This is a genomic window from Roseixanthobacter liquoris, from assembly GCF_043195135.2.
GTDB lineage: Bacteria > Pseudomonadota > Alphaproteobacteria > Rhizobiales > Xanthobacteraceae > NCEH01.
Genome location: NZ_CM195537.1, coordinates 3,657,391 through 3,772,733 on the forward strand (window position 1 = coordinate 3,657,391; position 115,343 = coordinate 3,772,733).

85 protein-coding genes and 1 pseudogene (2 of these 86 only partly in view) are annotated in these 115,343 nt (G+C 67.7%); 48 read left to right on the forward strand and 38 right to left on the reverse strand.

What is annotated here, in order from left to right; translation table 11 throughout:
- Positions 1-371 carry the 5' portion of a response regulator gene (locus tag V5F84_RS16610; protein ID WP_394046525.1) on the reverse strand. Its footprint begins 64 nt before the window's first position, so the window shows 371 of its 435 coding nt (coding positions 1-371); its start codon is at positions 369-371; the stop codon falls past the left edge of the window.
- 421 nt (positions 372-792) lie between these two features.
- On the opposite strand from V5F84_RS16610, the gene nifH reads away from it, so the two are divergent.
- From nifH to V5F84_RS16675, 13 genes are all read left to right on the forward strand, one after another.
- Positions 793-1,683: a nitrogenase iron protein gene (gene nifH / locus V5F84_RS16615; protein ID WP_394065975.1), complete on the forward strand. Its 891-nt coding sequence runs from the start codon at positions 793-795 to the stop codon at positions 1,681-1,683.
- Between the two features lie 199 nt (positions 1,684-1,882).
- Positions 1,883-2,575, forward strand: a complete 693-nt coding sequence (locus V5F84_RS16620) for a nitrogen fixation protein NifQ (RefSeq protein ID WP_394041735.1) — start codon at positions 1,883-1,885, stop codon at positions 2,573-2,575.
- A 15-nt stretch (positions 2,576-2,590) separates the two neighbouring features.
- Positions 2,591-3,100, forward strand: coding sequence for a Fur family transcriptional regulator Irr (irr, locus tag V5F84_RS16625; RefSeq protein ID WP_394041229.1), 510 nt, complete (start codon positions 2,591-2,593; stop codon positions 3,098-3,100).
- Between the two features lie 200 nt (positions 3,101-3,300).
- Positions 3,301-3,651 (forward strand): nitrogenase stabilizing/protective protein NifW, encoded by a 351-nt coding sequence (nifW, locus tag V5F84_RS16630; RefSeq protein ID WP_394041230.1) that lies wholly within the window; start codon positions 3,301-3,303, stop codon positions 3,649-3,651.
- 335 nt (positions 3,652-3,986) lie between these two features.
- On the forward strand, positions 3,987-4,832 hold the full coding sequence (locus tag V5F84_RS16635; RefSeq protein ID WP_394041231.1) for an electron transfer flavoprotein subunit beta/FixA family protein: 846 nt from the start codon (positions 3,987-3,989) through the stop codon (positions 4,830-4,832).
- A 24-nt stretch (positions 4,833-4,856) separates the two neighbouring features.
- Positions 4,857-5,963: an electron transfer flavoprotein subunit alpha/FixB family protein gene (locus tag V5F84_RS16640; protein ID WP_394041232.1), complete on the forward strand. Its 1,107-nt coding sequence runs from the start codon at positions 4,857-4,859 to the stop codon at positions 5,961-5,963.
- A gap of 14 nt (positions 5,964-5,977) precedes the next feature.
- Positions 5,978-7,285, forward strand: coding sequence for an FAD-dependent oxidoreductase (locus V5F84_RS16645; protein WP_394041233.1), 1,308 nt, complete (start codon positions 5,978-5,980; stop codon positions 7,283-7,285).
- A gap of 77 nt (positions 7,286-7,362) precedes the next feature.
- Positions 7,363-7,656, forward strand: coding sequence for a ferredoxin family protein (locus V5F84_RS16650; protein WP_394041234.1), 294 nt, complete (start codon positions 7,363-7,365; stop codon positions 7,654-7,656).
- A gap of 689 nt (positions 7,657-8,345) precedes the next feature.
- On the forward strand, positions 8,346-8,819 hold the full coding sequence (locus tag V5F84_RS16655) for a formate dehydrogenase subunit gamma (protein WP_394041235.1): 474 nt from the start codon (positions 8,346-8,348) through the stop codon (positions 8,817-8,819).
- Complete coding sequence (locus V5F84_RS16660; RefSeq protein WP_394041236.1) at positions 8,816-10,378, forward strand: formate dehydrogenase beta subunit; 1,563 nt, start codon at positions 8,816-8,818, stop codon at positions 10,376-10,378. The genes V5F84_RS16655 and V5F84_RS16660 overlap by 4 nt, the downstream gene beginning before the upstream one ends.
- Before the next feature lie 10 nt (positions 10,379-10,388).
- Entirely contained in the window at positions 10,389-13,226 is a 2,838-nt protein-coding gene (gene fdhF, locus V5F84_RS16665; protein WP_394041237.1) for a formate dehydrogenase subunit alpha, read from the forward strand.
- A 245-nt stretch (positions 13,227-13,471) separates the two neighbouring features.
- Entirely contained in the window at positions 13,472-14,326 is an 855-nt protein-coding gene (gene fdhD / locus V5F84_RS16670; protein ID WP_394041238.1) for a formate dehydrogenase accessory sulfurtransferase FdhD, read from the forward strand.
- A complete protein-coding gene (locus V5F84_RS16675; protein WP_394041239.1) occupies positions 14,316-14,555 on the forward strand; it encodes a formate dehydrogenase subunit delta in 240 nt (79 codons plus the stop codon). The genes fdhD and V5F84_RS16675 overlap by 11 nt, the downstream gene beginning before the upstream one ends.
- 3 nt (positions 14,556-14,558) lie before the next feature.
- On the opposite strand, the gene V5F84_RS16680 is transcribed toward V5F84_RS16675, so the two are convergent.
- The 7 genes from V5F84_RS16680 to V5F84_RS16710 form a co-directional block, all read right to left on the reverse strand.
- Positions 14,559-15,992, reverse strand: a complete 1,434-nt coding sequence (locus tag V5F84_RS16680; protein ID WP_394041240.1) for an FAD-binding oxidoreductase — start codon at positions 15,990-15,992, stop codon at positions 14,559-14,561.
- A gap of 52 nt (positions 15,993-16,044) precedes the next feature.
- On the reverse strand, positions 16,045-17,256 hold the full coding sequence (locus V5F84_RS16685; RefSeq protein ID WP_394041241.1) for a cation diffusion facilitator family transporter: 1,212 nt from the start codon (positions 17,254-17,256) through the stop codon (positions 16,045-16,047).
- 97 nt (positions 17,257-17,353) lie between these two features.
- The gene (pcaD, locus tag V5F84_RS16690) at positions 17,354-18,133 is read right to left on the reverse strand and encodes a 3-oxoadipate enol-lactonase (protein WP_394041242.1); all 780 of its coding nucleotides are present in this window, start codon (positions 18,131-18,133) and stop codon (positions 17,354-17,356) included.
- Between the two features lie 170 nt (positions 18,134-18,303).
- Positions 18,304-18,513, reverse strand: coding sequence for a DUF3126 family protein (locus V5F84_RS16695; protein ID WP_394013071.1), 210 nt, complete (start codon positions 18,511-18,513; stop codon positions 18,304-18,306).
- Positions 18,514-18,591: 78 nt separating this feature from the next.
- Positions 18,592-19,461 (reverse strand): serine O-acetyltransferase, encoded by an 870-nt coding sequence (cysE, locus tag V5F84_RS16700; RefSeq protein ID WP_394041243.1) that lies wholly within the window; start codon positions 19,459-19,461, stop codon positions 18,592-18,594.
- A 76-nt stretch (positions 19,462-19,537) separates the two neighbouring features.
- Positions 19,538-20,290, reverse strand: coding sequence for an alpha/beta fold hydrolase (locus tag V5F84_RS16705; RefSeq protein ID WP_394041244.1), 753 nt, complete (start codon positions 20,288-20,290; stop codon positions 19,538-19,540).
- A gap of 148 nt (positions 20,291-20,438) precedes the next feature.
- Positions 20,439-21,659 (reverse strand): hypothetical protein, encoded by a 1,221-nt coding sequence (locus V5F84_RS16710; protein WP_394041245.1) that lies wholly within the window; start codon positions 21,657-21,659, stop codon positions 20,439-20,441.
- Positions 21,660-21,889: 230 nt separating this feature from the next.
- Here V5F84_RS16710 and V5F84_RS16715 point away from each other — a divergent pair, with 230 nt between their 5' ends.
- On the forward strand, positions 21,890-22,504 hold the full coding sequence (locus V5F84_RS16715) for a DUF2239 family protein (protein WP_394041246.1): 615 nt from the start codon (positions 21,890-21,892) through the stop codon (positions 22,502-22,504).
- Between the two features lie 60 nt (positions 22,505-22,564).
- Here the strand turns inward: V5F84_RS16715 and V5F84_RS16720 are convergent, their stop codons facing one another.
- The 3 genes from V5F84_RS16720 to V5F84_RS16730 all read right to left on the reverse strand — a co-directional run bounded on the left by V5F84_RS16720 (position 22,565) and on the right by V5F84_RS16730 (position 26,787).
- Positions 22,565-23,335 (reverse strand): TerC family protein, encoded by a 771-nt coding sequence (locus tag V5F84_RS16720; protein WP_394041247.1) that lies wholly within the window; start codon positions 23,333-23,335, stop codon positions 22,565-22,567.
- Positions 23,336-23,794: 459 nt separating this feature from the next.
- Entirely contained in the window at positions 23,795-24,820 is a 1,026-nt protein-coding gene (locus V5F84_RS16725) for a Tim44 domain-containing protein (protein WP_394041248.1), read from the reverse strand.
- Positions 24,821-24,969: 149 nt separating this feature from the next.
- A complete protein-coding gene (locus V5F84_RS16730) occupies positions 24,970-26,787 on the reverse strand; it encodes an ABC transporter ATP-binding protein (RefSeq protein ID WP_394041249.1) in 1,818 nt (605 codons plus the stop codon).
- A gap of 443 nt (positions 26,788-27,230) precedes the next feature.
- Between V5F84_RS16730 and V5F84_RS16735 the strand changes: the two genes are divergently transcribed.
- Positions 27,231-27,482 (forward strand): zinc-finger domain-containing protein, encoded by a 252-nt coding sequence (locus tag V5F84_RS16735; RefSeq protein ID WP_394041250.1) that lies wholly within the window; start codon positions 27,231-27,233, stop codon positions 27,480-27,482.
- Between the two features lie 6 nt (positions 27,483-27,488).
- Complete coding sequence (locus V5F84_RS16740; RefSeq protein ID WP_394041251.1) at positions 27,489-28,652, forward strand: FAD-dependent monooxygenase; 1,164 nt, start codon at positions 27,489-27,491, stop codon at positions 28,650-28,652.
- Positions 28,653-28,917: 265 nt separating this feature from the next.
- On the opposite strand, the gene treZ is transcribed toward V5F84_RS16740, so the two are convergent.
- A complete protein-coding gene (treZ, locus tag V5F84_RS16745; RefSeq protein ID WP_394041252.1) occupies positions 28,918-30,747 on the reverse strand; it encodes a malto-oligosyltrehalose trehalohydrolase in 1,830 nt (609 codons plus the stop codon).
- 221 nt (positions 30,748-30,968) lie between these two features.
- Here treZ and V5F84_RS16750 point away from each other — a divergent pair, with 221 nt between their 5' ends.
- Positions 30,969-32,840: an ABC-F family ATP-binding cassette domain-containing protein gene (locus tag V5F84_RS16750; RefSeq protein WP_394041253.1), complete on the forward strand. Its 1,872-nt coding sequence runs from the start codon at positions 30,969-30,971 to the stop codon at positions 32,838-32,840.
- Between the two features lie 39 nt (positions 32,841-32,879).
- Here the strand turns inward: V5F84_RS16750 and V5F84_RS16755 are convergent, their stop codons facing one another.
- Positions 32,880-34,520 carry an alpha-amylase family glycosyl hydrolase gene (locus tag V5F84_RS16755; protein WP_394041254.1) on the reverse strand — a complete coding sequence of 547 codons (1,641 nt, stop codon included), beginning with the start codon at positions 34,518-34,520 and terminating at the stop codon, positions 32,880-32,882.
- Positions 34,521-34,743: 223 nt separating this feature from the next.
- Between V5F84_RS16755 and V5F84_RS16760 the strand changes: the two genes are divergently transcribed.
- The 7 genes from V5F84_RS16760 (at position 34,744) to V5F84_RS16790 (ending at position 51,135) form a co-directional block, all read left to right on the forward strand.
- A complete protein-coding gene (locus tag V5F84_RS16760) occupies positions 34,744-38,097 on the forward strand; it encodes a maltotransferase domain-containing protein (protein WP_394041255.1) in 3,354 nt (1,117 codons plus the stop codon).
- The gene (gene treS / locus V5F84_RS16765) at positions 38,098-41,409 is read left to right on the forward strand and encodes a maltose alpha-D-glucosyltransferase (protein WP_394041256.1); all 3,312 of its coding nucleotides are present in this window, start codon (positions 38,098-38,100) and stop codon (positions 41,407-41,409) included.
- A 32-nt stretch (positions 41,410-41,441) separates the two neighbouring features.
- Positions 41,442-43,685 (forward strand): 1,4-alpha-glucan branching protein GlgB, encoded by a 2,244-nt coding sequence (glgB, locus tag V5F84_RS16770; RefSeq protein WP_394041257.1) that lies wholly within the window; start codon positions 41,442-41,444, stop codon positions 43,683-43,685.
- On the forward strand, positions 43,682-45,811 hold the full coding sequence (glgX, locus tag V5F84_RS16775; protein WP_394041258.1) for a glycogen debranching protein GlgX: 2,130 nt from the start codon (positions 43,682-43,684) through the stop codon (positions 45,809-45,811). Before glgB ends, glgX begins: the two co-directional genes overlap by 4 nt.
- Before the next feature lie 46 nt (positions 45,812-45,857).
- Positions 45,858-47,924, forward strand: coding sequence for a 4-alpha-glucanotransferase (gene malQ, locus V5F84_RS16780; protein WP_394041259.1), 2,067 nt, complete (start codon positions 45,858-45,860; stop codon positions 47,922-47,924).
- Positions 47,921-50,704, forward strand: coding sequence for a malto-oligosyltrehalose synthase (gene treY, locus V5F84_RS16785; RefSeq protein ID WP_394041260.1), 2,784 nt, complete (start codon positions 47,921-47,923; stop codon positions 50,702-50,704). The genes malQ and treY overlap by 4 nt, the downstream gene beginning before the upstream one ends.
- A gap of 125 nt (positions 50,705-50,829) precedes the next feature.
- Positions 50,830-51,135: a hypothetical protein gene (locus V5F84_RS16790; RefSeq protein WP_394041261.1), complete on the forward strand. Its 306-nt coding sequence runs from the start codon at positions 50,830-50,832 to the stop codon at positions 51,133-51,135.
- Positions 51,136-51,335: 200 nt separating this feature from the next.
- Here V5F84_RS16790 and V5F84_RS16795 read toward each other — a convergent pair whose 3' ends face one another.
- A complete protein-coding gene (locus V5F84_RS16795) occupies positions 51,336-51,716 on the reverse strand; it encodes a DUF6481 family protein (RefSeq protein WP_394041262.1) in 381 nt (126 codons plus the stop codon).
- A gap of 196 nt (positions 51,717-51,912) precedes the next feature.
- On the opposite strand from V5F84_RS16795, the gene V5F84_RS16800 reads away from it, so the two are divergent.
- The 4 genes from V5F84_RS16800 to V5F84_RS16815 are packed head-to-tail and all read left to right on the forward strand — an operon-like array spanning position 51,913 to position 57,981.
- Positions 51,913-55,533, forward strand: coding sequence for a response regulator (locus V5F84_RS16800; protein WP_394041263.1), 3,621 nt, complete (start codon positions 51,913-51,915; stop codon positions 55,531-55,533).
- On the forward strand, positions 55,530-56,378 hold the full coding sequence (locus V5F84_RS16805; RefSeq protein ID WP_394041264.1) for a CheR family methyltransferase: 849 nt from the start codon (positions 55,530-55,532) through the stop codon (positions 56,376-56,378). Before V5F84_RS16800 ends, V5F84_RS16805 begins: the two co-directional genes overlap by 4 nt.
- The gene (locus V5F84_RS16810) at positions 56,378-56,938 is read left to right on the forward strand and encodes a chemotaxis protein CheB (protein WP_394041265.1); all 561 of its coding nucleotides are present in this window, start codon (positions 56,378-56,380) and stop codon (positions 56,936-56,938) included. Before V5F84_RS16805 ends, V5F84_RS16810 begins: the two co-directional genes overlap by 1 nt.
- Positions 56,935-57,981, forward strand: coding sequence for a two-component system response regulator (locus tag V5F84_RS16815; protein WP_394041266.1), 1,047 nt, complete (start codon positions 56,935-56,937; stop codon positions 57,979-57,981). Before V5F84_RS16810 ends, V5F84_RS16815 begins: the two co-directional genes overlap by 4 nt.
- Positions 57,982-57,994: 13 nt before the next feature.
- Here V5F84_RS16815 and V5F84_RS16820 read toward each other — a convergent pair whose 3' ends face one another.
- The 3 genes from V5F84_RS16820 to V5F84_RS16830 form a co-directional block, all read right to left on the reverse strand.
- Positions 57,995-58,240 (reverse strand): hypothetical protein, encoded by a 246-nt coding sequence (locus V5F84_RS16820; RefSeq protein ID WP_394041267.1) that lies wholly within the window; start codon positions 58,238-58,240, stop codon positions 57,995-57,997.
- 21 nt (positions 58,241-58,261) lie between these two features.
- Entirely contained in the window at positions 58,262-58,978 is a 717-nt protein-coding gene (locus V5F84_RS16825) for an adenosylcobinamide amidohydrolase (RefSeq protein WP_394041268.1), read from the reverse strand.
- 438 nt (positions 58,979-59,416) lie between these two features.
- The gene (locus tag V5F84_RS16830) at positions 59,417-60,511 is read right to left on the reverse strand and encodes a DUF4434 domain-containing protein (protein WP_509277119.1); all 1,095 of its coding nucleotides are present in this window, start codon (positions 60,509-60,511) and stop codon (positions 59,417-59,419) included.
- 44 nt (positions 60,512-60,555) lie between these two features.
- Here V5F84_RS16830 and wecB point away from each other — a divergent pair, with 44 nt between their 5' ends.
- The 3 genes from wecB (at position 60,556) to V5F84_RS16845 (ending at position 66,860) form a co-directional block, all read left to right on the forward strand.
- Entirely contained in the window at positions 60,556-61,689 is a 1,134-nt protein-coding gene (wecB, locus tag V5F84_RS16835; protein ID WP_394041270.1) for a non-hydrolyzing UDP-N-acetylglucosamine 2-epimerase, read from the forward strand.
- Positions 61,690-61,846: 157 nt separating this feature from the next.
- The gene (locus V5F84_RS16840) at positions 61,847-64,120 is read left to right on the forward strand and encodes a hypothetical protein (protein WP_394041271.1); all 2,274 of its coding nucleotides are present in this window, start codon (positions 61,847-61,849) and stop codon (positions 64,118-64,120) included.
- 418 nt (positions 64,121-64,538) lie between these two features.
- Positions 64,539-66,860 carry a Tex family protein gene (locus V5F84_RS16845; RefSeq protein ID WP_394041272.1) on the forward strand — a complete coding sequence of 774 codons (2,322 nt, stop codon included), beginning with the start codon at positions 64,539-64,541 and terminating at the stop codon, positions 66,858-66,860.
- Positions 66,861-67,477: 617 nt separating this feature from the next.
- Here the strand turns inward: V5F84_RS16845 and V5F84_RS16850 are convergent.
- Entirely contained in the window at positions 67,478-68,419 is a 942-nt protein-coding gene (locus tag V5F84_RS16850; protein ID WP_394041273.1) for a LysR substrate-binding domain-containing protein, read from the reverse strand.
- Between the two features lie 116 nt (positions 68,420-68,535).
- Between V5F84_RS16850 and V5F84_RS16855 the strand changes: the two genes are divergently transcribed.
- Together V5F84_RS16855 and V5F84_RS16860 are read left to right on the forward strand one after the other, a co-directional pair.
- The gene (locus tag V5F84_RS16855) at positions 68,536-69,552 is read left to right on the forward strand and encodes an aldo/keto reductase (RefSeq protein WP_394041274.1); all 1,017 of its coding nucleotides are present in this window, start codon (positions 68,536-68,538) and stop codon (positions 69,550-69,552) included.
- Positions 69,553-69,823: 271 nt separating this feature from the next.
- Entirely contained in the window at positions 69,824-70,711 is an 888-nt protein-coding gene (locus V5F84_RS16860) for an NAD(P)-dependent oxidoreductase (protein ID WP_394041275.1), read from the forward strand.
- A gap of 580 nt (positions 70,712-71,291) precedes the next feature.
- Here V5F84_RS16860 and V5F84_RS16865 read toward each other — a convergent pair.
- Complete coding sequence (locus V5F84_RS16865) at positions 71,292-72,674, reverse strand: hypothetical protein (protein ID WP_394041276.1); 1,383 nt, start codon at positions 72,672-72,674, stop codon at positions 71,292-71,294.
- 234 nt (positions 72,675-72,908) lie between these two features.
- Here V5F84_RS16865 and V5F84_RS16870 point away from each other — a divergent pair.
- Positions 72,909-73,097: pseudogene (locus V5F84_RS16870) on the forward strand (transposase); the annotation flags it as partial.
- Between the two features lie 184 nt (positions 73,098-73,281).
- Here the strand turns inward: V5F84_RS16870 and V5F84_RS16875 are convergent.
- The gene (locus V5F84_RS16875; RefSeq protein WP_394041277.1) at positions 73,282-79,506 is read right to left on the reverse strand and encodes a Calx-beta domain-containing protein; all 6,225 of its coding nucleotides are present in this window, start codon (positions 79,504-79,506) and stop codon (positions 73,282-73,284) included.
- A gap of 256 nt (positions 79,507-79,762) precedes the next feature.
- On the opposite strand from V5F84_RS16875, the gene V5F84_RS16880 reads away from it, so the two are divergent.
- Complete coding sequence (locus V5F84_RS16880) at positions 79,763-80,851, forward strand: sensor histidine kinase (RefSeq protein ID WP_394041278.1); 1,089 nt, start codon at positions 79,763-79,765, stop codon at positions 80,849-80,851.
- The gene (locus V5F84_RS16885; protein WP_394041279.1) at positions 80,845-81,588 is read left to right on the forward strand and encodes a LytR/AlgR family response regulator transcription factor; all 744 of its coding nucleotides are present in this window, start codon (positions 80,845-80,847) and stop codon (positions 81,586-81,588) included. The genes V5F84_RS16880 and V5F84_RS16885 overlap by 7 nt, the downstream gene beginning before the upstream one ends.
- Positions 81,589-81,597: 9 nt before the next feature.
- Here the strand turns inward: V5F84_RS16885 and ugpE are convergent, their stop codons facing one another.
- The 3 genes from ugpE to V5F84_RS16900 form a co-directional block, all read right to left on the reverse strand.
- Entirely contained in the window at positions 81,598-82,449 is an 852-nt protein-coding gene (gene ugpE / locus V5F84_RS16890; protein ID WP_394041280.1) for a sn-glycerol-3-phosphate ABC transporter permease UgpE, read from the reverse strand.
- Positions 82,449-83,333: a sn-glycerol-3-phosphate ABC transporter permease UgpA gene (gene ugpA, locus V5F84_RS16895; protein WP_394041281.1), complete on the reverse strand. Its 885-nt coding sequence runs from the start codon at positions 83,331-83,333 to the stop codon at positions 82,449-82,451. The genes ugpE and ugpA overlap by 1 nt, the downstream gene beginning before the upstream one ends.
- Positions 83,334-83,595: 262 nt before the next feature.
- Positions 83,596-84,846, reverse strand: coding sequence for an Hsp70 family protein (locus V5F84_RS16900; protein WP_394041282.1), 1,251 nt, complete (start codon positions 84,844-84,846; stop codon positions 83,596-83,598).
- A gap of 253 nt (positions 84,847-85,099) precedes the next feature.
- Here V5F84_RS16900 and V5F84_RS16905 point away from each other — a divergent pair, with 253 nt between their 5' ends.
- Positions 85,100-86,839 carry a hypothetical protein gene (locus tag V5F84_RS16905; protein WP_394041283.1) on the forward strand — a complete coding sequence of 580 codons (1,740 nt, stop codon included), beginning with the start codon at positions 85,100-85,102 and terminating at the stop codon, positions 86,837-86,839.
- A 39-nt stretch (positions 86,840-86,878) separates the two neighbouring features.
- Here the strand turns inward: V5F84_RS16905 and V5F84_RS16910 are convergent, their stop codons facing one another.
- The gene (locus tag V5F84_RS16910; protein WP_394041284.1) at positions 86,879-87,481 is read right to left on the reverse strand and encodes a YcgN family cysteine cluster protein; all 603 of its coding nucleotides are present in this window, start codon (positions 87,479-87,481) and stop codon (positions 86,879-86,881) included.
- A 265-nt stretch (positions 87,482-87,746) separates the two neighbouring features.
- Between V5F84_RS16910 and V5F84_RS16915 the strand changes: the two genes are divergently transcribed.
- The 4 genes from V5F84_RS16915 to V5F84_RS16930 all read left to right on the forward strand — a co-directional run bounded on the left by V5F84_RS16915 (position 87,747) and on the right by V5F84_RS16930 (position 92,628).
- Complete coding sequence (locus V5F84_RS16915; protein WP_394041285.1) at positions 87,747-89,927, forward strand: transglycosylase domain-containing protein; 2,181 nt, start codon at positions 87,747-87,749, stop codon at positions 89,925-89,927.
- 55 nt (positions 89,928-89,982) lie between these two features.
- Complete coding sequence (locus tag V5F84_RS16920; RefSeq protein WP_394041286.1) at positions 89,983-90,558, forward strand: DUF1214 domain-containing protein; 576 nt, start codon at positions 89,983-89,985, stop codon at positions 90,556-90,558.
- Entirely contained in the window at positions 90,555-91,202 is a 648-nt protein-coding gene (locus V5F84_RS16925) for a DUF1254 domain-containing protein (protein WP_394041287.1), read from the forward strand. The genes V5F84_RS16920 and V5F84_RS16925 overlap by 4 nt, the downstream gene beginning before the upstream one ends.
- Before the next feature lie 745 nt (positions 91,203-91,947).
- Complete coding sequence (locus V5F84_RS16930; RefSeq protein WP_509277120.1) at positions 91,948-92,628, forward strand: sulfotransferase; 681 nt, start codon at positions 91,948-91,950, stop codon at positions 92,626-92,628.
- A gap of 21 nt (positions 92,629-92,649) precedes the next feature.
- On the opposite strand, the gene V5F84_RS16935 is transcribed toward V5F84_RS16930, so the two are convergent.
- Genes V5F84_RS16935 through V5F84_RS16945 form a run of 3 tightly spaced genes read right to left on the reverse strand, consistent with a single transcriptional unit; the run spans position 92,650 to position 95,250 of the window.
- Positions 92,650-92,994 (reverse strand): DUF1491 family protein, encoded by a 345-nt coding sequence (locus tag V5F84_RS16935; protein WP_394041289.1) that lies wholly within the window; start codon positions 92,992-92,994, stop codon positions 92,650-92,652.
- A 1-nt stretch (position 92,995) separates the two neighbouring features.
- Positions 92,996-93,823, reverse strand: a complete 828-nt coding sequence (locus V5F84_RS16940) for a peptidoglycan-binding domain-containing protein (RefSeq protein WP_394041290.1) — start codon at positions 93,821-93,823, stop codon at positions 92,996-92,998.
- Positions 93,820-95,250 carry a sensor histidine kinase gene (locus tag V5F84_RS16945; protein ID WP_394041291.1) on the reverse strand — a complete coding sequence of 477 codons (1,431 nt, stop codon included), beginning with the start codon at positions 95,248-95,250 and terminating at the stop codon, positions 93,820-93,822. The genes V5F84_RS16940 and V5F84_RS16945 overlap by 4 nt, the downstream gene beginning before the upstream one ends.
- Positions 95,251-95,548: 298 nt before the next feature.
- Here V5F84_RS16945 and V5F84_RS16950 point away from each other — a divergent pair, with 298 nt between their 5' ends.
- Positions 95,549-95,944, forward strand: a complete 396-nt coding sequence (locus tag V5F84_RS16950) for a DUF5330 domain-containing protein (RefSeq protein ID WP_394041292.1) — start codon at positions 95,549-95,551, stop codon at positions 95,942-95,944.
- 188 nt (positions 95,945-96,132) lie between these two features.
- Positions 96,133-96,567: a SufE family protein gene (locus V5F84_RS16955; RefSeq protein ID WP_394041293.1), complete on the forward strand. Its 435-nt coding sequence runs from the start codon at positions 96,133-96,135 to the stop codon at positions 96,565-96,567.
- A 17-nt stretch (positions 96,568-96,584) separates the two neighbouring features.
- Here the strand turns inward: V5F84_RS16955 and V5F84_RS16960 are convergent, their stop codons facing one another.
- From V5F84_RS16960 to V5F84_RS16975, 4 genes are all read right to left on the reverse strand, one after another.
- Complete coding sequence (locus V5F84_RS16960) at positions 96,585-97,022, reverse strand: DUF805 domain-containing protein (protein WP_394041294.1); 438 nt, start codon at positions 97,020-97,022, stop codon at positions 96,585-96,587.
- 145 nt (positions 97,023-97,167) lie between these two features.
- On the reverse strand, positions 97,168-97,761 hold the full coding sequence (locus V5F84_RS16965; protein ID WP_394041295.1) for a DUF6456 domain-containing protein: 594 nt from the start codon (positions 97,759-97,761) through the stop codon (positions 97,168-97,170).
- Positions 97,758-98,258, reverse strand: coding sequence for a hypothetical protein (locus V5F84_RS16970; protein ID WP_394041296.1), 501 nt, complete (start codon positions 98,256-98,258; stop codon positions 97,758-97,760). Before V5F84_RS16970 ends, V5F84_RS16965 begins: the two co-directional genes overlap by 4 nt.
- Before the next feature lie 753 nt (positions 98,259-99,011).
- Entirely contained in the window at positions 99,012-99,428 is a 417-nt protein-coding gene (locus V5F84_RS16975; RefSeq protein ID WP_394041297.1) for a Ros/MucR family transcriptional regulator, read from the reverse strand.
- Positions 99,429-99,805: 377 nt separating this feature from the next.
- Between V5F84_RS16975 and msrB the strand changes: the two genes are divergently transcribed.
- A complete protein-coding gene (gene msrB, locus V5F84_RS16980) occupies positions 99,806-100,276 on the forward strand; it encodes a peptide-methionine (R)-S-oxide reductase MsrB (protein WP_394041298.1) in 471 nt (156 codons plus the stop codon).
- Positions 100,266-102,371: a S9 family peptidase gene (locus tag V5F84_RS16985; RefSeq protein WP_394041299.1), complete on the forward strand. Its 2,106-nt coding sequence runs from the start codon at positions 100,266-100,268 to the stop codon at positions 102,369-102,371. The genes msrB and V5F84_RS16985 overlap by 11 nt, the downstream gene beginning before the upstream one ends.
- 269 nt (positions 102,372-102,640) lie before the next feature.
- Here V5F84_RS16985 and V5F84_RS16990 read toward each other — a convergent pair whose 3' ends face one another.
- On the reverse strand, positions 102,641-103,384 hold the full coding sequence (locus V5F84_RS16990) for a carbonic anhydrase (RefSeq protein WP_394041300.1): 744 nt from the start codon (positions 103,382-103,384) through the stop codon (positions 102,641-102,643).
- Between the two features lie 196 nt (positions 103,385-103,580).
- On the opposite strand from V5F84_RS16990, the gene V5F84_RS16995 reads away from it, so the two are divergent.
- Entirely contained in the window at positions 103,581-104,537 is a 957-nt protein-coding gene (locus V5F84_RS16995; RefSeq protein WP_394041301.1) for an amidohydrolase family protein, read from the forward strand.
- 86 nt (positions 104,538-104,623) lie between these two features.
- On the opposite strand, the gene V5F84_RS17000 is transcribed toward V5F84_RS16995, so the two are convergent.
- Together V5F84_RS17000 and V5F84_RS17005 are read right to left on the reverse strand one after the other, a co-directional pair.
- Entirely contained in the window at positions 104,624-106,432 is a 1,809-nt protein-coding gene (locus tag V5F84_RS17000) for a sulfatase family protein (RefSeq protein ID WP_394041302.1), read from the reverse strand.
- A gap of 284 nt (positions 106,433-106,716) precedes the next feature.
- The gene (locus V5F84_RS17005) at positions 106,717-108,036 is read right to left on the reverse strand and encodes a hypothetical protein (protein ID WP_394041303.1); all 1,320 of its coding nucleotides are present in this window, start codon (positions 108,034-108,036) and stop codon (positions 106,717-106,719) included.
- A 194-nt stretch (positions 108,037-108,230) separates the two neighbouring features.
- On the opposite strand from V5F84_RS17005, the gene V5F84_RS17010 reads away from it, so the two are divergent.
- Complete coding sequence (locus V5F84_RS17010; RefSeq protein ID WP_394041304.1) at positions 108,231-108,827, forward strand: superoxide dismutase; 597 nt, start codon at positions 108,231-108,233, stop codon at positions 108,825-108,827.
- 390 nt (positions 108,828-109,217) lie between these two features.
- Positions 109,218-110,801, forward strand: coding sequence for an ArnT family glycosyltransferase (locus V5F84_RS17015; RefSeq protein WP_394041305.1), 1,584 nt, complete (start codon positions 109,218-109,220; stop codon positions 110,799-110,801).
- 323 nt (positions 110,802-111,124) lie between these two features.
- Here the strand turns inward: V5F84_RS17015 and V5F84_RS17020 are convergent, their stop codons facing one another.
- From V5F84_RS17020 to V5F84_RS17035, 4 genes are all read right to left on the reverse strand, one after another.
- Entirely contained in the window at positions 111,125-112,108 is a 984-nt protein-coding gene (locus V5F84_RS17020; protein ID WP_394041306.1) for a zinc transporter ZntB, read from the reverse strand.
- A gap of 70 nt (positions 112,109-112,178) precedes the next feature.
- On the reverse strand, positions 112,179-113,561 hold the full coding sequence (locus tag V5F84_RS17025) for a M20/M25/M40 family metallo-hydrolase (protein ID WP_394041307.1): 1,383 nt from the start codon (positions 113,559-113,561) through the stop codon (positions 112,179-112,181).
- A 245-nt stretch (positions 113,562-113,806) separates the two neighbouring features.
- The gene (locus V5F84_RS17030) at positions 113,807-114,244 is read right to left on the reverse strand and encodes a DNA-binding transcriptional response regulator (protein WP_394041308.1); all 438 of its coding nucleotides are present in this window, start codon (positions 114,242-114,244) and stop codon (positions 113,807-113,809) included.
- Positions 114,245-114,391: 147 nt separating this feature from the next.
- Positions 114,392-115,343, reverse strand: partial view of a helicase HerA-like domain-containing protein gene (locus V5F84_RS17035; RefSeq protein ID WP_394041309.1) — the 3' portion only. It continues 620 nt past the right edge of the window; 952 of the gene's 1,572 nt are visible here — the last part of the coding sequence; the start codon falls outside the window, past its right edge; the stop codon is at positions 114,392-114,394.

Below are 115,343 nucleotides of genomic sequence, written 5' to 3' on the forward strand. Positions count from 1 at the left end.
TTCTTGCGCACGGATTCGAGCGTCAGCGGCTTCACCAGCGCGCCATGGGCGCCGGCCTTGATGCCGTCCACCGCCGTCGCCTCCTGCGCCTTGTCGCAGACGATGAGAATGCGCACGCCGGGGAATTTGGCGTTGAGATCGCTCACGAGGTTGGTTCCCCGCTCGCTGAGGAAGGACACCCCAAGCAGCACCACGTCCGGCTTCAGCCAGCCGACGCCCTTCTCATACGCCTCTTCGGGGGTGGCGAGTTCGTGCGTCTCGATTTCATCGTGCAGCATGAATTGCAGGGCGGCGCGCGTGATCTCATCCTGATCGACAACGAACACGCGCCGCTGATCCACGGCCTTTGATGTTTCGACACCAATCTGCATGTCACCCTCGCTGGCGTGTCGCGGCACCTCTTCGCGTCCGCGTTCCGCACCGGTCGAAGCAAGTTCCGTTCCGCTCGCGCGTCATCAGGATTCGCGCGGGGTCGCAAGGCCTTCCATACCGCCCCGCACCCGCCCGCTTGTTTCCTTTGTGACAGCGCCGCGCCCGCTGTCCGATTCAGGACACAGCCCCCGACAAGCAAAACGCCGGATTTTTCATTTATAAATCAGCAAATTACTGAATATCGCGATCTGGCATGCGGTTTGCTGAAGAAATCCTGCACGGCGAGTGAGGGCTGAGTGCACGCAGACGCGACGACGAGCGATGCGCTCCTTCCCGTAACCGGCGAGCCTGTTTGTGAGCGAGGAACATTCACGCCCTGCGCGTGGTGGTCATTGGCAATCGGTTCGAAGGAAACCAATCATGTCGTCACTACGACAAATCGCATTTTACGGTAAGGGGGGCATCGGCAAGTCGACCACCTCCCAGAATACGCTGGCGGCGCTCGCCGAGATGGGACACAAGATCCTCATCGTCGGCTGCGATCCCAAGGCGGATTCCACGCGCCTCATCCTGCACGCCAAGGCGCAGGACACCATCCTCAGCCTCGCGGCGGCTGCCGGCAGCGTCGAGGACCTGGAACTTGAGGAAGTGATGAAGGTCGGCTACCGCGACATCCGTTGCGTGGAGTCCGGCGGTCCCGAGCCCGGCGTCGGCTGCGCCGGCCGCGGCGTCATCACCTCCATCAACTTCCTGGAGGAGAACGGCGCCTACGAAGACATCGACTATGTCTCCTACGACGTGCTCGGCGACGTGGTGTGCGGCGGCTTCGCCATGCCCATCCGCGAGAACAAGGCGCAGGAAATCTACATCGTCATGTCCGGCGAGATGATGGCCATGTATGCGGCCAACAACATCTCCAAGGGCATTCTCAAATACGCCAATTCCGGCGGCGTGCGGTTGGGCGGGCTCGTCTGCAACGAGCGCCAGACCGACAAGGAGCTGGAACTGGCGGAAGCCATGGCGAAGAAGCTCGGCACGCATCTGATCTACTTCGTGCCGCGCGACAACATCGTGCAGCACGCCGAGCTGCGCCGCATGACCGTGCTCGAATACGCTCCGGACTCGGTGCAGGCGGGCCATTACCGCTCGCTGGCCACCAAGATCCATGCCAACGGCGGCAAGGGCATCATCCCGACCCCGATCACCATGGACGAGCTGGAAGACATGCTCATGGAGCACGGCATCATGAAGGCCGTGGACGAAACCGTCGTCGGCAAGACCGCCGCCGAACTGGCCGCAATGTCCGCCTGATCGACCCACGTCGTCACGCACACGATGCCGGCCCACGGGCCGGCATCTCCCCCAGATATCATGAGCCGGCGAAAACAATCGCCGCAACCGGGCCGGAGACAACCACAGGCGGGCTGCACGACGGCCTTTGGAGCGCAACGTGACCCAGACCGCGACACGAGAGGATAGGATCGACCCGGACCTCGGCTTCCTGCGCCCCCTGTCGCAGCTGACGCGGGTCCGCGATCAGGCCGAACATCCCGGCATCGCGGCCTATCGCATGCTCACCGGCATCGCCCCCGACGCGGCCATCGCCGACGACGACATCGCCTTCGACCGGCACGTGCTGGCATCGATCCTCGCGGCAGCGGCCATGGAAGGCACGCCGGTCGCGGAACGGGTCGGCCTTGCGCCCTGCGAATTGTCCGAACTCATCGACCAATGGTTTCCGCTGGCGCGCACGCGCACGGTCGCCTGGCTGTCGCAGGCCGCCGCGCCGGTGGACGAAGAGGTTGCGATGGTGCGCGACCTCCTGCTCGCCAAATGCTCGACCAACGGAGACACGGGCCGCTGGCTCGCTGCCATGATCGCCCGCCGGGCCATGGAGCCAAACCATCTTTGGGAAGATCTCGGCCTGCGCGCGCGCGGCGAACTCTCCCGCCTCATCGCCCGCCATTTCGCCCCGCTCGCGGCCCGCAACACCAACAACATGCGCTGGAAGCGCCTGTTCTATCGCATGCTGTGCGAAGACGACGGCTTCGTCATGTGCTCCACGCCGGTCTGCACCCAATGCAATGACTTCGCCCTCTGCTTCGGGGACGAGAGCGGTGAAAGCCGGATGGCGGACCGCCGCCGATCGCTGGCCCGCGCGGCCGTTCCCGCGGGCGATATCGCCTCCTCCCAGCCCTCCTGACCAATGGTGCGCCCGATGGAAGACATGCACGCCCACCCGTCCTGCGAACCGACCGACATCGACCCGGATCTGGACCTGGAGTTGCGGTTGATGTGGCGGCGAAGCAAGCAGGAAGACCGGGGCTGGGTCGATTGCGGCGGCATGCTGCGCCGCGCCGGCCTGCGACCCACCCGCCAGCGGATCGTGCTCGGGCGGCTGCTGTTCTCGAAGGGCCACCGGCACATCACCGCCGGCATCCTCCACGAGGAGACCCAGAAGGCGCGCGTGCCCATGTCGCTCGCCACGGTCTACAACACGCTGAACCATTTCACGGAAGCCGGTCTGCTGCGCCGGATCGGCATCGACGGGGCGACCGCCTTCTACGATACCAATCCGAGCCAGCATCACCATTTCTACATCGAGGACGAGAACACCCTGTGCGACATCCCCGCCGACAGCGTTGTGATCGACCGGCTGCCGCAGATCCCCGATGGGTTTGAAGTGTCGGGGATCGACGTGGTGGTGCGGCTGCGCCGGCGGCTGTGAGCACGGCCCCGTCTGGCTGGACGGCCGCCGTTGTCGCAATCTCGACATCGACCGACGTTTTGAAAAATTCTAAATATCATAGACTTACGCCGTTCCGGCCCATTGGCATGCAGGTTGCTTTTTCAAACCCGGCGCCGGGCGCCCCGGCGGGGCGCGATGCCCGCGCCGCGATGGCGCAACACGTGCGAAGGAGACACGCGATGAGCAGTTCCGCAGGATCGGTGAGCAATGCGCCGCGCGTGCTCGAACACTTGAATAAAGCCTCGTCCGCCGAAGATTTCTTCACCCTCCTCGGGGTCGAATACGATCCGCTGGTGCTCAATGTGGCGCGCCTGCACATTCTGCGCCGCATGGGGCAATATCTCGCCAGCGAGGATTTCGCGGGCCAGAGCGAAGAGGCCGTCACCGAGCGCTGCAAGGCGGTGCTGGAACAGGCCTATGCGGACTTCGTCGCCTCCTCCCCCATCGATCAGCGGGTGTTCAAGGTGCTGAAGGATGCCGTCGCGCCGGCCAAGCCGAAGGCCATGGTTCAGCTGAACGTCCTCAAGTAATCGAACCGTCCCGCGGCGTTTTCACCAGTATCGCCCGGCCGCCTCTCCCGCACGCGGGATGAGGCGGCCGTCTGCGTTTCTGATGCCGCCGGAATCGGTGCGCGTTCCTGGCGCCGCACCGGCGATCCCACACACCGCGTCCGATCTCGCCGCCGGCTGTCGTATTCCCGACGCGTTCGGCCCGCTTTTGTCAGCGCCCGCTGGCCCGCAGCGCGACACACTCCCCTCCATGCCTGCAACCAACTGAATTCGATCGATAATTTATTTCTTGTCCCACTTGGTACGACACTTGCGTTTGTCTTCTTCGAACTGTCAGACATGCGCGGAGCAACCGAATGCATATCGTCGTCTGCATCAAGCAGGTTCCAGACTCGGCGCAAATCCGCGTCCACCCCGTGACGAACACGATCATGCGTCAGGGCGTGCCGACCATCATCAATCCCTATGATCTGTTCGCGCTCGAAGCGGCGCTCGCCCTGCGCGATCAGTTCGGCGGCGAGGTGACCGTTCTCACCATGGGGCCGCCCTCGGCCGAGGACAGCCTGCGCAAGGCGCTCACCTTCGGCGCCGACCGGGCGGTGCTGCTGACCGACCGCTTCTTCGCCGGCGCCGATACGCTCGCCACCACCTATGCCCTGGCCACTGCCGTGCGCAAGATCGGCGAGACCTTCGGTGCCCCCGACCTGATCTTCACCGGCAAGCAGACCATCGACGGCGACACCGCCCAGGTCGGGCCCGGCATCGCCAAGCGCCTCGGCCTGCTGCAGCTCACCTATGTGGCGAAGATCAATACGCTGGACCTGGAAGCGCGCACCATCGAGGCCGAGCGCCGCTCGGAAGGCGGCGTGCAGGTGCTGAAGACCCGGCTGCCGTGCCTCATCACCATGCTGGAAGCGACCAACGAGATCCGGCGCGGCGGCATGGAAGACGCCCTGCGGGCGGCGCGCGCCACCATCGTGAAATGGAGCGCGCAGGACGCCGGCGTGGAGGACATCACCAAATGCGGCCTGCGCGGCTCGCCGACCATCGTGAAGCGCGTGTTCGCTCCGCCGCCGCGCGCGGAAAAGGTGGCGCTGGTGGATTTCTCCGCCCGGCCGCCGGCCGAGGCGCTGATCGACGACATCTTCAAGCGCCAGCCCAAGCTCGAAGCCGAGCTGGGGACCCTGGCGCGCGGCTATTGAGCGAAGGACGAGGGAACCACGGCGATGAGCGAACCAACCAAAGCGCCCGCCCCGGCCGCAGGCCGCGCGGCAACCAAGAAGGAGCTCCCCGAGCACTTCAAGGCCTATAAGCATGTGTGGGTGTTCATCGAACAGGAGCGCGGCGTCGTTCATCCGGTCTCCTGGGAATTGCTCGGCGCCGGCCGCATCCTCGCCGACAAGCTCAAGGTGGAGCTGGCGGCGGTGGTGATCGGTCCCGAGGGCGAAGCCACGCGCAGCGCCGCCGCGGAATCCTTCTGCTATGGCGCCGACCTCGCCTATGTGGTGGCCGACAACCTCCTCGCCGATTATCGCAACGAGGCCTATACCAAGGCGCTCACCGACGTGGTGAACACCTATAAGCCGGAAATCCTGTTGCTCGGCGCGACCACGCTCGGCCGCGACCTTGCCGGCTCGGTGGCGACCACGCTGCTGACCGGCCTCACCGCCGACTGCACCGACCTGGACGTGGACGCCGACGGCTCGCTCGCCGCGACCCGGCCGACGTTCGGCGGTTCGCTTCTGTGCACCATCTATACCCTCAACTATCGTCCGCAGATGGCGACCATCCGCCCGCGCGTCATGTCCATGCCGGAGCGCGTGGAGAAGATGGCGGGCCGCATCATCACCCACCCGCTGGGGATGATCGAGGACGACATCGTCACCAAGGTCCTCGCCTTCATGCCGGATCGCGATTCCGCGAAATCCAACCTCGCCTATGCGGACGTGGTGGTGGCGGGCGGCCTCGGCCTGGGCTCGCCGGAGAATTTCCAGCTGGTGCGCCAGCTCGCCGGCGTGCTCGGCGCGGAATACGGCTGCTCGCGCCCGCTGGTGCAGAAGGGCTGGGTCACGTCCGACCGGCAGATCGGCCAGACCGGCAAGACCATCCGGCCGAAGCTCTATATCGCCGCCGGCATTTCCGGGGCGATCCAGCATCGCGTCGGCGTGGAGGGGGCGGACATGATCGTCGCCATCAACACCGATCCCAACGCGCCGATCTTCCAATTCGCCCACGTGGGCATCGTCACCGATGCGATCCGGCTCCTGCCGGCGCTGACCGAGGCCTTTCGGGCGCGCCTGTCGCCCCATTCGCGCGACCGGATCGCAAGCTGAAGGAGGAGCGTGCCATGATCGAGGAAAAATTTGACGCGATCGTCGTTGGCGCGGGCATGGCGGGCAATGCCGCCGCCCTCACCCTCGCCCAGCGCGGATTGAAGGTGCTGCAATTGGAGCGCGGGGAATATTCCGGCTCCAAGAACGTTCAGGGCGCCATTCTCTATGCCGACATGCTGGAGAAGCTGATCCCGGAATTCCGCGAGGAAGCGCCGCTGGAACGCCATCTGGTGGAACAGCGCTTCTGGATGATGGACGACCGCTCGCACACCGGCCTTCACTACAAGTCGGACGAGTTCAACGAGGAAAAGCCGAACCGCTACACCATCATCCGCGCCCAGTTCGACAAATGGTTCTCCTCCAAGGTGAAGGAGGCCGGTGCCGTCGTGCTGTGCGAGACCACGGTGACGGAGCTGGTGCAGGACGCCTATGGCAAGGTGATCGGCGTGCGCACCGACCGCAAGGGCGGGCAGATCCACGCCGACGTGGTGGTGCTGGCCGAGGGCGTGAACGGCCTCCTCGGCACCCGTTCCGGCCTGCGCGAGCGCCCCAAGCCCGACAATGTGGCGCTCGCGGTGAAGGAAATGCACTTCCTGCCGCGCGAGACCATCGAGGCGCGCTTCAACCTGAAGGGCGACGAAGGCACGGTGATCGAGGCCGTCGGCACGATTTCCCGCGGCATGACGGGCATGGGCTTCATCTATGCCAACAAGGAATGCGTCTCTCTCGGCATCGGCTGCCTGGTGGCGGATTTCCAGAAATCCGGCGAGACGCCCTATGGCCTGCTGGAGCGCTTCAAGAGCCATCCCTCGGTGGCGCCGCTGATCGAGGGATCGGAAGTGAAGGAATATTCCGCCCACCTCATTCCCGAGGGCGGATACAAGGCGATCCCGAAGCTCTATGGCGACGGCTGGGTGGTGGTGGGCGATGCCGCCCAGCTCAACAACGCCATCCATCGCGAAGGCTCGAACCTCGCCATGACCTCGGGCCGCATCGCGGCGGAAGCGATCTTCCAGATCAAGTCGCGGCGCGAACCCATGACGGCGAAGAACCTGGCGCTCTACAAGACCCTTCTGGACGATTCCTTCGTCATCAAGGATCTGAAGAAATACAAGGACATGCCGGCGCTGATGCATGTCCAGTCGCAGAACTTCTTCCTCACTTATCCCCAGCTCGTCTCCAAGGCGATGCAGAACTTCGTGCGCGTCGACGGCACGCCGAAGATCGAGAAGGAGAAGATGACGTTGCGCTCCTTCGTTGCCGCCCGCTCCTGGGCCGGCCTGTTCGGCGACGCATTTCGCTTCGCCCGCGCCTGGCGCTGAAGATTACGGGGCATGGGCCGCACCCCATGCCCCGGCCTCAAACCGCACCGACACCCTCAAACCCTGGAGTTGGAACGATGAGCGATCCGACCGTCCGCGTCGAAGACAAGCTCTTCTACAATCGCTATCTGGTGGATGCCGGCCGCGCCCATATCAAGGTGCGTCCCCACACGGTGCCGCCGGCGCCGCTGCTGGCCCTGCTGAAGGCCTGCCCGGCCCGCTGCTATGATCTCACCGAGAGCGGCCAGGTGGAAGTGACGGTGGACGGCTGCGTGGAATGCGGCACCTGCCGCGTGATCGCCGAGCCCACCGGCGATATCGAATGGAGCTATCCGCGCGGCGGCTACGGCGTGCTGTTCAAGTTCGGCTGAACGCCCGCAGGAAATCGCTGACGCCGCGGCGCGCCGATCGCGTCCGCATGCCGCGCGCCGCCGCCCCCAGGCGGCCGGCCCTCGCTCACGTACCCCGCGACGTGGCCGGGGATATGTCTGATCGCATGTCGGACGACCGCGCCGGTCGCCGCGCGGATCGCCCGATCCCGATCGCCCGATCCCCTGTGCAAGCCCCCCGCCGCAGCATCCGATGCGGCCGGCGCCTGCGGCTTCGCTTTTCCGCACCTCGGCGGGCCGCCCCCCGATGCCTGCGCCTCTTCCTTCCACCGAATGGAACAGGGTGCTGCCGCGCGCCTCCCGGCCCCATTAAGGGCTGGCAAGGCGGGCCTGCCTCGCCAGCGTATGAAGCACGCGCCCGCCTCGCCGGAGGCCAATGGACACTCCGGCTCATGCTGCATTGCAGCATATTCCTTCCCCGCCGGCCGCCCTGGACCGTTCGGGGATAGAGAATGGCAATCAATATACCAAAAACAGGCGCCATTTCAGGATGCGCATTCCGGCACAATCCAGCGTTTGCAGCGCGCGGACGGTTTCGATAGACCGATTTCGATAGAGATGTTCTATCGCAACATCCCACAGCCCGCTTGATCCCCCGCGACAACCTGCCATTCTTTCTGGAATCGTAACAAGGAAACCGCCTTCAGCGGACCAGGGAAGGGTGTTTGCCGATGGTCGGCTACGAATCGTGGAGCGCGGAACGCGCCTCCGAGATCATCTCCGCGCACAGGCATATGGACGGCGCGACCATGCCGATCCTGCATGCCATTCAGGAGACGTTCGGCTTCGTGCCCGAGCCCGTCGTTCCGATGATCGCGGAAAGCCTGAACCTGTCGCGTGCCGAAGTGCACGGTGTGGTCACCTTTTATCATGACTTCCGCCGCGAGCCGCCGGGCCGCCATGTGATCAAGCTCTGCGCGGCGGAAGCCTGCCAGTCCATGGGCTCGGACAAGCTGGCCGAATATGCCCAGGAGCGTCTCGGCCTCGCCATGGGCGAGACCTCGCCCGACGGCCGCGTGACGCTGGAGCCGATCTACTGCCTCGGCCTGTGCGCCTGCGCCCCCTCGGCCATGATCGACAACCGCCTCGTGGGCCGCCTTGACCGCGAAACCATTGACGAACTGGTCGCGGAGACCGACCGATGAGCAGCCCCCGCATTTTCGTCCCCAACGACGCCACCGCGGTCGCCTGCGGTGCCGACCGCATCGCCCGCAAGCTGCAGGACGCCTTCGCGGCGCGCGGCCTCTCGGTCGAGATCGTGCGCAACGGCTCGCGCGGCCTGTTCTGGCTGGAGCCCCTGCTGGAGGTCCAGACGCCCGCCGGCCGCGTCGGCTACGGCCCGGTGAAGCCCTCCGACGTGGACGCGCTTCTGGATTCCGGCCTGCTGGAGGGCGCCGCCCACCCGCTCAATGTCGGGCTGGTGGAAGAGATCCCCTATCTGAAGAAGCAGACCCGCCTCACCTTCGCCCGCTGCGGCATCATCGACCCGCTCTCGCTGGACGATTACAAGGCCCATGGGGGCTATCGCGGCCTCGCCAAGGCGGCCGAGATCGGTCCGTCCGCGACGGTGGAGGAAGTGTTCCTCTCCGGCCTGCGCGGGCGCGGCGGCGCCGGCTTCCCCACCGGCATCAAGTGGCGCACGGTCGCCGCCGCCCCGGCCGACCAGCGCTACATCGTCTGCAATGCGGACGAAGGCGACAGCGGCACCTTCGCCGACCGCCTGATCATGGAAGCCGACCCCTTCTGCCTGATCGAGGGCATGACCATCGCCGGCCTCGCCGTCGGCGCGACGAAGGGCTTCGTCTATTGCCGCTCAGAATATCCGCTCTCGCTGGCGGTGATGGAAAAAGCCATCGCCATCGCCCGCGCGAACGGCCTGCTCGGCAAGAATGTGGCCGGGTCGGGTTATGATTTCGACATGGAAATGCGCATGGGCGCCGGCGCCTATGTGTGCGGTGAGGAAACCGCTTTGCTCGACAGCCTGGAAGGCAAGCGCGGCGTGGTGCGCGCCAAGCCGCCGCTGCCGGCGCACAAGGGCCTGTTCGGCAAGCCCACCGTCATCAACAATCTGATCTCGCTCGCCACTGTGCCGGTGATCCTGGACAAGGGCGGCCAGTTCTATCGCGACTTCGGCATGGGCCGCTCGCGCGGCACGATGCCGATCCAGCTCGCCGGCAACATCAAGTTCGGCGGCCTGTTCGAAACCGCCTTCGGCATCTCGCTCGGCGAATTGGTGAACGACATCGGCGGCGGCACGGCCTCCGGCCGCCCGGTGCGCGCGGTGCAGGCGGGCGGCCCGCTCGGCGCCTACATGCCGGTGTCGCAGTTCGACACGCCGTTCGACTATGAAGCCTTCGCGGCCAAGGATGCCCTGATCGGCCATGGCGGCATCGTGGTGTTCGACGACACGGTGGACATGGCGCACATGGCGAAGTTCGCCATGGAATTCTGCTCGCACGAAAGCTGCGGCAAGTGCACGCCCTGCCGCATCGGCTCCACGCGCGGGGTGGAAACCCTGGACAAGATCATCAAGGGCGACCGCCGCGACGCCAATCTCGCCATTCTGACCGACCTTTGTCACACGATGAAGCTCGGCTCGCTCTGCGCCCTCGGCGGGTTCACGCCCTATCCGGTGATCAGCGCGCTCACCCATTTCCCGGAAGATTTCGGCGTGTCGCCGAAATTGCCCGCGGCTGCGGAATAGGAGGAACTCAATGTCCCTCGTGCATGAAATCGACTACGGCACGCCCCGGTCCAAGTCCGAGAAGCTGGTTTCGCTGGTCATCGACGGCATGAAGGTGCAGGTGCCGGAAGGCACCTCCATCATGCGCGCCGCCATGGAGGTCGGCAACCAGATCCCCAAGCTCTGCGCCACCGACATGCTGGACGCCTTCGGCTCCTGCCGGCTCTGCCTGGTGGAGATCGAAGGCCGCAACGGCACCCCCGCTTCCTGCACCACACCGGTGGCGGAAGGCATCGTGGTGAAGACCCAGACCGAGCGGCTGAAGCAGATCCGCAAGGGCGTGATGGAGCTCTATATCTCCGACCACCCGCTGGACTGCCTGACCTGCTCCGCCAACGGCGATTGCGAGCTGCAGGACATGGCCGGCGTGGTCGGCCTGCGCGACGTGCGCTACGGCTATGAGGGCGAGAACCACACCAAGCTGGGCAAGGACGAGTCCAACCCTTATTTCACCTACGAACAGTCGAAGTGCATTGTCTGCAACCGTTGCGTGCGCGCCTGCGAGGAAGTGCAGGGCACGTTCGCGCTGACGATTTCCGGCCGCGGCTTTGGTTCGCGCGTGTCGCCGGGCATGAACGAGACCTTCCTTTCGTCCGAGTGCGTGTCGTGCGGCGCCTGCGTGCAGGCCTGCCCCACCGCGACCTTGAACGAAAAGGCCATGTACGACATCGGCACGCCCGAGCATTCGCTGGTGACGACCTGCGCCTATTGCGGCGTCGGCTGCACCTTCAAGGCGGAGATGCGCGGCGACGAGCTGGTGCGCATGGTGCCCTATAAGGACGGCAAGGCGAACCGCGGCCATTCGTGCGTGAAGGGCCGCTTCGCCTACGGCTATGCGACCCACAAGGAACGCATCCTCAAGCCCATGATCCGCTCCTCCATCCACGAGCCGTGGAAGGAAGTGAGCTATGAGGAGGCGATCCAATACGCCGCCTCCGAGTTCAAGCGCATCCAGGAGAAGTACGGCCGCCGCTCGGTGGGTGGCATCACCTCCTCGCGCTGCACCAATGAAGAGACCTATCTGGTCCAGAAGCTGATCCGCGGCGCCTTCGGCAACAACAATGTCGATACCTGCGCCCGCGTCTGCCACTCGCCCACGGGCTATGGCCTTTCCCAGACCTACGGCACCTCCGCCGGCACGCAGGACTTCGATTCCATCGAAGAGACCGACGTGATCCTGGTGATCGGCGCCAACCCGACCGACGGCCATCCGGTGTTCGGCTCGCGCATGAAGAAGCGGCTGCGCGAAGGCGCCAAGCTGATCGTCGCCGACCCGCGCAAGATCGACCTCGTGCGCACGCCCCATGTGCAGGCGGACTTCCATCTGCCACTGCGCCCGGGCACCAACGTGGCTCTGGTCACGGCGCTCGCCCATGTGGTCGTCACCGAAGGGCTGATGAACGAGCAGTTCATCCGCGAGCGCTGCGACTGGGACGAGTTCCAGGAATGGGCGGCCTTCGTCGCCGATGAGCGCCACAGCCCGGAAGCGGTCGCCAAATATACCGGCGTCGACCCCCAGGACGTGCGCAAGGCGGCGCGCCTCTATGCCACCGGCGGCAATGCGGCGATCTATTACGGCCTCGGCGTGACAGAGCATTCCCAGGGCTCCACCACCGTGATGGCGATCGCCAACCTCGCCATGGCGACCGGCAATGTCGGCCGCAACGGCGTGGGCGTGAACCCGCTGCGCGGCCAGAACAATGTGCAGGGCGCCTGCGACATGGGCTCCTTCCCCCATGAGCTGTCCGGCTATCGCCACGTCTCCGACGACGCCACCCGCGCGCTGTTCGAGAGCCTGTGGGGCGTGAAGCTGGATGCCGAGCCCGGCCTGCGCATCCCCAACATGTTCGACGCGGCCGTCGATGGCACCTTCAAGGGCATGTATGTGCAGGGCGAGGACATTCTCCAGTCCGACCCCGACACCCGCCATGTCTCGGCCGGCCTCGGCGCGCTGGAATGCCTCGTGGTGCAGGACCTGTTCCTGAACGAGACCGCGAACTATGCCCACGTGTTCCTGCCGGGCTGCTCGTTCCTGGAGAAGGACGGCACCTTCACCAATGCGGAGCGCCGCATCCAGCGCATCCGCAAGGTGATGGCCCCCAAGAACGGCTATGCCGACTGGGAAGTCACCATCATGCTCTCCGAGGCGCTCGGCTATCCCATGGACTACAGCCATCCCGGCGAGATCATGGACGAAATCGCCCGCCTGACCCCCACCTTCACCGGCGTCAGCTACAAGAAGCTGGACGAGCTGGGCTCGGTGCAATGGCCGTGCAATGACAAGGCGCCGGAAGGCACCCCCATCATGCACATCGGCGGCTTCGTGCGCGGCAAGGGCAAGTTCGTGCTCACCGAATATGTGCCCACCGACGAGCGCACCGGCCCGCTGTTCCCGCTGCTGCTCACCACCGGCCGCATCCTGTCGCAATACAATGTCGGCGCGCAGACCCGCCGCACGGAGAATGTCGCCTGGCATCCGGAAGACGTGCTGGAAATCCACCCGCACGACGCCGAGAACCGCGGCATCCGCGACGGCGACTTCGTGAAGCTGGAAAGCCGCGCCGGCGGCACCTCGCTCCGCGCGGTGATCAGCGAGCGCATGCAGCCCGGCGTGGTCTACACCACCTTCCACCATCCGGTGACGCAGGCGAACGTGGTGACCACGGACTTCTCCGACTGGGCCACCAATTGCCCGGAATACAAGGTGACGGCCGTGCAGGTCGCCCCCTCCAACGGGCCGAGCGCCTGGCAGGAAGAGTATGAAGAACTCTCCCGCCAGAGCCGTCGCATCGCGCAAGCGGCGGAGTGAGATGAAGGCCGGCGCTTCGACGCGCCCTCCCGGCCGGCACCGACAGGCCCCCTCTCCCGCGTGCGGGGGAGGGTTGGGGAGGGGGAAATCGAGCGTCCGGCCTTTAACTTTTGCCGGCCTACCCGGCCCATGCTCCCTTCCTGCCCTCTCCCGCAGGCACGAGAGGGGGAGAATGGCAAGGCCGCCCTTGAACGCGGGACCGTTCGGCACAACCTTGGTGGCAGCAACACCCGGTGGCGCGCATCATGGATGAGATGTCCGAAATCCCCGATTTTCCCGAGCCCGTGCGGCGCGTGAGCCGAGACGTGTGGCGCCTGGATGGCGTCACCGTTTCAGAACGCGCAGTGCCCGAGGAAACACCGGTCGCCCTCACCTATAACGGCACCACCCATGCCGTGATGATGGCAAGCCCGCTCGACATCGCCGATTTCGCCCTCGGTTTCTCCCTCACCGAGGGGATCATCGCGAGCCCGGCCGACATCCTCAGCCTCGACGTGATCGCGGTCGAAGACGGCATCGAGGCGCGCATGTGGATCGCGGAGGAGAAGATGGCCGTGCTCGGCGCCCGCCGCCGCGCCATGGCCGGGCCCACCGGCTGCGGCCTGTGCGGGGTGGAGAGCTTGGCCGAGGCGATCAAGCCGGCCGCGCAGGTCACCGCGCGCCCGGTCTTTTCCGCGTCGCTGATCCTGGAGGCCATGGCAGCCCTCGCGCCCGCGCAGATTCTCAACCACGAAACCCGCGCGGTGCATGCCGCCGGTTATTTCGAACCGGGGCGCGGCCTCATTGCCGTGTGCGAGGATGTCGGCCGCCACAATGCCCTCGACAAGCTGGTGGGCAAGGTGGTGAAGCGCGACGCCGATCCCGCGCGCGGGATTGTGCTGCTCACCAGCCGCGTCTCCATCGAGATGGTGCAGAAGGCCGCCGTGCTGGGCACGCCCGTCATCGCCGCCGTCTCGGCCCCCACATCCCTCGCCATCCGTACCGCGCACGCGGCCGGCATCACGCTGGCTGCCATCGTGCGCGGCGACGGATTTGAACTCTTCACCCATCCCGAGCGCATCGACCTCGGGTCATCCCCACGGCACGCACATGTCGCATAGCACCAGCACCAACGACCGCCTCGTCTATATGGCGAACCAGATCGCGACCGCCTTTTCCACCCAGCATCATGATGAAGCGGTGGCGTCCACGCGCGAGCACATCCACAAATTCTGGGACCCGCGCATGCGCTCGAAGATCTTCGAGCATCTCGACCATGGCGGCGAAGGCCTCTCCCCCATCGCGAAGGAAGCCCTGGAAGGCCTGCGCGCCACGTCCGTCGCCGCCTGAGCCTCAGGCCGAAAGCGGCGGCGCGGGATCGACCATGGCGCCGGCATTCATCAGGCCGGCGGGGTCGAAGGCGGCCTTCACCCGGCCCATGAGCGCGATGCGGATGGGATCGCCATAGCGCTCCAGCAAATCTCGCTTGAGCCGGCCGATGCCGTATTCCGCGCTGAAGCTGCCGCCCAGCGCGGCAGCGATGGCGTAGAGCTCGTGGGCGAGGCCCGCCTCGATCTTGCGGGTGAAGGCGAGCCGCTCCTCGCCCTGCGGCACCACGATATTGTAGTGAATATTGCCATCGCCCACATGGCCGTAGACGGACAAGACCAGGGCGGGATCATAGGCCGCCACCGCCGCGCCGCCCTGCTCCAGGAAGGCGTCGAGAGCGGAGATCGGCACCGAGATATCGTGCTTCACCGATCCGCCGGCGTGCTTCTCGCCCTCGGGAATGGTCTCGCGCACCGCCCACATGTCGGACCGCTGGCGCTCGGACTGGGCGAGGAGCGCATCCTCCACCCACCCCTTTTCCATCAGCGCTTCCAGCGTGCCCATGAGAATCTCATCCAGCGGCAAGCGGCGCGATGAGGACGAGACCTCCAGCAGCACCGCTCCGCCGCTGCCGGTGGTCAGATTGACCTCGCCGGGCTTCAGGGCCGCCACCAGCGCCACCGAATTGGCCGTGATGAATTCGAACGAGGAGATGAGGTCCGCCGTCTCGCGCCGCACCTCGGCCAGCATCTGCGGCAGCGGCGCGCCCTTGGCGAGTTGCAGCCAGGCGGTGGCGGTAAGCACGGGTTCGGGGCACAGTTTCAGCACCACGGCGGTGACGATGCCGAGCGTGCCCTCGCCGCCGATGAACATCTGCTTGAGGTCGTAGCCCACATTGTTCTTGCGCAGCGCGCGCATGTCGCCGAGCAGGCTGCCGTCCGGTAATACGGCTTCGAGGCCGAGCACCAGGTCCCGCGTCATGCCGTAGCGCAGGACCGAGAGGCCGCCCGCATTCGTGCCGACATTGCCGCCCAGCCGGCAACTGCCCTCCGAACCGAGGCTCAGCGGCAGCATCAGGCCCGCCGCTTCCGCCGCCGCCTGCGCATCGGCGAGGATCACGCCCGCATCGGCGGACAGGGTGAAGCCGAGCGGGTCCACCGCGCGGATCCGGTTCATGCGCTCCAGGCTCACCACCAATTGGCGGCCGCTTTCGTCCGGTGTCGCCCCGCCCACATAGCTGGTATTGCCACCCTGCGGCACCAGGCCATAGCCGAGCTGGGCGGCAAGGCGCACCACGTCCTGCACCTCCTGCGTGGAGCGCGGTCGCAGCACGGCGGGCGTGGTCCCGTGGATCAGCTGGCGATGATCCACCACATAGGGCGCGATGAAATCCGGCGCGGTCATCACGCCGGCTTCGCCGAGCACCGCGCGGAAAGCGGCGAGCGCATCATGGGTCATGGGTCCGCCTTTCCGGCTGGTCTTGTCGATCCGCCCGCCCCGGGAGGCGAGCTCAGATCACGTGGGCGGGGGCAAGGGCGCAGGGAATGGTGCCATTCTCCACCTGGATCGCCGCATGGCCGATCTTGAAGCGGGCCTTCAGCTCGGCGCAGGTCTCGGCGAGGAACACGTCGTCGAGCGGAGCGCCGGGGCGCACCAGATGAACGGTCAGGGCGGAGTCCGTGGTGCTGAGACCCCAGATGTGCAGGTCATGCACCTCGCTGACGCCGGGGCGGCTGGCGAGGAAGGCTTCCACGGCGCCATGGTCGATGCTGCTCGGCACCACGTCCATGGCGAGGTTCACGCTGTCGCGCAGCAGGGCCCAGGTGCCGGCGACGATGGCGACCGCGATGGCGAGGCTCACCACCGGATCGATCCACAGCCAGCCGGTGACGGCGATCACCGCCGCCGCGACCACCACGCCCAGCGAAACGGCGGCATCCGCGACCAGATGCACGAACGCGCCCCGCACGTTCAAGTCGTTCTTGCGATCGGCCATGAACAGCATGGCGGTGCCGAAATTCACGCCGATGCCCACCAGCGCGACGATCATCACGACGCCGGTCTGGATCGGCGCGGGATCGCCGAAGCGCCCGATCGCCTCGATAATGATGCCGCCGGTGCCCAGCAGCAGGATCATGGCATTGGCCAGCGCGGCGAGAATGGAGGACCGGCCGTAGCCGAACGTGCGGCGCGGGCTCGGCGCACGCCGCGAGAGCCATGCCGCGCCCCAAGCGAGAAGCAGGCCGAGCACGTCGGACAGATTGTGGCCCGCGTCCGCGAGCAAAGCGAGCGAACCCGACAGCAGGCCGAAGATCGCCTCGATGATCACGAAGCCGAAATTGACCGATGCGCCGATGGCGAACGCCCGCAGCGAGCTCGGCACCGCATGGGCGTGATTGTGCCCGCCATGGCCATGGCTGTGTCCGGAATGGTCATGGCCCGCATGGTCATGGCCCGCATGGCCGCCCCCGGCGCCCCCGTGGTCGTGATCGTCGTGGCCGTGATCGTCATGCGGCGCATGATGGTGCGGCGCCTGGTCCTCGCCCTTCGCCGCTGCGGGCGCGGCATGGGCATGGCTGGCGCCGTGATCATGGCCGGCATGATTGTGGCTGGCGTGATTGTGGTTCTCATGCCCCGCGGGGAAGGGAGACTGGGCCGCCCCTTGGGATGCCGTGGCGGGTGCGGGTTTGTCGTCGTGCTGGTCGTGCCCCTGTGCCGTCATGGTGGGCTCCTCGCCGCGATCGCGAAACTGACGGCCGCCTAGATACCATCGCGCACCGTTTCGCGCGCCTCCCTGCATTGATAAAATGCGATCGGCCTCAACTGAAGAAGCCCAGCACCTCGCGCGCGAAATCCGCCGGCAGCTCGATGGCCGACATATGGCCCGCATCGAGCTTCACCAGCTCCGCGCCAGGAATATGGGCGGCGATCAGCTGGCCCCATTCGGGCGGGGTCGAGCGGTCCTGAAGGCCCGCGATCACCAGGCAGGGCGTCTTGATATGCGGCAGGCCGGGGCGGAAATCCATGTCGCGCATGGCGCAGCTGGTGCCCATGTAGCCACCCGGCGCGGTGCGCACGATCATCTCGCGCACCTTCGCCACCTGGTCGGCGTGGGCGGCGCGGAATTTCGGCGTGAACCAGCTGTCGATGACCGCATCGGCGATGGGCGCGGTGCCGGCGCGCCGCACGGCCTTGATGCGCCCTTCCCACATGCGATGGGGGCCGGCATGGGCGGTGGTGTTGGCGAGCACGGCGCGCTTCACCCGCTGCGGGGCGTTGAGGGCTAGCCATTGACCCACCATGCCGCCGAGCGAGAGGCCGCAATAATCCACCGGACCGGAGATGCCGAGACGGTCGAGGATATTGAGAAGGTCGCGGCCGAAATCGCCCATGGAATAGACCGCATCCGGCGCGCTGGATTGGCCGTGGCCACGGGCGTCATAGCGGATGACGCGGAAATGGGGGGTGAGATGGGGCGTCAGCGCGTCCCACATCTCCAGCGTGGTGCCCAGCGAATGGGCGAGGACCAGGGGCGGCGCGCCCTCCTTGCCCTCGACCTGAACCCGGAAACGCTCACCTGCAATATCGAGGATGGACACGGGACCCCCGGTCGGCATTCTGTATACGACGCCGGTTTAAAGCCTTGCCGGCAATTGGCAAGGTCGTTCGGCGGGAAATACTCCGGATCGCGCCGGACCCCCCCTCCGGCGCGGCCGGAGGGGGGCAGAACCGATCCAAAGGGATCAACCGGAAGGCGTCGCGCGGAAAATCAGTCCAGGTCGGCTTCCAGGATGGCCATCTGGAAATTGTAGGAGAGGTCGCCGTCCTCCTCGTCCTTGAACAGGACGCCGATGAATTCGTCGCCAAGATAGACTTCGGCCGAATCGGTCTTCTTCGGGCGCGCCGTCACCTTGATCTGCGGATTGCCGAACAGGGTGCGCATGTAGCGCTGCACGCGCTCGAGTTCCGTTTTATCCAAGTGTTTTCCTCCAGGAGTCGAATGGCCGCCCGCGGACGGCCACGAAAGCGCAAAACGCGCGTGAAGTCGGATCGCGGCTCAGATGTCCGCGCCGGCGAAGATATTGTCGTCGAACATCTGGTCCATGGCGCGCGAGGGCTCGGCGCAGCCGGCCTCGCCCACCACTTTGGCCGGCACGCCGGCCACCGTGGTCTTGGGCGGCACCGGCTTCAGCACCACCGATCCGGCGGCGACGCGGGCGCAATGGCCCACCTCGATATTGCCCAGCACCTTCGCGCCGGCGCCCAGCAGCACGCCGCGCCGGATCTTGGGATGCCGGTCGCCGGATTCCCTGCCCGTGCCGCCGAGCGTGACGCCCTGGAGGATGGAGACGTCGTCCTCGATCACCGCGGTCGCGCCGATCACGATGCCGGTGGCATGGTCGAGGAAGATGCCGCGGCCCATGGGCACCGCCGGGTGAATGTCCACGGCGAACACCGAGGAGGCGCGGCTCTGGAGATAGAGCGCAAAGTCGCGCTGGCTGTGGGTCCACAGCCAATGGGACAGGCGGTGGGTCTGGAGCGCGTGGAAGCCCTTGAAATAGAGCACCGGCTCAAGCGCGCGGGTGGTCGCGGGGTCGCGGTCCACCACCGCCATGATGTCGGCGCGCACCGCCTGGGCGATGGTGCGGTCCTGCGACACGGCTTCGTGATAGGCGGCGCGAATGGCCGAGCCGGGAAGCTCCGCATGGTCGAGGCGGGCGGCGATGCGCTCGCCGATCACGGCTTCCAGGCTGCCCTGCCCCAGCACGGCGCCGATGAGGAAGCCCGCCAGCAGCGGCTCGCGCTCGGCGGCAAGGTCCGCCTCATTGCGGATGCGCGCCCAGACGGGATCGACCACGTCCTGGAAGCGTTCCGTATTTATTCGCGCCAGGGGCTGATGCGGCGCCTTGAACAAAGATTGGGGCATTCCTGCCTCCCGGTGGATCACGTTTCGACGCATTTCTAGCACAAGCCGGGCGTCGTTCCGAGCCGGCTCGCGCACATCACCCATGCCGGGCGAAGAAGTCGAGCGCGCCCTGCTTGAAAACCTTGTCGCCAACCGCGGGATTGTGATCGCGGCCGGGGATGTCCAGCATCTCGCCCCGGGGCAGCAGGTCCGCCAATTCCTGCCCGCTGCCGGCGATCAGGTCGCGCGTGCCCACCGCCACCAGGGCCGGCTGGTCGATATCGGCCACCTGCGCGCGCGTCAGGGTCTGGCGCGAGCCGCGAATGCAGGCCGCGAGCGCCTTCAGATCCGCCTTGTTGGCATCGGCGAAGGCGCGGAACATGCGGCCGAGGGGATCGGTCACGTCCGCGAGGCTCGGCGCTTCCAGGGCTGCCGCCACCTCCTGCGGCAGGCCATCGCCTTCCACCAGATGGATGCCGAGCCCGCCCATGATGAGGCTGTTCAGGCGGTCGCGCTCGGCGAGGGCGAATTGCGCCCCCACCCGCGCGCCCATGGAATAGCCGATGATGTCGATGCGCGGGATGCCGAGATGGTCGAGCAGGCGCCGGGCATCCTGCGCCATCAGGCGGGTGTCGTAGAGATCGGGATCATACAGCTTGCTGGAAGCGCCGTGCCCGCGATGATCGAAGGCGATCACCCGATAGCCCGCGTCCATCAGGGTCTTGAACCAGCCGGTATGGACCCAGTTGATCTCCTTGGTGGAGCCGAAGCCGTGGATCAGCAGGATCGGCGGGCCGGAACCCTCGTCCAGATAGGCGATGTCCAGACCGTCGGCGGAAAGAATGGGCATAAGCGTATCCCGAAGCGATGTTTCGGGCCGGACCCTAATTCGCGCCGGCGCTTTGCGGAAGCGAAAGCTTGCCCCGTCCCGGGCGCCTCAGCTCAAGCCTTTGAACGGAAAGGATCCTCTCCTGTTGACGACGGCCGGGACGCTCCCTTCATCCGGGCGCGAGGGCGGCCGCCTCTCGCGCTGCCTGCTCGAAGCGGGCGATGGCGGGCGAGCCGTCGGGGGCCGCGCGCGGCGCGTCATCTCCGCCGCCGTCGCCTCGCTCGTGGCGCGGCGGCGTGCGTGGCGCGGGAGCGGGTGCAGGACAAGGACCGGCGGCCGGCACCTTGCGTCCGCGCACCCGCTTGCGACGCCACACCGGCCGCACCAGCTCCACGCAGAAGCGATTGAAGGAGGCGACAAGGCCGAACAGCCAGAGCACGGCGACCAGCCCCCACCAGACCAGCTTGAGCAGCGCCGAACCCATCACCAGCGCCCCGCGCCCCAATGTCTTGAGGATCGCGAGCGTCTGACCGCCCTTGGCCTCGGCAAGGCGCGCGAGGCGGGAGAGGTCCTTGCCATTCTCCGCTACGGCAAGACCGGCCACCGCGGCGCGCGATCCGGCCTTCGCCTGCACGGTGCCGAGATCGCCCATGAGGCGGGCGAGCGACTTTAAGCCATCGGCGCGCACCGCGCCCTTCAGCGCCGTGGCATCGAGGCCGGTCCCGGCCCGGCGCAGCGCGGCGAAGTCCACGGTCTCGTCGACCGCGCGGGTCAGCAGGCGCGTCATGCCCACGGAGAGGCGGCCGGTGCGCTTGGCGATCTTCACCGCGCTCACCCCGGCCCGCACCGGCAGGCCGGCACCGAAGGTGGCATAGGTGCCGGCGGTGAGCGCCAGCCCGGCCACCGAAAGGCCAAGGATCAGCGGGTCCACCGCTTCCCCATTGGCATATTTCCAGCCTTCCCGGCTCGCGTCGCGCAGATCGCCCCATGCGGTGAGATCGCCGGCGGCGGCACCGGCGAAACCCGCCAGATCCTCCGGCGTGCCGGTGAGGAAGCCGTAGCCGAAATGCTTCGCGGAACGCCAGGCGGTGGCGGCGCCATCGTTCGCGGCGAGGACGCGGGCGCGCAGGTCCGGGGGAAGCGCGAGGCCGCGCGCATCGGCAAGTTCGAGATAGGAGGCGGCAAGCGCGCCGTCATCCTCCGCAAGCGCCTGCTCGATTGCCTGCCGCGCAGCGGTGGCGGTGAAGGATTGCAGCGCGAGGTCGGAGAGCAGTGCGGGATTGTCCCGCGCTTCGATCAGGCGCACGCCGCTCTTCGCCAAGGGGGCCGCCCAGGGCAAGAGACCGGCGAAGGCCGCCAGAAGGCCGAACAAGGCAAGGATGCGCGCCATTTTCTTCTCCATCCGGAGAGGTAAACGCCGTTTGTGGCGAGCCGGTGCCCGAGGGCCCATCGACATTCATGGCGTTGCGCCGTCAGCGACGGCCCGGCGTGGACGGGCGGAGAGGCCCGGCCATGACGGCCGGGGAAAGAAAGACGCTCGTCCCGCGGTCGATTATTTTTACCCGGATTTAATTGACGCGCCAATTACACCCGGATATAAAAGCGGGGAAAGGACATCCCATGACTGCCGCGACCCCCGCCCCCGCTTCCACGCCTTCCCTGCCCTTTGCCGGACCGTTCATCGCCTTCGCCGGCCCGCGCCGGCTTGCCGAAGGCTCCGCCTCGGAGGTGGCGGCCGCCGTCAAGCGCCTGCAGCTCGAAGACGAGACGCAGGAGGTGCTGACGTTCGATCTGGAGACCGCCCACCCGGTGGACTTCGATCTGCGCGGCACGCCCGAGGAGGTCGCGGCGCGCTATGCCGCCCGCCCCGCGCCGGCGGAAGGTGAGCCGGCGCGGGGGCCGGGGCGTCCCAAGCTCGGGGTCGTGGCGCGCGAGGTCACGTTGCTCCCGCGCCATTGGGAATGGCTCGCCGACCAGCCGGGCGGTGCCTCGGTGGCGCTGCGCAAGCTGGTGGAGGCCGCGCGCCGCGACCAGGGCGCGCCCGCCCGACGTCGCGCGGCGCAGGACGCCGGCTATCGCTTCATGAGCGCGCTCGCCGGCAATCTCTCGCAGTTCGAGGAGGCGCTGCGGGCCTTTTATGCCGGGGATGCGGCGGGCTTCGCCGCGCTCACCGCCGAATGGCCGGAGGATATCCGCGCCCATGCGCACCGCCTCGCGGCGCCGGCTTTCGAATGAAGGGGGCGGCCCGTCTCCTTGGGGAGTCGGGCCGCCGTGCTGTCGCGCCGACGGTGCCGATCAATGCCGGCTCGCGCCGCCCTCGACCCCGCCACCGTTCGACCGCGCCTTCGCGCGCCGCGCCAGCATGTTCAGCGCCTCCACGCCGGTGGAGAAGGCCATGGCGGCGTAGACATAGCCCTTGGGCACATGGGCGCCGAAGCCGTCGGCGATCAGCGTCATGCCGATCATGATGAGGAAGCCCAGGGCGAGCATCACCACCGTGGGGTTGGCCTCGATGAAATGGGCCAGGGGATCGGCCGCGAGCATCATCACGGTCACCGCCACGATCACGGCGATGATCATGATGGGGATATGGTCCGTCATGCCCACCGCCGTGATGATGCTGTCCACGGAGAACACGATGTCCAGCATCAGGATCTGGGCGATGGCGGCGGCAAAGCCGATGCTCGCCTTGCTGGTGCCGAACACATCGTCGTGGGGCGCGGGGTCGACTGTGTGATGGATCTCCTTGGTCGCCTTCCACACCAGGAACAGGCCGCCGGCGATCAGGATCATGTCGCGCCAGGAAAACGCCTGGCCGAACACCGAGAACACCGGCTCGGTGAGCTGCACGATGATCGCCACCGTCCCCAGCAGGGCGAGGCGCAGCACCAGGGCGAGGCTGATGCCAATGCGCCGGGCCTTGGAGCGGTGCACCTCCGGCAGCTTGTTGGTGAGGATGGAGATGAAGACCAGATTGTCGATGCCGAGCACGACCTCCATCGCCACCAGGGTGATGAGGGCCACCCAGGCCGCGGGATCGGCTGCCAGTTGCACGAGATAGTCCATGGATCACTCACCTGCCTTTGACGGATGAAAGGTATGGGGCGGCGCGTCGCGAACGGCAACGGCGCAGGCCCACCGGAAGGGTGCAAACGCCCGCGCCGCGCATGGCAAAGCAGCCCCGCGCCCAACGCGAGATCGGTCGCGGCAGGCGGGAGCGACGGCAGACATGCGCGCGCGAAAATGCGTCGGGGGATCGAAACGGGGCATTGGGCCTCTCGCCGGCAGAATTGTCGGAAGAGATCCGACATCGCGCACGCATTTTCATGCACGCGCCAGAGGGGCCCGGATCGATAGGCTACAGCTAGGAAGCCGAGAGCCGCGCGACCAGACCGGCACGAACGCGGCAGGTTGTCGCAGCGTCACGCGTCGCATCGGAAAACGTCGCGGCGGGGCAACGCGCACAAAAAAACGGCCGGGAGATCCCGGCCGTTCGTGTTGAATGAGATCGTCGATCGAGGGCGCTCAAACGTCCTGGATCGCCGAGAGCTTCCATTGCCCGCCCTTCGGGCGCACGAAGGTCCACACCTCGGTGGTCTCGGTGACGGCATTGGTGCTTCCGGCCGCGAGCGCACCGGTCGCGCGGTCGCGCATCAGGTCGCGGATCGCATAGCGCATGGCCACCGTCGCATATTCGGTGTTGCCCTCGCGCCAGGCTTCGGAGAGGTCGCCCTGCAGCAGCTTCACGTCGCTCACCTCGTTGCGCACGCCGCGGGCCGCATTGTCGCGCAGCTCCTCGGAGAAGACGGCGAGCACCTCCGGCGTCGTGCGTTCGGCGAGCGCCCCATGGTCCTCGCGGGAGAAGGCGGCCTGAATTTCGGACAGGAGGCGCTCGAAGGCGTCGAGATCCTGCGGGCCGATGCCGACCTCATCCTTGATGCGGCCAGCCGCGGCGGGCTGCTGCGGAACCGGGCGCGGGGCACCCCCACCGATTCCGCCAAGGCCGCCGAGCGCGCTGCGCCCGCCGGTCGATGTGGTGGGACGCGATGCCCCGCCGAACATGCTGTCGCGCGACAGGGGACCGGGGAACGGCGCGCCTGCGCCCGCCGGCCGGGGCTGCTGGCGCCGGCTCGCGAAGAAGCGCATGGCGAGGAACACGAGGCCGCCGACCAGCGCCACCTGAAGCAGCAGGCCGAGGAAGCCCGACAGGCCGCCAAGGCCGCCGCCGAACAGCATGCCCACAAGGCCGCCGATCAACAGGCCGCGCATCAGCGCACCGCCGAAGCCGTTGCCGAACATGCCGCCCGGGCGGGCCGCATTGGCCGCGCCGGCGGTGTTCATGCCGGGCTGGGGCTGGGGGGTGATGGAGCGCTGAATCGGCGCCGCGCTCGGCGCCGTATTGGTGGCGGCGGGCGCCTGATAGGTGCGCCCGCCGCGGCTGCCGAAGCCGCCGCCCTGGCGCGCATCGGCGTGATCCACCATCGTCAATGTCACCGCCGAGGCGAGAGCAAGAACGCCCATCAGAACCGGCATGCGCTTGAAAATCTTCATTTCACCCTCGAAAGGAACCACCCGCTATCCGCCAAGGCCCCCCGCTCATGCGGAAGATGACCTAACGGCAGATAGGCGGCATATGGGGATCGGTTTGTGGCTTTGTCAGGGGGATGGCGCACGGCCACCCCGTTATTTTTGCACCCGCCTCAGGCGGCGAGCCCCTTCACGAGGTCCAGCGCCTGGCGCTCAAACAGGCGGCGATAGAGGCCGTTCTCGCGCGCGACGAGGGCATCGTGATCTCCTTCTTCCACAATCCGCCCCTTGTCGAACACCAGCAGCCGGTCGAGTGCCCGCACGGTGGACAGGCGGTGCGCGATGACCAGCGTGGTGCGCCCCACCATGAGCCGCTCCATGGCCTCCTGGATCAGCGCCTCGGATTCCGAATCGAGGCTGGAGGTGGCCTCGTCCAGGATCAGAATGCGCGCATCCGCGAGGAACGCCCGCGCGATCGCCACGCGCTGGCGCTCGCCGCCGGAGAGCTTCACGCCCCGCTCGCCCACGAGCGTACCGTAGCCGCGCGGCAGGCGCTCGATGAAGCCGCTGGCATTGGCCAATGCCGCCGCCCGCTCGATTTCGGCGCGCGTGGCGTCGGGCCGGCCATAGGCGATGTTCTCGGCCAGCGAGCGATGGAACAGGATCGGCTCCTGCGCCACCACCGCGATGGCGCGCCGCAGGGAGCCCTGCTGCACGTCCCGCACGTCCTGCCCGTCCACCATCACCCGGCCGCCGGTCACGTCGTGCAGCCGCTGGATCAGCTTCACGAACGTGGTTTTACCGGAGCCGGAATGCCCCACGAGGCCGACACGCTCGCCCGCGTCGATGGAGAGCGAGAGATTGTCGTACAGCGGCTTGTCGTGGCCCTGGTAATGGAAGCGGACGGCCTCGAACGCGACGGCGCCCTGCTCCACCCGCGCCGGCACCGCCCCCGGCTTGTCGGCGATGGCGATGGGGGTTTTGTGCAATTCCACCAGTTCCTCCATCTCGTTCACCGAACGCTGGAGATTGTGGACATGCATGCCCACCTCGCGCAGATAGCCGTGCACCACGAATTCGGTGGTGAGCACATAAGCGACGTCGCCGGGGCTGGCCTGCCCGTTCCACCACAGCAATAGCGCGGTGCCGATGATGCCGGTCTGCAAGGCCAGCAGCGCGACCAGCTGGGCGGTGCCGCTCCAGGTCGCGGCGCGCCAGGTGCGGGTGGTGCGCGCGTTCCATTTGGCGAGCACGCCGGCAAGGCGCGCTTCCTCGCGCGCCTCGGTGCCGAAGCCCTTCACCACCGCATTGCAGCTCACCGCATCGGCGAGCGTGCCGCCCACCTTGGTGTCCCAGGCATTGGACAGCCGCGCCGCCGGGGCGACATAGGCGGTGGAGAGCAGCAGCGTCATGGCCACATAGAGCACCGCTCCCGCGCCCACCAGCAGGCCCATCACCGGCCAATAGAGCCCGAGCACCAGCGCCGAGCCCGCCAGCACCACCAGCGAGGGCAGAAGCGCCATCACGATGGTGTCGTTCAAAAGATCGAGCGACCACATGCCCCGCGAGATCTTCCGCACGGTCGAGCCGGCGAAGGCGTTGGCGTGCCAATCGGAGGAAAAACGCTGCACGCGGGCGAAGGCGTCGGCGGCGATGTCGGACATCATGCGCAGGGTCAGGGTGACAATGCCCATGAAGGCGAAATGGCGCACCAGCACCGTCACGGCGCCGAGCGCGAGAATGGCGAGGAACGCGTTCAACGCCACCGCCCGCGCGGCGAGGCGCGCGGCCTCCGCGCCGCCCTGCGCGGCGGCGAGGGCATCCACGAGGCGGCCGACGAAGATCGGCACCAGCACCTCGCCCAGCGTCGCCACCAGCATGCCCACCATGATGGCGGCAAGCAGGGTCGGCCGGCGGCGCCAGTGACCCCAAAGAAAGGCGAAGACGGAACGGAAGGTATCCGCGCGTTTGTGAGAACCGAAAAAGGACATGGGAGACTTCCGGCTGCGCGAGCGCGCAGAGCCGGCCTCTGGTGGAGACGGGGGTGGAGGACACGCGCCGGGGGCGCACGTCAAAGCCCGATGGAGAAAAGCCCGATGGAGAGAGGGAGGCGCCCGCTGGCGGGCGCGGAAACGACGCTAGCGGAACAGGGTCCGGGCGGTCGTTTCGGGGATCGGCGAACGGCGGCCGAGCGCGACAAACTGCTTCATTCTACGGCCTCCCTGTTCGCGGTTGATGCTCTGTTACGTTAGAGAAGCGGCATAAAAAGGGCAAGCCGCGGCCCCGCCGCCCCGCTCCACGATACCTTTGCGGCAGCGCCGCAATTTGTGTCGCGCCGCCGCACCCGCGCGCGCCCTTTCCCCTTGGAGGGGCCGGAGCGAAGCGCTAATGTCGCGCGGATTCAGGCCGGCGATGACACGGACAAGGCACAGCCATGGCAGCCCACAGCATTCCCCATTTCTGCAACGATCTCGGCGTGGCCGTGGTCGAGGTCGGTGCGAAAGAATTCATGTGCATCGGCGCCAAGCCGCCGTTCGACCATCCCCATATCTTCATCGACATGGGCGACGAGACGGAAGCGGTGTGCTCCTATTGCTCCACCCTTTATCGCCATAATCCGGCGCTCCATGACGACGAGGCCAAGCCCGAGGGCTGCGTGTGGGAGCAGCGGCCGGTCGCCGCCTGATCGCCCATGACATCCCCTGTCGCGCGCAGCGCCATCATCGTCGGTGCGGGAATCGGCGGGCTGGCCTGTGCCATCGCCCTGCGTCGCACGGGGATTTCCGTGCGCGTGCTGGAGCAGGCGGACGCGCTGGAAGAGGTCGGCGCGGGGCTCCAGCTCACGCCCAATGCGACGCGCATCCTGCGCGATCTTGATCTGTTGCCGGCGCTGGAAGCGGTGGCGATCGCGCCCGATGCGCTGGAAGTGCGCGATGGGCGCAGCGATTCCGTCATCGCCCATTGCCCCTATGATGCCGCGACGGCCCGCTTCGGCGCCCCGTTCCTGGTGGTGCATCGCGCCGATCTGCACCGCGTGCTGAGCGACGCGGCGCGCGCCGCCGGTGCGGAGATCCTGCTCGGCGCCCGGCTCGAGGGCGTGGAGGCGGACGACACTCAGGCCTCGGCGGTCGCCAACCGCGCCGGCGACGCGCTGCCGCTCGAAGCCGACCTGTTGGTGGGCGCGGACGGCATCCGCTCCGTGGTGCGGCCGCAGATCGGGCTTTCGGCGGTGCCCGTGTTCGCCCAGCGCGTCGCCTATCGGGCCACCGTGCCCGTGGAGCAGGGGCGCGCGCCGAATGTGGTGCAATTGTTCCTCGGCGCCGAGGCCCACCTTGTCACCTACCCCGTGCGGTCCGGCCGCGCCATCAATGTGGTGGCGGTGGTTCAGGAATCGCGGCCGGTCACCCGTTGGAGCGAAGAGGGCGACGCGAGCCGCGTGCATGCCGCCTTCGCCGAATGGGCCGAGCCGGTGCGCCGGCTGCTCGCCGCCGCGCCCGCCTTCCAATGCTGGGGCCTGTATGATCTCGATCCCCTGCCCCGCTGGGGCTCGGGCCGCGTGACCCTGCTGGGCGATGCCGCCCACGCCATGCTGCCGTTCCTTGCCCAGGGCGCCGCCCAGGCGATCGAGGATGCCGCCGGGCTCGCGGCCGAGCTGAACCGCGGATCCGACGTGACCGCCGCGCTGCGCGCCTATGAGGCCGCCCGCCAGCCCCGCACGGCGCGCATCCAGCGGGACGCCCGCACCAACGGCACGGTCTACCACCTGTCCGGCCCCGCGAAATTCGCCCGCGACACGCTGCTGCGCATCACCGCCGACCGCCTCATCGACCATTACGGGTGGATCTACGGCGCCTAGGGCCAATCGACAGTCAACGGCGTGGCGGATCGTCGAGGCGCTGACGGCAAGTGCACGCCATTGTCTTTCTTTGACCGGCGCTCCACGCCGGGAGCACCCGCGCGGGCCTTGAAACGCCGGTGCCAGCGGGGCCGCGTGGATACACGGGACAGGCCCGTGCATGACGATGCTCTGCCGCAATGGCCTCAACCCATGAATGTCGATTGGTCCTAGCTGGAGCATCCTCCGATTGAGACGCTCGGTGCCCCCTCCATTCTAAAAGACCTTAAGCGCCGGCGACGCACCAGCGCACGGACCAGGGCGCCGCGCGGCCGTCCTCGAACGCCCCTTCGGTCCAGAGGACGGTCCCTTCCGGAGGGCGAAAGCCATCCTGCGCGACGGCGGCGAGATTGGCCGCGACGCACAGCCGACGGCCATCCTCAAGGGTCCATGCAACCTCCACCGCCGCCCGGCCAACCACCCGCGTGGCGGACAGGCGCCCGGTCAGCAGCGGCAGAAGCGGCCAGACATGCTCCCGCCGCACGGCGATGACGTGGCGATACCAGTCCAGCCACTCCAGGTGCTCGGCAAGGTCGCGGTCCGACCATTCGAGCTTCGAGGCCAGAAAGGTGGATTGCGCCACCGGATCGGGAATGCGCTCGCGCATGTCGGGATCTCGAAACGCGGGGAAGCGGGCAAATTCCGCCCGCCGCCCCGCGCGCACCGCCTCGGCAAGATCCCCCTCGAAGCCGCAGAAGAACAGGAACGGCTGCGCCGCCGCCCATTCCTCCCCCATGAACAGCATGGGGATCTGCGGGCCGAGCAGATAGAGCGCCGCCGCCGCCCGCACCGCTTCGCGCGGCGCCAGGGCGGTGATGCGCTCGCCGAAGGCCCGGTTGCCGATCTGGTCGTGGTTTTGCAGGAAGGCGACGAAGGCGATGGAGGCGAGGTGCGCGCTCGGCTCGCCCCGCTCCGTGCCGCGATAGGGCATATGCTCGCCCTGGAACGCGAAGCCTTCCGCCAGGGCCCGGCCGAGCCTTTCGGTGTCGCCCGCATAATCGGCGTAATAGCCTTCCGCCTCCCCCGTGATGGCGGCGTGCACGGCATGGTGCACGTCGTCGTTCCATTGAGCGGTGAAGCGGGTCGACGGGTCGCCTTCCAGAAGATGCGCCTCGTTGGCCTCGTTCTCGACGATGAGATGCACATGCCGGCCCCGGCAGGCGGCCCGCACGCGCCGTTCCAGCTCGTTCAGGAAACGGTCGGCGCTGTCGTCCATAATGGCGTGCACGGCATCCAGCCGCAGCCCGTCCATATGGAATTCCTGAAGCCAATACAGCGCATTGTGAATCATGAAATCGCGCACGACCGCGCTGTTGGGGCCGTCGAAATTCAGCCCGGCGCCCCAGGGCGTCCGGTGACGCTCGGTGAAGAAGCAGGGCGCGTAGGCGTGCAGGTAATTCCCGTCCGGCCCGAAGTGATTATAGACCACGTCGAGGATCACCATGAGCCCGCGGGCGTGGGCGGCATCCACGAAGGCGCGCAGGTCCTCCGGCCGGCCGTAGGAGCTGTCCGGCGCATAGAATAGCACGCCGTCATAGCCCCAGTTCCGGCCGCCGGGAAAATCCGCCACGGGCATGATCTCGACCGCCGTGACGCCGAGTTCCACCAGATCGTCCAGCCGCTCCGTCGCCGCCCGAAAGGTGCCCTCGGAAGTGAAGGCGCCGATGTGCAATTCGTAAATGATCGCCTCGTGCCATGGCCGACCGTGCCAATCTGTGTCGCGCCAGGTGTAGCGCGCGGGGTCGATCACCTCGCTCGGGCCGTGGGCATCCTCCGGCTGGTACCGGGAGGCTGGGTCCGGCACCATCAGCCCGTCCTCAAGCTGGAAGCGATAGCGCGTCCCGGCACCGGCTGCGGGGACGACGCACTGGTGCCAGCCGTCGAGCGTGCGATGCATGGAAAATGCGCGGGTTTCCTCGAGCACCAGCGTCACCCGCCGTTGCGCCGGCGCAAACAGGCGGAACCGCACCCCGTTTGTCTCGATCTGCGCGCCGAACGGCATGGCGTGGCCGCGCGGGGCATCCGAAGCGACGTCTGGGGGAACGAAACTGTTCATGCTGGCGATACCCGGACGGTTCGGGAGGTCTTGCGGGTCCTGCGCCCGCCTTGCCTGTTCAACCTTCGCCACACGGCGAAGGTTCCGACCTACCGTGGCGCCCCGGCGCCGATCCGCGCGAAGGCGAGGTCGCGCGGGCCCGTGTCTTTCCGGGCGCTTTTTCGGCTTCCGGGGCGCTTTTTCTTGCCCTTCGCCTTCGCGCCTGCGAGAAGGCAGGCATCATGATCGTTCTTGACGATATTTCGCTCCGCGTCGCGGGGCGCCTGCTCATTGACCACGCGTCCGCGGCCATTCCCGAGAACGCGCGCGTGGGCGTGGTCGGCCGCAACGGCACGGGCAAGACCACCCTCTTCAAGGCGCTGGTCGGCGAGCTGGAGCTGGAGAGCGGTGTGGTGCGCCTGCCCAACCGCACCCGCATCGGTCGCGTGGCACAGGAAGCGCCCTCCGGCCCCGACAGCCTGCTGGAACGCGTGCTCGCCGCCGATACCGAGCGCGCCGCTTTGCTGGAAGAGAGCAAGACTGCCACCGACCCGCACCGCATCGCCGAGATCGAGATCCGCCTGGTGGATATCGATGCCCATTCGGCGCCCTCGCGCGCCGCGCGCATCCTCGCCGGCCTCGGCTTCGACGAGAGCGCGCAGGCCCGGCCCTGCTCGGAATTTTCCGGCGGCTGGCGCATGCGCGTCGCGCTCGCGGCGCTGCTGTTCACCGAGCCGGACCTGCTGCTGCTGGACGAACCGACCAATTATCTCGATCTGGAAGGCACGCTGTGGCTTCAGGATTATCTCGCGAACTATCCGCGCACGGTCATCCTCATCAGCCATGACCGCGACCTGCTCGACACCAGCGTCGACCACATCCTGCATTTCTTCAACGGCAAGCTGACCCTTTATCGCGGCGGCTTCACTTCCTTCGATCGCCAGCGCCGGGAACGGCTGCTGCTGGACCAGAAGGCCCGCAAGAAGCAGGAGGGCCAGCGCGCCCATATGGAAGCGTTCGTCGCCCGCTTCCGCGCCAAGGCTTCCAAGGCCAAGCAGGCCCAGTCGCGCATGAAGGCGCTCGCCAAGATGGAGCCGCTGGCCGCCGAGGTGGGCGAGACCCAGGCCGCCATCTCCATCCGCCATCCCGAGAAGCTGCTCTCCCCGCCGATCGTGGTGCTGGACCGGGTGGAGGTCGGCTATGTGGAAAACAAGCCGATCCTGCGCCATCTCGACCTGCGCATCGACGAGGACGACCGCATCGCCCTCCTGGGGCCGAACGGCAACGGCAAGTCCACCTTCGCCAAGCTGCTGGCGGGCCGCCTTGCCCCGCAGAAGGGCAATGTGGTGCGCGCCGACAAGCTGGAGGTCGCCTATCTCGCCCAGCACCAGCTGGACGAGCTGATCCCCGGCGACAGCGCCGCCCAGCACGTGCGCAAGCTGATGCCCGACGCGCCCGAGGCCAAGGTGCGCGCCCGCGCCGCCGAAATGGGCTTTTCCGGCGCGGCGGCGGACACCAAGGTGTCCTCGCTCTCGGGCGGCGAGAAGGCGCGCCTGCTGCTCGGCCTCGCGGCCTTCAACGGCCCCCACATGCTGATCCTCGACGAGCCCACCAACCATCTGGACATCCAGGCGCGCGAGGCGCTGATCAACGCCATCAACGATTTTCCCGGCGCCGTGATCCTGGTCTCGCATGACCGGCATCTGCTGGAAGCCTGCGCCGAACGGCTCTGGGTGGTCGGCGGCGGCACGGTGAAGCCCTATGACGGCGACCTCGACCAATATCGCCGCGAGGTGCTGAGCAAATCCAACGGCCGCATGACCGGCGACGGCAAGAAGGAGCGCATCGACGGCGTCGAGCCGGCCGAGGAAGCGGCGGATCTCGCCCCCTTGCGCAAGCGCCTCAAGGATGTGGAAGCCCAGGTGGCGAAGATCGAAAAGGATATCGCCGCCGTGGACAAGCGCCTGGCGGATCCGAAAATCGCGAAATTCCCCAATGACGCAGCCCGGCTGAACAAGCAGCGCGCCGATCTGGTGGACGCCCTGGCGCAGGCGGAAGAGGACTGGATCGCCGTCAGCGCCGATCTGGAAGCCCTGGCGCAGGCGGCGGAATAAAACCGCCGCCCGCACCGGGCGCCGCTCCGCGCGCCGGCGTCAGGAGGGCAGGATCGCCCCGTCCGCCAGCACCACCATCACACCCTCATTGGCGCGCAGGGCGATTTCGCCGGACATCCGCTCTCCCTCGCGATCGCAGAAGGTGGAGAGCAGCACCTCGCCCGAGACCCCCGGCAAGGTGGCCGCCAGCGGCTCGGCGCCGAGATTGAGGGCGACCAGCATCCGCCCCGCCCCGTCCAACGCACGGACATAGAGCAGCAGGTCGCCTTGGGCCGCGAGGGCGCAATAGGCGCCCAGCATCAGCTCCGCGCGCCCATGCCTCAGGGCGATGAGCCGCCGCACCAGGGTCAGCATGGACTGGCCATTGCCGCGCTGGGCCGCGACGTTCACTTCGGGAAAATCCGCCGCCAAAGGCAACCAGGGTTCGACGGTCGAGAAGCCCGCGAACGGACCGTCGTCCCATTGCATGGGCGTGCGCACGCCGTCGCGGCCAAGGCCGAGGCCGGGGACGTTCTTCTCATAAGGGTCCTGGATCCGCTCGGGCGGGATGGGCACGTTCGCCATGCCGATCTCGTCGCCGTAATAGAGCGTGGGCGTACCACGCAGGGTGAGCAGCAGCATCGCCGCCACCCGCGCCTGGTCCGGCCCGACGCGGCTCGCGATGCGCGGGCGGTCATGATTGCCCAGCACCCAATTGGGCCAGCCGCCGACGGGCAATGCGGCCTCATAGGCGGCGATGAGCCGCTCCAGCGCACGGGCGTTCCAGGCGGTATCCAGCAGGGCGAAATTGAACGGCAGGTGCACCCCGTCGAGATTTGCGCCGTAATACGCCACCAGACGCTCGAAGGGCAGATAGATTTCCCCGATCAGCAGCCTCTCGGGAAATTCATCGACGACCGCGCGCAGCCCGGCGATCACGTCCTGCACCTCGGACAGGTCCGTGGTGTGCAGCGGCAGGAGGCGGGAATAGGGATTCATCCCTGGGGCGAACGCCGGATTTTCCGGATTGTCGCGGAATTGCGGGTCCTTCAGCAGATGCCAGATCACATCGACCCGGAAGCCGTCGACGCCGCGCCGCATCCAGGTGCGCATGGCCTCGTGGATCGCCGCGACCACCTGCGGATTGCGCCAGTTGAGGTCCGGCTGTCGATCGAGAAAGGCGTGGTAATAATATTGCCCGCTGGTCACATCGAAGGCCCAGGCGCTGCCGCCGAATTCGGACAGCCAGTTGTTGGGCGGGCCGCCGTCGGGCGCCGGGTCGCGCCAGATGTACCAGTCGCGCTTGGGATTATCGCGGGAGGCCCGGGCCTCCTGGAACCAGGGATGGGCATCGGAGGTGTGATTGGGCACCAGATCCAGCAATAGCTTCATGCCGCGCCCGTGCACCGCCGCCACCAGCCGGTCGAAATCCTCCAGCGTTCCGAACAGCGGATCGATGCCCACGTAATCGGCGACGTCATAGCCGAAATCGGCCATGGGCGAGGGGAAGATCGGCGATATCCAGATGGCGTCCACGCCGAGATCGGCGAGATAATCGAGCCGCGCGAGCAGACCCGGCAGATCGCCCACCCCATCGCCCGAACCATCCTGAAAAGAGCGCGGATAGACCTGATAGATCACCCCCGTCTGCCACCAGGGGGCCGGCGGCCGGGCGGCCCCGATCTCGTTTTCCGCATCCATGGACGGTCCTTCCCCTGGCTTTGCGCGCCGCGCCGGCGCCATTCAAGCAGCCCGGCGCGACCGGCGCATTACGCATCCCCCGGCCGGGCACGGGCACCGGCGCGATGGTCACAACGGGCGGTACGCCGCCCCGGTTCCGCTCCTTGCGTGCGGGTCCGCGGCCCGCTGCGCCCAATGGCCTGCGAAAGAAGGGGAACCGCCGCTGCCCTGGGGCGTTGCCCCTTTGAAGGGCTCAGCCGGCTTCCTGCCGGACGATGAGTCATTCGCCTTCTCCCGCCGCAGTGACGAGCCCATGCTGAACCTCTCCGAACCGCGCGCCAGCCATCAGACCTCGCTTTCGGGCCGCCCGGCCCCCCGGCTGTATTTTCTCGATCCCATGCCGCCCGCCGCCTTTGACAAGGCCTGCGCGCACGCGGCCGCGCTCGGGTTCGACGCCATCCTCCTCGCGTCCCCCTTCGCCACCGGCCGGGATAAAAACGTCTTTCTCAGCGCCGACCACGACCAGCTAAACGCGCGCTTCGACATTCCAGGCGACGCGCTCGACGCCCTCGCGGGGTTGGCCGACCAGGCGCGGCAGCAGGGGCTCGACCTGTTCCTGGATCTGGTGGTGGACCGCATGGCGCCGGACGGCCTCCTGCCCGCCATGGAGCCCTCCTGGTTCGTGGCGCGCGACGCGGAGCCCGCCGCCCCCGATCCCCGCCGCCCGCCGGCACGCGAGGGGGCGCAGGTGAATTTCGCCGATGGCGGGGTCGCGGGCGCGGTCGGCGCCTATTTCGCCGATCTGGTCGCCGCTTTGGTGGAATGCGGCGCCGCCGGTTTTCGCTGCGACGCCCCGCAGCGCGTGCCGGTGGACGTGTGGCGCAAAATCATCGGCGCCGGGCGGGACGCCGACGGTGACACCCGCTTTCACGCCTGGACCCCCGGCCTCACCTCCGCGCAGATCGAAGCCCTGCTGCCCGCCGGCTTCGACGGCGGCTTTTCTTCGCTCGCATGGTGGGATGTGCGAAAGCCCTGGCTGGCGCAGGAAATGGCACTGCTCAACCGCCTCGGCCCCGTGATCGCCTTTCCCGAGGCCCCCTTCGCCGCGCGTCTCGCGCCCCGGCCGGAAGGGGGCGATCCGACCCGCGTGCACCGGCGGGCGCTCGCGCTCTCAGCAGCCCTGGGCGACGGGTTGCTGGTTCCGGCCGGCTTTGAATTCGGCGCCCGCGATCCGCTCGATCCCACAGGCGCTGTGGCCACCGATCTCGCGCAATTGCGGGACACCGCCGCATTCGATCTTTCCCCCGCGATCGCCGCGGCCAACCACGCCATGGCGCATCGTGCGGCCGGCGAGGCCAGCGGCCCCTGGCGCCTGATCTCGCCGCCCGCCGCCCCGCTCGCCGCGCTGCTGCGGGAGCGCGAGGACGGGGAGGCGGCGGAACTTGTGATCGCCAACGCCAGCCTCGAGCGCCCGGCGCAGGCCAACGGCGCCGCCTTATTGCCGCGCACCGACGGCTTCGCCCGCTTCGATGGACCCGACGGCGAGCCTTTCGACACCACGTCCACCTTGTCCCTGCCGCCGGGCGCCGTGGTGCGCCTGCACGGCCGGCGGGCGCACCCCATTCTGCTGGAGGAACAAGGCCGCAAGGGCGCGCTCAATGCCGCGCGCGCGCAGCGCCTCGCCATCGAAGCGGTCAGCCCGGCCGTGGACGACGGCGCCTTTGCCGTGCGCCGGATCGTCGGCGAGCGCATCACGGTGGAGGCGGACGTGGTGAGCGACGGGCATGACGCCATCGCCGTCGCCCTGCTCTGGCGCCCGGCGGACGATGCCACCTGGCGCGAGGCGCGCATGGTTGCACTCGGCAATGATCGCTATCGCGCCGATTTCCCCCTCGAGCGCCTGGGCCGCCACCTCTTCACCATCGAGGCGTGGCGCGACCCCTATGCGAGTTTCCATCACGAGCTTTCCGCCAAGGTGAAGGCGGGGCTCGACGTATCGTTGGAGATCGAGGAAGGCCGGGTGCTGGTGGCCGGCGCCTCCGCCAGCGGGGAGGCCGGCGCGCGCATCGCCGCATTCGGTCTCGCGCTGGCACGGGCCGATGCACAGGCGGCGCGCGACCTGCTTCTGAGCCCGCAGGCGCAGGAAATCCTGGCCGCCAGCGACGTGCGCCCGTTCGCGGTGCGCCATCCCCGCTTGTTTCCGGTGGATGCGGAGCGCGAGCGCGCCACCTTCGCCGCCTGGTACGAAATTTTCCCCCGCTCCACCTCGGGCGACGTGAACCGCCACGGCACGTTCGACGATGTGATCGCCGACCTGCCCCGAATCCGCGACATGGGCTTCGACGTGCTTTATTTCCCGCCGATCCATCCGATCGGCGCGAAGAACCGCAAGGGGCGGGACAATACCCTCACGCCCGGCCCGGACGATCCCGGCAGCCCCTATGCCATCGGCTCGCACGAGGGCGGCCACGGGGCGGTGCATCCCCAACTCGGCACGCTCGCCGACTTCCGCCGCATGCTGGCGGCCGCGCGGGACCATGGCCTTGAGATCGCGCTGGATTTCGCCGTGCAGTGCGCGCCCGATCATCCCTGGCTCGCGGCGCATCCCGGCTGGTTCGACTGGCGGCCCGACGGCAGCATCAAATACGCGGAAAATCCGCCGAAGAAATACCAGGACATCGTGAACGTGGACTTCTTCGCGAAGGATGCGGTGCCCGACCTGTGGCTCGCCCTGCGCGACGTGGTGTTGCACTGGATCCGCCAGGGGGTGCGCCTATTCCGCGTGGACAATCCGCACACCAAGCCCTTCCCCTTCTGGGAATGGCTGATCGGCGACGTCCGCGCCCGGCATCCCGACGCGGTGTTCCTGGCCGAGGCCTTCACCCGGCCGAAAATCATGCACCGGCTGGCGAAGATCGGATTTTCACAGTCCTATACCTATTTCACATGGCGCAACACGAAGGCGGAACTCATTCAATACATGAACGAGCTGACCGCTGCGCCGGTCAGCGAGTTTTATCGGCCGCATTTCTTCGTCAATACGCCCGATATCAATCCCTATTATCTTCAGACCTCGGGCCGGCCCGGCTTCCTGGCCCGCGCCGCCCTCGCCGCGACCCTCTCCGGGCTGTGGGGCATGTTCTCCGGCTTCGAATTGTGCGAGGCGGACCCGGTTCCTGGGAAGGAGGAATACGCCTCTTCCGATAAATACGAGATTCGCGCCCGAAATTACGGTTCAGAGGGCGGTATTGGGGCCGAAATCACGCTTCTCAACCGCATTCGTCGGGAGAATCCGGCGCTGCGCACCCACCGCGGCCTGCTGTTCCTGAATGCCTGGAACGACCAGATCCTGGCCTTCGCGAAATTCACGCCTGATCGTGACAACCTATTGGTAATTCTAGTCAATCTCAATCCGCACGCGGCCCAGGGGTGTGATTTCGAGGTCCCGCTCTGGGAACTCGGCCTCCCCGACCATGCCACCATCCATGTGGAAAATCTCATTCATGAACAATCCTTTAGCTGGAGCGGCAAGATCCAGCACCAGCATCTCGACCCGGCCCTCCCGTTCGCCATCTACCGCTTGTCCGGGGAGGCCTGAATGAGCGAGCCCGACGCCGGCACCGCCAATCCTTATTGGTACAAAGACGCCGTCATTTATCAGGTTCATGTAAAATCCTTCTTCGACTCCAACAACGACGGAATCGGCGATTTTCCGGGCCTGCTCTCGAAGCTCGATTATATTGCCGATCTCGGCGTCGATACCATCTGGCTATTGCCGTTTTATCCCTCCCCCCGGCGCGACGACGGCTATGATATCTCGCTGTACGAAGGCGTGTCGCCCGATTACGGGACCATGGAGGATGCCCGCCGCTTCATAGAAGCGGCCCATGCTCGCGGCATTCGCGTCATCACGGAACTGGTCATCAACCACACCTCCGACCAACACCCATGGTTTCAAGCCGCCAGATCCGCCCCGAAGGGCTCCGCCGAGCGTAATTATTATGTATGGGCAGATGATGATCACGGATATTCAGGGACGCGGATCATCTTTCTTGATACGGAAAAATCGAATTGGACTTTCGATCCCGTGGCCGGCCAATATTTCTGGCACCGGTTTTATTCCCACCAGCCTGACTTGAACTTCGACAATCCGGAGGTTCTCGAACGGGTGCTGTCCGTCATGCGCTTCTGGCTGGACATGGGGGTCGACGGGCTGCGGCTCGATGCCGTCCCCTATCTGATCGAGCGTGAAGGGACGTCAAACGAGAATCTGGACGAGACTCACGCCATTCTCAAGAAGATCCGTGCCCATCTCGACGAAAATTATACCGGGCGTATGCTGCTGGCGGAAGCCAATATGTGGCCGGAAGATACTCAGCAATATTTCGGATCGGAGGGGGATGAATGCCATATGGCCTTCCATTTCCCGCTCATGCCACGCATGTACATGGCCATCGCGAAGGAGGATCGCTTTCCGATAACCGACATCTTGCGGCAAACGCCGGCGATTCCTGAAAACTGCCAGTGGGCAATCTTCCTGCGCAATCACGATGAGCTGACGCTGGAAATGGTAACGGATTCGGAGCGCGACTATCTCTGGACCGTCTACGCCGCCGATCGCCGCGCCCGTATCAATCTAGGAATTCGTCGGCGGCTCGCGCCCTTGCTTGAGCGCGACCGCCGGCGCATCGAATTGATGAACGCATTATTGTTCACCATGCCGGGAACGCCGGTTATTTACTACGGCGATGAGATCGGGATGGGCGATAACATCCATCTCGGCGACCGCGATGGCGTCCGCACGCCCATGCAATGGTCGCCGGACCGCAACGGCGGCTTCTCCCGCGCCGATCCGGAGAGCCTCGTTCTGCCGCCGATTCAAGATCCGCTCTATGGTTATTATGCACTGAATGTGGAAGCGCAGCTGCGTGATCCCCATTCGCTGCTGAACTGGACGCGGCGGGTGCTGGCGATCCGCAAGCGGCACAATGCATTTGGACGCGGTACCTTCCGCCTGCTCTACCCTGGAAATCGCAAGATCCTGGCGTACCTGCGCGAATACCAGGATGAAACCATATTGTGCGTGGCAAACCTGTCGCAGACCTTGCAGGCGGTTGAGCTGGACATCGTTGAATTCGAGCATCGCGTCCCGGTCGAGATGGTGGGTGGAACGCCCTTTCCCCCCGTCGGCCGCCTGCCCTATCTGCTGACTTTGCCAGCCTATGGCTTCTACGCCTTCAACCTTTCGAAGGAGGTCGCAGAACCCAGTTGGCACGCGCCGCCGCCCGAGCAACTTCCTGAATTCATTACGCTTGTTCTGCGCTCGGGTCTGCCGGAAATCGGCCGAGACCGCCACAAGGCGCTGCTGGAGAGCGAGGCCCTGCCGGCCTATATCGGCCGGCGCCGCTGGTTTGCCTCCAAGAACGAGAAGCTGGGTGCGGTCCGCATCGCCTGGTCCCTTCCGCTTCCGGCCGGTGCCGACCGCTCGGACCTGCTCCTCGCCGCCATAGACGTCGAGGTGGGGGGGCGCACCGAGCAATATATGATGCCGCTCGCCATCGCCTGGGAAGACCAGCAACCCGCGCCGTTGGTGACTCAGCTTGCCCTTTCGCGGGTTCGGCAGGGCCGCCGGGTGGGATATCTCACCGATGCGCTGACGCTCGACGCCATGCCCCATGCGATGATCGCCGCCTTGCGGAAGGAAGTCGCTCTGCCGATCCCCGATGGCGGCGACCTGCGGTTCGTCCCCACGGCGCGGCTCGCAGCCATGGAGATTCCCGCCGACACACCGGTGCTCCGCATCGCCGCGGAGCAGTCCAACTCGACCATCATCATCGAGGATCTGGCGGTATTGAAGGTGGTGAGGCGCACAGTGTTCGGCATCCATCCGGAATCCGAAATGGCGCGCCATCTCACCGAGCAGGATTATGCGAATACGGCTCCGTTGCTTGGCGAGGTGGTGCGCTTCGATGGAGAGAGCCGGCCCGCGGTGGTCGCGCTGCTGCTCGGGCACGTGCGCAACCAGGGCGACGGCTGGACCTGGATGGTCGAGCAATTGCGCCGCGCGCTCGGCGCCACCACGCCGGCCGACGAAGAAAAGGGCGCCGCGTTCGACGAGCAGGTCAACGGTCTCACCCCGTTCATCCGCGCCACCGGACGCAGGCTGGCCGAACTGCACGCCGTCTTGGCCCGCCCGAGCGAGGACCCGGCCTTCGCCCCCACCATCGCCGAGGCCGAGGACGCGGCGGCATGGGGCACGCAGGCCGCCGCGGAACTGTCCCACGCGCTGGATCTCCTGGCCGCGCACGGTCCGTTCGAGAGCACCGAGACGGCCGCGCGCGTGCGCGCCCTTCTCGACAGCCGGGCCGCTTTGCTGCGGGTCGCGGATGCCCTCGCTTCGACCGCTGTGGGGGCGCTGATGACGCGCATCCACGGGGATTTCCACCTTGGGCAGATCCTGGTGTCCGGCGGCGATGCCTACATCATCGATTTCGAGGGCGAGCCCCGGCGCACCATCGCCGAACGCCGCGCCAAGACCAGCCCTTGGCGCGACGTCGCCGGCTTGATGCGTTCGCTGGACTATGTGCGCGCTGCCGTCGATGCGTCCGCCGGCGACATCCGCGCCTGGGAGACGGCAGCCGAGCGCCAGGCCCTGCTCGAACGCTTCCGCAGCCGGTCGGAGCGCAGCTTCCTCAGCGGCTACGCCGAAGGCGGCGGGCCCTCGGCGAGCATCGACCGGCCGTTGCTGGATCTCTTCCTGCTCGAAAAGGCCGCCTACGAGGTGGCGTACGAGGCGGCCAACCGGCCCGCCTGGATCGGCTTCGCGGCGCGCGGCCTGCATGATCTTGCCGTGCGGCTCGCCGGCGCGGTGGACGTCGAATGCGAGCCCACACGGGAGGATGCCCATTGAACGTGCCCCCGCGCCTGCCAGGAGAACCAGCGATGACCATCGCCGAGCACGTCGAACCCGATCTGGCGCTCGATCCCGCCGCCGTCGAGGCATTGGTGGACGGGCGCCACGGTGATCCGTTCGCCCTGCTCGGTCCACATCGGGTCGGGCAGGACATGGTGCTGCGAACCTTTCAGCCCGGAGCCCGCGAGGTCGAGGCCGTCGATCCGGCCACCGGCACACGTCTCGCGACGCTGCGGCAGGTCCATCCGGCCGGGCTATTTGCCGGCAAATTCCCATCGGCCGATGGGACCCGGGAGGGAGGCGGCCCGCCGCGCTATCGTTTGCGGATCCGCTGGGGCGACGGCGGCATGCAGGAAAGCGAAGACCCTTACGCCTTTCCGCCGCTGCTCGGCGATCTCGACCTCCACCTGCTGGGCGAAGGCACCCATCTCGGTCTTTCCGAGGTGCTTGGCGCCCATGTGGCGAGCGTGGACGGCGTCAGCGGCGTGCGGTTCGCCCTGTGGGCGCCGAACGCGCGCCGGGTCTCCGTGGTGGGCGATTTCAACGGCTGGGACGGACGGCGCAATCCCATGCGGCTGCGCCATTCCGCCGGCATCTGGGAGATCTTCATCCCCCGTCTCGGCGCCGGCGTGCGCTACAAGTTCGAACTGCTGGGCGCGGATGGAAACCTGCTGCCGCTGAAGGCGGATCCGCTCGCGCGGGCGGCGGAACTGGCGCCCGCGACGGCGTCGATCGTCGCCGATCCGGCGCCCTTCCATTGGAGCGACGCCGGCTGGATGGCGCAACGCGGCGCGCGCCAGAATGTGCAGGCGCCCATCTCCATCTATGAGCTGCATCCCGGGTCCTGGATGCGCCATCTGGACGATGGCCGCAGCTTCACCTGGGAGGAACTGGGCGACCGCCTCATTCCCTATGTGGCCGACATGGGCTTCTCCCATATCGAGCTGATGCCGGTGATGGAGCATCCGTTCGGCGGCTCGTGGGGATACCAGCCCCTCGGCCTGTTCGCGCCGACCGCGCGCTTCGGGCCGCCCCATGCCTTTGCGCGCTTCGTGGACCGCTGCCACGCGGCCGGCATCGGCGTGCTGCTGGACTGGGTGCCTGCGCATTTCCCGAGCGATGCCCACGGCCTTGCCCGGTTCGACGGGACCGCGCTCTATGAGCATGCCGACCCGCGCGAGGGGTTCCACCACGACTGGAATACCCTGATCTACAATTTCGGCCGCTCGGAAGTCTCCGGCTTCCTCATCGCCAGCGCGCTGGAATGGTTGTGGCATTTCCATGTGGACGGGCTGCGCGTGGATGCGGTCGCCTCCATGCTGTACCGCGACTATTCCCGAAAGCCGGGCGAATGGGTGCCCAACATCCATGGCGGACGGGAGAATCTGGAAGCGGTCGCGTTCCTGCGCCGGCTGAACGAGACGGTGCACGCCGAGGCGCCCGGCGCCATCATGGTGGCGGAGGAATCCACCGCCTGGCCCGGCGTCACCGCGCCCGTGGCGCTCGGCGGCCTCGGCTTCGACTTCAAATGGAACATGGGGTGGATGCACGACACCCTGCGCTATATCGGCCACGCGCCCATACACCGGCGCTACCACCACCACGACATGACGTTCGCGCTCGTCTACGCCTTCTCGGAGCGCTTCGTCCTGCCGATTTCCCACGACGAAGTGGTGCACGGCAAGGGATCCCTGCTGGGCCGCATGCCGGGCGACACCTGGCAGCGCATGGCCAATCTGCGGGCCTATCTCGGCTTCATGTTCGGCCATCCCGGCAAGAAGCTTCTGTTCATGGGCTGCGAGTTCGGCCAGACGGGCGAGTGGAACCATGACGCTGAACTGCCCTGGTTTCTCCTGGACGATCCGTTCCATCGCGGCGTGCAGAAGCTGGTGCGCGATCTGAACGCCCTCTATCGCGAGGTGCCGGCGCTGCATGCGCGCGATACCACGCCCGACGGCTTCGCCTGGGTCGTGGGGGACGACGTGGACAATTCGGTGTTCGCCTTCTTCCGCTTCGCCGATGGGGGCGCGCCGGTGCTGGTGGTCGCCAATATGACGCCGGTGCCGCGCCACGGCTACCGGATCGGCGTTCCGCACGGCGGTCCATGGGAGGAAATGCTGAATACGGATGCCGCCGAATACGGCGGCTCCGGCATCGGCAATCTCGGCGCGGTCGAGGCGGTCGGCGGAGAGAGCCACGGCCAGCCGTTTTCGGTCACACTCAGCCTGCCGCCGCTCGGCGTCCTGATGCTGCGGCCGAAGGCAAGGCCATGACGCTCCCGCCGCTCCCCGATCGTCTGGAGGGGGGGAGGCCCTATCCCCTCGGTGCCGTGACGAACGGGCTCGGGACCAATTTCGCTGTGTTTTCCGCCAATGCGGAGAAGATGGAATTATGCCTGTTCGAACCGTCCGGCCGGCGCGAGGTGGCCAGGTTCGCGCTGCCGGAATGCACGGACGAGGTCTGGCACGGCTATCTGCCCGGCGCATTCGAGGGGCTGGTTTATGGCTACCGTGCCCACGGCCCGTTCGATCCCGCCCGCGGGCATCGTTTCAACCCGGCCAAACTGCTGCTCGATCCCTATGCGCGGCAGATCACGGGGCCGCTGCGCTGGTCGGATACCCTGTTCGGCTATCGCATCCATGGCGGGCGGGCGGACCTTTCGCTCGACCGGCGCGACAGCGCCGCAGCCATGCCGAAGGCCGTCGTCGTGGGCGAGGCGACGGACTGGGGCGACGAGCGCGCCCCAAACGTGCCGTGGGAAGACACGGTTATCTATGAAGCCCATGTGCGCGGCCTTTCCATGGGGCGCACAGACGTGCGCGCGCACGAGCGCGGCACCTTCGCGGCCCTCACCCATCCCCGCTTCATCGAGCATCTGCAAAGGCTCGGCATCACCGCCATCGAGCTGATGCCGGTGCATGCCTTCCTTCAGGACCGCTTCCTGCTGGAACGGGGGCTGCGCAATTACTGGGGCTATTCCACCCTCGCCTTCTTCGCTCCGGAGCCGAGCTTCCTGTCCACCGGGTCGCTGCACGAGATGCGCGCCGCCATCCGCCGCCTGCATGCCGCCGGCATCGAAGTCATCCTCGACGTGGTCTACAACCATACCTGCGAAGGCAATGAGCTTGGCCCTACGCTCTCGTTCCGCGGCCTCGATAACGCCAGCTACTACCGTCTCCTACCCGGGGACGAGCGCTATTACATCAACGACACCGGCTGCGGAAACACGGTCAATCTCTCCCATCCGCGTGTCCTGCAAATGGTGATGGACAGCCTGCGCTATTGGGCCACCGCGTTCCGTATCGACGGTTTCCGGTTTGATCTCGGCGTCACCCTGGGGCGTGAGCGCACGGGCTTCGATCCCGGCTCCGGCTTCTTCGATGCGATACGCCAGGACCCGGTGCTTGCCCGCTGCAAGATGATCGCCGAGCCCTGGGACATCGGGCCGGATGGCTACCAGCTCGGCTGCATGCCGCCGGGCTTCGCGGAATGGAACGATGCCTTTCGCGACGGCGTGCGGCGGTTCTGGAGCCGCGAGCCCGGCCGGCGCGGCGATCTCGCGGCGCGGCTTTCGGGGTCCGGCGACACTTTCGATCGGCGCTTTCGCAAGCCCTCGGCCTCGATCAATTACGTGGCCTCCCATGACGGCTTCACCCTCGCCGATCTCGTGTCGTACGCGCGCAAGCACAACGCCGCCAATGGCGAGGACGGCCGGGACGGGCATGACGCCAACCACAGTGCCAATTGGGGCGTCGAGGGGCCGAGCGTTGATCCCGCCATCCTGGAAACCCGCGCGCGGGTGACGCGGGCCATGCTGGCGACGGTGATGTTCGCCCAGGGCACGCCCATGCTGCTGGCCGGCGACGAGTTCGGCCGGACGCAGAAGGGCAACAACAATGCCTATTGCCAGGACAATGAAGTATCCTGGATCGATTGGGAGCGGGCCCGTGCGCCGGACGCCCGGGCGCTTACCGCCTTTTTTGCCCGCCTCGCCGAAATCCGCCGCCGCTTCGCCATCCTGCGCACGCCCCGTTTCCTGCACGGGCTGGTGGAACTCGCGCCGGGCCTGCGGGACATCGGCTGGTTCGACGAGACCGGCGCCGAGCTGCACGGCGATGCGTGGCATGCGGACGGCGGGCACACGCTGGCCTTGCGGCGCGCCGGCCCGGCGACGATCGTGGGCGATGTGCCGCCGGGCCGGCTGGACGTGCTCCTGCTGCTGATGAATGCGAAGGACCGCCCGGTGATCTTCCGTCTGCCCGCGCCGGCGGTAACATGGCGCGTGCTGGTGGACAGCGCCGCCGGCCTCGTCTCCGAGCAGCGCCCGATCGAGGAGGAGACATTGGTTTCAGCCCTCAGCATCCGCCTCCTTGCCGCCCATCTGGACCCGCAGCCGTGACCCGGCCGGCCCGTTCCGCGCGCACTTTTCCCTGAAGGCCATTCCCATGGACGATGCCCTGCTCGATCTCGCCCGGCTTGCCGGGATCTCGCCTTTCTGGACCGACGCCTTCGGCCGCCCCCAGGCGGTGCCCCATGAGGTTCTGCGCGCGATCCTGCGTGCGCTCGATCTCCCCGCCGATACCCCCGGCGACATCGCCGACAGCCGCATGCGCCAGCGCGGCGGCACGGTGGATGGGCTTGCGCCCCTCGTGACGCTGGATGCGGGGCACGCGCTCCGCGTTCCCGCCGCCAAGGGGGCCGTGCGCATGCGCTATCGCGTGACCCTCGAAGGCGGCGGCCTGGTGGAGGGCGAGGCGGAAGTGGAGGACGGCACCATCGCCCTGCCGGCCCTCGACATGCCCGGCTATCACCGCCTGGAGCTGGGCGATGCCGAGGCGATCCTGGCGGTGGCGCCGGCGCGCGTGTTCGGGCTCGCCGATGTGACCGGCCGGGAGGATCCGCGCCTGTGGGCTCTCGCGGTACAACTCTACGCCCTGCGCCGCGACGGCGACGGCGGCATCGGCGATTTCTCCGCCCTCGCGCAGCTCTCGGTGAAAGCGGCGAATGCGGGTGCCGCGGCCCTGGTGCTGAGCCCGGTTCACGCGCCCTTCGCGGCCGATCCCGCCCACTACAGCCCCTATTCCCCCTCGAGCCGGCTCTTTCTCAACCCGCTCTACGCGGACCCGGGGCTCATCTTCGGCGGTCCGGCGGTGGACGAGGCGGTGGCGGCGCTGGATCTCGGCCCGTTGCGCACCTCGCTTGAAGCCTCTGAACTGGTTCAATGGGACAAGGCTGGTGCAGCGAAGATATCGCTGCTGCGCCATCTGTTCGAAACCGTGCTGCCGCGCGAGCCGGAATTGATGGCTCAGTTCCAGGCCTTCCGCGCCGCGGGGGGGCAGAATCTCGCGGACCATGCGGTGTTCGAAGCCTTGCACCAGCGCCAATTCGGCGAGGGGCGCGGGCAATGGCATTGGCGCGGCTGGCCGGAAGGATTTCGCGATCCGCGCGGTCCCGCCGTGGCCGGCTTCGCCCGCCGCCACGCGCACGAGGTCAGCTTCCACGCCTTCCTGCAATGGGTTGCCGACAAGGGGTTGGCGCAGGCGCAGGATTCCGCCCGTTCCGCCGGCATGGGCGTGGGCCTCATCTCCGATTTGGCCGTGGGCGCGGACGGCGGCGGAAGCCAGGCGTGGAGCCGGCAGGACGAAATGCTCATCGGCTGCTCCATCGGCGCGCCGCCGGATCTCCTGAATTCGGTGGGCCAGACCTGGGGGCTCACCGCCTTCTCGCCGCGCGCCTTTGCCGCCAACGGCTTTAGAAGCTTCCTCGACATGCTCCGCGCCGCGATGGCCCATGCGGGCGGGGTGCGCATCGATCACATCATGGGCCTGTCGCGCCTTTGGATGGTGCCGGATGGCGCGCCCCCGGCGCATGGGGCGTATCTCGCCTATCCCTTCGACGATCTCGCCCGGCTGGTGGCCCTGGAATCCCACCGCCACCGCGCCATGGTGATCGGCGAGGATCTCGGCACCGTGCCCGACGGCTTCCGCGAGCGCCTCGCGGCGCGCGGCATCCTCGGCATGCGGGTGCTGTGGTTCGAGCGCGAGGGCGATCGCTTCAAGCCGGCTGAGGCCTATTCCCGCGATGCCATCGCCGTGACGGGAACGCACGACCTGCCCACCGTCACGGGTTGGTGGAGCGGGCGCGACATCGACTGGCGCAGCCCTGCGGGCCTGCTGTCGGAAGGCAATAGCGAGGAGGCCGAGCGCAGCGGCCGCGCCGAGGATCGGGCCCATCTGTGGGCCGCCATCGGCGACGACGGCCTTCCACCGCCCGACCAGGGCGAAGCCGTATTGGATGCCGCCCTGCGGTTTCTCGCCGGAACGCCGAGCCCGCTGGTGGTGGTGCCGATGGAAGACGCGCTCGCTTTGCCCGAGCAACCCAACCTGCCCGGCACGGTGGAGGAGCATCCCAACTGGCGCCGACGCCTCGCGGCCCAGGCGGCCCACATACTGGAGGAGCCGGCCGTACAGCGGCGGCTTCATCTGCTCGACACCGCAAGGAGCAAGGGATGACCGCGCCGCGCGCCACCGTGCGCCTCCAATTCCATCGCGAATTCCCGCTCGATGCGGCCATTCCGCTGGTGGATTATTTCGCCGATCTCGGCATCAGCCACATCTATTCCTCGCCGCTGCTCACCTCTCGGCCGGGCTCGCGCCACGGCTATGACACGGTGGACCACGGCACGCTCGATCCCGAATTGGGCGGCGAGGCGGCCCTGCGCCGTCTGGTGACGGCGCTGCGGGCGCGGGGCATGGGGCTGATCCTGGATATCGTGCCCAATCACATGGGCGTCGGCGGGGCCGACAACCCGGTGTGGCTTGACGTGCTCGAATGGGGCCGCGAGAGCACCTATCGCGACTTCTTCGACATCGACTGGAGCCCGGCGGACACGCGGCTTTCGGGAAAGGTCATGGCGCCCTTCCTCGACCGCCCGTATGGCGAGGCGCTCAAGGCGGGGGCCATCCGCCTCGACTACGATACCGCGCGCGGAATCTTCCATTTTCGCCACCACGATCACGTCTTCCCCGTGTGCCCACGCCAGTATGGCGACGTGCTGGGCGCTGCGAGCCTGGATCGCCAAGGCGGCCTCGCCGCCGAACTGGCATTTTTGGAAGACCCCGCGAGGCCGAAAGCCGATGTCCAGGCCGCGAAGGAGCGCATAGCGCTGATCTTGACCCGCGACGGCGCGCAGATCGCCGCCGCCGCGCTTGAGGCCTTCGATCCGCGTGCTGACGCGGGGCAGGCGCGCCTGCATGGCCTGCTGGAAAAGCAGAATTATCGCCTCGTCTGGTGGCGCGCGGCAAACGACGAGCTCAACTGGCGCCGCTTCTTCGACATCACCGGCCTCGCGGGCGTGAAGGTGGAGCGCCGCGAGGTGTTCGACACGGTGCATGCCCTGGTGTTCCAGCTGTATGCCGAGGGCCTCATCGATGGCCTGCGCATCGACCATGTGGACGGCATCGCCGATCCGGGCGCCTATTGCCGCCAGCTGCGGCGCAAGCTCGGGGCGCTGGAAATCCGGCGGCCGCAGGACGCGCCGGCGGGCGGCTATGTGGTGGTGGAGAAGATCCTCCACGCCGGCGAGACGATGCCCGCCGCATGGCAGATGGACGGAACCACCGGCTACGACTTCATGGACGAGGTCTCGGCCCTGCTCCACGACCCCAGTGCCGACGATGCGCTGGAAAAGATCTGGAGCCAGGCGGCCCAGGATGCCGGCACCTATGCCGGCCAGATGGAGGCCGCGCGGCGGCAGATCCTGCGCGAGGGTTTCGGCGCCGAGATGAACACCGCCGCGCGCGCCCTGCACGAAGTGGCGCAGCAGGATCTCGATACCCGCGACATCACGCTCGCCTCCATCCGCCGTTCCTTGAGGGAACTCGTGGTGGCGTTTCCGGTCTATCGCACCTATGCCGACGCGAGCGGACGCTCGGCGCAGGACTGGACCTATTTTTCCCAGGCGCTCGCCCAGGCCCGGCGACGCCTTGCACCCATCGACCATCCGGTCCTCGACCTTCTGGACCGCTGGCTCGGCGGGGAAGCGCCGCGCGCGCTCGGCGGCGACACGGAGCAGGCCGGCACCCGCGCCTATGCGATCGCAAAATTCCAGCAGCTCACCGCCCCGATCGCCGCGAAGGCGGTGGAGGATACGGTCTTCTATCGCTACGCACGGCTGCTCTCGCGCAATGAGGTCGGCTCCGATCCGGGGCAGCTCGCCTTGCCGGTGCGCGCCTTTCACGCGCTGGCGGAAGCGCGCGGCGCGCAGTTTCCCAATGCCATGCTGGCCACCGCCACCCACGACCACAAGCGCGGCGAGGACAGCCGCATGCGGCTCGCGGTTCTCAGCGAGATTCCGCAGGAATGGTCCCTGGCTCTGGCGGACCTCCTGGCCGCGGCCGAGCCGCTGCGGGACGCCTTGGGCGCCTTGCCCGCGCCAACCCCGGCCGACGAGGTGATCCTCTATCAAACCCTGATCGGCGCCTGGCCGCTGGATCTCGGCCCGGAGGATGGCGGGCGGCTGCACGGCCTGCTGGAACGCGTCGCCTCCTGGCAGATCAAGGCATTGCGGGAAGCCAAGCGCCATACCAATTGGGTCTTTCCCAATACGGACTATGAGGCGGGCTGCGACAGTTTCCTGCGCCTCATTCTCACGGATGCGCGGGGCAAGGCGGTGCGGGCGAGGCTGGCCGCGCTCGTGCAGCGCCTGGCGCCCGCCGGCGCGCTCAATACGCTGACGCAGATCGCACTTAAATATACCCTCCCCGGCGTGCCGGATCTCTATCAGGGGACGGAGTTCTGGGACTTCAGCCTGGTGGACCCGGACAATCGGCGACCGGTGGATTATCGTGCCCGCAGGGCCACGCTCGCCCGTCTCGGCACGCCGGCCGCCTGCCTGCCCCATTGGCGCGACGGACGGGTGAAGCACAGCCTGATCGCGACGCTGCTGCGCGCGCGGGCCGCCCATCCCGATCTGTTCGCCCACGGCAGCTATCTGCCCTTGGAGGTAACGGGACCGGCCGCCAACCAGGCGATCGCCTTCGCCCGCCAGAACGGCGCGTCGCGGCTGGTGGTGGTGGCGAACCGTCTGTGCGCCGGCTTGCTGGATCCTACCGCCGACACGCCGCGGGTTCCGGGCGACGCGCTCCAGGACACTGCTCTCCAAGTGCCGGCGGAGCTTGCGGGCGCCTACGGCGACCTTGCGGGCGATCACACCGTCGCACTCGCCGAGACGACGCCGCTCGCCGCTCTGCTGGAGCGCATGCCGGTTGCAGTGTTGCTGAGGGCGCCCTGAGGAACCGGAATCACCCGGAATGCGTTATGCTTGAGCGTAACCGCGCGGCGCGGGAGTCTCGGTCGTCGGGTCCGTCGTCCGGAGCCTTGGACGCCGGGCGGCCGTAGCGAGCAATGGAGGCGAACATGGGCGAGCCAGGCCAGGGACCGCGAACCGACAAGATGCTGGATGAGGCGCTCGAAGACACCTTCCCGGCCAGCGATCCGCCTGCCACGGGCCCGCGCGGCATCACGGGCGCCGAACCCGCTCCCACACCGACGGGGACCGTGCCGACGGAGACCGCGGCGGAATGCGAGGCGGAATCGGAGGCCCTCGACGAGGCGCTGGACGAGAGCTTTCCCGCCAGCGACCCTCCGGCGCAGAACGTGAAGCGCGGCGCCGACGATGCGGCGCCGGAAGAGCTGTGCCCTCCGACGCCCTCCAAGCGCTGAACCTTCGGCACAGCGCCCGCGCTCCCATCCCCTCGGGCCGGGAGGCTGAGCCAGCCCGGCCACCCCTGACATGCTTCCCAAGAGAGCATGCCAGGGTCCGTATCAGGGGCGTGCGAAGGCATGGACGCCATTCGGCACCGCCCGGCCTTCTTCCCAGCCCTGCTTTCGCGCTCGGCTTTGCCGGGTCCGCAGTTCCCGGTTCAGCGCTTCTTGGCCTTGCGTGCCGCATAGCGGGCGTCGCGCGCGGCCTTCTGTTCGGCCCGCAGACGTTCTTCCTCAGCTTCCGCTTCGGCCTTCTGCCGCTCGGCTTCGGCCGCGGCGTCCGCCTCGGCGCGAATGCGCTCGGCCTCGCGCTGCTCCTTGTCCCGCGCCTCCTGCTCCGCGCGGGCCGCCTGCTCACGCTCGCGCTCCGCCGCGCGAGCCGCACGGGCCGCCGCCTGCTCCGCGCGGGCGGCGCGCCGCGCCACCGCTTCGGGGTCGTCTTCCTTCGCACGGGCACTGAACTTCTCAAGCATCGCCGCACGCGCCTTCGCCTGCGCCTCCAACCGATCGTTCAACCCGGCCTTCTTCACACCCTTCATGTCCCATCCATCGTCTTGCGGTCCAACGCCTCCCTCATATAGGCAAATCGCCATCCGCGCAGCACGACCGCGAGCCGGCACGCCATTTTATCCGCTGCCGCTCTCGGCCTGTCCCATGCGCCCCGACGCATGAATATGAAAATTCATCAATTGCCCCTATGTGTTTTACGATTGGGACGGCGTGCGGGGGGAGCCCATGGCGGGGGCAGAGTCGAAAAGCGGATGGCTGCAAAACCTGTCCGTCCAAAGTAAAATCGTCGGCATCATCGTCCTGCTGCTGGCGTGTTTCCTGATTTCGCTGGCCGCGACCCGCATGACGGTGTGGCGCATGGACGAGCAGCGGGCCGGCGCGGAAGAGCTGGGCGAATTCATCAAAGCGGCCAATGCCAGCGCCCGCGCCATCAACCGCCGACAGATCGCCTTGCTGCGCGCGGCCTTCTCGCCGACCGAAACGAACCTGCGAAACTACCAGGCCACCGACGAGGCCTTCACCGACCAGCTGGCGCAGGTGAGGAAGCTGGCGGGCAAGGACCCGATCCTCCTCGGCCAGTTCGAGCGCGTCCGCATCATCAATGGCTCGTGGAAGGAGCAGGTCGCCGGCCCCGTATTGGCCATTGTGTCCCGCTCACTGGGTTCCGGCGCCACCGGCGAGGAACTGAGCGGCGCACTCGGCACCTTCCTGTCCACCGAAGTCACCGAGGTGGGCAGCCGGGCGGTCGCGGCCGGGATCGACCAGATGCTGGCCACCTCCTCCGCACGGCTGGAAGCCGCCCAGGACGACCTCGAGAATGCCGAGCGGCTGCTCGCAATTATCAACCTGTCGGCGCTGCTTGCGGCATTATTCATGGCGGCGGGTGCGATCTACATGATGTCGCGCCTCGTGTCGGCACCGTTGCGGCATGTTGCGCTGCTCATGGAGCGCCTGGCGGCCCATGACCATTCGATCATCGTCACGCATCTCGACCGGCGCGACGAGGTGGGCACCATCAGCCGAGCGCTTCAAGTGTTCAAGGCGATGGCGATCGAGACCTACGACAATAATTGGGTGAAAACCGAACTCGCCGCCCTTTCGCGCAAGCTTCAGGAAGCCAACGAGTCGCGGGAGTTCGCGCAGACCCTGGTCAGCGCAGTGTCGGGCCTTGTCGGCGCCGGCGTCGGGGTCTTCTACAGCTTCAGTCCGGATACCGGCCTGCTCGAACTGCGGGGCAGCTACGGCTACAAGGATCGCCGCCATGTGAGCCCGGAATATCGGCTGGGAGAGGGTCTCGTGGGCCAGTGTGCGCTGGAGCGCAGCACCATCGTTCTCAGCCCCGTCCCGGAGGATTATGTCCGCATCCATTCCGGAACCGGCGAGGCCTCGCCCCGCGCTGTGATCGTGCTTCCCATCGTCTCCAAGGACCAATTGCTGGGCGTGCTGGAACTTGCCAGCTTCGAACCATTGGCGGGCCGGCGCCTCGCGCTCGTGGAGCAGCTGATGCCTCTCGCGGCCGTCAGCTTCGACAATCTGATGCGCGCCCGCCGCACCCTCGCCCTGCTGAAGCAAACCCAGGAACAGACCGCCGAGCTGCGGGCCGCCGAGGAGGAATTGCGCAGCCAGCAGGAAGAGCTGCGCACCACCAACGAGCAATTGCACGACCAGTCCCAGCGCCTCGTCGCCTCCGAGGAGGAACTGCGGGTCCAGGCGCAGGAATTGCAGCAGGCCAACGATGTCCTGCGACACAATGCCGAGGCGCTGGAGCAACAGAAGGCGCACCTCGCCGAGCTCCAGGCGGACACACAGACCAAGGCCGACGATCTCGCGCGCGCCAACCAATACAAGTCGCAATTCCTCGCCAACATGTCGCACGAGCTGCGCACGCCGCTGAATTCCCTGCTGATCCTGGCCCACGACCTGTCGGAAAACCGCGCCGGCAATCTGGACGAGGACCAGATCGAGGCGGTGTCCATCATTCACGACAGCGGGGCCAACCTTCTGCGGCTGATCAATGAGATTCTCGACCTGTCCAAGGTCGAGGCCGGCAAGATGGAGCTGGTGCGCGAGCCGCTGCGGGTGGCCGATTTCGCGCGCCGCATGGAGCGCAATTTCCGCCACATGGCCGATGAGAAGGGGCTCGCCTTCACCATCGACGTGGCACCGGATGTGCCCGCCGTCATCGTCACCGACGACGGCAAGCTGGAACAGATCACCAACAACCTGCTGGGCAATGCCTTCAAATTCACCGCCAACGGCAGCGTGACGGTGGCATTCACCCCCTGTACGGAGCTGCCGGGCGGCGGCTTGGCGATCGAGGTGACCGATTCCGGCATCGGCATTCCGCCGCACAAGCTGGATGCCATCTTCGAGGCCTTCGAGCAGGTGGATGCGAGTACCCGCAGGCAATATGGCGGCACCGGGCTCGGCCTTGCCATCTCGCGTCGGCTCGCGGTGCTGCTCGGCGGAGATGTGACGGTGCGCAGCACCGAGGGTGTCGGCAGCACGTTCCGCCTCATCCTTCCCGTGGCCGCCGATGCGGAAGGACAGGCCGCCGCGGCTCGCGAGGCCAGTTCTCCCAGGCCGAGCCCCGCCGCCCCGGCCGAGCCGCCGATCGCGGGCGTGCCCGTGCGTCCGCCCTATGCGCCGCGCACGCAGCCGTTCCTCGCCGACGACCGCAACCTGATCGCATCCGGCGACAAGGTGGTGCTCATCATCGAGGATGATGCCGCCTTCTGCCGCTCGCTGATGGGCATCGTGCGGCGAAAGGGCTATCGGGTGGTCGCCGCCGGCGACGGCGAAACCGGGCTCGCCTTCGCGCGCACCTATAATCCGACCGGCATCCTGCTCGATGTCATGCTCCCCGGCATGGATGGCTGGCAGGTGATCGAGGAATTGAAGAAGGATCCCGGCACCCGCCATATCCCGGTGCATTTCGTCTCGGCGCTGGAAGAAGCGCCACGGGCGCGCGAGGCCGGCGCCGTCGGTTTCCTCACCAAGCCGGTCAACCAGGCGGACCTCCACGGCGCCCTGGAGCGGCTCATGCATTTCGCCGCCGACCGGCTGCGGCAGGTGCTGGTGGTGGACGATGATCCGGTGGCGCGCCTCGCGGTGCGCAAGCTGGTCGCGAGCGCGGCCATCGAGGTCCGCGAAGCCGAGTCCGGCGAGGAGGCATTGTCTTTCCTGGAAAAGCACGAGGTGGATTGCATCGTGCTGGACCTGGGCCTGCCGGGCATGTCCGGCTTCCAATTCGTCGAGGAACTGGCGGCGCGCGGCAGCATCGTGCCCGTGGTGATCTATTCGGCCCGCGACCTGACGGCGGAGGAGAGCCTGCGGCTGCGGGCCTATACCGACAGCATCGTCATCAAGGGCGCCCGCTCGCCCGAGCGGCTGCTGGACGAGGTGAGCCTGTTCCTGCACAGCGTCCACCACGCGCCGAGCGCCCTTCCCGCAGAGCCCGACGGCGATCTTGCCGGCCGCAAGCTGCTGCTGGTGGATGACGACATGCGCAACATCTTCGCGCTCTCCAAGGTGCTGCGCGGCAAGGGGCTCACCGTCATCCTCGCCTCGGACGGCACCAAGGCGTTGACGCAGCTCGCGGACCACCCCGATACGGAAATCGTCCTGATGGACATCATGATGCCGGTGATGGACGGCTATGAGGCCATGGGCGAAATCCGCAAGAACCCGGCGTTCGCCAAGCTGCCCATCATCGCCCTCACCGCCAAGGCGATGACCGGCGACCGGGAAAAGTGCATCGCCGCCGGCGCCAGCGATTACCTCTCGAAACCCATCGACGTGCCCAAGCTGCTGTCCATGATCCGCGTCTGGCTGGCACGGTCATGAACGCCGAGCGCGCCGATGAAGTCGAGGAGATCGAGGTCGATCTGTTCGTCGAGGCCTTGCGCCGGAGATACGGCTACGATTTCCGCGAATATAACAGGGCCTCGTTGACCCGGCGGATCCGCAATCTGGTGACGACCTTTGGCTCCGGCACCATCGGGCAGCTGACGGACATATTGCTGCATGATGCCGCGCGCCTGCCGGAGGCGATCTCCGGCCTGTCGGTGCCGGTGTCGGAATTTTTCCGCGATCCGGCCAGCTTTGCCTGCCTGCGGCGCGATGTTTTCCCTGCGCTGGTCTCCTATCCCCAGGTAAACATCTGGCAGGCGGGATGCGCGCGGGGGGAAGAAGTCTACAGCCTCGCCATCCTGCTGACCGAGGCCGGGCTCTACGATCGCACGCGGATCTATGCCACGGACATTTCGCCGGACGCCCTCAGCCGCGCCGCGGCCGGCATCTTTCCCGCCCGCGACCTGCGCGACGCCGCCGAGAGGTATAGAAGTGCTGGCGGAACGCATAGCCTGTCGGATTATTATCATTCGCGCTATGAGTTTTCAAAAATCGATACGCAACTTATGCGAAACATTACTTTTGCCGAGCACAATCTGGTCACGGACGGCGTGTTTTGCGAAGCACACCTGATTCTTTGCCGTAACGTACTGATCTATTTTACCAATCCGCTCCAGAACCGGGCGATCGCCATGTTCGCGGACAGCCTTGTGCGGACGGGGTTCCTGTGTCTCGGCGCGCGTGAAAACCTGGAATTCTCGCCGGCGCGGGAGCGCTTCCAAATTGTCAACGCTGCGACGCAGCTGTATCGCTTGAAGCCAAGTTATCGAGGGGAGTGATGGAGGCGATTGTGATCGGCGCTTCGGCGGGTGGTCCCGCCGCCCTCCAGACGATCATGGCGGGCCTGCGCGCAAATATTCATGTCGCCGTCATCCTGGTGGTTCATGTGAGTGCCGACTCGGAGGATCTGATGTCGCCCTTGCTGGACCGTGCTAGCAAATGGCCGGTAACAACTGCGCGGGAACGCACACGCATCGAGCCCGGGCACGCCTATGTTGCACCACCGGGGTACCATTTACTGATCGAACGGGACCGACGCTTCTCCCTGTCTGTGGATAATCGCATCTCCTTTTCCCGTCCCTCGATCGATGTCCTATTCGAAAGCGCGGCCGACGCCTACGGACCTGGCCTTGTTGGCGTGCTGCTCACCGGCGCCAATGCCGACGGGGCGGCCGGGATGAAACGCATCCGGGAAGCTGGCGGAACCGCCCTCGTCCAGGACCCCGCCGACGCCGTCGTTCCCATCATGCCGCAAGCCGCCCTGGACATGGCTGGCGCGGACCTGTGTGCCCCGCTGCCCGAACTCGTCGCGGCGCTCAACCGGATGTGCCGGACATGACCGAAATCGCCCGCCCGAAAATCCTCGTCGTCGATGACGTGACGGCCAATCTGGTGGCCATGCGCCACCTGCTCTATTCGGTGCGGGCGGATATTTTCGAGGCCCATTCCGGCAATGAGGCCCTGGCGCTGTGCCTGGAGCATACGTTCGCGCTGATCCTGCTCGACGTCCAGATGCCGGACATGGACGGTTTCGAGGTGGCCTCCCACCTCAGCAATGACCCGACCACCTGCGACATCCCGGTGGTGTTCGTCACCGCCACCTATCTCGACGATATCAACCGCCTGAAGGGCTACACCTTCGGCGCGGTCGACTACATCTCCAAGCCAATCAACGATGCCATCCTTCTGTCGAAGGTCACGGTGTTCCTCGACCTCCATGTCAGCAAGCTGAAGCTCAAGGCGGCGCTGAGCGAGCTGGCCGAGCGCAATCGCCAACTGGAAGAAGAGATCGACGAGCGCCGCCGCGTCGAAAAGCAGGTCCGCCACATGGCGACCCACGACGCGCTGACCGGGCTCGGCAATCGCATCCTGTTCCTCGACCGCCTGGACCGCGCCCTCGCCCAGGCGGCCATGCGGCACGCCCAGTTCGCTTTGCTCTATCTCGACATCGACGGGTTCAAGGGCGTCAACGACAGCTATGGCCACGGGGTGGGAGACCGCCTGCTATGCGCCATCGCCGACCGGCTGCGCCACGGGGTGCGCCGCGAGGATATCGCGGCCCGCCTGAGCGGGGATGAATTCGCCGTCATCATGGACGGCATCGCGGATGCGGAGGTCGCCCTCCAACAGGCCGATCGCCTGTGCGCCGCGCTCCAGGAGCCTTATATTCTGGCCGATCACGAGGCGACGGTGACGGTGGAAGTGAGCGCGAGCATCGGCATCGCGCTCTACCCGGACCACAGCAGGACCGGCATCGACCTGATGCGCTCGGCGGATCGGGCGATGTACCAGGTGAAGCAGGCCGGAAAGCGCGGCGTCGCCATGGCACGCACGAACCTGCTCACATTGCCGCCGGGCGCCGACGCGCCGCTGCCCGAATAGGGCTTGTCCGGGCTCAGGCCTGCTCTTTTGTGCGCACGGTGCGGCGCGCCTTTTCGCGGATGGCGCTGCGCTGGGATGCCTCGGCGGCCTCGCGCGCTTCCCGCAACGCCTTCAACTTGGCCATCTTGGCGCGGGCAGCGTCGGCATCCTTCTCATATTCGGGCGCCGCGGCCTCCGGCTCCGCCGTGCGGCCCTGCAACTTTTCAAACGTCTTCTCGGCCTGCGCGCGGGACGAACTGCCCTTCATTGCTGCCGTCATTTCAAAACTCCCATGATCGCTTCAAGCGTCCGTGGTCACGCTGTTCTGGGCGAGCCATTGGTTCAGGGCGGCATCGGTGGCGCGGAGAATCGCCGCGCCCACTGCTTCGCCCACGGCAGTGTGCATACCCGCGAACCGTTCGGAAGAGCGTCCCGGCGGCGAACTGAGAACCACACAATCCGTTCCCGTCCCGGTCACGGCCTCGCGCATTCCCGCCCGGCGGTATCCTGCACCAATTATCGCGACCGTGCGAGCCTGTGTGACGAGGCTCGCCGCTTCCAGGAGCGCAGCGTCGTGCAGCGGCACCGAGACATCGCACAGAATATTGATCGTGCCCGGGCCGACCCAGGGGGTGGTGACACGCTGCCCGATGCGCTCGCCATTGTTGAGGCCGAGCGTGACGAGGCATTCGGCCCGCACCCCCTCGACGCTTGCACTGGCATGATGGTGGAAGGCGACGTTGCGCGCCGTCATCATGCCGACCGCGTCCTCATGCCCTGCTTCCGCGAGGCGATCGGCAAACCAGCGCGCGGGATCGAGGCCCGGCGTCAGCTCGGCGTTGCGCACTTCCAGCCAGACCACCTTTCGCGCATCCACGATCCCGGGCCGGTTGAGCGACCAGCTCACCATGCGCCGCGGCGCGGCGAACTGCGCGACCAGCCATGGCCGCGCGCAGGCAACCGAGAACGAGCGCACGTCGCCGGCGTCACCGGGAGCGCGGACGGCCGGCAGGCTCATGCGGCGCGCGCCTTCACGCGAAGCTCATCAGATAGGCCATGACACAGACGACCAGGATGATCGCGACGAGAATCCAGTGCCGGGCGGCGAAGTTATGCAGAATCATGCAGGAACTGTAAGCACAAGCCGGCCGCTGCGGAAGAGCGTGGGCGCTCCGTGCCCGATGCTTTCTTCACGGGGCTGTTTTCGGCGCCGAATCTGCGATCTTTTCCCGAGTTGCCCTGCTTTAGCGCGGAGCCGAGCCCTAAAATCTCAGGTCCGCGGCAACATCGAGGGGTGCGCGATCCTGCACCGCAGGTGGGCGGGACGCATCTTGGAAGCCGGCTAATCCAAATGCTTTCGACTGGAAATAAAATGGATATGTTTTCCGGCTATCCTAAAGTATTAAATATTTATTAACTTGTCGAGCAGGCCGGTCGCGAAGCTGATCGCATCATATCAGCTGAGGACGGCGCGTTCGTAAGCGGCGCCGAGCGCCTGGGCCTTCGGGTCCGCACCGGCCATGTACGGATAGACCGCGAAGGCGAGAATCCGGGTGGGGGCGACCCGGGCGGCAGCCTCGAGCTGGGCCTGCACCCGCTCGAATTCCGCAGGCACCAGTTTGAGGTCCTCCGGCCGCTCGCCCGGCAGTTGGGTGAAAACCTCCAGCACCAGATCGAATGCGGCCTTGCGCTGCTTCAGCAGGGCGAACAAAGGCGCCAGCCGCTCGTAATTGACCATGCCATAAACACCCACGCCATCCTGCACCATCAGCCTTATGGCGCCCGCGTCCAGCACGTCGGACCAGACATCCGTGAGGGAACCCGCGCCCTCCAATTGACTGAAGAATGTGGAGATGGAGAGCGGCGCGCCCTTCGTGCCCAGGGTGTCGCGCAGGCGCAGAAGATAGCTTTTCAGCTGGATGCGGTCCTCCGCTTTGCGCCAGCTATACTGGTCGATCTCATAGGGAACATACCATCCCGCAAATGCAGGATGGGATGAATACGTCGTGCTTGAAATGAAACGAGCCCCCGCTTCCGCCATTTCGGACATGAAGGCCGCAAGGCCGATCTGCTCCTGCCCCATCAGGACTTTCCAATACCTATGATCGTATGGCAGGCCTATGGTCACGCTCAAGCCCGCGGCATAGGCGAGATCCATGAAGGCGAGAACGCCTTCATCCGACATTCGGTATTCATCGCCAAATCTTGTCCATTGCAGAACCACGTCACGGCATTGCAATGCACGCAGCGTCGCGATTTTTTCGGCCCATTGCGTCTGGGAGAGCTTGAGATCGTCTTTCCAGATTTGCAGAAAACTGCCATCAAGCCGCGTGGGCGCCGGCCTTGGAATCAGGGCGGACGACACGAGCGGGACCGCCACTCCGCCGAGCAGCACATATAACGCAGTGCGGCGCGTAAAGAATTGAGTAGTCTTTTTCATGCGAATTGCATTCTGCGTCCCGGAGCTGGAGAGGTAGCGACCATTTCCAGCAGAAATGTGAGTTCGAGCGTCGTTTCCTTGTAGCGGGACGCGATGCGTCTGACACGCCATTCCGATCCGGGTCGCGGGCCGAAGTCCAAACCGTAAGGCAGCAGATGCGGATACTGAGCGTTTTCGGGACCCGGCCGGAAGCCATCAAGATGGCGCCGCTGGTGTCGGCCATTGCGGCGGAGCTCTCGCTGACCTCGCTCGTGTGCGTCACCGGGCAGCATCGCGCCATGCTCGACCAGGTCCTCGGCCTGTTCCGCATCACACCCGATTACGATCTCGATGTCATGAGGCCCGACCAGACGCTGAACGCCCTGTGCGCGCGCGTGATCGCTGCCCTTGACCCGGTGCTGGAAGAAGCTCGGCCCGATCGCGTGCTGGTGCACGGCGATACCACCACGGCGCTCGCGGCCGCGCTCGCCGCGTTCAACCGGGGCATCAAGGTGGGGCATGTGGAGGCGGGTCTGCGCACCTATGACCTCGCCCGCCCCTGGCCCGAGGAAATGAACCGGCAGGTGGTGGATCGCCTGTGCGACCATCTGTTCGCGCCCACCGTCGCGGCCGCGGCCAATCTCGCGTCGGAGCATGTGCAGGGGCGCGTCACCGTGACCGGCAATACCGGCATCGACGCCCTGTTCCTGACCCTCGCGCGCATCGATGCCGATGCCCCCCTGCGGCAGGAGCTGGATGCCCGCTTCGCCGACCTCGGCACCGCCCGGCGGCTCGTCCTGGTGACCGGACATCGGCGCGAGAATTTCGGCGCCGGCTTCGTCGCCATCTGCGATGCCCTGGCCCGTCTTGCCCGGCGCGGCGACGTGGACATCGTCTATCCCGTCCATCTCAACCCGAATGTGCGCGGCCCGGTGATGGAGCGGCTCGGCGATTGCCCGAACATGCACCTCATCGCCCCCCTGGATTATGTGCCCTTCCTTTATCTCATGCGCCGCGCCGCCCTCGTGCTGACGGATTCCGGCGGCGTGCAGGAGGAGGCGCCCTCCCTCGGCAAGCCGGTGCTGGTGATGCGCGACGTCACCGAGCGGCCGGAAGCGGTGGCCGCGGGCACGGTGGAACTGGTCGGCACGGACCCGACCCGCATCGTTGCGGCGGTGGAGCGCCTGCTGGACGATCCGGCCCATTACGAACGGTTCGCCCAGCGCCTGAACCCCTATGGCGATGGCAAGGCGTCCGGCCGAATCGTGGATACGCTGTGCGCGCGCCGCACATCGACTTTCGCCGCCTGACCCGCCGGCACCCGCCTCCGCCCGCCCCATCACGCGATTTTATTGCCGGGACTGCCCCTGAATCGGGTCTGTGTTATCACTTTGGTGACCGACGGGCGGCAATTAGGTAACACACGCGGACGTGCGTGCGCGCTGGGTTGTGGGAAAGGACGCGGGGATGGCGGGACGGGGCGCGAAGGGATACCTCGCGACGAAGGGCCGGAGGCTCGCCCTCACCTTGGCCGTGACCTTGTGCGGTATCGCCGCCGCCGGCCTTCCGGCCCGGGCACAGGACAGCGCCCCGGCGGTGCTGGCGCCGGCCCCGTCCGACCCCGTCGCCTATGCCATGCAGCGGATCGCCGGTGACGGCTCCGTCACCGTTTCGCTCAGCCTCGCCGATCTCGGCATCCTCCAGCCCATCGGCCTGTCGGGGCTCGACGCGCGGCGGTCCGTGTTCTTCCCGGTTCCCGCCAACCTGCCGCTGAACAGCGCCCGGCTGAATTTTCAGGGCCGCTATCTGCGCGGCGATGGCGGGCGCACGACCTATCTCGTCTCCATCGACGGCACCCCCCAGGTGGCCCAGCAGGTGAAGGGCGAGAAAAGCGCGGTTCTGTTCGAAATTCCGGTGGCCACCAATGCCCGGCGCACCGGCTTTCTCGATCTCAACGTCGCCTGGGCCTCGGTGGTCGCCGAGCAATTGTGCGCGGACGAGCGGGCCATCGGCAATATCTTCGAGATCGGCCCCGACACCCGCCTGACCTATACCTACGACCGCAATGCGGTGAGCGACATCACCACCGCCTGGAGCGCCCTGCCGCCCCATCCGATCCTGCTGATGCCGCCGGCCCCGCTCTCGCGCAATGCGTTCGATGCCGCCTGGCGCATCGCCGCCGTGCTGGAGCGGGCGGGCCGGCGCGCGCGCATCGTCTCTTTGCCCCAGGTGGGCGACGAGGTGGACCTGACCGCCCTCGACGTGCCGCCGGGCTTTGCCGGCGTGCCGGCCTTCGCCGCCATCTCCGGCAAGGACAAGCATCGCATCGCCAATGAAGCGGAGGTCGGCGCGCTGCTGGTGGTGAGCGGACCCGGCGCCATCGCCGCCGACATCGCGATCGTGGACGAGAACCTCTCGGGCGCCGTCTCCAACGCCCTCGCCGCCTTGCGCGACCAGATCCGCACCGCCAGCCCGAGCGCTGGCGAAGCCTATGACAAATGGACCAATTCCGGCAGCGCCGTCTCCGAGCCGGGGGCGGACCAGAACGTGAGCCTCGCCCGGCTCGCCGGGCGCCCGGTGATCACCGTGGCGGCCAGCGCCGGCGCGCCGGCGGCGGGCATCCTCGCCGATCTGTGGCGGCGCATGCTGGTGGTGCCGCGCGTGCGGGCCATCACGGCGGCGAGCCCGGACCTCGTCAATGCCGCCGAAGTGCCCCTGTCGCGCCTCGGCGGAACCCCCGGATCGTTCGACGTGTTGGCGCGCGGCGACTGGAGCGCGGGCTTCGACCTTGCCACCGTCGTCACCGGCGGGCGCGTGCCGGCGGCGTTCGCGGTGGATGTCTCGGCCGCTCCCGGCGCCGGGGATACCGCCCCCATCGCCTCGGTCTTCCTCAATGATTACCTGCTCGGGGCGCGCAATCTGACCGCCAACGGACAGCCGGAAACCATCAAGGTGGCGGTGCCGGACTATGCGCTGACCGCCCGCAACGTGCTGCGCGTCTCGTTCCAGCGCCAGCCCATGAGCGACCGGTGCCGCGAGACGCCCCAGCCGTTCCCGGTCGCCGTGCTGCCCTCCAGCCGGGTCATGCTGGAGCCGGCGCCGAAGACCGAGGATTTCGTCGGCATCGTTCCCTATCTGGCGGAAAAGGCTGAGATCTTCGTGCCCCAGGCCTATTTGCAGGCGGGCGCGGCGCGGCTGCCGCAGATGGTCGCCATCGCCGCCGCCGCCGGCATTTCGCCGGAGCGCGCCAAGCTCACCGTGGTCGCCAACGACACCGAGGCGCGGCCGGAAGGCACGTTCCTCGCGCTCGACACCAATGTGGCCGGCGCCTCCAGCAAGGTGACCATCGCCGAGGATCGCCTGATCCTGCGCGAACGGCCGAGCGAGGTTCTGCTCAATGTCTCCGGCGTCACCGGCGCGGGCGTGGCCCAGGCGGTGGCGGCCAACGGCCAGCGCGGCATCATGTATCGCACCCTGGGCACCGACGCGCCGGATCTCGACCGGCCGTTCCAGTTCGGCCGCGGCGACCTGACGGTGCTGACCTCCGACGGCCCGATCGTCCAGCTGGATACCCGCGCGCCGATCACCCAGGAAGTCAGCGAGCGCACGGATACGCTCGGCCGCCTCCTGCGGATCGCCAGCAATTGGGGCACGGTGCTGGCGGTGGTATCGATCCTGATGTTCGTCTTCCTGATCATACGGGCGCGCTGGGTGCGCGCGCATCGCCCGCCGCGCCAATAGGCGGGCGACAGCCGAGGAGCCACGAGGGCGCGGCCAGCCAGGGTCCGCGCCCTTTTTCGTGACCCGAAATCCTTGCCCCGCGCCGGCCCCGCAGGCGCAAAAGCCGCAAAATGTTTCACGTGAAACAGGGGCTTAGCGCAGACGAACAGGGGTTTCGTGACGCCTCTCCGTGCCTTTTCGGCACATGACACCGGCGTTTCGGGCGATTATTCGCCCATGACTCCGGCGCTGTTCGCGGCCGATCGCGAAAGCCCCGCCCGCCAGCCTCCCCCACTTCACCCGCCCCCCGTTCTGCCCCCAGATCCGCCCTGCCCGCTTCGCAAGCCGCCCTTGCTCTGCGACCATAGGCCGGCCCGATTTGGCGTGCAGTTCAGAATCAGCCCACAAGGGCGCCCCGAAAAACGCCGCAGGAGACCCCATGGCCGCCACCTCCGACCAGATCGCCCAGATCATCGCCCGCGAGATCGCGGCGCGGCCCGCGCAGGTGAATGCGGCGGTGGGGCTGCTGGACGAGGGCGCGACGGTTCCCTTCATCGCCCGCTACCGCAAGGAAGCCACCGGCGGCCTCGACGATACCCAATTGCGCACGCTGGAAGAGCGCCTCTCCTATCTGCGCGAGCTGGAGCAGCGGCGCGAGAGCGTGCTGAAATCCATCTCCGCCCAGGGCAAGCTCACCGATGAGCTGTCGGCGAAGATCGCCGCCGCCGCCACCAAGGCGGAGCTGGAGGACCTCTACCTCCCCTACAAGACCAAGCGCCGCACCAAGGCGGAAATCGCCCGCGAGCGCGGCCTCGGCCCGCTCGCCGAAGCGATCCTCGCCGACCGCGCCAGCGTTCCCGCCGAGCTTGCGGCGCGCTTCCTGAGCGCCGACGTGCCCGACACCAAGGCGGCGCTGGACGGCGCGCGCGACATATTGGTGGAAACCTTCGCCGAGAATGCCGATCTCATTGGCCGCCTGCGCGCCCACATGCAGGCCCATGCGGTGCTGCGCGCCAAGGTGATCGACGGCAAGGAAGAAGAGGGCGCCAAGTTCCGCGATTATTTCGACCATTCCGAGCGCTGGGCCAATGTGCCGAGCCACCGGGCGCTCGCCATGCTGCGCGGGCGCAACGAAGAGGTGCTCTCGCTCGATCTCGACGTGGATGCGGACGATCCCGCCCCCATCAAGCCGGTGGAGCGCATGATCGCGCAAGCTTACGGCATTTCCGCCGCCGGCGGGCCGGGCGATGCCTTCCTGCGCGATGTGGCCCGCTGGGCCTGGCGGGTGAAGCTTTCGCTGCACCTCTCCATCGACCTCATGACCGCCATGACCGAGCGGGCGGAGGAAGAGGCCATCCGCGTGTTTGCCCGCAATCTGAAGGATTTGCTGCTCGCCGCCCCGGCCGGCGCGCGCGCCACCATGGGGCTCGATCCCGGCATCCGCACCGGCGTGAAGGTGGCGGTGGTGGACCAGACCGGAAAGCTGATCGCCACCTCCACCGTCTATCCGTTCCAGCCGCGCAACGACATTACTGGCGCCAGCGCGGAGCTGGCCCACCTCATCCGCAAGCACAATGTGGAGCTGATCGCCATCGGCAATGGCACAGCGAGCCGGGAGACCGAGAAGCTGGCCGCCGATGTCATCTCCGCCTTGCCGGCGCCCAAGCCCAAGACGGTGGTGGTGAGCGAGGCCGGCGCCTCGGTCTATTCCGCCTCCGCCACGGCCGCCGCCGAGATGCCGGACGTGGACGTCTCGCTGCGCGGCGCGGTCTCCATCGCCCGCCGCCTGCAGGACCCGCTGGCAGAACTGGTGAAAATCGAGCCGAAATCCATCGGGGTCGGCCAATACCAGCACGACGTGGACCAGGGCCGCCTCGCGAAAGCCCTGGACGCGGTGGTGGAAGATGCGGTGAACGCGGTCGGCGTCGATCTCAACACCGCCTCGCCCTCCCTGCTGGCGCGCATCTCCGGGCTCGGCACCTCGCTCGCCGAAGCCATCGTCGCGCATCGCAACGCGGTGGGCGCTTTCAAGAGCCGCAGGCAATTGCTCGACGTGGCGCGCCTCGGGCCGCGCACGTTCGAGCTTTCGGCCGGGTTCCTGCGCATCACCAACGGCACCGAGCCGCTGGATGCCTCCTCGGTCCATCCCGAGGCCTATGGGCTGGCGAAGAAGATCATCGCTTCCTGCGGGCGCGACGTGCGCGCGCTCATGGGGGACAGCGCGGCGCTGAAGGCGCTCGATCCGAAAGTATTCGTGGACGAGCGCTTCGGCCTGCCGACGGTGAAGGACATTCTCGCCGAGCTGGAGAAGCCGGCCCGCGACCCGCGCCCGGAATTCAAGACCGCCACCTTCGCGGACGGCGTGAACGACATGAAGGATCTCGTGCCCGGCATGCTGCTGGAAGGCGTGGTGACCAATGTGGCCGCCTTCGGCGCGTTCGTGGACATCGGCGTCCACCAGGACGGGCTGGTGCATGTCTCGGCGCTGGCCGACCGGTTCGTGAAGGACCCGCACGAGGTGGTCAAGGCCGGCGACGTGGTGAAGGTGCGGGTGGTGGAGGTGGATGTGAAGCGCAAGCGTATCGCCCTCACCATGCGCAAGGACGAAGGCGCCGCCCGCCCCTCTGGCCCGCGCCCGCCGCAATCCAGCGCCTCGCCGGCGGACGTGCGCCGCGCGACGCAGCAGCCCCAGAAGTCCGCCAAGCCCGCGGAAGGCGCCCTCGCCGCCGCCTTGGCCGAGGCGATGCGCCGGCAGAAATAAGCACGCACGCTTTTCTCCCCTCTCCCGCTTGCGCGGGGCCAGTCATCCCCTCTCCCGGTTGCGGGGGGCCTTCATCCCCTCTCCCGCTTGCGGGGGAGGGTTAGGGAGGGGGCCGGGGGAGGGTTAGGGAGGGGGGCGGCCAGAGGCCGGAGACCGCCGGAATTTGGAGAGATGGCATCTGCCCCCTCCCCAGCCCTCCCCCGCAAGCGGGAGAGGGAGCATAAAACCTCAGGACGCGGTGGCCAGGGCGGGCGCGGGATGCGGATCGCACGGCGCGGAGCCGTCGCCCGCCGCGCCGGCGCCCCCTCACCCGTCCGCTGTGCGGCCGACCTCTCCCCGTGGGGGAGAGGTGAATCCAAGCGAACCCGCCTCTCCAACGCCCATGCGCCCCCTCTCCCCCACGGGGAGACGGTTGGGGTGAGGGGCTAAGCGCCCGCCGCGTCGGCCGAGGCGATGCGCCGACAGAAATAAGCACGCACGCTTTTCTCCCCTCTCCCGCTTGCGGGGGAGGGTTAGGGAGGTGGGGCGGCCAGAGGCCGGAGACCGCCGGAATTTGGAGAGATGGCATCTGCCCCTCCCCAGCCCTCCCCCGCAAGCGGGAGAGGGAGCATAAAACCTCAGGGCACGGTGGCCAGGGCGGGCGCGGGATGCGGATCGCACGGCGCGGAGCCGTCGCCCGAGGCGCCGAGCAGATCGAGGAAGGCCCGCGCCGCCGGGTTTGCATGCGCGTGGCCGGGCGTCTCCACATGGGCCACCACCAGTTCCCAGCAGATTTCCGGCCCCGCCAGATGGGCGATGCCGACGGCGGGGTGATGGCCGCGCGCGATCGCCTCCGGCACCAGCGCCACGCCGAGGCCCTGCGCCACCAGATCCAGCAGCGTGCCGAGCTCGTTCACCTCGAAGGCGATGCGGCGCTGGATATTGGCCTGGGCGAAGATCTGGTCCACCTGCCGGCGCGTGCCCCAGCCGCGCTCGAAATCCACGAACGGCACCCGCGCCAGCTCCGCCGGCTGCACATCCGCCCGGCCGGCGAGCGCGTGTCCGGGCCCGCAGGCCAGCACCATTTCCTCGCACGCGATCATGCGCGTCACCACATCGCCCGCATCTTCGCCGAGCGGAAAGAAGGCGAGGTCGAGCCGGCCTTCGCGCAGGCAGTCGAGCATGTGGTCGGCGCCGCCCTGGGTCAGGCGGATCTCGATCTTCGGATGCTGGGCATGGAAGCGCGCGAGCAGCGCCGGCAGATCCAGGAACGGCGGCAGGCTCTGCATGGTGCCGACCGAAAGCTTGCCGCTTTCCAGATTCTGCACTTCCACCACCGCCGCGCGCGCCGCGCCCACCGCCTCCAGGATCAGCCGCGCCTTGTCCAGCAGCACGCTTCCGGCGGCGGTGAGGCGCACCTGGCGCGTGCTCCTCACGAAGAGTTGCGCGTCCAATTCCGCCTCCAGGGCGCGAATGGAGGCCGAGAGCGCGGATTGCACGATGTTCACCCGGCCCGCGGCGCGGGTAAAATGGCCCTCCTCCGCCACGGCGATGAAGTGCTGAAGCTGGCGCAATTCCATGGCGGTCTCCGATTAAGCGACCAGGCAGATATATCGCATCTCAAAAATCCATTGGAATGATTGAAGGACGCGACCCATCTACGCCTCACACCGCCCGCCTGCCAATGGAGCGCATCATGCCAAAAACAAGCCTGCCCACCCGTCCCTTCGGCCGCACCGGCATGGACATCACCCGCGTCGGCTTCGGCGCCTGGGCCATCGGCGGCCCGGACTGGGCGGTGGGCTGGGGCAGCCAGGACGACAGCGAATCGGTCGCGGCCATCCGCCATGCGGTGGAGCGCGGCATCAACTGGATCGACACCGCCGCGGTCTACGGCCTCGGCCATTCCGAGGAGATCGTTCGCGCGGCGCTGAAGGACATTCCGGCCGCCGACCGGCCCTATGTCTTCACCAAATGCGGCCTGATCTGGGACGAGGCCGACCGCGCCGCCTTGCCCAAGCGCATCGGCGCGCCCGAGAGCATCAAGCGCGAGGTGGAAGCCTCCCTGAAGCGGCTCGGCGTGGAGCGCATTGACCTCTATCAGATGCACTGGCCGGCGCAGGACGGCACGGAGATCGAAATCTACTGGCAGGCGCTGCTGGACCTGAAGGCCCAGGGCAAGGTCGGCGCGGTCGGGCTCTCGAACCACAATGCCGCGCAATTGGCGCGGGCGGAAAAGCTCGGCCATGTGGATACGCTCCAGCCGCCCTTCTCCGCCATCCGCCGCGACGTGGCGAGCGCCGAACTGCCCTGGTGCGCGGCCCATGACACGGGCGTCATCGTCTACAGCCCCATGCAGTCGGGCCTGCTGAGCGGCCGCTTCACGGCGGAACGCGCCGCCGCCTTGCCGAAGGACGACTGGCGCTCGCGCAATGCCGAATATACCGGCGAAAACCTCGCCCGGAACCTCAAGCTCGCCGATGCGCTGAAGCCCATCGCCGACGTGCACAAGACCAGCGTCGCCGCCGTGGCGGTGGCCTGGACGCTGGCGTGGCCCGGCGTCACCGGCGCCATCGTCGGCGCGCGCAGCCCGGCCCAGGTGGACGGCTGGCTCGACGCGGCGCGCCTCGAACTCACCGCCGCCGATCTCGAAGCCATCGCCACCGCCATCGAGGCGACCGGCGCCGGCACCGGCCCGGTGCGGCCGGCCTGAACGCGCCACATCGCCCGGCCGTGCCTCCCACGGCCGGCGCCGAGGGCATCTGCGCGCGGAGGGTGGCGCACGAACGCCGCCGACCCCTCTGAACGGTCTTGGCCGGGCATGTCCCGGCCATCCCGCCCTGCGGCTGGGCGCGAATGTCTTCCCTTGTCGCCGAGGGTTCGGCGTGGAGGCCCGGCACGCGGCCGGGCTTGACGAGGGCGCGTCCTGCACGCGTCATCGCGCAGTTTCAGGCGGCCTCTCACGGCGGAAGAAGGATCTGATCATGAAAGTCGGTTTCATCGGGCTCGGCCGCATGGGCGAAGCCATGGCCGCGAACCTGCTCAAGGCGGGCCATGAGGTCAGCGTCTACAACCGCTCTCCCGCCAAGGCCGACGCCCTGGTCGCGGCCGGCGCCGTGCGCGCCGCCAGCATCGCCGAGGCCTGCCGGGGCGAGGCGGTGCTGACCATGCTGGCGGACGATGCGGCGGTGGAAAGCGTCGTGCTCGGCGCGGGCGCCATCCGCGAGAGCCTGCCCAAGGGCGCGCTCCACGTGTCGCACAGCACCATTTCCGCCGCCTTGTCGGAACGCCTCGCCAAGGCGCACGCGCAGGCCGGCCAGGCCTATGTGGCAGCCCCCGTGTTCGGGCGGCCGGACGTGGCGGCGGCGGGCAAGCTGTTCGTGGTGGCCGGCGGCGCGCCGGACGACGTCGCGCGCTGCGCGCCCCTGTTCGAGGCCATGGGCCAGCGCACGTTCGCGCTGTCCGAAAAGCCCGAGGCCGCCAATGTGGTGAAGCTCAGCGGCAATTTCCTCATCGCCTCGGTCATCGAGGCCCTGGGCGAGGCCATGGCGCTGGTGGGCAAGGCCGGCATCGACAAGAGCGAATATCTCGATCTGCTCACCTCGACCCTGTTCGGCGCGCCGGTCTATCGCACCTATGGCGCGCTCATTGCCGAAGAGCGTTTCTCCCCCGCGGGATTTGCGGCGCCGCTGGGGCTGAAGGACGTGAGCCTGGCGCTCGCGGCGGGTGAGGCGCTACGCGTGCCGCTGCCGCTGGCGAGCCTGCTGCGCGACCGTTTCCTGGCCCTTCTGGCCCAGGGCGGCGCGGACCTCGACTGGTCCGCGGTCAGCAGCCTGGCGCTGCGCGATTCCGGCCAGGGCAAGGCCGGGTAGCCGCCCCTCTCCCTTGCGCGCCCTGCCCCCTCCCCCCTTGAGGGGGAGGGTTGGGGTGGGGGGTGTCGTGCCGCGAACACCCCCTCGCCCGGACAGGCGGAGCGACACCCCCCTCCCATCCCTCCCCCGCAAGGGGGGAGGGCCGCCAGGGTCCATCGCCCGACCTCAAACCGGCAGGTCGCGATGAGGATGCGCGATTCCGGCCAGGGCAAGGCCAAGTAGTTTCCTTCGTCTCACCACAAGCGCCACATGCCCCCTCCCCCCTTGAGGGGGAGGGCTGGGGTGGGGGGTATGGTGCCGTACGCAACCCCACGCCCGGACAGGCGGAGCGACACCCCCTCCCATCCCTCCCCCGCAATTGGGGAGGGCCGCCGCTCATTGAAAGACCTCAGATCAGCAGGTCGATGTGCGCGGCGTCGCGCGGCATCGTTCCGGCATCGTTCCAAATCGATCGTGAACCCATAAACCGGGAATGACGGAGATTGGCGGTGGTTATCTGCCTGTCCGCTATTTGGATGGGCTTTTGAAGGAGTCTTCATTCCGCAAATCTCCGAATTGCGGCCGGGAGAGGCAAGACCGGTCAGGGCTTACCCTGTTCATTCACTTTCTTGAGGGCCAGCGGGTCGTCACTGGTAGGATTGCTGACTGCCCAGTCCAGACTCATCACAAGGCATATCCGCGCAAACTGTTCTGCCAACGCCCGAGTAGATGACCAATCATTGCCGATCTTATCGTTGGTGCCGTGTATCGTGCGGCTGCGGCCCGAGCTGTAAATCTCTTCTACCGCCTGGTGCATGGTGGGGCCATCTTTGCGGATCGTCTTGTCGTCCTGCATGCCAAGCCGGGCTCGGATTAGGCTTCTGATCCCGTTGGACCTGCCGCCACTGGCGAGGGCATCTAGGCACGCCGAGAACTTCACCACGGCCATCAGTTCCACCTCATCCCGGCATCCCTCATGGAACCATAGTAGCGCCTGCGCAAACGTATTCATGAGCGCGGGACGCGCGACCTTCCCGTCACGCGAGAGGTAATAAGTGATCGCCTCGCCCACCACATCGAAGTCACCACGGTTCTTCGCCAGTTCTTTCGCCCAGTCTCCAGGACTAATGTTAGGACCATGCGGCAGGCCCATTAGGTGGCCGCCAGACAGCGTTCTGACCTTCGGTTTAAACACCAGCGAGCGCTGGCGGCGAACTGACGGATCGACCAACAGGCGGAACCCATCGAGCGCTCTGGAGGATACGGCCCAGCGCAGGGCAATTCCTGTCAGTGCAAGGCGCGCAGCCGTTTGCGCTTTAAGACGACCGGCTTCGGAGGCGAGCCCCTCGGTACGGACACTGCACACATACGGACACTTGCCCACTGCATCGAGAATATCCCGCTCCCGTATGGAATCGACCGATGTCTTGCGCTTACGCGGCTTGCCTCCAGACCAGACGCGCATGACGCGCTGCGCGGTCGTCTTGCTAACGGCGCCGTCAGAAAGCTTGCGTGCGAGCCACGCCGAACGAGGCTCAAACTGCACTGGACCAATCGAAAAGGGCGCGACATCAAAGTTGCCAAACAGAGTACAGCCGAACGCATGCTCAACAGGGCCGTGTGTCTTGCTAGGTCCACTAACGGCCGCGCGGATGGCAGCGACAACAGTGCGAGCATTCTCTTGCCGGTCGTCATCGAGATCGATCAGCATCAGCGCTGGGCCGAAGGCACCCCGCACCGTCCAATTCCATTCCTTATCGGTATTAGAGCGGCTTAGAACCGGATCGCCGCGCTTGAGCTCCCGCGAAGAAAGCTCGATCAGCCGCTCCATCTCCCGCGTCGTCATTATGAAGCGGTCATTCCCGACGGCAATTTGCCCTGGAAACGAAAACCCTTCCTCATCCGGTTCCGGTACCGATCCGGGAGCTTGAATGCGGGTCAGTTCTGCGATTAATGCCTCTACATACGATTCCAGCGTCGCCATGGACGATCCTCTTGCCGGGCAAGTCTAGTACATCGGCAACCACCGTAACCGCAAAGCCCGCTAGAATAGCGGGCCTTGCGCACAGGGCTAATGGTATCGCCGCATTTACCACCGGTAACATCGACTGCGAGCGTCAGCTATTCAGAACTCGCCCTTCAGGATCGAACGGCCACAATGGGCTCGATAGCTGCCTGGCCGCTTCCGGAGTTCGCCACATGCTGTTTCAGCATCGGCATGAGCCAATATGACCTGACCGACTTCGAGTGGCGCGCGATCGAGCCGCTGCTGCCCAACACGCCACGAGGCGTACCGCGCGTCGATGACCGGCAGGTGCTAAACGGCATCTTCCGGGTGCTGCGATCGGGTGCGCCACGGCGAGACCTGCCCAAGTGTTACGGCCCGCGCAACGTCCCCCACAAGCGCCACATGCCCCCTCCCCCCTTCAGGGGGAGGGTTGGGGTGGGGGGTATGGTGCCGCAAACACCCCCTCGCCCGGACAAGCGGAGAGACACCCCCCTCCCATCCCTCCCCCGCAAGGGGGGAGGGCAAGCCCTGCGCGTGCGAAGGCTGGAGTGCGGCGAATGCCCGATAAGGGGTCCCATAAACCTCAGATCAGCAGGTCGATGTGGGAGGCGTCGAGCTGGCCCTTGCCGATGAAGCCGAAGCTCACCGTGGCGTCGTGGCCGATGTCGCCGTTCCAGGCGGCATTGCGGATCACATAGCCGTCGGCATCGTGGGACACGATTTCCGCATTCCAGATGTTCTCGATCTGATAGGGCATGTTGATCTCGAGCTGCCAGCCATGGGCCGCCGTGGCGCCGTCATTGTGGATCTCGATCGAGGCATTGAAGCCGCCGCCCCAGGAATCCACGCTGGAGAACAGCGCCTGAAGATCCGTGTCGTGCACCGGGTCCGTGGGCGGGGTTGGCGGGGCGGGATCGGTGGGCGGCGTCGAAGTCGCGCCGTCGTCATTGACGATGGTGCCGATGCCGGCGGCATGCGCCAGCGTCGCGCCGGTGGGATTGGAGACCACCAGGGAGAAATGCTCGTCCGCCTCCGCCACCCGGTCGGCGGTGATGGGGACGGCGATGATCTTGGTCTGCTCGCCCGCGGCGAAGGTGAGCGTGCCGCTCACGGCGGTGAAATCCGCCGCGCCGGCGGTGTCCGCCACGGTGTGGAAATCGAGCGTGACTGGCCCGGTCGCCGCCTCGCTCAGGGTGACGGTGAACAAAGCATGGGCCTGTGCCCCGGCGCCGCCGCCGCTGCCCCCTTCGCCGAAGTCATATTCGATGCCTTCGAGATACGACATCTTATTGGTGTTCACGCTCGTCCAGTCATCCTTCAGGATGCCGCCCGTGTCGCCGGAATTGGGGTTCCACGACCAATAGGTCCAGCTCACGCCCTTGTCGCCGGCAGCGATGTCGTGGGTGCCGTTATTGTCGAGATCGCCGCCGAGATAGGAGGTGATGGCTTCCAGCCAGGCGGCATCCTTCGGGTCGGTCAGCTTGGTGCCGAACTCGCCGATGTAAACCGGGGCGATGTTCTCCTTGTAGATATAGCCCCACATCTGGTCGAACTTCTCCGGCAGATTGGCCGGATAGGACGGATCGCTGAACCAGGGCTGGGGATAGATCGAATTCGGATAATCGTGCGCCGAATAGACCAGCTTGTTGTCCACATCGAGTTCGATGGGGCGGTCGCGCACGCCCATCAGATTGCCGCCCCACCAGTAATTATTGCCCTCGTAGGTGCCGATGCCCTCGACGAAGATCAGCCAGTTGGAATTCACGTCGCCGATGGCGTTGCCGGCGCGCTCGGCCGCCGCCGCCCAGTCGTTCGCGCCGCCGCCGCCCCAGGTGCCGTTATAGGGCTCGTTGTGCAGGTCCGCGCCGATCACGGCGGTGTCGCCGGCATAGCGCTGCGCCAGCATCTGCCAATCGGAAACCCACTGCGCCTCGCTATGGGTCGCATCGTACCAGAGCCCGTTGGCGGAGGTGCCGGCGCCGGCATCGCTGCGGTGGTGATCGAGGATGATCTTCATGCCGATGGCGTCGGCATAATCGACGATCTTGTCCATCACCTGGAGCGGCGTGAGGCCCGAAAGATCCGGGTTCTTGGAATAGTCGATGCCGTTCGCCTGAGAGGTCGCATGCAGCATGTCGGTGGAGAACGGCAGGCGGATGGTGTTGAAGCCCAGATCCTTCATCTGGTCCATCATGTCCTGGTAGCCACGCGTCCACAGGCCGTGGGGCGACATGGTGTCGGATTCAAAGCCGAACCAGTTGACGCCGCCGATCTGCACCGCATTGCCGGCCGCATCGACGATCTGGTTGCCGGAGGTGGAGAGCCAGCCGTCCAGCCCGCCGCCGGACGAACCGGGATTGCCCTCCACCACGGAGGCGTCGCTCACCGAGATTTCCGGCACATGGGCCGGCGGGGCGGTGTCGTCGTTCACGATGGTGCCGGTGGCGGTGGCATGGCCGAGGGTCGCGCCCGTGGGGGCGGAGAGCTTCACGGTGAAGGTCTCGTTCGCCTCCACCGCCGTGTCGCCGGTGACCTGGATGTGCACGACCTTTGAGGTCTCGCCGGCCGCGAAGGTGACCGTGCCGCTCGTGGCGGCATAGTCGGAGCCCGCGCTCGCGGTGCCGTTGGCGGTGGCATATTGCACGCTCACCGGGCCGGTCGCCGCCTTGTCCAGCGTCACGGTGAAGGCGAAGTCGCTCGTGCCGGCATTGCCTTCCGTCAGCGTGCCGTCGGCGATCGATACCACCGGCGGCACGGGGGCCACGTCGTCATTGGCGATGGTGCCGGTGGCATTGGCGTCGGCGAGCGTCGCGCCGGTGGGATTGGTCAAGGTGAGCGTGAGGGTCTCGTTCCCCTCCACCGCCGTGTCGCCGGTCACCTGCACATGCACCAGCTTGGTGGTCTCGCCGGGCGCGAAGGTGAGCGTGCCGGCAAGCGCGGCATAATCGGCGCCGGCGCTCGCCGTGCCGTTGGCGGTCGCATAGGCCACCGTCACGGGCGTGCTGGAGGCCGCCGAGAGCGAGACGGTAAAGGCGAGGTCGCTGGTGCCGGCATTGCCTTCGACGACAGTGGCATCGGCCACCGCGAGCGTCGGCAGCACCGGCGCCGGATCGCCGCCCACCGGCGCGCCATTGACGCGGAAGCCCGACGCGGCCGTGCCGCCCGCCCCCGCGCTCGCCTGGAAGCCGAACGCCACCTCCTGCCCGGCGCCCACGGTGCCGTTCCACGCCGCATTGCGCACCACGTAATGGGAGCCCACGTGGCTGACGATCTCGGCGTTCCAGATATTGGTGATGGTGAAGGCGGAATCGAACTCCACGGTCCAGCCGTTGAGCGCCGAGGGCCCGGCTTCCACCGTCATGCTGGCGACGAAGCCGGAGCCCCAATTGTCGTTCACGTCATAGTCGAGGCCCGCCGATCCCGCCGGCGGCGGCGCCACGTCGTCATTGGTGATGGTGCCGGTCGCGGCGCCGTCGGCGATGGTGAGGCCGGAGGGGTTGGAGAGCGTGACGGTGAAGGTCTCGTTGCCCTCCACCGCCGCGTCGCCGGTGATCGGCACATGCACCATCTTCGAGGTCTCGCCGGCCGCAAACGTCAGCGTGCCGCTCTGGGCGGCATAGTCGGACCCGGCGCTCGCGGTGCCATTGGCGGTGGTGTACTGCACGCTCACGGGCCCGGTGGCCGCCTTGTCCAGGCTCACGACGAACATCATCTGCGCGGTGCCGGAATTGCCTTCCGCGAGCGTGACGTCGGCGATGGAAACGGCCGGCGGCACCACGGGCGCCACGTCGTCATTGAGGATGGTGCCGACCGCCGTGTCGTCGGCGAGGGTCGCGCCCGAGGGATTGGAGAGCTTCACCGAGAAGGTCTCGTTCGCTTCCACCAAGGTGTCGCCGACGATGTCCACATGCACGGTCTTCGAGGTCTCCCCCGCCGCGAAGGTGATCGTGCCCGCACCGGCCACATAGTCCGCGCCGCCGACCGCCGTGCCGTCGGCGGTGGCATATTGCACCGTCACGGGGCCGAGCGCCGGCTTGTCCAGCGTGACGGTGAACATGAAGTGGGCGTGCTCGCCATTGCCCTCGGCGACGGAGAGATCGCCGATGGAGACCGCCGGCAGCACCACGGGCGCGCTGTCGTCGTCGAGAATGGTGCCGATGGCCGTGCCGTCGGCGATGGTCGCGCCGGCCGGATTGGAGAGGGTGACGGAGAAGGTCTCGTTCCCTTCCACCAAAGTGTCGCCGACGATGTCCACATGAACCGTCTTCGAGGTTTCCCCCGCTGCGAAGGTCACGGTGCCGGCGCCCGCCACATAGTCCGCGCCGGCGCTCGCCGTGCCATTGGCGGTGGCATATTGCACGCTCACGGGGCCGGTCGCCGGCTTGTCGAGCGTGACCGTGAACATGAAATGGCTGTGCGCGCCATCGCCCTCGCTCACCGCGAGATCGCCGATGGAGAGCGCCGGCGGCGTGCCGGGGGCGCTGTCGTCGTTGAGGATCGTGCCGGTCGCGACCGCATCGCCGAGGGTGGCGCCGCTGGCATCCGACAGGGTGACGGTGAAGGTCTCGTTCGCCTCCACCGCCGTGTCGCCCACCACATGCACATGCACCATCTGCGAGGTCTCGCCCGGCGCGAAGGTGAGCGTGCCGCTGTCGCCGCTGAAGTCCGACCCGTCGGTGGCGGTGCCGTTGGCGGTGGCGTAGCGCACGGTGACGGGGGTGGCGGAGGCCTTGTCCAGCGTCACCATGAACATGAAATGCGCTTCGCCCGTATCGCCCTCGGCCACCTGGGCGTCGGCAATCGAGATCACCGGCGGAGCGGCGGGATTGGCGTCCACATCGTCATTGACGATGGTACCCACCGCCGACCCGTCGAGGATGGTGGCGCCCACCGGGGCGGACAAATGCAGGCTGAAGCTCTCGTTCAGCTCGCTCAGCGTGTCGCCGGTCACCGGCACGTGAATCATCTTGGAGGTTTCGCCGGGCGCGAACACGATCGTGCCGACGCTGGAGGCATAGTCCGACCCCGCCGTCGCGGTGCCGTTCAAGGTGGAATAGCTCACGCTCACCTGGGTCGCGGAGGGCGCCGAGAGGGTGACGGTGAACATCATCACCGCCGTGCCGGCATCACCCTCGGCGATACTGGCGTCCGCCACATTGAGCACCGGCAGCACCGGCGCGGGGGGCGCCGCATCGATGGCCGCCTGCCATTCCGCGCGCGCTGTGGTGTCGAGCGCGATGATGTTGCTCATCTCGATCTGCGAGAGCGTCACCCCGGGCAAGGTATAGGTCTGGTGGTTGCCCTCGATGGTGATGACGAGGCCGGCGGGCGTCTGCGACAGGGAGAATTCGGCGGCCTTGAACCAGCCGAAATCGAGCTTGTCCGAGGCCGGGTCGAAATCCAGCACCGCGTCCGAGCCGTAGTTCCAGGCGATGGTGAAGGTCTCGCCCTGAACCCCGCTCGGCGGCGTGCCGGTGCCGGTGTGGGAGGGCCATTCGTCCGTGCCGGCGATGGGCACGCCCTGCGGCAGCACCTGGGAATCGGGCACGCTGGCGAAGCCGAGTTGCAGATGCACCCGGTCCTCGCGGACCTGGGCGAAATGGAACTCGAAATTGTCGACCGTGAGGTCCGCCACCTTCACGCCCAGCAGGATCAGCGCCTGGCCGGTGCCGGAATTGGAGATCACCACCCCTTCCGCGCTGGCCACCATGTAGATCTGCTCGCGGGTGCCGAAATAGCGGAAGTCCACCACGTCGGTCGCGGGATCGAACGCCACCTTGTCGATCTGGCCGATTTCGTGGGAGCGCGCATAGACGGTGTGGGGCTCGGGCGTGATGCCCTGTTCCCACGCCAGCGCGCCGGAAAGATCCTGCCGCAGGTGGTTGTTCTCGATCGGCATGAAGCTGTCGATGGTGAGCTGGCCCAGCGACACGCCCTGAACGATGGCGGTTTCCCCGGACCAGGGATTCATGAAGCCGACCCCGGCCGGCGTATCCACCACGATGAAATTATGGACGCTCACCCCGCCGAGATCGAGCTTGTCCTTCGCCGGATCGAAGCCGACGATGTCCGGGCCGTCGGTGGTGACGCTGAACACGCGCCCTTCCCCGGTGCCCCCGGCGCCGGAACCGCCGCCGTTTCCTCCGCCGCCGGGCGCCGTGTCGGTGTTCTGGATCGTGCCGGTGGCGCTGGCATGGGCGAGGGTCGCGCCGGAGGGCGCCGAGAGGATCAGCGAGAAGGTCTCGTTCGCCTCCACCGCCGTGTCGCCGGTAACCGCCACATGCACCACCTTGGAGGTCTCGCCGGGCGCGAAGGTGAGCGAGCCCATGGCGGCGGTGAAATCGCTGCCGGCGGTCGCCGTGCCGTTGGCGGTGGAATAGCTCACCGTGACCGGCGTCGCGGAAGGCGCGGAAAGGCTCACCGTGAAGGCGAGGTCGCTGGTGCCGCTGTCGCCTTCCGCCAGCGCCGCATCCGCCACCGACAGGGCGGGCAGGACCGGCGCCGGATCGCCGCCGACGCCGTTGAGCGTGAAGCCGCTGGCGCTGGTGGCGGCGCTGCCCGGCTCGGCCTGGAAGCCGAACGAGGCGCTCGCGTTCGCCGGCACGCTGGAATTCCACGGCGCGTTGCGGATGACATAATGGTCGCCCACATGGCTGACGATCTCGGCGCCCCAGATGTTGGAGATGTCGAAGGCGGCATCGAATTCCACCGTCCACCCGTTGAGACCTGCCGACCCGGCGGGCACCGTCATGGCGCCGACGAAGCCCGAACCCCAATTGTCGGCAACAGCGTAATTCACGTTCGCCATCTGTCATTGCTCCAGAATTGCGAGCCCATCTGGGACACTGCATCTGCATCTCACGAAGCGTCAGGCGATGCTTTTTGAAGTCGATGAACCGGGCGGAAAAATCGATCATGCCGTCGCCTTTTGCGCCGCACGCCGCCAATTGCCGGGCGGGCGCTTGCCGCAGGGGCGCAAATCGCCTTTGCTGCGCGGGGGGACGCAGCCCGCACAGGGGCGGCGGCGGTGGGGGGCCGGCATCTTGACGAGGCAGGACGCGGTCTTGGCGCGCAATCCGCTCGCCGCCTGGTGGGCACGGCGCCCCGCGTTCCTGCGCGCCCAGGTGACGGGATGGAGCCTGTTCTCCATCGTCGACCTCACCAATCGCTGGGTCTCCTACGAGAATTTCGGCATCTCGCTCGGCCTGACGCTGATCGCCCTGCCGCTGCTGATCCTCGTGACCACGGCCATGCGCGCCGCCTATCTGAAGGCGGGCCTGGACGCCGCGATCAACCTGCGGGCCTTGGTGTGGATCGCCGTGCTGTCGTTCCTCGCGGCGGCCGTCCTGGTCGGATGCATCAGCGTGGTGCGCGATTATTTCGGCTGGCCGATCCCCAACTGGCGGCCGGAACAGCAGGTGCTGGCGCCGCTGATCTATTATTTCTTCACCATGATGGGCTGGAGCCTCGCCTATTTCTGGGTGCGGGCGGAGATTGCCGCGCGCAGCGACCGCCAGCGCGCCGCCCTGGCGCAGGCCGAGGCGCTGCGGGCCGAATTGCGCGAACTGCGGCTCCAGCTCGACCCGCACTTTCTGTTCAACGCCCTCAACGGCATCGGCGAAGAGATCCTGGACGATCCCGACGCCGCCCATGTGATGGTGCGCGAGCTGTCCGACTATCTGCGCCATTCGCTCGCCACCCACGACCAGCCCGTGGCCAGCGTGGCAGCGGAGGCGGCGAGCCTTGCCGCCTATCTGCGCATCCAGGAGGCGCGCTTCGGCGACCATCTGGTGGCCACCCTCGACGTGGCGCCCGATGCCGCGGAACGTCCCATCGCCAGCTTCCTGCTCCAGCCGCTGGTGGAGAATGCCATCAAGCACGGCACCCGGCGCAACGGGCTGCGCATCGAGATCGCGATCCGGGCCGAAGGCGAGGGGCTGCGCATCCGCATCGGCAACACGGGCACCCTCTCGCCTTCCGCCAAGCGGCCGCGCCGCGGCGGGGTGGGCCTCGCCAATGTGCGGCGGCGCCTCGCCCTGCACTATCCCGGCCGGCATTATTTCACCTTGCACGAAGCCGCGCCGGCGGGCAGTACCGGCGCCGCCGGGCGCCGCGTGGTGGCCGAGCTGATCCTGGAGGGCGCGCCGTGCTGAGCGCCGTGATCGTGGATGACGAGGTGCGCGCCCGCCGCGCCATCGCCCGCCTGCTGGAGGCGCACCCGCAGGTGCGCATCGCCGGCGAGGCCGATTGCGTGGAGGACGCGCTCGACCTTCTGGTGCGCGAGCAGCCGGATCTGGTGTTCCTCGACATCGAGCTGGGCGACGGCAGCGGCTTCGAGCTGCTCCAGGGGCTGGAAGACCCGCCGCGCGTGATCTTCGTCACCGCCCATGCCGAGCACGCGGTGGACGCCTTCGCGGTGGATGCGGTGGATTATCTGCTGAAGCCGGTCTCGCCCGAGCGCCTCGCCGACGCCCTGCGCCGCGCGGCGCGACGCAGCGGCCCCGACGCCGCGGCGCCCGCCGCGGAACCTTCGGCGCCGGCGCCCGGCGCGACGCTGGAGCTGCGCACGCCCAATCGCACCGTGTTCGCGCCGCCGTCCGAGATCGTGGCGCTGCGGGCGGATGGCGACTTCACCCGCGTGTTCCTCGCCGGCCAGCCGCCGCTGATGATGCTGCGCACGCTCGGCACGTTCGAAGCCTTGCTGCCGTGCCCCCCGTTCCTGCGCCTCGGCCGCTCGCTGATGGTGAATTGCGACCGCCTGCGCAGCATCGAGACCCCCTCGCGCGACCGGGCGCACGTGGCGCTGGAGGGCTTGGCGACGCCCCTCATCCTCGGCCGCGCCGCCACCGGCCGGCTGCGCGAGGCGCTGGCGGACAAGGGCAGGCCCTGAGCGGGCGGGCTATTTCTCGGTTTCCGTCAGCCCGCGCACGAACAAATTCTGCATCAGGGCGATCACCAGGATCGGCGGCAGCATGGCGAGGATGGCGGTCGCCATCACAAGGTGCCACACGGGATCGGCCTCGGCCGCTGACCCCGCGAGCCGCTGGATGCCCATGACGATGGTGTAATAGCGGGTGTCCGTGGTCACCAGCAGCGGCCACAGATACTGGTTCCAGCCATAGATGAAGAGGATGACGAACAGCGCCGCGATATTGGTGCGCGAGAGCGGCAGCAGCACGAACCAGAAGAAGCGCAGCGGCCCGGCCCCGTCGATCAGGGCTGCCTCCGTCAATTCATCGGGAATGGTCATGAACACCTGGCGGAACAGGAAGGTCGCCGTGGCGCTGGCGATCAGCGGCAGGGTGAGCCCGCCATAGGAGTTCAGGAGGTTGAGATCCGCCACCACCTGGAAGGTGGGCAGGATGCGCACCTCCACCGGCAGCATCAGCGTGATGAAGATCAGCCAGAACGCGCTCTGCCGCAGCGGGAAGCGGAAATAGCAGACCGCGAAGGCGGACAGCAGGGAGATGGCGATCTTCCCGAGCGCGATCGCCATGGCCATGATGAAACTGTTCAGCAGCATCGGCCCCACGGGCGGAAAGCCCTGGGTGCTGGAGCCGGTGAACAAAGCGGTGCGGTAATTCTCCAGGAAAAGGCCGCCCGGCAGGAGCCCGATGCGGCCGGAGAGGAAATCGCCGCCGGAATGGGTGGAGGCGATGAAGGCGAGATAGACCGGCAACACCATCACCACCACGCCGAGGATCAGCGCGAGATGGGCCAGCAGGCCGAGCAGGCGCCCCGAGCCGGCCATCAATATTGCACCCGGCGTTCGATATGGCGGAACTGGGCGGCGGTGAGCGCGATCACGATCACCAGCAGCACCACCGATTGCGCCGCCGAGCCGCCGAGATCGAGCCCGCCGAAGCCGTCGCGGAACACCTTGTAGACGAGGATCGTGGTCGCCTGCCCCGGCCCGCCGCCGGTGGTGGCGTGGATGATGCCGAAGGTGTCGAAGAAGGCATAGGTGAGGTTCACCACCAGCAGGAAGAAGGTGGTGGGCGCCAGCAGCGGCCAGACCACATGGCGGAACCGCCGCACCGGCCCGGCGCCGTCCAGGGCGGCAGCTTCCATCAGGCTCGCGGGAATGGCCTGGAGGCCGGCGAGGAAGAACAGGAAATTATAGCTCACCTGCTTCCAGGCCGCGGCCAGGATCACCATCAAAAGCGCCTGCTCGCCGTTGAGGAAATGATTCCACGTGATGCCCAGGGCGCCGAGGGCGCGGGCGAGGATGCCGATGGAGGGGTTGAACATGAACCACCACAGGATGCCCGCCACCGCCGGCGCCACCGCATAGGGCCACACCAGCAGCACGCGATACGGCCCCGCCCTTTTGCCGATCCGGTCCGCCGCGAGCGCCAGCCCCAGCGCGAGCACCATGGCGAGCAGCGTCACGCTGGCGGAGAACACGGCCGTGACCTGGAACGCGTTGAGATAGGTGGGATCGCGGAACAGGGCGGCGAAATTGGCGAGGCCCACGAAGGCGCGCGATAGGCCGAAGGCATCCTCCGCGAACAGGGAGGACACCACCGCCTGCCCCGCCGGCCAGAGGAAGAACACGAGCGTGATGGCCAGCTGCGGCGCCAGCAGCAGATAGGGCGTGAGGGAGCGGGGAAAGGTGACGCGCTTGGCCTGCATGTCCGGGTCCGCATGGGCCGCGCGGATGCGGCGGGAGAAAAAATAGCTTGTTCCCGCGTCCGGGATAAGACCGCCCCACCCGAGGGCCAATCGACATTCCGCGGCGGGGTGGATCGTCGAGGCGCCAGACAGCAGGTGCGCGCGATTGTCTTTCTTTCGCCGGTCGTCATGGCCGGGCTTGTCGCCGCGTGGATGCACGGGACAGGCCCGTGCATCACGATGCTCTGCCGCACCGGCGCCGAACCGTGAATGGCGATGGGTCCTACCGCCCGTAGCGGCGTCCCGCTTCCACCGCGAGCCCCGTGCCCACGGAGCCGAACGTATCGCCCGCCACGATCCGCGCCTGCGGCGCCATGGCGACGATGGCGGAGCGCACATGGGCGAGGCGCGTCGAGCCGCCGGTGAGGAACAGCGCATCGATGTCGCTCGCCTTCACCCCCGCCTCCTTCAGGCATTGGGTGATGCGCCGGGCGATCCGCCCCGACAGGCTGTCGGTGTGGGTCACAAGGTCGTCGTGCACGATGCCGACCGCGAGCGAAGGCTCCAGCCAGGCGAGGTCGATGGCGGTGCGCCCGTCCTCGGAGACCGCGATCTTGGCATCCTCGGCGGCCATGGCGAGGGTATGGCCGCGCTCCTCGCTCACCACATGGGCAAGGCGGCGGATCAGTTCGGGCCGGGCGGATTCGCGCTCCATCTCGCGGATCGAGCGATGCACGCGCGGATCGTACAGGCGATTGATGGAAGACCAGGTGGCGAGATCCTGGAACAGGCTCGCCGGCGCGGAAAGGCCCTGCCGCTTCATGGGGCTGCCGTGGCCGAGCAGCGGCATCACCATGCCGAGGCTCAGCGCCCGGTCGAAATCCGTGCCGCCGATGCGCACGCCGTCATTGGCGAGGATGTCGTCCGCCCGGTCCGGCTTGTCGCGCCGGTCGGGACCGATGCGCACGATGGAGAAATCGGACGTGCCGCCGCCGATATCGGCGATCAGCGCCAGCTCCTCGCCATTCACCTGCCGCTCGTAATCGAGCGCGGCGGCGATCGGCTCGAACTGGAAGGAGATGTCCGAAAAGCCGATCTCGCGGGCGACATCGCCGAGCACGTCCTGCGCCCGCGCATCGCCCGCCGGGTCGCCGTCGACGAAATGCACGGGGCGGCCGAGCACCACCCCGTCCAGCGGCGCGCCCGCCGCGATCTCGCCGCGCCGCTTCACCTCGGCGATATAGGCGCCGATCACCTTGCGAAAGGTGACGCGGGTGCGGCCGACCGCCGTGGTCTCGTCCACCAGCGCGCTGCCGAGCACGGATTTCAGCGCCCGCATCAGCCGCCCCTGCTCGCCGCTCACATAAGCGGCCATGGCCGCGCGGCCGATCACGGGCGCGGCCATGCGGGGATAGAAGATCGCGCTCGGCACCGTCACCGCCTCGCCCTCGACGGGCGCGAGATGCGGTCCGGCCGGGCCGTTGAGGCCGAGGGTGGTGTTGGACGTGCCGAAATCGAGGCCGCAGGCCGCCATGGTGGGTTCCCGAAAACGGAGCGATAAGGGCGTGCGCTGCAACATAGCGCAGAAGGGCGCGCTCGGTACCCCCTCGGCGCGCCAAGATCAAGCCCCGATCGATGACATCTGCGCGCGTCGCCCCGGCCGTTGCGTCGCTTCCGCTTGTTTCCACGACTTCAACCCGGCGGCGGGGACGGATATAGACGGACGGCATTCGCGAGAACGACGGGCCCGCACGGCGCCCTTGCCGCGCACCAGGGGGTTCCGCACGATGGACACAAATTACGGCTGGGTGTGTCTCTCCGCCCTGCTCATCCTGGCCCTGCTGCTGGTTCCCGGCCTGTGGTGGAACGCGCGCGCCACGGCCGCGCGACGGCTGCCCTCCGCCTTCGTGCCGCTGCCGGGCCTGCTCGCCCTCGCCGCCACCGGGCTGCTGCTGTGGATCGTCCATCCCGCCGACGCCGGGACGGCGGGACTGCTCCAGGGCGCGGTGACCGCCGCCCTCGCGCTCGATCTCGCGCGGCTGTGGTGGCGAGCGGGCGCGTGGCGCGCCTCGTTCGGCGACCAGGGGCCGGGCGTGTTCGCGCTCTGGGCGGCGATGATCGCCATGGCCATGGCGGTCGGCCTCAATCCCCTGCCCATCGCCCAGGAAACCCATGCGGAGACGGTGATCCCCGCCCGCATGGTGGCCTCGCCGCCGGACCACATCATTCCCTACATCACCGCCGCCTACATGTTCCACGGCAAGGACGGCATCGAGCGCAGCGCCGATTATTTCGGCGGATGGTCGGTGACCTCGCGCGGCCCCCTGGTCCCGCTCGCCACCAATGCCCTGTTCGCGGTGTTCGGCGCCGCGCCCCACGATACGCCGAACATCGAGCGCAAGCCCTGGCCCGGCACGCCCGACGGCGCCTATCTCGCCCGCCTCCTCGGCTGGATGACCAACGCCATGGTGGTGCTCGGCGCCGGCCATCTGCTGCTGGCGCTTGGGATCAAGCCCGCCAGCCGTCCGTGGATGCTCGGCTGCCTGTGGGTCGCGCTGGCGCCTTCCATGCTGATCAATACCGTCTTCCTCTGGCCGAAGGTGCTGGCCGGCTTCTTCATCCTGCTCAGCCTCGCCTCGCTGCTGCGCGCCCGCTGGGGCGTCGCGGCGGGGTGCGGGGCGCTCGCCTGGCTGAGCCATCCCGTGGGCCTGCTGTTCCTGCCGCCGCTCGGGCTGGTCGCCCTGTGGACCGCCTTCGCCGCCGCCGGGTCGCCGCGGGAGAAGGCTAGCGCGGCGGTGCGGGCCGGCCTGGTGTTCGGGCTCGTCACGATCGGCCTGATGGCGCCCTGGCTCGCCTACAAGACCTGGCTCGGCGCCCATGACATGTTCATGGATTATGTGCTCAGCGACGGGCGGGGGGTCATCCGGGCGAACTCGCTCTGGTCCTGGCTCGGCGCAAGATGGGATAATTTCTGGATCACCCTCAGTCCAACCGTCTATTATTATTCCAGCCACATGCGCACCTGGGTTGCAGGCCCGGTCAGCGAGCCGCTGCGCTGGACGGTCCAATATGCCAAGACCTTGCCCGCCGGCCTCGGCTTCTGCCTGTTCTTCCCGGCCTATATGGCCCTAGCGCGGCCCAATGCGGATTCGCGCATCCGCCGGCTGCTCGCGCTTATCGTTGTGACGTTCGTCCTGATGCTGATGATCCTGGGCTTCAGCCGCGACGGGCTTGGGCGCAATTCCCTGGAACCTCTGATCCCCTTGATCATCGTGCTCTGCGCCGCGCAGGCGAAGGCCGGGTGGGGCTGGATGATCGGGCTTGCCGGCATCTATCTTGAAGGGCGGTGGGTGGAGTTGACCGGCTTCGTGCTGGAGAAATCCTTCAGCTGGGCGAACGTGCCGCTTGATGCCTTCGTGTGCTGGAGCGTCAGCAGCCTCGTCGGGCTGGGTCTGCTCGGCCTCGGCTATCTGGTGCTGGTGCGCGGCACGGAGCTGACGGGCCGCCTCGGGCCGGCGCCGGCCTGACGCCAGGCGACCGCGAGACGAGCTGACGCGCGGCGGCGGTCAGGCGCCGGAAAGCGGCTTGCGCGGGCGCGCGGCGCGGGTGCGGCTCGCCGGCAGGCCGGTCCCCCGCGATCCCTTGGGCCAGCGCAGCGGCCAGGACACGACGTGGTCCACGAGTTCGAACAGGCCGAACATCTGCTCCCCGCCCGCCACCTTGCCGCGCACGGAGATGCCCGCCTCGTGCACCGTCTCGGACGAGCCGGAGACCAGCGGATGCCACCAGGGCAGGTCCTTGCCCTCGTCCAAAAGGCGATAGGCGCAGGTGGGCGGCAGCCAGGAGAGTTCGGCAACCGCCTCCGGCGTCAGGCGCACGCAGTCGCTCACCTGCTCCTGCCGGTTGGGATAGTCCGAGCAATGGCAGGAATGGGTCTCGAACAGCCGGCACACCACGTCGGTATAGGCGATGTCGCCGCTGTCCTCGTCCTCCAGCTTCACGAGGCAGCAGCGCCCGCAGCCGTCGCACAGGCTTTCCCATTCCGCCGGGTTCATCTGCGCGAGGCCCTTGGCGCGCCAGAAAGGCACCGCCGCGCCGGGGGTCGCGGCGCCCGGCGCGATGTCGGGGAATGCGGCGGGCGCGGGGGCGGAGGGCGAGCGGTCTGGCATGGACCTCCTTACCACGAAGCCGCGCGCGGCTTGAACCGCGCCGCGAAAATTTACCCCGTCCTCACGTCTGCTTGCGCCGCGTCACGTGACACTCGCGGCGATCCGCGCCGCGGGTTATAGACAAGGCTGCCCGCCGGCCGCCGTGTTTTTGACACGCGGCTGCACGAGCAAGGAAGATGGCGGCAATTGGCAATGGCGACGTTTGGCAGGGGCGCGCGGGGCGCGGCGCGCATCTGGCCGGACCGGCGATGAGAAGCATCAAGCGGTGAGCGAAGGTCCAAAACCCTCCTTCAAGACCCGGCTGCGCAACGCGCTGCTGGATCTCGACGCGCGCATCGACAGCACCCTGTTCCAGCTGGGCACCTTCACCCGGCGGCTCACCAGCGCCTATTCCGCCTTCATGGAGCATTTCTCCCTCTCCGGCGTGCCGCGCTTCCTGGTGGGCATGGCCTCGGAGGGCTTCACCCTGGGCGCGGCCGGCTCCGTGGTGGTGCTCGCGCTCGCGCTGCCGGCGTTCCACGAGACCTCGGACGACTGGCTGAAGCGCACCGAACTGGCCGTGACCTTCCTCGACCGCTACGGCAATGTGCTGGGCGAACGCGGCGTGCGCCAGAACGACACCGTGCCGCTGGCCGATTTCCCCGATTATCTGCTCAAGGCGGTGCTCGCCACCGAGGACCGGCGCTTCTACGAGCATTTCGGCATCGATGTCGCCGGCACGTTCCGCGCGGTGGTCACCAATGCCAAGGCCGGCGGCGTGCGCCAGGGCGGGTCCTCGCTCACCCAGCAGCTCGCCAAGAACCTGTTCCTCTCCAACGAGCGCACCATCGAGCGCAAGATCAAGGAAGCGTTCCTGGCGCTGTGGCTGGAAAGCCGGCTCACCAAGAGCCAGATCTTCAAGCTCTATCTCGACCGCGCCTATCTCGGCGGCGGCGCCTATGGGGTGGACGCGGCAGCGCAATATTATTTCGGCAAGTCCGTGCGCGAGGTGAACCTCGCCGAGGCCGCCATGCTCGCCGGCCTGTTCAAGGCGCCGAGCAAATACGCGCCCCACGTCAACCTGCCGGCCGCCCGCGCCCGCGCCTCCACCGTGCTGGACAATCTGGTGGATGCCGGCTTCCTGACCGAGGGTCAAGTGTTCGGCGCCCGGCGCAATCCCGCGACCCCGGTGGACCGCAGCGACATGGCGGTGCCCGACTATTATCTCGACTATGCCTTCGCCGAGGTGCGCAAGCTGGTGGACGCCCTGCCCAAGAGCGTGACCGAGCGCAATTTCGTCGTGCGCACCGGTCTCGACCCCAACATCCAGAAGGTGGCGGAAGCCGCGCTCGACCAGGCGCTGCGGCAATATGGCAAGGACTATAAGGTGAGCCAGGGCGCCGTTGTGATCATGGAGCCCAACGGCACGTTGCGCACCATGGTGGGCGGGCGCGACTATGGCGAGAGCCAGTTCAACCGCGCCACCGACGCCCTGCGCCAGCCCGGATCCTCGTTCAAGCCGTTCGTCTATACAGTCGCGCTGATGAACGGCTACAAGCCCACGACCATCGTGCAGGACGCGCCGATCTGCCTCGGCAATTGGTGTCCGCAGAATTATGGCCGCTCCTATATGGGCTCGATCCCGCTGATCACGGCGCTCCAGCATTCGCTGAACACGGTGGCGGTGCGGCTCGCGGAGAAGTTCGGCCGCGCCAAGATCATCGACCTCGCGCACAAGATGGGCATCACCTCGAACCTCGTGCCGAGCGCCCCGCTGCCGCTCGGCGCCGCCGAGGTGACGGCCATCGACATGGTGACCGCCTACAGCGTGTTCGCCAATGGCGGACGCAGCGTCTATCCCCACGCGGTGGTGGAGATGCGCGTCTCCAATGGCGAGGTGGTGTGGCGCTTCGACCGCGACGCGCCGAAATCGGTGGAGATCATCCCGCCGAACGTGATCGACATGATCAATCCCATGCTGAACAACGTGGTCGAGAACGGCACCGGCCGCCGGGCGCGGCTGGAGAACATCAAGGTGGCCGGCAAGACCGGCACCACGAACGCCTATCGCGACGCCTGGTTCATGGGCTTCACGGGCAATTATGTGGGCGCGGTCTGGTTCGGCAACGACGACTACACCTCCATGAACAAGATGACCGGCGGCACCTTGCCGGCGATGACCTGGCAGAAGGTGATGGCCTATGCCCACCAGGGGGTGGAGCGCAAATTCATCCCCGGCGTCGGCGACCAGCCGGCCCCCAAGCTGGACGACAAGCCCTCCCCCATCGAGGTGCCGGAGCTGGATTCGATCCAGCGTCCCATCACCCTGTCGCCGCGCAGCACCGAGCGCCTGATCCGCCTGGAACAGATCTTCCGCACCGCGCCGCCCCTGCCGCCGCTGCCCGGCCCGACCGCCATGGGAACGCCCGCGCCCGGTGCCCCCGCGGCGCCGACGCGCACCAATTGACCGGAGCCCGAGCCGTGAGCCCATCCCCATACCTGGCAGGAGCCCCGGGTTCGCCGTGCGCCTCGTGACCCTCGCCACCACCCTCGCCGCGGCGGCGGCGATCGGCCTCGGCGCCACCTATTTCGCCGTCACCCATTCGCGCGGCATGGATATCGTGCGCCTCGGCGCCTGGCAGGGCTGGCCGCGCTCTGGCACCACCCAGGCCGACCCCTATGCGGCCGCCGCCTTCGCGCGCACCGGCGAACTGCCGCTGGAACTGGCCGACGGCCTGCTGTTCCTGGCCGATCACGACACCGCCGGCGCGCCGCTGGACGGGCGCTGCGACATCCGCATCTCGGGTCCCCTGCCCCAGTCGCGCCTGTGGACGCTGACCCTCACGGACGACAAGGGCGCGCTCGTGCCCAACCAGGCGGAGCGCCACGGCTTCACCAGCGCCGAGCTGGTCTATGAGCCGGACGGCAGCATCAATGTGTCCCTCTCCCCCCGGGCGCGGGCGGGAAACTGGCTGCCCACCGGCGCGCGCGGCCGCCTGCGGGTGGCGCTGCGCCTGTATGATGCCCCGTTCAGCTTCGCCTCGGGCGCGCAGGACGAGGGGCAATTGCCGCGCATCGTCACGGAGCGATGCCCATGACCTTCGTCTCCCTGTTTCGCCGCACCCGTCCGGCCTATCGCTCCACCGCCCGCGCGCCGGGCCCGGTGGAACGGCTCGCCGCGATTTTCCAGGCGGTGCCCGCCGCCCCGCGCCTGCTGCTGCTGCCGCTCGCCCTGGTGCTGGTGCTCGCCGGCATCGTGCATCTGGTGTCGGTGCTGGCCATGCCCCGGCTCGCCCAGGCGTCCGCCTATCAGCGGCTGTCCGCGCTGGCGCCGGTGAACCGGCTGGTGCTGCTGCCGGATAGCGGGGAAGGCATGCTGCCCATGACAGACCCGGCGTTCGTCAGCGCGGTGTGCCGCTATGACCTGCGCGAACGGCCGCTGAAGGTGCGGGTGCCGCAGACCGGCGATTACACCTCGGTTTCCTTCTATACCAATCGCGGGCTGGCGTTCTACGCGCTGAACGACCAGGCGGCCGGGCGGGTGATCGAACTGGACCTGCTCTCTCCCGCCCAGCGCGCGGCGCTGCCCGAAGATGAGGAAATCACGGCGGCGGACCGCCTGGTGGTGGAATCGCCCACCACCACCGGCATCGTGCTCATCCGGGCCTTCGCCCGCTATGGCGATGTCCGCGACGCCGTGCGCAAGCAGCTCGAAGCCGCGAGCTGCGCCGCCACGCAATAAGGTGAGGACGTTCGCCAGTCCCGGGACGGGCGCCGCACGCGCCGGCGATGTCCCGGCCCGGCCGCGTGTCGAGGCGCATCCGGGCGCATCGGGGCGCAAGCCTCGGCCTGCCGCCCCCTGGCTGTCGCACGTCTTTGACGCGCGTCTTTCCCGTGAATCTGGCCCCTGGGGGCTCTGCCCCCGTGCGCGGGATATCCCGGTCCTTCAGCGCCCCGCGCTTGCAGGAGGGAAACTCCTGCGTTCAACGATTCGCTGCGCGAACCCGGGGTCACGCCTGGCGCTGGGTCGGTCCCAGCTTGCGCCGCCCGAGCTTCGGCGGCGGGGCGGCGAGGGTCGACTCGCAATGACGCTCGATGCGCACCACCGGCAGAATGTAAATCTGTGCGCTTTCGGGGCGATCGGCTGGCGATGCTCCCTCCGTCCCAGCCACGCGCGCTTTGCGCGCCCGCACTCCCCGCGTTGCGGAGAACGATAAGACCGTTCCCATTTCGCTGCTCCTCGTGGGCCACCGTAACCCTTACAACGCAGATAGGCGCCGGAAGTTTCCCCAGGCTGTGCAATAAGAATGATTGCAAGAAGAATAATTTACCTTTCGCGGGTTGCATTGCCGGGCGCCTGTGTTTTGATCGCGACGTGAGCCGCGTCCGGTTCCGCTCATCATGCGGAAACTCCCCGAATGTCCCTTGGCGCCCCTGCCGTTCCCCCTCCCTTTCTTCTGCTCGGTGCGGGCCGGGGGGGAACCTCCTTGCTGGCGGGTTGCCTGGAGCGCCATCCCGCCGTGATGATCCGCGCCGAATTCGGCGGCATCGCCGATCTCATGGGCGGGGACGAGGCGCAGGTGCCGCCGCCCTCGATGGCCCGGCTGCTGGACTATCGCCTCACCCGCTTCCGCGCCCATTGCGAGGCCGACCGCAGCGCCCACCCTGCGCACGTCTGGGGCAACAAGATCACCACCGAGCAGGTGCTCGGGCTGAACGACCACAATCATTACAATCTCGCCCAGGAGCCGGTTCTGGACCGGTTCGTGGAGATGATGGCGGGCTATCGATTCCTCTTCATCGTGCGCGACGGGCGCACCTGCGTGGACTCCAAGGTGCGGCGGGCCGGGCTGAGCCATGTGGAAGCGGCACGGCGCTGGTGCGCCTCGGTGCGGGTGCTGGAGCACCTGGACGCGCGCGGCGTGCTCGCGGGCACCTTTCGCTTCGAGGAGCTGGTGAGCGAACCCGAGGCCACCTTGCGCCAGGTGGCGGCGCGCATCGGCGTCGCCTTCCATCCGCGCATGCTGGACGGGGCGGACAGCCCGCTGATGCCGCAGGATTATCGCCACGGCCGCATCCTCGACGAGAAGGCCGCCGAGCAGCCCGGCCTGCCGCCGGGGATCGAAGCGCTGATCCGGCCGGACCTCGCCCGGCTCGGCTATGCGTGAGCCCGCACGGCGCGGGTCCGCTCAGCCCGCGGCGAGATCGACGAAGGCGCGGCCGGCCTTGTCCTCGATCTCCAGCAGCCACAGATCCGGGTCGAAGCGGATTTCCTTGACCATCCGCGCCTCGCTCTCCGCCTCCGGCGAACCGGGCGGCACCAGCACCGCGAACAGGCGCTCGCCCGAAGTCTCCGCATCGAAGGCGCTTTGCGGCGCCGGGCCGTAGAGCGCCGCGCAGCCGTCCAGCGTCGCCACTTTCACGAACACCGCGCCGGCCTCCTCGGAGCCGCGCCGGCGCACCGCCGCGAACGCGCCCGCGCCATTGGCGGTGCGCACGATGGCGGCGGCGAAGATGGCGCTCTTCAGGCGCATGTCAGTCGATCACCGTGCCGGAGACCGCGATCAGCTCCTTGACCACCCGGTCGGAAATCTCGCCATCGGGCGGCAGGTTGCGGTCGCGCTCGAACCGCTGGATCGCGAGCCGCGTTTCCAGCCCCGGCTTGCCGTCCGGCTTCAGCGGGCCGTAGCCGAGCTTCGCCAGGGTCTTCTGCACGCCGAGGATGCGCGGGGAAGGCGCAAGTTCCGCCGGCGGGCGCACCGAGCCGGTCACGGTGTCGGAGCCGGAGACGGCGATGCCCGGCACCCGCGCGGGCGGGCGGGCGGCGGCGGTCTTGGCGGTGCCCGCCCCGCCCGGCACGGCGGCCGGCGGCATGAGGATGGCGGCGGCGGCGGACGCGGCCGCGCTCTGGGCCGGGGCGGCGGGAGCGGCGGCGCGTGTCGGCGCGATATTCATCGGCGCACCGGCGGGCGCGGCGGGCGCATTGGTGGCGCCGGAAATATTCACCGTGCCCAGCGTGCCCCCCGGCGGAGCGGTGACGATGGGCACCGCGGTGCTCGCCATGGGGGTCGGCGCGAGCGCCGCCGCCGGCACGTGGGTGCCCGCCGCCCCATTGGCGGCCTGCGGCTTGGGCAGCGGCACCGGAGCGATGGGCACGGCGGTGCCGCCCGGCACCGGACCGGGGCGCGTGCCGCTCTGCATCACGAACACATTGACCAGCACCGCGCCGGTGAGGGCCACGCCCACCAGGGCCGCGAGCGCATCGCCGACGCGCATGCCGAGCCGGGCGCGCGGCGGGTCGGCAAACAGCATGTCGCCCAACCCGGCGGCGGAGGCATGGCTTTCGCCGTAATCTATTCTCATGCCCGCCGCCGCTCCCCATCCTGGGCGGCCGCGCCGGGCCGCGCGAACGGCGCCACCACCACGGCGGGGCGGGTCAGCGGCAGGCTCAGCGTCACCGTGGTGCCGCGCCCGAGCACGCTCGCCACCTCGAACGTCCCGTCGTGCAGGCGCACCAGCGCGCGCACCACCGCAAGGCCGAGGCCGCTGCCGGTGCGCCGGCGCTCCATGTCGCCGGTCTGGAAGAACGGCTCGCCGAGCCGCGCCACGTCGGCCGCCGACATGCCCGGCCCCTGATCCGCCACGGCGATCAGGAGATTGCCGCCCTCGAGGCGCGCGGACACCTCCACCCGCGCCCCGGGCGCGCTGACCTTGAGCGCATTGGACAGCAGGTTGAGCAGCATCTGCTTCAAGGCGCGCTGATCGGCGAGGATCGGCGGCACCCGGCTCGACAGGGCGAGGGTGATGCGGACATCGCGCCGCACCGCCTCGATCGCCATCATGTCGTGACAGGTCTGGGCGAGCCGGCGCACGTCCACCGGCTCCACCAGCAGCTCATAGGCGCCGGCCTCCACCCGCGACAGATCGAGGATGTCGTTCACCACGCCCAGCAGGTGCTGGCCGCTGTCATGGATGATGCGGGCGTATTCGGCCCGCTTCTCGCCGTCCATCCGGCCGGCCGCATCGCCCAGCAGCATTTCCGAGAAGCCGAGGATGGTGTTGAGCGGGGTGCGCAGCTCGTGGCTCATGGCGGCGAGGAACTGGCTCTTGGCCGCGTTGGCGCGCTCGGCTTCCTGGCGGGCGGCGGCTTCCTGCTCGGCCTTGGCCTTCTGGGCGCCGATATCGCGCCAGCAGGCGCGCACGCGGCCGCCCTCCAGCGGAAAGGCGCGCATCTCCATCCACACGAATTCCGGCGCGAGCCCATCGGCCTCGCAGCGCAGCCGCACCTCGCAGCGCAGGTCGTGGGCATCCAGCGTCAGGCCGGCCGCACCGGAGACGGCGGCGAGAAACGCCGGCCGGTCCGCCACCAGGATGCGCTCGAACAGGCCGTGTCCCACCAGCTGGGCACCGGGAAGGGCGGCGAAAGGGGCTTGGGCATGGGCGATGGTGACCACCTCGCCGGAGCGCAAATGATGGGTGACGAGGGCAAGATCGGCGCCCGTTCCGGCGCCGCGCAGGCGCACCGCAGTGCGCGACAGGCCGCCGGAAACCCCGGCCAGCGCCGCGGAAACCAGCCCGCAGGCCAGCAGCCACAGGCCATCGGGCGCGCCGCCCGAGGCGAGCCCGGCAGCTTCCGCCAGCAGCACCGCCCCGCCCGCGCCGGCGCACAGCAGCGACAGCGCGCCCAGCGCCTGCGTGCTGCGCCAGGCCAGAAGGCCGATATCGGCAAGGCTGCCCCGAGGATCGACGGCATACGCCGGGCGTCCATCCGGTCCAAGCTTGTGTCTCATCACAGTCGCGACACGCAATGGCTGCCCCAGCGCCGTGCGGCGCCCCCTCGTTCATCCCCGGCAAGCTTGCACGGCGCCCTTAAACGAACTGCTAAGGCCCGTCCGGCGGCTGGACCAGCGTTAACGATGTCTTGAAAAGTCGGGGGGCGGCGAGCGGCGCGGGCGCTGCGGCAGTCCCCCCGTTCTGGTATCTATGGTTATCCAAAGGTTGAGGCCGGCGAGAGCCGGTTTCGCCGCGGAAATGGTCCAGGCCCGCCGGTGGGCGGGCCGCCCGGGGGAGCTTGAAGCGAGGCGCTCCATGTTCTTTTTGATCCGCATGACGTTCTGGCTGGGACTGATCCTGCTGCTGCTGCCCATCGGCACGTCCTCGGACGGGCGCGAGGTCGGTCCGTGGCAGGCGTTCGTCGCGGTGCAGTCGGCGGTGGCGGACGCGCGCGGCTTCTGCCAGCGCCAGCCGGACGCCTGCGCCGTGGGCGGCGACATGCTGGTGAACCTCACGGAAAAGGCCCAGGTCGGCATCAAATGGGTCGCCGACGCGCTCGGCCACGCCCGCAGCGATGCCGCCGCGCCCGCCGGATCGGCGTCCAGCCACGGCCTGACCCCGCAGGATCTCATTCCCGGCTGGGGCGGCGAGCCCGCTAGCACCCCGGCCGCGACGCCCGGCGTTCCCACCCCGTTGAAGCGCCCCGCCTGAAGCCTGCGCCCCGGCGCATCCGCGCGCCGCGACCGGTCCGTTCGTTTCAAATAAATCCCTCCGCCCTGCCCGTGCGCGGCGCATTTTTTGCTTGTCTCGACTTTTGCCGGGGCTGCGCGCAGCCTATATGGCGCAGAACCGACCAATGATGCCGACACGGCGTCGGCGGCGTCTTACGGGCAGGTGCGATGACAGCGGATCAGGATATCGAGGCCCTGGTGGCCGATTTCGAGCTTCTCGACGATTGGGAAGACCGCTACCGCTTCGTCATCGAGCTGGGCCGCGCCCTGCCGCCGTTCCCCGAGGCCGAGCGCACCGACGCCAACAAGGTGCAGGGCTGCACCAGCCAGGTGTGGCTGGTGAGCGGCCGGCGCGACGGGCCGAACGGGCCGGTGCTGGAATTCAAGGGCGATTCCGACGCCCATATCGTGCGCGGCCTGGTGGCGGTGCTGCTCGCCATCCTTTCCGGCAAGGGCGCGCGCGAGATCCTGGAGGCCGATCCTCTGGCGGTGTTCCGCCGCATCGGCCTCGAGGGCCATCTCACGCCGCAGCGCTCCAACGGCCTGCGCTCCATGGTGGAGCGCATTCGCGCCGATGCGCGCGCCGCCCTCGCCGAAGCCTGAGCGCGGGCGCGGGGCGCCTACCGGCCGGGCAGGATCGTGCCCGTGGGCGCGGGCGCCGCGGGCGCGCCATAGGCGAGCGGATCGGGCCCGAACCGATTCGGCCCGCGCGTTCCCGCCAGGGCATTGAAGACCAGGATCACCAGCGCGCCGATGCCGGTGAGTTCGAGCAGCAGCCACCAGCCGGTGCGATCCGTGTCGTGAAGCCGACGCACGCTGACCGCGAGGCCCGGCACAAAGTGCACGAGATGCACGATGCCGAGGAGAATGCCGTAGCTCTCGACGACCACCATGCCGTCGCCGCTCGCCACCTCACCGCCGAAGAGCATCAGGTCCAGGACCTGCGCGAGGAGGCTCAGCAGGATGACGGCGAGCACATAGAACCAGAAGTCCTTGCGGCTGGTGCGTCCGGTGAAGGTCGCGTACTGGCGCATCACGCTCAGATAGGAATTGATCATCCCGCCACCCCTTGTGCCCGGCGTGCACGCGCCGTCGGGCCATTTGAGGGGATGCCGGCGCCGGGTCAAGGGCGATCCGGCCGCCGCGCGGTCGGTTCGCGGACGGCCCGCGCCTTGCGCGGAGGCGAGGCCGGCGGCAGGCCTCTCAGTCCGGCGCATCGGGTTCCGCGCGCCAGGTGCGGCCCCGCACATGGGCGTGGCCCTCGGTGGCGCGGGCGAGGCCGTAATGGGCGGCGAGGCGGTCGAGGGCGAGCGCCAGCACCACCTTGGCGGTGCGCAACGGCCAGCCGCGCTCGCTTTCCACGCTCTCCAGGCCTTTGAGGAAGCAGCACACATCCAGCAGCACGCCGGACAGCTCCGGCCCCACGGCCTCCACCGCCCGATCCACGCGGCACTTGGCCGCAAGCACCGCGTCGCTGAAGGCCTCCGGCCCCGCGCCGCCTCCGCCGCCGGTCGCGCTCCAATTGGTGGTGACGCGCGGGGTGAGCTGGGCGCGGGTGAAATCCGCCCGCAGCCGCTCGCCCGCCAGCGCCTGGACCGGGTCGATGAGGGCCCGCCCGTCCTTACCCTTGCGGCGCGCGAGCCAGGCCAGCGGGCTCTCTGCCAGGTGAAGCGCCACCTCCTGCTCGCGCCCCTCCACCAGGACGCGATGGACCGCGACGCGCGGGCTGTGTCCGCGCCGGCTCGGCCCGCGCGGCGATGCGCCCCGCGGCGCGGGGGACAGCGGATCTGCGGTCATGCCATCTCTCCGGGAACGGGGTGGGTGACGCCGGCCGGGCGAGGAACCGGGCCGGGAACGCCCTGCGCGATCGCCTGGGCGGCGCAGGCTTCGAGCGCGGACAAGGCGCGATCGAAATCCGGCGTGTCCCGGCGCTGCTCCATGCGCGCGCAGGCATAGGCGATGGAGGTGCGGTCGCGCCCGAAATGGACGGCCACGGTGCCGCGCGGCACGCCGAGCGTGACATGGGCCACATAAAGGGCCACATGCCGCGCCAGTCGCACCGGCGCGGCGCCGCGCGTGCCCTCCAGGGCCTGGGGCGGCACATGGACGAAGGCGGCCGCCAGCAGCCGCGCCGCCCGGCATCGCGCCAGGGCATCGCCGGGCGGTAAAAGGGCATCGCCGGGCGGTAAGGAAGTGCCAGCCTGCCGGGCGCCACGCCGGCAGCGGGGGCGAAACGGGTCCACGGACGGCGGCACGGCGGGACGGGCGTTGGCTTGGCGGGGTTTTGGACGCATCGCGCTCTCCGATTGGAGTATTTATTCCTAACTCCAGAGCGGACTAAAATCAAGGCGGGAAGATTTTTCCGCCGCAACGCTGAATCGAAAAATATTTTCTTCCCGTTTTATCGTAACTTAAGTTGAATTTTTCCGGGTTTCTCCGCTTCAGATGATAGGAAATTATCCCCACTTTCAAAACCTGAGGCATGCTGTGGCGCCAATCGCAGGAGGCATCATGGCACCCAATTCCCACCCGCGGACTCTCCCCCAGCCGCGTCCGCGCCCGCCCGCCGCACCGGCCCCGGCGACGGCGCAGCCCCACGCGCGGGGCATCCGCGCGTTTCGGTGCGCGAGCAAGGACGAGTCGATTAACGCGCGACTCGAAGGATTGACCTTATTGACCGCAAATAATCGCGCGGCCGCGCAAAGTGCATTGCGGGCCGCGCGACGCTCAGCCCGCAGCGGCCAGTGTTATGATCCCGTCCGCCATGCGGCTTTGCGACGGCTGGTCGCGGCCTATTGTACCGCGAGCAGGACGGGCGGGAACGCCATTTCGCCCCGCCCCCGGCCGCCCGCGGGCGGCGCGTGACAGGGTGCGGAGGATTCGGGCGAGCAATGGGCAAATAAAAACGCCGCCCGAGGGGGCGGCGTTGCTTGTAACCGTTTTCTTCCGGCCGAAGCCCGCGTCATCCGGCGCCGCGTTCAGATCCCGCCCTGCCGCCGAGCCAAGCCCGGTCCGGGTCCAGCACCCTGTGCGCCAGACTATACAAATCAGCGGCGGCGGCGCCGTTGCTGGCCAAGACCCATCTGCTTGGCAAGTTCGGAGCGCGCGGCGGCATAGCTCGGGGCGACCATGGGATAATCGGCCGGCAGCGCCCACTTCTCGCGATACTGCTCCGGGCTCATATTGTACTGCGTGCGCAGGTGCCGCTTGAGCGACTTGAACTTCTTGCCGTCTTCCAGGCAGACGATGAAATCAGGCGTCACCGACTTCTTTACGGGCACGGCGGGCTTCAGCGGCTCCGGCGCGGCCTCGACCTCGCCCTTGGAGACGCGTTGCAGCGCGGCATGCACTTCATTGATCAAGGCGGGAAGTTCGGCGGCTGACACGGAATTATTGCTGACGTAGGCAGAGACGATATCCGCCGCCAGCTCGATGTAAGTTGTCGATTCCGATGCTTCGCTCATGGGACTTTCTTCTGGTTTGAAACGGAAATCGAATTTGCATACGGAACCGGCGAAGCCGTTGCCTCACCAACGCTGTCATCGGCCCGCGAAGCGACGCTTGCATCGACTCGACGATGGCACCGCCATAGCTAGTTATGTTGAAGGGCAACGAATTGCAAGTTCATTCTCATGAAAAGTACAACTCTTCTTCCTCGCTATTAGGCGATCGTGCACGAACCCCTGCCCTCCACTAGCCCGGTGCAAGACCTCTTGCGCATTGTCCCATCATATCAAGCGCTTCCCCCCGCGCTTCGGCGAGGCGGCGCCAATCGGGGCGCGACTTGCGGGGCGGCGGGGGAATGCCTACTTCGAGGGAGCGCAATACTGGGAGACTGCCCGTGAGCACCGAAGCCAAGGCCCCGACATCCAGCGAGATCCCGACCGGCGACAAGGTGGTGAAGAGCGAGGCGGAATGGCGCGCGGAGCTCTCCCCCGCCCAATATCGCGTGCTGCGCCAGCAGGGCACCGAACATGCCTTCACCGGCCCCTATTGGGACGAGAAGCGCGCCGGCACCTATGTGTGCGCCGCCTGCGGCGCGCCGCTGTTCAGCTCGCAGACCAAGTTCGATTCCGGCACCGGCTGGCCGAGCTTCTATGCCCCGCTCGATCCGAAGGCCGTCACCAATCACGAGGACCGCGCCCATGGCATGGTGCGCGTGGAGAGCCGCTGCGCGCGCTGCGACAGCCATCTCGGCCATGTTTTTCCCGACGGACCCAAGCCCACCGGCCTGCGGTTCTGCATGAACGGAACGGCGCTCGACCTGAAGCTGGACGAAACGCCTGCGTCCGATACCTCCGATGCGGGTTGATCCTCCCCGGGCCGCCCGCCGCCCCGCCGAGCGGGTGGTCCACGGCCTCACCCTCACCGACGATTACGCCTGGCTGCGCGCCGACAATTGGCGCGAGGTCATGCGCGATCCGTCCGTGCTCGCGCCCGACATCCGCGCCTATCTGGAGGCGGAGAATGCCCATTCGGCGGCCTTCTTCGCTCCCCATGAGGCGCTGAAGGGGCAGCTGGTCGCCGAGATGCGCGCCCGCATCAAGGAGGACGATTCGTCCGTCCCGGCCCCGGACGGCGCGTTCGCCTATTACTCGCGCCACCGCGAAGGCGGGCAGCACCCGCTTCTGTGCCGCGTGCCGCTGCCCGAGGGCCCGGAACAGCTGATGCTGGACGGCGATCAGGAGGCGCAGGGCAAGCCGAACTTCCGCCTCTACCTCAACAGCCACACCCGCGACCATCGCCGCCTCGCCTGGGCGGCGGACGAGCAGGGCTCCGAACTCTTCACCATCCGCGTGCGCGACCTTGAGACCGGCGCGGACCTGCCGGACCGGCTGGAGGGCGCCACCGGCGATCTGCTCTGGTCCGACGACGGCGAACATCTCTATTACATCAAGCGCGATGCGGAGCATCGCCCGGCCTTCGTCCACCGCCACCGCATCGGCACCGATCCCGCCGACGACCCGCTGGTGTATGAGGAGAAGGACAAGGGCTTCTTCGTCTCGCTGGGCAAGACCCAGTCCCACGCCTTCGGCCTGATCGCCTGCGGCGATCACGAGACCTCGGAAGTCCATCTGCTGGACCTCGCCCTGGCGGAACCCGTGCCCCATTGCGTGGCGCCGCGCGAAGCCGGCGTGCGCTATGACGTGGAGCACCATCCCGACCTCGACGGCAACGACAGCCTGGTCATCCTCACCAATGCCGACGGGGCGGAGGATTTCAAGCTGGTCACGGCCCCGAGCCACGGCACCAGCCGGGCGTGCTGGGTGGATCTGGTGCCGCACCGGCCGGGCCGGATGATCCTGAGCCACGTGGCCTATCGCGGCTTCATCGTGCGCCTGGAGCGGGAAAACGGCCTGCCGCGCATCGTCATCCGCGCGGTGTTCTCCAGCGAGGAGCACGCCGTCGCCTTCGACGAGGAGGCCTATGCGCTCGGCCTGAACGGCGGCTTTCTGTTCGAGACCACCGAACTGCGCTTCACCTATGCCTCCATGACCACCCCGGCGGAGGTCTGGGCCTATGACATGCACGCGCGCGGCCGCGCGCTGCTGAAGCGCCAGGAGGTGCCGAGCGGGCACGACCCCTCGGCCTATGTCACCCGCCGCATCTTCGCCCCCGCGCCGGACGGGGAGCGCATCCCCATCTCCCTGCTCTACCGCGCCGATACCCCGCTCGACGGCACCGCGCCCTGCCTGCTCTACGGATATGGCGCCTACGGCATCACGATTCCCGCGGGCTTTGCCACCAATCGCCTGTCGCTGGTCGATCGCGGCTTCGTCTATGCCATCGCCCATGTGCGCGGCGGCACGGAGAAGGGCTGGCGCTGGTATGCCGACGGCAAGCTGGACAAGAAGACCAACACCTTCACCGATTTCATCGCCGCCGCCGAGCATCTGGTGGCGGCCGGCTTCACGCGGCCGGAGCACATCGTCGCGCAGGGCGGCTCGGCGGGCGGCATGCTCATGGGCGCCGTCGCCAACATGCGGCCGGACCTGTTCAAGGGCATCATCGCGGAAGTGCCGTTCGTCGACGTGCTGGCCACCATGCTGGACGACAGCCTGCCGCTGACCCCGCCGGAATGGCCCGAATGGGGCAATCCCATCGCCTCCATGACGGCGTTCGAGCGCATCCGCGCCTATTCGCCGGTGGATAATGTGCGCGCGCAGGACTATCCCGCGATCTTCGCGCTGGCCGGCATCACCGACCCGCGCGTGACCTATTGGGAACCGGCAAAATGGGTGGCACGGCTGCGCGCCCTCGCCACCTCCGACACGCCGCTGCTGCTGCGCACCAATATGGAGGCCGGACACGGCGGGGCCGCCGGCCGGTTCGACCGGCTGGACGAAGTGGCGCTCACCTATGTCTTCGCCTTGTCGCTGACCGGCCGGGCGCGCGCCAAAGACTGATCGACGGTCAGGGCCTGGCGCGATCGCCGCAGAGCATCGTCATGCACGGGCGTGTCCCGTGCATCCACGCGGCACCTCCGGCACCGGCCATTCAAGGCCCGCGCATGCGGCCCGCCGTGGGGGGCCGGGAGAGGCCCGGCCATGAGGGCTTGAGAAAGAAAGGCAATCGCGCGCACCTGGACCTCAGGCGCCGCAACGATGCCCCGCGCACTCCCCCGTCCGGCGGGGCGCGGCGCGGAAAGCCGCGGCCGCCCCGCTTTCCCGCTCTGTCAGAGCAAATTCACATGGCCGGTGGCGATGTCATAGACGGCGCCGACCACCTTCACCTTGCCCGCGCCCACCATGTCGCCAATGATCGGCTTGGCCTCGGCGAGCCGCCGGGCGTTGTAGCGCACATTCTCGGCTGTGGCCTCGGCCAGCAGGTTCTTCGGCTTGCGGGCGATCGCCGCCTCGATGCCGGGCTTCATGGCGCCGACCAGTTCGGGCAGGTGGCCGGGCAGGGTCGTACCGTCCTGGATCACCTTGATGGTGGCGGAGACCGCGCCGCATCCAGAATGGCCGAGGACCATGATGAGCGGCACGCCCAGCACCTTCACGCCGTATTCCAGGCTCGCGAGGCCATCGTCATTGACGAAATTGCCGGCGACGCGGACCACGAACAGACGGCCCGGCCCCTGGTCGAAGGCGAGTTCGGGGGCGACGCGCGAATCCGCGCAGCTCAGGATCGCGGCGATGGGATATTGCGCCCGCGCCCGTTCCATGCGGCCGGCGGAATAATCCTTGTTGATGCGCGTGTTGGCGGCATAGCGGGCGTTGCCCTTCATGATCCGCGCGAGCGCCGCATCGGGCGATATGGCATTGGCGGCGGGCGCCGGCGCGTCGGGGGCCGCTGCCTGCGCGAAAGCCGGGCGGCCGAACAGCGGCGCGCCGGCGGCAAGGCCCGCAAGGGCGAGCCCGGCGCCCAGCAGATGGCGGCGGGAGGGATGCGGATTGTCGATACAATGCTGGCACATGGCGTTTCTCCCGTGAGAGGCAAACCGAACCTTCCATCGCCGCGCTCAAGACGGCGCCGCCGCTTTTCTCACAGAAGTAACATACCTTAGTCTAGGTCAAGCCGGATCTGCCGGCCTACCGCGCCGATCTCCCTGCTCCGGGGCCCCTCTTTCGCAGCTACAGGCGCGGAGCACGCTCCATCCCAAAGGCCGAGCCATGAAAATCGCCCTCGAAGAACACTTCATCCTGCCCGATTTCATTCCCTACCTGGACCAGGCCATGCCCAAGGTCTCGGACGAGGCCCGCACGCACCTGATCGCCGCCATGTCGGATTTCGGCGAGCAGCGGCTCGCGGCCATGGACAGCGCCGGCGTGGGCTTTGCCGTGCTGTCGCTCTCCGGCCCCGGCGTGCAGGGGGAGGCCGACACCGCGGTCGCCGTGAAGATGGCGCAGCGCGCCAACGATCTTCTGGCGGCGGAGGTGGCGAAGCGTCCCGACCGCTATTCCGGCTTCGCCCATCTCGCCATGCAGGATCCCGCCGCCGCCGCGGCCGAACTGGAGCGCTGCGTGCGCGAGCTGGGCTTTGCCGGCGCCATGGTGAACGGGCAGACCAACGGCATTTATCTGGACGATCCGCGGTACGACGTGTTCTGGGAGCGCCTGCAGGCGCTCGACCTGCCGCTTTATTTGCACCCCGGCGATTCCTATCGCCTGCCCTATGTGCTGGAGGGCGCACCGGAATTGCTGAAGCCGACCTGGGAATGGAACATCGAAACCTCGTCCCATTTCCTGCGCCTGGTGTTCGCCGGCGTGTTCGATCGCTTCCCTCGCCTGAAGATCGTGCTCGGCCACATGGGCGAGACCTTGCCCTATGTCCTGTGGCGCCTCGACAGCCGGGCCGAGCTGATCGTCGGCAAGCGGCCGCTGCTGCTCCCGCCCTCGGCCTATTGCCGGCGCAACCTGTATGTCACGACCTCCGGCCAATGCGACAACGTCCCGCTGCTGGCGGCCATCGGCGGCATCGGGGCCGAGCATGTGCTGTTCTCGGTGGATTATCCCTATGAGGATTCCGCCGTCGCCGGAAAATTCCTCGACGATGCGCCGCTCGACGATGAAACGCGCGCAAAGGTGGCCCGGCTCAATGCCGCGACCCTGATGAAGCTGAAGCTCTGAGGCGAACGCACGGCGCGGCACAAGCCGCGCCGGTTCAGCCACAAACGCGGCACAAGCCGCGCCGGGTCAGCCACAAACGCGCGGCGTCAGCCGCGCTGGGCGGCGGTCGGGAAATACCATTTCCCGTTCCTGAGCGGCAGGAAGCTGCCGTCGTCCACGCCCACTTCCTCGGCGAGACGCTGGTTCAGCTTCGCGTTCAGAGACAGGATCAGATCCCGGTTCTTGACCGCGTCCAGGGCGAGGTTGTTGATTTCCTCGGGATCGGCATCGAGGTCGTAGATCTCGACGTCGTTCTTCGCCATCAGCTCCTCGAACGTGGTGGGCGTGTTGAAATCCAGCGGCGCGAAATAGCGGCTGAAGCGATAGCGCCCGTCGAAGATGCTGCGGATCGCGCAGCGTTCGTGGAAATCAGGCTCCACCTTCAGCAGCGCCTTGATCTTCTCGGCGGTGGGCACCTCGGTCGAATCCATGAAGTCGTCGATCTGCCGCGCCCATTTGGCGTCCTGGAACGACAGCATATTGTAATTGAACAGGGCGGCCGGGCGCAGCGCATCCACCGCCGCTTTCGCCGGATCGGCGAGCAGGTGGGAGAAGTCCCGGCCCTTCAGCCCCTCGGCGGCCTTCTTCACAACATCCGCGCCGGCGCCGGTGAGCGCGAGCAGGGTCGGGGTCAAATCCACCTGCGAGGTCACGGCCTTGCATTCCACGCCACCGGGATAGGCGGGATGGACGATCATCAGCGGCAGATGGTTCTGCTGGCGATAGGTGGAATTGCCCTTGCCGCGCATCTGGTGATTGCCGCCCAATTCCCCATGGTCTGCGGTGAACACGATGATGGTGTTCTTGTCCATGTGGTTGGCCTTGAGCGCATTGAGCACGCTCATCACCTGCCGGTCGCAGTCGCGGATGCAATTGTAATAATAGTCCCGCAGCAGGCGCCAGCGGCGATCCTCGTCGGGCCACGCGCCCACCAGCACGTTCTGCACGTCCTGATAGATCTGCTGTGCCTTGGGCCGGCCGGGCGCAGTGAAGGGCTGGCTGCGCGTGGCCGGCAGCTTCACGTCCCAGGTCGCCTGATAGATCTCGTCCGCGGGCGGCCGGGCGATCTTCATGGCCGACTGCGCGCCCTGTACGGACTCGCCCGGAAGATCGGAGTTCACATACATGACGTCGTGCGGATTGACGAAATTGATCGCGAGGTACCACGGCTTGCCGCTCTCGCGCATTTCCTCGCCCTTGGTGCGGAACCAGCGGGTGCTGAAGGCGGTGGTGGTGTCGTCGTAATTATAGCCGCCGAGCGTCGTGTCGTTGATATCGCCAACGCCGAAGAAATCGTCGAAACCATACGTCTCGATGATCTTGCGATAGGCCAGCAACGGGGCGTCGATGGCGTCCTTCGCCTGATCGAGATTGACCGAGAGATGCCACTTGCCCTGGTAGGAGGCGTGATAGCCCAATTCCGCGATGCGATGGCCGATGGTCTTCACGTCGGTCGACATGTCCGGCTGCCAGAGCGAATTGGCATTGTCGAAAATGCCGGTGTGCTGGATGTGGAGGCCCGTATAGATGGTCGAACGGGCGGGCGAGCACACGCAGGACGCCGCCTGATGATTGGTGAAAGTGATGCCGTTGGCCTTGATCCATTCGCGCGCCGGCACCGGAAACGGCCATTTCTCGAAATAATGCTCCTGGTCCACCAGGATGAAGAGGATGTTGTAGCCGGCGGGGGGCACGGCGGGCGCCACCACCGGGCGCGCGGGCGCTACGGGCGCCGTGATCGCGGCGGAGGTCTGCGCCGCGGCGACTTCGGGCAGCAGGTTCGCGCCGAGCAGCGCCGCGCCGCTGGTGAGAACCGCGCGCCGCGACGGGCTTGATGGCTGGTCCGGTTTGGTCACGTCTGCCCCCTTATGCCGACGCGGCGCCCCTGGGCCGTCGCCTTTGCAAATCATCATAAGCCTTCGGGCCATCGAATATACGACAGCAGCGCTTCCGCTTATCCGGCTCGCAGGCGGAAAGATCCGGCGGCGGCTGCAACACGCGCACGCATGCGGGATATCGCTCAGCAGCCCGCGCGCGTGACGGACGCCGGCGAATGGCGGGCATAAAAAATCCCGGAGCGCTTGGCGTTCCGGGATCCTGTTCGGGTCCGCGATGTCGGTCCGGGCCGGGCCTGCCCCGCTCAGTTCGCGGGGGGCGTCTTGGAAACGTGGTCGCGCAATTCCTGGAGCGAGGAGAAGCGCAGCACGCCGTCGGGCAGCTCCGCCTGGATCGAGCCGTCGGAATAGAGCGTATAGGCCATTCCGCCGACGATGCCCGACTTGAGCACGGTCGGTTCCGGCATTTCCGTGCGACGCGGCGGCGGGGCGCCATAGGGGCGGCTCGGCACCGGCAGGGGCGGCGCGGCGGGCGGCGCGGCCGGCTCTGGCGGCAGGTCCGCCGAACGCTCGGGGGCCCGCTCGGGCAGCACGCGCTCCGGCAGCAGATCCGAGCCGATGCGCGGACGCGGCGCGCGCTCCTGGGGAGCGCGGTCCTGCGGCTGGGGCGCACGCTCCTGAGGCTGGGGCATCCGCTCTTGCGGCACCCGCTCCGGCGGAAAACGATCCTGCGGCGGACGCTGCGCCGGGCCGCGCTCGACAGGCGCGCGATCTTGCGGCGCCCGATCTTGGGGCCCGCGATCTTGGGGCCCGCGATCTTGGGGCCCGCGGGGTTGCGGCCCCCGCTCCGGCGGCAAGGCACGCTCGGGCAGCAGGGGGTCGGGCGTGCCGCCAAGCGGCATGCGGTCGGCCGGAATGCGGTCGAAGGGGTTGCGGTCCAGCGGGTTGCGATCCAGGGGATTGCGCTCGGCCGGACGCTCCTGAGGCGCACGTTCTTGGGGAGCGCGTTCTTGGGGCGCCCGTTCTTGGGGCGCGCGCTCCGGCGGCGGACGGTCGAGCGGATTGCGCGCGGCCGGGGGGCGGTCGAAGGCCGGGCGCTCGGCGCGCTCCGGCATCTGTTCCACCGCCCGTTCCAGCGAGCGGTCGAGGGCGCGTTCCATGCCGGCCCGCTCCAGCGCCACGCGATCGGGCACCGGCTCCTCGGCGCGCTCCTGGGGGCGATCCAGCACCCGGCCGCGCCGCTGGTCGGCGGCGGGAGCGCCCTCGCCGAACGGCAGGCGCGCCCGCGCGGGCGGCTCGCGCAGCTGCGCCGGCGGCTCATACTCTTCAAGCGGCGTGAAATCCGCCTCGTGGGCCTCGCGCTCGGCATGCTCGTCGGCAAGCGCCAGGGGCGCGGCACCGGCGGGAGCGTGGCCTTCCAGGACGTCGAAGCGCGCGTTCAGCCGCGCCACCTCCTTCAGAACCATGGCAATGCAGATCACGACGATGCCGCCGCTGACGCTCACCGCCCCGGTGGCGATCAGCGCATTGCCGAAATTCGAAACGAAGATCGCCGCCCCGAGCGCCAGAGCCAGAAGGCCGACCGCCACGAGGAGCCCACCGAGAGCCACCAGGATTCGCCACATTCTCTCAACTCCACGCACGACCGGCGTGCCCCCGGTCTCATACATTAGAAAGAGAAAGAAACAATTCAGCCCGATGCGCTGTTGTCCCTCGCCCCAGCCCGGCCTATCTAGGTCCCAGTTCAGGCGCCCGCCCCTGCCCGGTCACCGGCGGGGGGGTCGTAGAACTCCTCCCGGACCGAACGCGGAGACGCCAGATGTCTTTCACGCTTCCCGAACTGCCTTATTCTTACGACGCCCTCGCACCCTACATGTCCCGCGAGACGCTCGAATATCATCACGACAAGCATCATCTTGCGTATGTCAATAACGGTAATAATCTCCTAAAGGGAACAGAATTCGAGGGAAAATCCCTCGAGGAGGTGGTGAAGGGGTCGTTTGGCAAGAATGCCGGCCTCTTCAACAACGCCGCCCAGCATTACAACCATCTGCATTTCTGGCAGTGGCTGAAGCCCAATGGCGGCGGCGCCATCCCCGGCGAGATTGAAAAGAAGATCATCGCGGACATTGGCTCCGTGGAGAAATTCAAGGAAGACTTTACCGCCGCCGGCATCGGCCAGTTCGGCTCCGGCTGGGCCTGGCTCGCGCTGGTGGACGGCAAGTTCACCATCACCAAGACCCCCAACGGCGAAAACCCGCTGGTGCACGGCGGCACGCCGCTGCTCGGCGTCGATGTGTGGGAACATTCCTATTATATCGACTACCGCAATCGCCGCCCCGACTATCTCAAGGCCTTCCTCGATCACCTGGTGAATTGGGACTATGTGGCCGAGCTGTACAGCAAGGCCGCCTGAGCCGCGCAGGCTCGGTTTCGGACCCGTGGGCCATAACCCAGAATAGTACCGCCATGCGAGGCCGGAGCAATGTTTGCTCCGGCCTTTCTTATATCCGGCTCACTTCCGCCGCGAATGCACAAGATCCGCGCAAGCTTTTGCCTTCAAGCTGAATTAGACAGCACAATCTTGGCGGGTAGTGATAATTGCTGCGTCGCAATGCATAAACTTCTTGCATCGCTGACGCTCGCCGGATTTAGTCTCGGGCTCACGGTTACGTGACCGGCCGCGCAGGCCAAGCTGCCCTGCGCCCGTCATGTTTTCGGAGCTGGTGCACAGCGTTAGAGTTGGATGCTTCCTTCCATGCGAGTCGCAAGTGTCTTTCGTCTGCCCGCGTCCAGCGTAGATCGCGTGGCATTGGCCCTCATTGCGGCCGTGTTCCTGCTCGCCGTCTTTACCTTCGGGGATTACGGACTGGGGTGGGACGACTTCACCCACTCCCAATACGGCGATCTGCTGTACAAATATTTCGATTCCCGCCTGACGCAGGATAAGGTGTTCTCCTTTGTCAACCTTTATTATTATGGCGGCGGGTTCGACCTGATCGCGGCGGCCATCCACAAATGGCTGCCGGCGGTGGATATTTTCAGCATCCGCCGCCTGCTGGGCGCGGTCGTGGGCGTGATCGGCTTCACCATCGTATGGCGCACCGGGCGCCGGCTCGGCGGCCCGGTCTGCGGCCTCGTCGCCTTGTGCCTGCTGGTGATCTGCCCGCTCTATTACGGCCATATGTTCATGAACGCGAAGGATGCGCCCTTCGCCGTGGCTGTGGCCGGCCTGCTCTATTCCATCGTGCGGGTGCTGGACGAATATCCCAAGCCTACCTGGCGCAGCGTCGCCCTGTTCGGGCTCTGCCTCGGCCTTGCGGTGGGCACCCGCGTGCTGGGGCTGATCGCGGTCGGCTATGCCGGGCTTGCCTTCCTGCTGCTGATGGCGATCGAATGGCGCCAGATGGGCTTCAAGAAGATGCTGGGGCGCGCCGCCGGCTTCCTCGGCCTGATGGCGCTCGGCCTGCCGCTGGCCTATCTGGTGCTGGGCCTGGTGTGGCCCTGGGCGGTCATCGAGCCGCTCAACCCCCTGCGGGCGCTGGCTTATTATTCCAACTTCTGGGAAGTCCCGTGGCGCGAGCTGTATGAAGGCAGCCCCGTGCTGGTGCCGGACATGCCGCGCACCTATGTGCCGACCCTGTTCGCGGTGCAGATGCCGGAACTGTTCCTCGGCCTTGCGCTCTCCGGCGCCGCCGGCGCGCTCGTGGCCGCTTTCTTCGGCAAGGGCAGCAGCACGCGCCGCGCCGCCCTGCTGCTGATCGTCGCGGCGGCCGCCTTCCCGATCCTGCTGACCGTGGTGACCCGGCCGGTGATGTACAATGGCATCCGCCATTTTGTGTTCGTCACCCCCGCCCTGGCGCTGCTCGGCGGCCTCGCCGGGAACTGGATCTGGCAATGGGTTGCGGGCTTCAGCCGCGCGGCGCGGGCCGCCGTGGCGGGCCTCTTCATGGTCGGCCTGGCGTTTCCGGCGGTGGAATTCGCCGAGATTCACCCCTATCAGTACACCTATTACAACCATCTCGTGGGGGGCGTGCGCGGCGCCGACAGCCAGTTCATGCTGGATTACTGGGGCCTTGCCTTCAAACAGGCCTCCGCCCAGCTGGACGAATATGTGGACGAGCACCGCCGCGCGCTGCCCCAGGGCCGCAAGTTCAAGGTGGCGGTCTGCGGGCCGCATCACGCGGCGGCGGTGGAGCTCGGTCCGCGCTTCGAGACCACCTACAATACCGAGGGTGCCGATTTCGCCCTGATGCTGGGTGAATTCTATTGCGCCCAGGTGCCCGCCCCGGTGCTGGTGCAGGTGGAGCGCGAAGGCGTCATCTATGCGCGCGTCTATGACGTGCGCGGCCGCACCTTCCCGAGCGTGTTCGCCGGCGGCAAGAACTGAGCACTCCGCGCGCGAAGCGGACGCGCGCTAAGCGGACGCACGCGAAGCGGACGCACGCGACAAAATCCCACCGGGTCGGCGCGCCGGCCCGGTGATTCCAGGCCCCCCGCCTCCGGGCGCGATGCTGCGGATCTTGGCCGCGGATCTTGGCCGCGGATCTTGGCGGCGGCTCTTCCCGGCGGATCTTGGCCGGGGATCTTGCCCCGCGCGGCGCGCCGCCTGGAACAGCGCCGCCTCCCCACTTTTCCCGAGCGGATCGCGCCCCAGGGCGGCTTCGCCCTCCTGGGCGTGGCAGCGCCGTCAGCGGCGCCGGGGCGACCGCCTCAGATCCATTTCAGGCGGCGGAACAGCACCACGAGGCCGGTCGCGAACATCACCAGGATCACGGTGATGACCCAGAAGGAATCCGGGTCCTGCGTGCCGGGAATGCCGCCCACGTTCATGCCAAACAGGCCGGAGATCAGCGTCAGCGGCGCGAACACCACGGTCACCACCGCCAGCACCAGCATGGACTGGTTCATCTGCTCCGCCCTTCGGTCCACCAATTGGTCGCGGATCAGGGACGCGCGCTCGCGGATGGAATCCAGCTCTTCGGTGAAGCGCGCCACCCGGTCGCCGGCGTCCCGCAGGCGGTTGCGGTCCTTGGGGCCGATCCAGGGGTCGTCCTCCAGCGAGAAATGATTGAGCGCCTCGCGCTGGGGCGCGATGTGGCGACGCAGCTTGATGGAGACGCGCCGCAGCACCGCCAGCTTCGGCAGCATCTCGCCCGCGCCCGTGGTGGGCACGAGGTCTTCCAGCTCGTCCGCCTCGTCCATGAGGCTCGCGACCACGGCGTCGAGCCGGTCAACGAGGCGCATGGCGACTTCCGCCACCATCTCGCCCTGGGTGTGGGCGCAATGCCGCCGGCTCAGGGAATCGGCATAGTCCGCGAGCGCCGAGATCGGCTCGTGATGGAACGAGATCACCCGCTTGGCATCGACCCAGAAATAGACCGAGAGCGGGTCTTCCGGCAGCGAATTGCGATGCAGATTGATGCCCCGCAGCACCAGCATGGCGCCATCCGCGAACATGGAACAGCGCGGCCGCGACTCATCGTCCAGCATCGCGTCGAGAATCGAGGTGTCGAGGCCCGCCTTGGTGCGCAGCCATTCCTGCGGGCGGCGCTGAACATGGCGGAAATTCAGCCATATGAAGCCGCCCTCCGGAGCGGCGCCGGCCTCCACCTCCTGCCAGCTCAGCTTGCTGGCGCGCCCCTTGCCATCGAACGCCCACGCATCGACCAGACCTTCGGCTTCCGCATCCGTCATGGCTACACCCCGCCTCGGCTTCGCCCGTTACGTGCCAGAAATGGAGCAAGGGGGAAAGCCGCGCGCGGCCTTATTTCGCGGCCAATGCGCTGAGAATTCGGGCCCAGCTGCGGGTGCCCTGGCGGAAGCTGCGCACGTCGTATTTCTCATTCGGCGAATGGATGCGGTCATCGTCCAGGGCAAAGCCGATCAGCAGGGTGTCCATGCCGAGCGCGGCCTTGAACTGGCCGACGATGGGAATGGACCCGCCGCTGCCGATGGTCACGGGGGCAACGCCCCATTCCGCCTCCAGCGCCGCCGCCGCCTTGGCGAGATCGGCGCTGTCGGGCGGCACCATCACCGCCGGGCTGCCCTCGCCGAGCATGAGGTCGAGCGTGCAGTCGGCGGGAATGCGCGCCTTCACGAATGCCTCGAAGGCGGCGCGGATCGCCTTCGGGTCCTGGTCCGCCACCAGGCGGAAGGTGACCTTGGCGGTGGCCTTGGCGGGGATGATGGTCTTGGTCCCCTGCCCCATATAGCCGCCGAACAGTCCGTTCACCTCGAACGTGGGGCGCGACTGGATCTGCTCGATCAGCATCCGGTCCGCCTCGCCGGTGGAGAGCGACAGGCCCACCGGCCCGAGAAAGGCCTCGGCGGTGAGGCCGAGCCCCTCCCACTGCGCGCGCACGGCGGGCGTCGGCTCGCGCACGTCGTCATAGAAGCCGGGAATGGTCACCCGGCCCTTGGCGTCGTGCACGTCTGCGATGAGGCGGGCGAGCACATGCAGCGGATTGCGCGCCGCGCCGCCGAACAAGCCGGAATGCAGATCGCGGCTCGCGCCGGTCACGGTGATCTCGGCATGCAGCATGCCGCGCAGCGACGTGGTGATGGCGGGCGTGTTGCGATCCCACATGCCGGTGTCGCAGACCAGCGCCACATCGGCACCGAGTTCCCCGCCATGGGCTTTCAGGAACGCCGGCATGCTGGGCGAGCCGCACTCCTCCTCGCCCTCGAGCATCACGGTCACATCCACGGGCAGCGCGCCGGTGACGTCGCGATGGGCGCGCAGGGCTTCGAGGAAGGTGAAGATCTGGCCCTTATCGTCGCTGGCTCCGCGCGCGACGATCTGCTGGCGGCCGTCCGGGCTGGTGCGGATCTGCGGGTCGAAGGGCGGGCTGTCCCACAGCTCCAGGGGGTCGACGGGCTGCACGTCGTAATGCCCGTAGAACAGCACCCGACGGGCGGCGCCGGTGTTCGTATGCCCCACCACGACGGGATGGCCGGTGGTTGCGTGAACTTGCGCGGAAAAGCCGAGTTCAACCAGGGAATCGGCGGCGAATTGCGCGGCGCGGCGGCATTCGTCCGCGAACGCCGGGTCGGTGGAAATGCTTTGAATGCGCAGGAAATCGCTGAGCCGGGCCAGGCTCGCGTCGAGCTCACCGTCGATCCGATCGAAAATCCGGTCCAGCGCCATGTGCCTCTCCTCCTCCGCCCTCGCGCCGGCCGGCCAAGGGAATCGGGCGCGATGCTGGGCCGCGCCGCGCCGTGAGGCAAGATGGATCCAGCGATGGAATGCGGCCCCGCCGGCGCGGCGGCGCGGCTCAGGCGTGCGCGGGAGGTCGGCCCCGGAGCCCCGGGGCGACAAGACAAGTGACCGGAATCATTGGGAATATTCCCGCCCCAGGCCTGGATGCGCGGGCCGCCTGCCGCGCCAGGGCCTCAGCTGGCGGCCAGCAGCGGACTGCGCACCGTGGCATCGTCATGGCTCGACAAGGCCGGCCGTTGGGCCCGGCGCGCCCGCTGGAGCACGGAGCCCACCCGCCGATAGAGCAGGCGCGGCAGCAAGGGCATGGCCACCGCCGCATCATAGCCGGCGCGACTTGCAAGGCGCGCCAGAACGGCGGGCGCCCCGTCGGTCACGAGGATACCGGGCACCGCATCCGGCCCTTCTCGGAACGGATGATCGGGCACAAGATCCATGGAGGACGCCTGGACGACAAGCACGTCGAAAGCGCGCGGAGCGTTCAGCGCTTCATCGATGGAGGAGACTTCGGTGACGGCCCCGACGCCCAGCGCCTTCAGGCCCACGCATGTGATTTCACGACGCGCCGAATCCGAATCGACAATGAGAATGCGGGCAGTTGGCAACACCTTCATGGGGCGCTCCCATTAGGAAGCACACCGGCCACTGCACGGCCGGGGCGCTGGTTAAGCAGCTCCGGCCGAACGCAACCCCGCAATCACGTTCGACTCGACTATATTGATACCACATCGCACCGTGGACGCAACTGTGGCGAGGCGGGATCAGCGGCTGATGCTGCCGAGAATTCCACGCAAAATCGCCTTTCCAAGCTGGGTTCCAACCTGCGACGCAACGGAACGCGCCACTTGTCGCACCACCACTTCCGTGGTGGTCATCCGGCTCGACGAGGGAGCGCGGGAGGGCGCACGTGTCGGGACGCGGGCGGGCGCCGTCCCCGTCTGCGGCACGGTCGGGCGGCCCCATGGCCCCGCCGGGGGCACCCGCTCCGGCGCGCCCGTTCCGGGGCCGCCCTTTTCGGGCGCGCTTTTCTCAGCCGCCCGCTGCTGAAGGATCTCGAACGCCGACTCCCGGTCGAGCGGCGTATCGTAGAGGTGGCCCACCGGGCTTTGCCGCAGGATTTCGCGGCGCTCCGGCTCGGTCAGCGGCCCGATGCGCGCGGAAGGGGGACGGATGAGCGTGCGCTCAACCATGGTGGGCGTGCCATTGCCTTCGAGCATCGAGACAAGGGCCTCGCCCTTGCCCAGTTCCATGATCGCCTGGGCGGTATCCAGCTTGGGATTGGGACGGAAGGTCTCGGCCGCCGCCTTCACCGCCTTCTGGTCGCGCGGCGTGAACGCGCGCAGCGCATGCTGCACCCGATTGCCCAATTGGGCCAGGACGCTCTGGGGAACGTCGAGCGGATTTTGCGTAACGAAATAGACCCCGACGCCCTTGGAGCGGATCAGCCGCACCACCTGTTCCACCTTCTCCAGCAGCGCCTTCGGCGCCTCGTCGAACAGAAGGTGAGCCTCGTCGAAGAAGAACACGAGCTTGGGCTTTTCCACGTCGCCCACTTCCGGCAATTGCTCGAACAATTCGGACAGCAGCCACAGCAGGAAGCAGGCATACAGCCGTGGCGCGCCCATCAGCTTGTCGGCGGCGAGGATGGAAATGGTGCCGTAGCCGGAACGGTCGATACGCATCAGATCCTTGATGTCCAGTGCCGGCTCGCCG

Bases quoted from the DNA above. Each gene is read 5' to 3' on its own strand.
- nifH (WP_394065975.1), top strand. From the start codon at position 793: ATGTCGTCACTACGACAAATCGCATTTTACGGTAAGGGGGGCATCGGC.
- irr (WP_394041229.1), top strand. From the start codon at position 2,591: ATGGAAGACATGCACGCCCACCCGTCCTGCGAACCGACCGACATCGAC.
- nifW (WP_394041230.1), top strand. From the start codon at position 3,301: ATGAGCAGTTCCGCAGGATCGGTGAGCAATGCGCCGCGCGTGCTCGAA.
- V5F84_RS16635 (WP_394041231.1), top strand. From the start codon at position 3,987: ATGCATATCGTCGTCTGCATCAAGCAGGTTCCAGACTCGGCGCAAATC.
- V5F84_RS16640 (WP_394041232.1), top strand. From the start codon at position 4,857: ATGAGCGAACCAACCAAAGCGCCCGCCCCGGCCGCAGGCCGCGCGGCA.
- V5F84_RS16645 (WP_394041233.1), top strand. From the start codon at position 5,978: ATGATCGAGGAAAAATTTGACGCGATCGTCGTTGGCGCGGGCATGGCG.
- V5F84_RS16650 (WP_394041234.1), top strand. From the start codon at position 7,363: ATGAGCGATCCGACCGTCCGCGTCGAAGACAAGCTCTTCTACAATCGC.
- V5F84_RS16655 (WP_394041235.1), top strand. From the start codon at position 8,346: ATGGTCGGCTACGAATCGTGGAGCGCGGAACGCGCCTCCGAGATCATC.
- V5F84_RS16660 (WP_394041236.1), top strand. From the start codon at position 8,816: ATGAGCAGCCCCCGCATTTTCGTCCCCAACGACGCCACCGCGGTCGCC.
- fdhF (WP_394041237.1), top strand. From the start codon at position 10,389: ATGTCCCTCGTGCATGAAATCGACTACGGCACGCCCCGGTCCAAGTCC.
- fdhD (WP_394041238.1), top strand. From the start codon at position 13,472: ATGGATGAGATGTCCGAAATCCCCGATTTTCCCGAGCCCGTGCGGCGC.
- V5F84_RS16675 (WP_394041239.1), top strand. From the start codon at position 14,316: ATGTCGCATAGCACCAGCACCAACGACCGCCTCGTCTATATGGCGAAC.
- V5F84_RS16680 (WP_394041240.1), bottom strand. From the start codon at position 15,992: ATGACCCATGATGCGCTCGCCGCTTTCCGCGCGGTGCTCGGCGAAGCC.
- V5F84_RS16685 (WP_394041241.1), bottom strand. From the start codon at position 17,256: ATGACGGCACAGGGGCACGACCAGCACGACGACAAACCCGCACCCGCC.
- cysE (WP_394041243.1), bottom strand. From the start codon at position 19,461: ATGCCCCAATCTTTGTTCAAGGCGCCGCATCAGCCCCTGGCGCGAATA.
- V5F84_RS16705 (WP_394041244.1), bottom strand. From the start codon at position 20,290: ATGCCCATTCTTTCCGCCGACGGTCTGGACATCGCCTATCTGGACGAG.
- V5F84_RS16710 (WP_394041245.1), bottom strand. From the start codon at position 21,659: ATGGCGCGCATCCTTGCCTTGTTCGGCCTTCTGGCGGCCTTCGCCGGT.
- V5F84_RS16715 (WP_394041246.1), top strand. From the start codon at position 21,890: ATGACTGCCGCGACCCCCGCCCCCGCTTCCACGCCTTCCCTGCCCTTT.
- V5F84_RS16720 (WP_394041247.1), bottom strand. From the start codon at position 23,335: ATGGACTATCTCGTGCAACTGGCAGCCGATCCCGCGGCCTGGGTGGCC.
- V5F84_RS16725 (WP_394041248.1), bottom strand. From the start codon at position 24,820: ATGAAGATTTTCAAGCGCATGCCGGTTCTGATGGGCGTTCTTGCTCTC.
- V5F84_RS16730 (WP_394041249.1), bottom strand. From the start codon at position 26,787: ATGTCCTTTTTCGGTTCTCACAAACGCGCGGATACCTTCCGTTCCGTC.
- V5F84_RS16735 (WP_394041250.1), top strand. From the start codon at position 27,231: ATGGCAGCCCACAGCATTCCCCATTTCTGCAACGATCTCGGCGTGGCC.
- V5F84_RS16740 (WP_394041251.1), top strand. From the start codon at position 27,489: ATGACATCCCCTGTCGCGCGCAGCGCCATCATCGTCGGTGCGGGAATC.
- treZ (WP_394041252.1), bottom strand. From the start codon at position 30,747: ATGAACAGTTTCGTTCCCCCAGACGTCGCTTCGGATGCCCCGCGCGGC.
- V5F84_RS16750 (WP_394041253.1), top strand. From the start codon at position 30,969: ATGATCGTTCTTGACGATATTTCGCTCCGCGTCGCGGGGCGCCTGCTC.
- V5F84_RS16755 (WP_394041254.1), bottom strand. From the start codon at position 34,520: ATGGATGCGGAAAACGAGATCGGGGCCGCCCGGCCGCCGGCCCCCTGG.
- treS (WP_394041256.1), top strand. From the start codon at position 38,098: ATGAGCGAGCCCGACGCCGGCACCGCCAATCCTTATTGGTACAAAGAC.
- glgB (WP_394041257.1), top strand. From the start codon at position 41,442: ATGACCATCGCCGAGCACGTCGAACCCGATCTGGCGCTCGATCCCGCC.
- glgX (WP_394041258.1), top strand. From the start codon at position 43,682: ATGACGCTCCCGCCGCTCCCCGATCGTCTGGAGGGGGGGAGGCCCTAT.
- malQ (WP_394041259.1), top strand. From the start codon at position 45,858: ATGGACGATGCCCTGCTCGATCTCGCCCGGCTTGCCGGGATCTCGCCT.
- treY (WP_394041260.1), top strand. From the start codon at position 47,921: ATGACCGCGCCGCGCGCCACCGTGCGCCTCCAATTCCATCGCGAATTC.
- V5F84_RS16790 (WP_394041261.1), top strand. From the start codon at position 50,830: ATGGGCGAGCCAGGCCAGGGACCGCGAACCGACAAGATGCTGGATGAG.
- V5F84_RS16795 (WP_394041262.1), bottom strand. From the start codon at position 51,716: ATGAAGGGTGTGAAGAAGGCCGGGTTGAACGATCGGTTGGAGGCGCAG.
- V5F84_RS16800 (WP_394041263.1), top strand. From the start codon at position 51,913: ATGGCGGGGGCAGAGTCGAAAAGCGGATGGCTGCAAAACCTGTCCGTC.
- V5F84_RS16805 (WP_394041264.1), top strand. From the start codon at position 55,530: ATGAACGCCGAGCGCGCCGATGAAGTCGAGGAGATCGAGGTCGATCTG.
- V5F84_RS16810 (WP_394041265.1), top strand. From the start codon at position 56,378: ATGGAGGCGATTGTGATCGGCGCTTCGGCGGGTGGTCCCGCCGCCCTC.
- V5F84_RS16815 (WP_394041266.1), top strand. From the start codon at position 56,935: ATGACCGAAATCGCCCGCCCGAAAATCCTCGTCGTCGATGACGTGACG.
- V5F84_RS16820 (WP_394041267.1), bottom strand. From the start codon at position 58,240: ATGACGGCAGCAATGAAGGGCAGTTCGTCCCGCGCGCAGGCCGAGAAG.
- V5F84_RS16825 (WP_394041268.1), bottom strand. From the start codon at position 58,978: ATGAGCCTGCCGGCCGTCCGCGCTCCCGGTGACGCCGGCGACGTGCGC.
- V5F84_RS16830 (WP_509277119.1), bottom strand. From the start codon at position 60,511: ATGGCGTGTCAGACGCATCGCGTCCCGCTACAAGGAAACGACGCTCGA.
- wecB (WP_394041270.1), top strand. From the start codon at position 60,556: ATGCGGATACTGAGCGTTTTCGGGACCCGGCCGGAAGCCATCAAGATG.
- V5F84_RS16840 (WP_394041271.1), top strand. From the start codon at position 61,847: ATGGCGGGACGGGGCGCGAAGGGATACCTCGCGACGAAGGGCCGGAGG.
- V5F84_RS16845 (WP_394041272.1), top strand. From the start codon at position 64,539: ATGGCCGCCACCTCCGACCAGATCGCCCAGATCATCGCCCGCGAGATC.
- V5F84_RS16850 (WP_394041273.1), bottom strand. From the start codon at position 68,419: ATGGAATTGCGCCAGCTTCAGCACTTCATCGCCGTGGCGGAGGAGGGC.
- V5F84_RS16855 (WP_394041274.1), top strand. From the start codon at position 68,536: ATGCCAAAAACAAGCCTGCCCACCCGTCCCTTCGGCCGCACCGGCATG.
- V5F84_RS16860 (WP_394041275.1), top strand. From the start codon at position 69,824: ATGAAAGTCGGTTTCATCGGGCTCGGCCGCATGGGCGAAGCCATGGCC.
- V5F84_RS16865 (WP_394041276.1), bottom strand. From the start codon at position 72,674: ATGGCGACGCTGGAATCGTATGTAGAGGCATTAATCGCAGAACTGACC.
- V5F84_RS16875 (WP_394041277.1), bottom strand. From the start codon at position 79,506: ATGGCGAACGTGAATTACGCTGTTGCCGACAATTGGGGTTCGGGCTTC.
- ugpE (WP_394041280.1), bottom strand. From the start codon at position 82,449: ATGGCCGGCTCGGGGCGCCTGCTCGGCCTGCTGGCCCATCTCGCGCTG.
- ugpA (WP_394041281.1), bottom strand. From the start codon at position 83,333: ATGCAGGCCAAGCGCGTCACCTTTCCCCGCTCCCTCACGCCCTATCTG.
- V5F84_RS16900 (WP_394041282.1), bottom strand. From the start codon at position 84,846: ATGGCGGCCTGCGGCCTCGATTTCGGCACGTCCAACACCACCCTCGGC.
- V5F84_RS16905 (WP_394041283.1), top strand. From the start codon at position 85,100: ATGGACACAAATTACGGCTGGGTGTGTCTCTCCGCCCTGCTCATCCTG.
- V5F84_RS16910 (WP_394041284.1), bottom strand. From the start codon at position 87,481: ATGCCAGACCGCTCGCCCTCCGCCCCCGCGCCCGCCGCATTCCCCGAC.
- V5F84_RS16925 (WP_394041287.1), top strand. From the start codon at position 90,555: ATGACCTTCGTCTCCCTGTTTCGCCGCACCCGTCCGGCCTATCGCTCC.
- V5F84_RS16935 (WP_394041289.1), bottom strand. From the start codon at position 92,994: ATGCGCCTGAAGAGCGCCATCTTCGCCGCCGCCATCGTGCGCACCGCC.
- V5F84_RS16940 (WP_394041290.1), bottom strand. From the start codon at position 93,823: ATGAGAATAGATTACGGCGAAAGCCATGCCTCCGCCGCCGGGTTGGGC.
- V5F84_RS16945 (WP_394041291.1), bottom strand. From the start codon at position 95,250: ATGAGACACAAGCTTGGACCGGATGGACGCCCGGCGTATGCCGTCGAT.
- V5F84_RS16950 (WP_394041292.1), top strand. From the start codon at position 95,549: ATGTTCTTTTTGATCCGCATGACGTTCTGGCTGGGACTGATCCTGCTG.
- V5F84_RS16955 (WP_394041293.1), top strand. From the start codon at position 96,133: ATGACAGCGGATCAGGATATCGAGGCCCTGGTGGCCGATTTCGAGCTT.
- V5F84_RS16960 (WP_394041294.1), bottom strand. From the start codon at position 97,022: ATGATCAATTCCTATCTGAGCGTGATGCGCCAGTACGCGACCTTCACC.
- V5F84_RS16965 (WP_394041295.1), bottom strand. From the start codon at position 97,761: ATGACCGCAGATCCGCTGTCCCCCGCGCCGCGGGGCGCATCGCCGCGC.
- V5F84_RS16970 (WP_394041296.1), bottom strand. From the start codon at position 98,258: ATGCGTCCAAAACCCCGCCAAGCCAACGCCCGTCCCGCCGTGCCGCCG.
- V5F84_RS16975 (WP_394041297.1), bottom strand. From the start codon at position 99,428: ATGAGCGAAGCATCGGAATCGACAACTTACATCGAGCTGGCGGCGGAT.
- V5F84_RS16985 (WP_394041299.1), top strand. From the start codon at position 100,266: ATGCGGGTTGATCCTCCCCGGGCCGCCCGCCGCCCCGCCGAGCGGGTG.
- V5F84_RS16990 (WP_394041300.1), bottom strand. From the start codon at position 103,384: ATGTGCCAGCATTGTATCGACAATCCGCATCCCTCCCGCCGCCATCTG.
- V5F84_RS16995 (WP_394041301.1), top strand. From the start codon at position 103,581: ATGAAAATCGCCCTCGAAGAACACTTCATCCTGCCCGATTTCATTCCC.
- V5F84_RS17005 (WP_394041303.1), bottom strand. From the start codon at position 108,036: ATGTGGCGAATCCTGGTGGCTCTCGGTGGGCTCCTCGTGGCGGTCGGC.
- V5F84_RS17010 (WP_394041304.1), top strand. From the start codon at position 108,231: ATGTCTTTCACGCTTCCCGAACTGCCTTATTCTTACGACGCCCTCGCA.
- V5F84_RS17020 (WP_394041306.1), bottom strand. From the start codon at position 112,108: ATGACGGATGCGGAAGCCGAAGGTCTGGTCGATGCGTGGGCGTTCGAT.
- V5F84_RS17025 (WP_394041307.1), bottom strand. From the start codon at position 113,561: ATGGCGCTGGACCGGATTTTCGATCGGATCGACGGTGAGCTCGACGCG.
- V5F84_RS17030 (WP_394041308.1), bottom strand. From the start codon at position 114,244: ATGAAGGTGTTGCCAACTGCCCGCATTCTCATTGTCGATTCGGATTCG.